Source organism: Streptomyces sp. TP-A0356 (assembly GCF_001417775.1).
Lineage (GTDB): Bacteria > Actinomycetota > Actinomycetes > Streptomycetales > Streptomycetaceae > Streptomyces.
The window spans coordinates 1-114,815 of the sequence record NZ_BBZJ01000027.1 but is presented as its reverse complement, the minus strand read 5'-3'; the positions used below and the strand labels follow the sequence as shown (position 1 = coordinate 114,815).

Below are 114,815 nucleotides of genomic sequence, written 5' to 3'. Positions count from 1 at the left end.
GGGCTGGCGACGGCCACCGGACCGGCGACGGCGGCGGCCACCGGACCGGCGACGGGGACCGGGTCGGCGACGGCTACCGGACCAGCGGCGGGGACCAGGCTGGCGGCGGCGACTGGATCGGCGACGGGGACCGGGCCGGCGACGGCTACCGGACGAGCGGCGGGGACCGGGCTGGCGACGGCCACCGGACCGGCGACGGCGACGGCCACCGGACCGGCGACGGGGACCGGGCCGGCGACGGCTACCGGACCAGCGGCGGGGACCAGGCTGGCGACGGCCACCGGACCGGCGACGGCGACGGCCACCGGACCGGCGACGGCTACCGGACCAGCGGCGGGGACCGGGCCGGCGTCGGCCACCGGATCGGCGACGGCCACCGGCCCAGCGATGGGGACCGGACCAGCGGCGGGGACCGGGCTCGCGACGGCGACCGGATCGGCGACGGCCGCCGGAGCGGGAGTGGTGCGGTGGTCGGCGGACGGCTTCGGTTCGCGATCGTGATCCTGCTGTCCCTCGCGCTGGCCCTCACCTGGACGGTGGCCGAGCATGCCTCCGCCGGGATCCAGGTGCCGCTGGCGATGACCTCGGCCGTGTTGCACCTGCTGGCGATGGCCGTGTGGCTGGGCGGTCTGGCGGCCCTGCTCACGGCGCTGCACCGGGCGCCCGGGGAGCTCCCGGCGCCCGCGGTCGCCCGCTTCTCGCGCCTGGCCTTCGCCGCGGTCGCGGTCCTCGTGGCCACCGGCGTCTACCAGTCCTGGCGCGGCCTCGGCTCCCTGGACGCGCTCACCTCCACCCCCTACGGCAGGCTGCTGACCGCCAAGCTGGTCGCGGTCGCGCTGCTGCTGACGGCGGCGGCGTACTCGCGCCGCTGGACGGTACGGCCGGCGGTGCCGACGGCGGAGGCGTCGGTACCGGAACGGGTGCGGGAACCGGTGGGGGCCGCGGGGGCGGGTGCCGAGATGGCGCGTACGGATGCCCTCCTGAGGGACGGCGGCGCGGGGGAGGATCCCACCGGTCCCGAGCGGGGCGCAGCAGCAGCTGAGGACGGGGACCCGGAGACCGTACGCACGGAGTCCGGGCCGGAACGCCGAGCCCCCCAGGACCCGGGGCTCCACCGTCGGGCCCTGCGCCGCTCCGTACTGGCGGAGATCACGATCGGGATCGTGGTGCTCGTGATCACCACGCTGCTGACGGGCACACAGCCGGGACGCGCGGCGGCGGAGGCGGCGTCGGCGGCCGCGGCCGAACAGCCCCTCGGCTCCGCCACGGTGGTCCCCTTCGACGTGGGCACGCCCGGCGGGCACGGCAAGGTGCAGATCGAACTGACCCCGGGCCGGGTGGGCGAGAACCAGGTCCAGGCGGTGATCTACGGGCCCGACGGCGGCATCGCGACGGTTCCGGAACTGCGCATCACCTTCACGTTCGCGGAGCGGGGCGTCGGCCCCCTCGACGCGAAGGTCACCGACCGGGGCGGCTACTGGACCGCCGACGCCCTGAACCTTCCGCTGCCGGGCACCTGGACGATGAAGGTGACCGTGCGCACCACCGACATCGACCAGATCACCGTGTCGAAGAACGTGCGGATCGGATAGCGGGCGGTACCTGACGCCAGGTCACCCCCGGATGGTGGGTAAGGCTGTTTACTTCTGGCGGCGTTGGCCGACCCTCGCTTCCTGTTCGTGAGCTGCGACGGAGCGGTCGCGGCCCGTGATCCTCCGGCTCCGTACCTGGCCTGTCGGTCGCCTGTTTGTCAGCCAAGGCGATCAACGGGGCGTCGATTACGTTTCAAAAACGACGGTCGGCGCTCTTGACGCATGACCGGACATGCGAGTCTGATGACGCCCACGATGTTCGGTCGAGTTGGTTTCTGGTCGATTCTGACCCGCTGGCCAGAGGGCCATCCGTGACCGACCCCTGCCCCCAGGAGCCGTCATGCAGCACTCTCCCTCCGGCCTCTCCGTCCCCGGCCCGAGCCGCCGCACCCTGTTGCGCGGGATCGGGGGCGCGGCAGCGCTGGGCGCGTCCATACCCCTGCTGAGCGCCTGCGCCGGCAGCGCAGGGGCCGGCGACTCGAAGACCGTCACGCTCGGCTCCAACGCCTCGGACGCCGTGCCCAAGAAGGCCTTCGCCGACATCTACGCGGCGTTCAAGAAGAAGTCCGGGATCACGGTCGCCGTGAACACCAAGGACCACAACACGTTCCAGGAGCAGATCAACTCCTATCTGCAGGGCACGCCCGACGACGTCTTCCACTGGTTCGCCGGGTACCGCATGCAGTTCTTCGCCGCGAAGAAGCTGGCCACGCCTATCGACGACGTGTGGCAGACGATCGGCGGAAACTTCCCCGACGCGATGAAGGCCCTGAGCAAGGGCGAGGACGGCAAGTACTACTTCGTGCCGCTGTACACGTACCCCTGGGCGATCTTCTACCGCAAGAGCGTCTTCCAGCAGCACGGGTACCAAGTCCCCACCAGCTGGTCCCAGTTCGTCGCCCTGTGCAAGCAGATGAAGAAGGACGGGCTGATCCCGATCGCCTTCGGCGACAAGGACGCCTGGCCCGCGCTCGGCACCTTCGACCAGATCAACTTCCGCACCAACGGCTACGACTTCCACGTCGAGCTGATGGCGGGCAAGGCGTCCTGGACCGACGCCAAGGTGCGCAAGGCCTTCGACAACTGGGCCGAGATCCTCCCCTACCACCAGGACGGCGCCGTCGGCCGCACCTGGCAGAACGCCGCCCAGACCCTGGTGTCGAAGAAGGCCGGCATGTACCTCCTGGGCACCTTCGTTGCACAGCAGTTCACCAACAAGGCCGACCTCGACGACCTCGACTTCTTCGCCTTCCCCGAGATCGACCCGACCTACGGGCAGGACACCGTCGAGGCGCCCACCGACGGCTTCATGGTCAGCAAGGCTCCGAAGAACCACGCCGGCGTGGTGAAGCTCCTGGAGTTCCTGGGCACTCCGGAGGCCGAGCAGATCTACCTGAAGGCCGACCCGAGCGTCGTCGCCGCCTCCACCAAGGCCGACACCTCCTCGTACACCGCCATCCAGAAGCGCGCCTACACGATGATCACCGGCGCCAAGCACCTCACCCAGTACATGGACCGCGACAGCAGGCCCGACTTCACCTCCACGGTGATGCAGCCCGCGATGCAGACGTTCATCCGCGACCCCAAGGGCATCGACAGCCTGCTCTCGTCCATCGAGCGCCAGAAGAAGACGATCTTCGCCGCCTCATGAGCACCGAGACCAGCACCCAGACCCCGGAGGCGGCCGCCGCGCCGCCTCCGGGCGGCGCGCGCACCGGCACCCGGCGCGTCCGGCGGGGGCACCGCCGCCTGCTCACCCATCGCGACCGGCTCACCCTGGGCCTGATGGCCGGCGTGCCGACGGTCCTGCACGTCGCGCTCGTGTGGGTCACCGCCCTGGCCTCCGTCGCCCTGGCCTTCACCACCTGGGACGGCATCGGCTTCGACTCGATCAAGTGGGTCGGACTGGAGAACTTCAAGGAACTGTTCTCCAACAACCCGCAGTTCTGGCCCGCCGTCCAGCACAACGTCGTCTGGTTCGTCGTACTGATCCTGATCCCCACCCCGCTCGGCCTCTTCCTGGCCGTGCAGCTGGACAAGAGGATCCGGTTCAGCAGGGTCTACCAGACGGCGTTCTTCCTGCCGGTCGTGGTGTCCTTCGCGGTCGTCGGATTCGTCTGGCAGCTCGTGTACAACCCCGACACCGGACTGATCAACAGCCTGATCGGGGCCAACAAGCCCGGCCACTACATCGACTGGATCGGGGACCCGAACCTCAACCTCTGGGCCGTCCTCATCGCCGCCTCCTGGCGGCACACCGGCTACATGATGATCCTCTACCTGGCCGGTCTGAAGGGAGTCGACCCGTCGCTGCGCGAGGCCTCGGCGCTGGACGGCGCCAACGAGTGGCAGACGTTCAAGAACGTCATCTTCCCGACGTTGCGCCCCACCAACACCATCGTGCTGGTGGTCACCATCATCGAGTCCCTGCGCGCCTTCGACCTGGTCTTCGTGTTCAACGGCGGGGCCCACGGCACCGAACTGCTGTCGATCCTGGTGACCAACAACATCATCGGTGAGTCCAGCCGCATCGGATACGGCTCCGCGATCGCGGTGGTCCTGCTGCTGATCTCGCTCGGCGTGATCATTCCGTACCTGGTCAGCACCTTCCGGAAGGAGCGCCGATCGTGAGCACCTCCACCTCCACCTCCACCGTCACCGTCACCGCCGCCCCGCCGAGGCGGCGTGCGCCCGTCCGCCCCGCCCGGGTGCTGCTGCACGTGTTCCTCGCCGGAACGGCGCTGGCCTGGCTCGCGCCCTTGCTGTGGGCCCTGTACGCCGCCCTGCGGCCGTACTCGGAGACCAGCGCCCGGGGCTATGTGTCCTGGCCGGGCAGGCTGGGCTTCGACAACTTCACCAACGCGTTCCAGCAGTCGGGCATGACGCACTACTTCCTCAACACGCTGCTGATCGCGGTCCCGGCCGTGCTGTTGACGCTGTTCCTGTCGTCCTGCGTCGCCTTCTACGTCAGCCGCTTCGACTTCCGCCTCAACCTGGCCCTGCTACTGGTCTTCACCGCGGGCAACCTGCTGCCGCAACAGGTGATCATCACTCCGCTGTACCGGCTGTACCTGCTGATCGACCTGCCCGGCGTCACGGTCAGCGGCAAGCTGTACGACTCCGCGCTGGGCCTCGTCCTCATCCACGTGGCGTTCCAGTCCGGCTTCTGTGCCTTCGTGCTGAGCAACTACATGCGGATGCTGCCGCACGAGCTCACCGAGGCCGCGCTGGTGGACGGCGCGTCCGTGTGGCGGACGTACTGGCAGATCGTGCTGCCGCTGTGCCGCCCCGCCATGGCCGCCCTCGCCACCCTGCTGTCCATCTGGATCTACAACGACTTCTTCTGGGCCATCGTCCTGACCTCCACCGGCGAGAACATGCCGATCACCTCGGCCCTGAAGAACCTCTCCGGGCAGTACTTCACCGACCCGAACCTGGTCGCCGCGGGCGCCCTGCTCACCGCGATCCCCACGCTGATCGTGTACTTCCTCCTGCAGCGGCAGTTCGTCAGCGGTCTGACCCTGGGGGCCAACAAGGGCTGAGCCCCGTCGAGGGACACGTTCCCTTCCGAGAGAACCACCGTTCCCACGTGCGCCTGATGCGCGAGGCCGGGCCCCGCCGGACGGGCTACCCCATCGGGACCGACGAGCCGCTGCGGGTTCCTCGGTCGCCGTCGCCCTCCGTCCGGGTTCACCCGGACGGATCCTCGAACTGTTCGAGAAGAACGTCGACCGCTGTGTGGCCCGTGCCGGCGAAGGGGCCGTCGTGCAGGGTCAGTTCCGCCCAGATGACCTTGCCGTGGGTGGTGTACCGCGTTCCCCAACGCTGTGCGAACTGCGCCACGAGGAACAGCCCTCGCCCGCCCTCGTCCGTGGTCGCCGCCCGCCGCAGGCGCGGCGAGGTGCTGCTGCCGTCCGCCACCTCGCAGAGCAGTGAGCGCCCGTACAGCAGCCGCACCGTGACCGGCGGCGCTCCGTACCGGATGGCGTTCGTGACCAGCTCGCTGACGATCAGTTCCGTGCTGAAGCCGAGCTCCTCCAGTTCCCACTCCCGCAACTTCTCCCGGCAGCGCGCCCGCACCGAGGGCACCACGGCCGTGTCCGTCGGCACGTCCCACTCCGCCACGCGCGAGCGCGGGAACAGCCGGGTACGCGCCACCAGCAGCGCGATGTCGTCGGAGGGATGTGCCGGCTTCAGCGCGTCGATCACCGCCTGACACGTCTCCTCGGGACTACGCCCCCCAGCCGCCTCCAACGCCCTCCGCAGCCCCTCCAGCCCGGCCTCGATGTCACGGTTGCGGTCCTCCACCAGGCCGTTGGTGTACAGCACCAGCCGTGACCGTTCGGGCAGATGCAGCTCGACGGTGTCGAAGGGGTAGCTCCCCAGTCCGAGTGGGGCCGAGGCTGGCACGTCGGGACAGGTGACGGCCCCGTCCGGGGGTATCACCACCGGGTCGGGATGTCCCGCACGGGCCATCGTGCACATCCCCGTCACCGAGTCGTAGATCGCGTACAGACACGTCGCTCCCGTCACGCCCTCCGCCTCCCGGCCTTCCGCGGCCTCCACGCTCCTCTCCTCGTTGTCCATGCGCACGACCAGGTCGTTCAGGTACCCGAGCACCTCGTCCACGGGAAGGTCCAGCGTGGAGAAGTTGTGCACCGCGGTGCGCAGTCGCCCCATGGTCGCCGCCGCGTGCAGCCCGTGACCGACGACGTCGCCCATCACCAGCGCCACGCGTGCGCCCGACAGCGGAATGACGTCGAACCAGTCCCCGCCCACCCCCTCCTCCGCCGGCAGATACCGCCAGGCCACCTCCAGCGCGTCCTGATCCGGCTGCTCCCGCGGCAGCAGACTGCGCTGCAGCGTGACCGCCATCGCGTGCTCCCGGGTGAACCGTCGGGCGTTGTCGATGGCCACCGCCGCCCGCGCGGCCAGCTCCTCCGCGAAGGACAGGTCCTCCGGCTCGAAGGGCGGGGAGTTCCCCTTCCGGTAGAAGGTCGCCACGCCCAGCGACACACCCCGCGCCCGCAGTGGCACGGTCACCAGCGAGTGCAGCCCGCTCTCCAGGGCCTGCCGGGCGCGATCAGGGTCCTGCTCCTGCCAACCGCGCGCCTGCCGCAGGTCCGCCTCCAGCACGCCTCGCCCCTCCCGCAGCGCCCGCATGTGCGGGGTCGTCGCCGAGAACGTGACCACTTCGTCCACCCGATACAGCGGGATCATCTCCTGATCGCCGCTGATCGCCGCACGCCGTAGATGCCGCCACGCCTCCTCCGTCGGCTCCCACCCCCGCAGCACCGTGTCCAGCAGATCCACCGTCACGCCGTCGGCGAACTGCGGCACCGCCACGTCGGCGAGTTCCTGGGCCGTACGCACCACATCCAGCGTCGTCCCGATCCGCACCCCGGCCTCGTACAGCAGCTTCAACCGCTCCCGCGCCACCTCGGCCCGCCCCGAGACCGCCGCCAACTCCGTGGTGTCCCGCAACGTCACCACGCTGCCTCCCCGGCCCGAGTCCGGGAACGTGGGCCGCTTGTTCACGGCCACCAACCGGTCCTCCGCGAGATGCACCTCATCGGTGACCGCCTCCGGCGACGTGAGCAGACGCGTGAACTCCTCCGGCAGCCCCAGCTCCCGCACAGGGCGTCCCTGCGCATCCTCCGGCAGGCCCAGCAGCCGCATCGCCTCCTCGTTGGCCAGCAGCAGCCGCCCGTCGGCGTCGACGATCAGCACCCCTTCCCGCACCGCGTGCAGGACGGCGTCATGGTGCTCGTACATCTGCGCGAGCTCCGTGGGGGACATGCCGAGCGTTTGCCGCTGCAGCCGCCGGGACACCAGCGTTGTCCCGCCCGCGGCCAGCGCCAGCGCGGCCGCGCCGGCACCGAGGGCGATCGGCAGCTGCGGCAGCCACTGCTTCGCCACGTTCTTGACCGTGATCCCGGCGGAGACCAGGCCGACGACCGTGCCGTGCGCGTCGGTCACCGGGACCACCGCCTGGATGGCCGTTCCCTTGCCCGCGGGCAGGGGCGGCCCGCCGGCCTGCTCGATGACCGTGTGTCCCTGCAGCGCCGGCTTGAAGGTGCCGACGAACATCTTCCCGATCTCGCTGGGGTAGGGGTACGTGTAACGAATCCCCTCGGTGTTCATGACGATGACGAAGTCCACGCCCGCTCGCTTGCGTGCCGCTTCGGCCTGCGGCTGCAGCACCGCTGTCGGGTTCCGGCTGCGCAGCGCCTGCACCAGCCCGGGGGCACTCGCGAACGACTGGGCCGCGACGACCGACTCCCGACGCCCCTCCTTCACCGCGTCACGCTCCGCCTGCACCACCAGGGTGGTCACCGCGGCCAGGATCAGCAGCACCACGATCGCGGTCTGGACGATGAAGACCTGTCCGGCAGTACTGCGCGGGTTCAGCAGGGAAGAGCGACGATCATGCGAGCGTCCGGTGGGTGGTGGCACGACGGGCTCCGATATCGCCAGGAAGATACCTTCATGCACCCTTCATAACACTGCTGCGCGAGCCGGGGCCGATCAGAACCGGACCGGGGCTGGTCTCGTGGGCTCGGGGAGGAGACGGGCGGCGGCCGCACCGCCGTGGTCGCCTTCTCGCGCCGTACCGCGAAGCCCGGCCTATTCGGTCGCCGGCGCGGTCCGGGTCGCCCCCACTCTCCAAGTCTCCGTCTGTGGGTTCGGGGTGGGCGGGGGGTGTTCTGACCTGGGGCGTGCGGCTTGACATCTGTCGGCAGGCGGCGGGCCTGGCGTGCCTCGTCCTTTCCGATGTCGGCGACCTCGAGCCGGGAGAGCACCCAGTCCCGGCGCTGCTACGAAGACGCGCAGTGGTCGTCGCCGGGGCGACCCAGACTGCATCCACGGAACGACGAAGGCCCCGACCTGATCGGTCGGGGCCTTTCGTTTGCCCTGCTGGGCGGCTGCGGAGGATACGAGATTCGAACTCGTGAGGGGTTGCCCCCAACACGCTTTCCAAGCGTGCGCCCTAGGCCTCTAGGCGAATCCTCCGCCGGAAACATTACATGACGCCGAGGAGTGCTAGCGAACTCGTTCGGGCCCCCGGCGATCGGGTACGCTGGGGTCCAGCCCCTCACGCGGCGCTATCTGACTGAACTCCCCCAGGGCCGGAAGGCAGCAAGGGTAGGTCGGCTCTGGCGGGTGCGTGAGGGGTCTTCGACATTCCCGGGGAGGGCGCCGGGCGGGGCCGCGAGGGGTGGCCCCCGGGGGAGCGGCTGGGGCCGGGCGCTTTGTCAGTGGGCGCCTATAACCTCGTATGCGTGTCGTCTCTCGCGCTGTACCGCCGCTATCGCCCGGAGTCCTTCGCCGAGGTCATCGGGCAGGAGCATGTCACTGACCCGCTGCAGCAGGCGCTGCGGAACAACCGGGTCAATCACGCGTACCTGTTCAGCGGGCCCCGCGGCTGCGGGAAGACGACCAGCGCGCGGATCCTGGCCCGGTGCCTGAACTGCGAGAAGGGGCCGACGCCGACCCCGTGCGGTGAGTGCCAGTCCTGTCGCGACCTCGCCCGCAACGGACCCGGTTCGATCGACGTCATCGAGATCGACGCCGCTTCGCACGGTGGTGTGGACGACGCCCGTGACCTGCGGGAGAAGGCCTTCTTCGGACCCGCGAGCAGCCGGTACAAGATCTACATCATCGACGAGGCCCACATGGTCACGTCAGCCGGTTTCAACGCGCTGCTCAAGGTCGTCGAGGAGCCGCCCGAGCACCTCAAGTTCATCTTCGCGACGACGGAGCCCGAGAAGGTCATCGGGACCATTCGGTCGCGCACCCATCACTATCCGTTCCGGCTCGTGCCTCCGGGGACCCTCCGGGACTACCTCGGTGAGGTGTGCCAGAAGGAGGACATCCCCGTCGAGGACGGGGTCCTGCCGCTCGTCGTGCGGGCGGGCGCGGGGTCCGTGCGTGACTCCATGTCCGTGATGGACCAGCTGCTGGCGGGTGCGGGCGCCGACGGTGTGACATACGCCATGGCCACCTCGCTGCTCGGGTACACCGACGGGTCGCTGCTCGACTCCGTCGTCGAGGCCTTCGCGTCCGGGGACGGGGCCGCCGCCTTCGAGGTCGTGGACCGGGTCATCGAGGGGGGCAACGATCCGCGCAGGTTCGTCGCCGACCTGCTGGAGCGGTTGCGGGACCTCGTGATCCTCGCCGCCGTGCCCGACGCCGTGGAGAAGGGGCTCTTCGACGCCCCGGCCGACGTACTGGAGCGGATGCAGGCCCAGGCGGGCGTGTTCGGTCCGGCCGAGCTCAGCCGGGCCGCCGACCTCGTCAATGAGGGGCTCACCGAGATGCGGGGGGCCACCTCGCCCCGGCTGCAGCTCGAGCTGATCTGCGCGCGCGTGCTGCTGCCCGCCGCCTATGGGGACGAGCGGTCGGTCATGGCACGGCTGGACCGGCTGGAGCGGGGCGTCGGCTTCTCCGGCGGCGGCGCGGGCCCCGCCATGGGAGCGGGCCCCGCCATGGGATACGTGCCCGGGCCCGAGGCGCATGCGGGGATGGCCGGGGGGCCGGTGCCGCAGGGGGCCGCGCCCGTCCCGCCGCCCGGTGGCGGTGCCGCCGCGGCCCGGGCGGCGGCGCGGGCCGGTGGGCCGGGCTCCGGTGGTCCGGGCGGCGCGCCGGGTTCCGGTACGTACGGGGCCGGGGGCGCCGGTGCTCCGGGCACCCAGGACGGCGGGTCCGTCCAGGGGCCGCCTCCCGAGCGTCAGGAGACCGCCCCCGCCGCTGCCGCACCGGCCCCCCCGCAGGCTCCGGCGGCTCAGCCGCAGGCCCCCGCCGCCCCGGCTCCCGCTCCCGGCGCCTGGCCCACCGCGGCCACGGCCGGAGGTGGCAGGCGGCCCGGCGGGTGGCCCACGGCGGCGCTCGCGGGCGGCGGGCAGCCCCCGGCCGCACCCGCGCAACAGGCGGCGCCCGCACCGTCCACGGCACCCACGGCCACGCAGGCGTCGGCCGCCGCGCCGGCTCCGACCGGAGCTTCCGCGCCCGCTCCGACCGGGGCTTCCGCGTCGGCTCCGGTCGGGGCTTCCGCACCGGCGCCCGGCGGGCTGGATCCCCGGATGCTCTGGCCCAACATCCTGGAAGCGGTGAAGAACCGCCGCCGCTTCACCTGGATCCTGCTGAGCCAGAACGCTCAGGTGGTGGGCTTCGACGGCGCGACGCTGCATCTCGGCTTCGTGAACGCGGGCGCGCGGGACAACTTCCTGAGCAGCGGCAGCGAGGACGTGCTGCGGCAGGCACTGGCCGAGCAGTTCAACGTGCACTGGAAGGTCGAGGCGATCGTCGACCCCTCGGGCGGTTCGGCAGCGCCGGCGGCCGCGGGCTCCGGTTTCGGCGGCGGTTTCGGCGCCGGAGGGGGCGGTGGCTACGGCGGAGGCCCTCCGGCCGCCTCGCGCCCCGCCCCGCAGCAGCCGACTCCGGCAGGCTGCCCGGCGGCACCGGTGGGCCCGGCACCGGCGAGTCCGGCACCGGAGCCGGCACCCGCCGCGCCCGCCCCGGCACAGGCCACGCCACCGGCCCCGGAGCGACACGTGGTCGCCCCCGAGGACGACATGCCGGAGGACGACGATCCCGATCTCGACGAGTCGGCCCTCTCGGGCCACGAACTGATCGTCCGCGAACTGGGGGCCACGGTGGTGGAGGAGTTCTCGAACGAGTAGGGCGCGCTCGATGTCGCGAACAGGCCCGCTTGGTAGGAAGCCACAAGCCGCTGCCGCCCCTCCTTTCGGTGGCCCCCACAAGGGCACTCCCCCGCGCCGGTTAGGCTGACCCCGTGAAGGTCCTCGTCATCGGTAGCGGCGCCCGCGAACACGCCCTGTGCCGTTCCCTCTCCCTCGACCCCCACGTCACCGCGCTGCACTGTGCCCCCGGCAACGCGGGCATCGCCGAGGTGGCCCAGCTGCACCGGGTGGACGCCCTCGACGGAAAGGCCGTGGCCGCGCTGGCCACCGAGCTGGGCGCCGAGCTGGTCGTCGTGGGCCCGGAGGCGCCGCTCGTCGCGGGTGTCGCCGACGCCGTGCGCGAGGCCGGGATCCCCGTCTTCGGTCCCTCCGGCGAGGCCGCTCAGCTGGAAGGCTCCAAGGCCTTCGCCAAGGACGTGATGGCGTCAGCGGGTGTACCCACCGCGCGTTCATACGTCTGCACCAACGCCGAAGAGGTCCAGGAGGCGCTCGACGCCTTCGGTCCTCCGTACGTCGTGAAGGACGACGGTCTCGCCGCCGGCAAGGGTGTCGTCGTCACCGCCGACCTCGAAGCCGCGAGGGCGCACGCGGCCCGCTGTGAGCGCGTGGTCATCGAGGAGTTCCTCGACGGCCCCGAGGTGTCCCTGTTCGCCATCACCGACGGCCGGACGGTCCTGCCGCTCCAGCCCGCCCAGGACTTCAAGCGCGCCCTGGACAACGACGAGGGCCCGAACACCGGCGGCATGGGTGCGTACTCGCCGCTGCCGTGGGCCGACCCGAAGCTGGTCGACGAGGTCCTGAAGGCCGTTCTGCAGCCGACCGTCGACGAGATGCGCCGCCGCGGCACCCCGTTCTCCGGACTGCTGTACGCGGGTCTGGCGATCACCTCGCGCGGCGTACGCGTCATCGAGTTCAACGCCCGCTTCGGCGACCCCGAGACCCAGGTCGTCCTCGCCCGGCTGAAGACCCCGCTCGCCGGCGTGCTGCTGGCCGCGGCCAACGGCACCCTGGCCGATCTGCCGCCCCTGCGCTGGAGCGACGACGCGGCCGTCACCGTGGTCGTCGCCTCCCACAACTACCCGGGCACCCCCCGCACCGGCGACCCGATCACCGGGCTCGACGAGGTGGCCGCCCAGGACGCCCCGTACGCGTACGTCCTGCACGCCGGCACGAGGCACGAGGGCGACGCGGTGGTGAGCGCGGGCGGCCGCGTGCTGTCCGTCACGGCGACCGGCGCGGACCTCGCGGAGGCGCGCCGACGGGCGTACACGGCGGTGGACCGCATCGGGCTGGAGGGTTCCCAGCACCGTACGGACATCGCGGCGAAGGCGGCGGGAGCCGGGGTCTGAGCCCGAGCGCCTGCCCGTGAGCTTGCGCAGCTGTGCCCGATCCCAGGTCGTGGACCGGTCGGGCGATGAACCCCATGGGCCCCGAATCGGTCTCAGGACTCGGGGCCCATGGCATGGGCGGGGAGCGGAATGAACGCCTTGCGTCCAGGCGGTCCGGTGGGAGCGCGAAGCCGCGATCCGGGGCCTGGTCCTTGCCCTCCGTCATCCACCTTTCCCCAAAGCCATTCCATCGAGTGAGCGCTGACCCATCCGGATGACGAGGGCCGGAGCCCCAACTAGGGTGCGGCGCAAGCGTTCCGGCACTTGGCCCACCGGCATTGCGATGTCAGTGGCGGGTGCCACAGTGGGGGAGTGAGCAACGCACGGGCATCCGGCGACGACGTCTGTGACGGGGACCGTCACGGCGAGCGTCGTGCGGACCAGAGGCGGGACAGAGGGGGTGACGTCCAGTCGTGACCGGTATGGGTGTGGAGGAGGCGGGCGCGCAGGCCGCGCGCTCCCGGGCCCTCGCCGTGCTGCGGATCCGCAGCAGGGCGCTGGCCGTCGCCCTGCTGCCCGCCGCCGTCGCCGTCGTGCTCGTCGCGGGCCGTTCCACCGGCCACATCGGCGGTCCGCACTGGGGGATCGCACGCTGGATCATGGTCGGCATCGCCGCGGCCGTCCTGCTCTCGGCCGCCGGTATCGCCCTGGTCGTCGCCCGCGCCCGTCCGGCCATGAGTCCGACGGTCCCGATCGCCGAGCGTGCGGCCCCCGATCTGTACCGGATGGTCCGGGACCTGGCCGACCGCCTCGACGTCCCCGCGCCGTCCGCGATAGCGCTCACCCCGGACTGCGACAGTTGGCTGGAGGACCGTACCCACCCGGCCCACGGCCCGCCGCCCCCGTCCCGGGACGAGATACCCGGAGCACGGGGGATACGCGGTCTGTCGGCCCCCGGGCACCGCGTTCCGACCGCCCCCGTGCTCGTCATCGGCTCGCCGTTCCTGTGGTGGATGCGGGTGGGCGAGCTGCGCGCGGTCCTCGCCCCGGTCGTCGCAGGTACGGGTCCGTCGGCGCACCCGGACATAGCCGCGGCGCGTCGTTTCGTACGAGGGCTGGACGCCGCCGTCGCCGTGACGTCGGCGCCCGCGCGCGGCCCCCTGAGCCGTGCGGTGCTGGGCGGAGTCGGCTGGGTGGCCCGGTTGCTGCTGCGGAGCTGCCGCGGGCATGCGGAGGAGATGGAACGGGGGGTGGCGGCGGCCGCGGCCGAGCGTGCACAGGCTGTGGACTACGGTCTGCGGATCGTCGCGCAGGAGCAGGTGGGGCTGGCCTACGCGGGCTGGGACCGGCTGCTGACCCGGGTGGCGCTGCCCGCGTGGCGGATGGGCCGCTGGCCGTCGCGCCTGGACGCGGGCGTGGTCGCGGCGCTGACGGAGCTCTCGCGCCGGGACCGACTGGCCGAGGGGTTCGCCTCCCGGCTGGGTGAGCGGCCGGCCTGTGACCTGCTGGAGGAGCCCGGTGCGGTGGACGAGGCCGCGTCGCTGCTCGCGGCCCGCCTCTTCCACGGAGGACCGGCCGCGCCCGGCCGGCACTGGGCGCCGGTGGACTGGCAGGAGTACCCGGACGAGGTGGTGGACCTCAAGTGGCGCACGGATGCGGCGCGCCTCCACCGCGTCCTGGACGCCCTGGGCGTCCGCCATACGCCCCACACGACCGCACCGGACGCGGATGGACCGACGCTGGACCGGGTGCTGGAGTACCTGACAGTCCGGGCGACCGGGGGCGGGGCGGGTCCGACCGGGGTACGAGCGGCATACGACGGCAGCGCGTCCGGCCTCGGCAGTTCGTCCGGCCTCGGCAGTTCGTCCGGCCACGGCAGAGCGTCCGGGGCCGACAGGGGCTCCAGCGACGACCCGGGCCGCGAAGCCTCCGGCGCGGAATCCGGCGCGGAATCCGGCGCGAAATGCGGGGAGATGGACGACAACGCCTCGGGCGACGGGGCCAAGGCCACGCGGCGCCGGGAGGGGGCCTCCGGCGACGGGCACGCCCAGGATGCGGTAGTAGCCGCCGCTGACGCCGGAGGCCGCCGGGGTGCCGCCTCCGGGCCCAAGGACGATGACGGCACCTTGGGCCACGTGGCAGCCCCTGACGACGGCGGTTCCCTGGACGACCTGGCCACCTCCGATGACGACGGCGCACTCGCCAGCGCCCGGACCGCTGTCCTCGCCGCCGGGCTCAGTGCCGAGGTGGCGCGGGAGGAGGCGGTCGCCGGACCACTGCCGGGCGGCGCAGGTGCGGGTCAGCCGCCGGGGCCGGACCTCGCGCTGTGGGACGACGGGATGCTCCCGCTGTTCCCGCTCCAGCCGCCCCGCACCGGTCGCGAACTGCTCGTCGACCACGTCACCGCGATGGTGTGCTGCGCCGCGATGGACACGGCAGGCGCGGCGCCGGGGCTCGACTGGCTGGACGGGCCGTCCCTGCTGGTCAGGGGCGAACGCGCGGCCGACCTTGCGCCCCGGGTCCGCACGCTCGTCGAGGAGGGGGACCCCGCCCCCCTGCGCACCTGGCTGGTCCACCGCGGCATACGCCCCGAGAAGCCGGTCCGGCTGGTCTGACGCGCCTCACCTGCGCAGACGCCCCCTCGCAACCCCGACCCCTGGCCCCAGGATCCCAGTCCGTTCACGTCAATTCGCGACGAACGGTGACGGAGTGCGTGCGTAATGTGATGTGCTGGGACCGAACGTGCCCGGGGCAAGGGGGCACCGAACGCGCCCGGGTCGAGGGGCACGCGATCGCGCACAGGGCAAAGGCTGACGAACGGCTCACGGGGGACGAGGGAGGGGACAACACATGGGGTCGGAGCACATCCGCCGCTGGGAGTCGGGCGCTCTCGCGCATGCCGTGACGGATCCTTTCGGCCAGGGCCCCGTCCCCTGGCTCAGGGGGAGCGAGACGTACTTCGACGACACGGGACAGGTGGTCCCCTGGTACGTGGACCCGGCGCCGGCCCACGTCCCGTCCCAGGGCCGCGCGGGGGCCCGTATCCCGGCGCCCCGCACCAGCGGCCCGCGCTCCGCCGACGACGTCCACCGCCAGATCAAGGGATTCACGTCCACCGGCGCGGTCGCCCCGGGCGAGGCCATCGACTTCCACATCACCGTCGACCCGCCCCAGGAGTTCGCCGTCGACGTCTACCGGATCGGGCACTACAACGGTGACGGGGCATCCAAGATCACCACCAGCCCGCGTCTGTCCGGCATCGTCCAGCCGCCCCCGCTCACCGCCGACCGCACAGTCTCCTGCCACCACTGGTGGCTCTCCTGGCGGCTGCAGATCCCGTCGTACTGGAGCATCGGCGCGTACGTCGCCGTCCTGACCACCGCCGACGGCTACCGTTCCCACGTCCCCTTCACCGTTCGCGACAGCCGCCTGGCCGACCTGCTCCTGCTGCTGCCGGACGTCACCTGGCAGGCGTACAACCTCTACCCGGAGGACGGCCGAACCGGCGCCAGCCTCTACCACGCCTGGGACGAGAACGGTCGGCTGCTCGGCGAGGCCGACGCCGCCACCACGGTCTCCTTCGACCGCCCGTACGCCGGCGCGGGCCTGCCCCTGCACGTCGGGCACGCCTACGACTTCATCCGCTGGGCCGAGCGCTACGGCTACGACCTCGCCTACGCGGACGCCCGCGATCTGCACGCCGGCCGCGTCGACCCCAGCCGCTACCGCGGTCTCGTCTTCCCCGGCCATGACGAGTACTGGTCCACGCAGATGCGCCGGACCGTGGAACTGGCCCGGGAACACGGCACCTCGCTCGTCTTCCTCTCCGCCAACACCATGTACTGGCAGGTGGAACTGGGCCCGTCCCCGTCCGGTGTGCCCGACCGCCTTCTCACCTGCCGCAAGCGCCGCGGCCCCGGCAGGCCCGCACTGTGGCGGGAGATCGACCGTCCCGAGCAGGAGATGATCGGGATCCAGTACGCGGGCCGGGTGCCCGAGCCCCACCCTCTCGTGGTCCGCAACGCCGACCACTGGCTGTGGGAGGCGACCGGCGCTCACGAGGGCGACGAGCTGGCGGGGATGGTCGCCGGGGAGGCCGACCGCTACTTCCCCCGCGCGCCCCTGCCCGACCACCAGGACCGCATCCTGCTCGCCCACTCCCCGTACCGGGACAGCGAGGGCCTCCTGCGCCACCAGGAGACCTCCCTGTACCGGGCCCCGTCCGGCGCCCTGGTGTTCGCTGCCGGAACGTTCGCCTGGTCCCCCGCGCTGGACCGTCCCGGCCACGTGGACGCCCGTGTCCAGCAGGCGACGGCGAACCTTCTGGACCGCATCTGCAAACGCGACTGACTCGGCCCCGTACCCGACCCCCGGACCGACCCTGTACCCGACCCTCGGACCGACCCCGTACCCGCCCCCGGACCGACCCCGTACCCGACCCCGGACCGACCCCGTACCCGACCCCGGACCGACCCCCGGAACCGGCTTCCTCCCGGCATACGGGAGAATCGAGCCAATTGGAGAGAACCACGGGGAGGAACCGTGTCCGGATTCGTCGAAAAGCCCGAGCCCGTTCAGGTGCCGGGTCTGGTGCATCTGCACACCGGGAAGGTGCGCGAGCTGTACCAGAACGAGGCGGGCGACCTCGTGATGGTCGCCAGCGACCGTACGTCCGCATTCGACTGGGTGCTGCCGACCGAGATCCCGGACAAGGGCCGGATCCTCACCCAGCTGTCGCTCTGGTGGTTCGACCAGCTCGCCGATCTGGCCCCGAGCCATGTCCTGAGCACCGAGCTCCCGCCCGGCGCCCCCGCCGACTGGGCCGGCCGCACCCTCGTCTGCAAGTCCCTGCGGATGGTCCCGGTGGAGTGTGTGGCCCGGGGCTATCTCACCGGCTCGGGCCTCGCCGAGTACAACGAGTCCCGCACCGTCTGCGGCCTCGCCCTCCCCGAAGGCCTGGTCGACGGCTCGGAGCTGCCCGCGCCGATCTTCACCCCCGCCACCAAGGCGGCGGTCGGCGAGCACGACGAGAACGTCTCCTACGAGGAGGTCGCCCGTCAGGTCGGCTCCGAGACCGCCGCCCGGCTGCGCCAGGCGACCCTCGCCGTCTACGGCCGCGCCCGTGACATCGCCCGCGACCGGGGGATCATCCTCGCGGACACCAAGTTCGAGTTCGGGTACGACGGGGACACCCTCGTCCTCGCCGACGAGGTCCTGACCCCGGACTCCTCCCGATTCTGGCCGGCCGACCGCTGGGAGCCGGGCCGCGCCCAGGCGTCCTTCGACAAGCAGTTCGTACGGGACTGGCTCACCTCCCCCGCGTCCGGCTGGGACCGTGCAAGCGAGCAGCCCCCGCCGCCGCTGCCGCAGGAGATCGTGGAGGCGACCCGGGCGAAGTACGTGGAGGCGTACGAGCGTCTGACGGGCACCGACTGGTCGTAGCCGCCGTCCGGTCGCCGTTTGGTAGCCGTCCGGCCGTCGTTCGGTCGCCGTCCGGTCGTCGTCCGGTCGGTGCCCGGCCGCCGTCCGGTCGTCGTTCGGTCGGTGCCCGGTGGTGGCCCGTCTCGGGCCCGGTGATCCGCCGGGCCCGGATCCCGGCCGTCCGGAGATCCGGACACACACGAAGAAGCCCCCGGCCTGGGCCGGGGGCTTCTGTGCGGAGCGGACGACGAGGCTCGAACTCGCGACCTCAACCTTGGCAAGGTTGCGCTCTACCAACTGAGCTACGTCCGCACTGCGCCGTTGCGCGAAAGCAACTATACCCAACCTCGCTCCCGTGCGAGACCACACGACGCCATCACCGTTCTCCGTTCCGGCTTCGGGACGGCCGCAGGTCCGGCTTCGGGACGGCCGCAGGCAGATGGTTCCGCACGGTTCCCGCGATGTCGCGGCCCGCTCCGCGATCTCCGCCACGGGCGCCCCGACGGCGGAGAATTCGACGGCGCCGGCCTCCCCGCGCGCTCCCTGGCGAGTCCCCGGCGACGATCGGGTTCGGCGGCCAACTCGGGATCCGCACAGCGGACTCCCGTGTCGCGCGTTGTGGAGGGGGCTCCGCGAGTTGCTGGGCGCCGACGGCCTTCGGGACGGACCCGTGCCACCCCGCATCCAGAGCCTGGTTCGGACACCTCGGCCGCCGGTGACGGGTCGCGTCCGGCGCCTGGCACCCCGGCAGTCCGGCCCGGGACGATGTGGCCACCCTCACACCCATCGCGGCCCCGGGGCGAGGCCACGAGTGACCTCGCTCACCGGTACGGCCATGGCGCTCAGGGCACGGGCAGGGCCGCGGAGGACGCGGACGGCAGGTGCGGGCCTCTGGCCCCGCGGCCGTCAACACGCCTTGGACTCCCGCGAGTTCCGGGCTCGGGGCATATACGAGAAAGACCCCGGTCGACATACCGGGGTCTTCACTCACTGGAGCGGACGACGAGGCTCGAACTCGCGACCTCAACCTTGGCAAGGTTGCGCTCTACCAACTGAGCTACGTCCGCATTGCCCCCGACCGGCTTTCACCGATCGGTGCGAGCACCAGCCTACCTGATCAACAAGGATGGTCGGACCGATGCCGTGGAGCGGGTGACAGGGATTGCACACTGCGCCTCCCCCTTGGAAAGGGGGTGTTCTGCTACTGAACTACACCCGCGCGACTCCTCGGGCCTTGGCCTTTCGGCCTCGCCCCTCGGCGTGCTCCAGACTTTAGCTGATCACCAGGGGGGCTGCGCAAGTCGGTTGTGCGCAGGGTGCGATGGGGACCTTCGCCGAACGGGCGGAGGCACCCCGGCCAGGGCGGGGTGCCCGGTCGGCGCCGGTCCGCGGAACGCGTCAGTGGGCCTCGGCGAACGCCTCGTACACCTTCTTCGGGATGCGGCCCCGCGGCGGCACGTCCATCTTGTTGGAGCGTGCCCAGGCGCGGACGGCGGCCGGGTCGGGCGTCAACGCCGTGTGGGTGTAGGCCTTCCCGGACTTCGCCTTCTTGCGGCCGGCCTCGACGTACGGCGCCAGCGCCTTACGCAGTCTCTTGGCATTGGCTCGATTGAGGTCGATCTCGTACGACTTGCCGTCCAGTCCGAAGACGATCGTTTCCGCCGCTTCTGAGCCGTCGATGTCGTCAAAGAGAGTGACCACGACACGCTGCGCCACGAATATCGGTCCCTTCGTGCGGCACCTCCGTGATCACACACCATGACGTGCGCCGACGCCCGGTGGATGTCGAGGAGATGTCGACTGTCCGGCAGTAATTGAGCAAAGTATCGGGTATTGCCATTTCCTTTGTACAGTGCCCGGCATTGCATTGTGAAGTCCGCCCGAATACTTCCGCGTGTCCGTACGCAATGGCCCACCACGGCTCTTCTGCGGTTTTTCCGAGAATTTTCCGTGCAGGCACCCGCGTCGATGCGGGATCGTGATGGCCGTCACGTAGGATGCTACGAATCTACGCGAGTAGAATTTTTGTGCGGGTAGTCTGAAGGAACCTGCTCAGCACCACACACCGGGAGTGCCAGTGGCACGCGTCGTAGTCGACGTCATGCTCAAGCCGGAGATCCTCGACCCCCAGGGCCAGGCGGTGCAGCGCGCACTGCCGCGGCTCGGTTTCGAAGGTATCTCCGACGTACGTCAGGGAAAGCGATTCGAACTCGAGGTGGACGGACCGGTGGACGACGCCGCGCTCGCCCGCATCCGTGACCTTGCGGAATCCTTCCTCGCCAACACCGTGATCGAGGACTTCACCGTCAAGGTGGAGGAAGTGGCGGGGGCCGCAAAGTGACCGCTCGTATTGGCGTCGTCACTTTCCCCGGCAGCCTTGACGACCGCGACACACAGCGCGCGATCCGCCTCGCGGGCGCGGAACCTGTCGCCCTCTGGCACAAGGACAAGGACCTCAAGCAGGTCGACGCCGTCGTACTGCCGGGCGGATTCTCGTACGGCGACTATCTGCGCGCCGGTGCCATCTCCCGCTTCTCGCCGGTGATGGAGTCCGTCATCGAGCAGGCGAAGGCCGGCCTCCCGGTCCTCGGCATCTGCAACGGCTTCCAGATCCTGACCGAGGCCCACCTCCTTCCGGGCGGGATGCTCGGCAACGACCACCTCCACTTCATCTGCCGCGACCAGAAGCTGCGGGTGGAGACCGCTGAGACCGCCTGGACCAGCGACTACACCGCGGGCCAGGAGATCCACATCCCGCTGAAGAACATGGACGGCCGGTACGTCGCCGACGAGTACACGCTCGACAAGCTGGAGGCGGAGGGCCGGGTCGCCTTCCGCTACCTGGACTTCAACCCCAACGGTTCGCTGCGTGACATCGCCGGCATCACCAACGAGGCCGGGAACGTCGTGGGCCTCATGCCGCACCCCGAGCACGCCGTCGAGCCGCTGATCGGTACCGGTCGTACCGACGGCCTCCCGTTCTTCACCTCGATCCTCAAGAAGCTGGTCAACGCATGAGCCGGACGCCTCTGGACACGGTCGAGCACGCGGCCGCGACCCCCGACGTCGAGCTGCCCTGGGCCGAACTCGGCCTGAAGAAGGACGAGTACGAGAAGGTCGTCGAGATCCTGGGCCGGCGCCCCACCGGTGCCGAGCTCGCCATGTACTCGGTGATGTGGTCCGAGCACTGCTCGTACAAGTCCTCCAAGGTCCACCTCCGCCAGTTCGGCGAGAAGGCCCCCGAGTCCGACGCCCTCCTCGTCGGTATCGGCGAGAACGCCGGTGTCGTCGACGTCGGCCAGGGCTACGCGGTCACCTTCAAGGTCGAGTCGCACAACCACCCCTCGTACGTCGAGCCCTACCAGGGCGCCGCGACCGGTGTCGGCGGCATCGTGCGCGACATCATCGCGATGGGCGCGCGGCCGGTTGCCGTCGTCGACCCGCTGCGCTTCGGCGCCGCCGACCACCCGGACACCAAGCGCGTCCTGCCGGGTGTCGTGGCCGGCATCGGCGGCTACGGCAACTGCCTGGGTCTGCCGAACATCGGCGGCGAGGTCGTCTTCGACGCCTGTTACCAGGGCAACCCGCTGGTCAACGCCGGTGCCATCGGCGTCATGCGGCACGAGGACATCCACCTTGCGAAGGCGTCGGGCGCGGGCAACAAGGTCATCCTGTACGGCGCCCGTACGGGCGGTGACGGTATCGGCGGCGCCTCCATCCTCGCCTCCGAGACCTTCGACGACGCCAAGCCCTCCAAGCGCCCGGCCGTCCAGGTCGGCGACCCCTTCCAGGAGAAGCTCCTCATCGAGTGCACCCTGGAGGCCTTCAAGGAGAAGCTGGTCGTCGGCATCCAGGACCTGGGCGCCGCGGGTCTGTCGTGCGCCACCTCCGAGCTGGCTTCGAACGGCTCAGGCGGCATGCGAGTGACCCTGGACGACGTGCCGCTGCGCGACTCGACGCTCTCGCCGGAGGAGATCCTCATGAGCGAGTCGCAGGAACGCATGTGCGCGGTCGTCGAGCCGGAGAAGGTCGACCGGTTCCTGGAGATCTGCGCCAAGTGGGACGTCATCGCCACCGTGATCGGTGAGGTGACGGACGGCGACCGGCTGGAGATCTACTGGCACGGCGGAAAGATCGTCGACGTCGACCCGCGGACGGTCGCGCACGAGGGCCCCATCTACGAGCGCCCGTACGCCCGTCCGGAGTGGCAGGACGCCCTCCAGGCCGACGACGCGAACAAGCTTCCGCGCCCGGAGACCTCGGAGGAGCTGAAGGACCAGGTCCTGAAGCTGGTGTCGTCCCCCAACCAGGCCTCCAAGAAGTGGATCACCTCCCAGTACGACCACTTCGTGCAGGGCAACACGGTCCTCGCCCAGCCCGAGGACTCCGGGATGATCCGCATCGACGAGGAGTCCGGTCTCGGCGTCGCCATCGCGACCGACGGCAACGGCCGCTACGCGAAGCTCGACCCGTACGCGGGCGCGCAGCTCGCCCTGGCCGAGGCGTACCGCAACGTGGCGACCACGGGCGCCAAGCCGCTCGCCGTCTCCGACTGCCTGAACTTCGGCTCGCCCGAGGACCCGGCCGTCATGTGGCAGTTCGCGGAGGCCGTCCGGGGACTCGCCGACGCCTGTCAGCAGCTGGGCACCCCGGTGACCGGCGGCAACGTCTCCCTCTACAACCAGACGGGCGAGGCTGCCATCCACCCGACCCCGGTCGTGGCGGTGCTCGGTGTCATCGACGACGTCGCCCGCCGTACGCCCGTCGCCTTCCAGGAGGAGGGCCAGCTGCTCTACCTCCTCGGCGAGACCCGTGAGGAGTTCGGCGGTTCGGCCTGGTCGCAGGTCGTCCACGACCACCTCGGCGGTCTGCCGCCGCAGGTCGACCTGGAGCGGGAGCGGCTGCTCGGTGAGATCCTCATCTCGGCCTCCCGTGACGGCATGATCGACTCGGCGCACGACCTGTCCGACGGCGGACTGATCCAGGCCGTGGTCGAGTCGGCGCTGCTCGGCGGCAAGGGTGCGCGGCTGATCGTGCCGGACGGCCTCGACGCCTTCACCTTCCTCTTCTCCGAGTCGGCCGGCCGGGCGATCGTCGCCGTGCCGCGCTCCGAGGAGGTCCGCTTCAACGACATGTGCGGCGCCCGCGGTCTGCCGGCCACCCGCATCGGTGTCGTGGACGGTGACACGGTCGAGGTGCAGGGCGAGTTCGAGCTGTCCCTGCGGGAGCTGCGCGAGGCACACGAGGAGACCATCCCGGCGCTGCTGGCGTAGGACCTCCGGTCGTACGACGGTGAAGGCCCCGCCCGGCGCCACGGGCGGGGCCTTCACCACGTCGAGACACGTTCCGGGTTGCCTCCGGGGCCGGGGCCGGTGTGTGTCCGCGGTGCGTGCGCGGGTCGTTGCGGTCGGCCGGGCGGGGTGCGGAGGGGGCGGCGGTGCGTGGGGCGTTGGAAGCGGAAGGACCTGGTGGCGATGCCCGGCCGGTGGCGTGGGACGGTGCTCTGGACCGGCACGATCGGTCGGCCGTATCCGCGCCGGACCGTCGGCGAGACCCCCCGCCACGATGAACGCGCCCTCCGCGCCGGACCGTCGGCGGGACCCCACGCCACGATGAAGGCGTCCTCCGCGCCGCCTGCACCCGGTTGCTCGCCGAGGACAGCGGCGACGGTGATGCTCGTCGCCGCCTGCGAGCCGGTTCGGCGAGCCTGCGACCTGGTCGGGAAGGGGCTGAGCCGGTACGCCGTGAAGGCATAGGCTCACCCCCATGCCCTCGGCCAGGAAGCGCGCACGCACCTACGACCCCGCCAAGACCCGCGCAGCGGTTCTCGCCCAGTTCGGGAACGTACGGGAAGCCGTGGGGACCCTCACCCCCGAGCGGCTGGCGCTTGCGACCCGGCTCGGCGACTGGACGGTACGGGAGCTGGTCGCGCACACCGGCATGGCCCTCGCGGCCGTGGTCCGATTCCTCGACGCGCCGGAGCCGACGAAGCAGGACGCCACGGTGCTCGACTGGCCGTTCGCGACCTCCGCCGACTCCGCGGCCATCGCCGATGTGGGCCACAAGCTGGTCGAGCAGAACCCCGACCTCGGCGCCTTCCTCGCCGGTATCCAGGAGAGCCTCGCGGAACGCCTCGCCGCACACCCCGGCCCCCGGCTGCTCGCCACCAACGTGGGCGCCATGCCGCTGGCCGACTACCTCATCACCCGCACCGTCGAACTGGTCGTCCACACCGACGACCTGAACACCGCCGTCCCGGGCCTCGACATCCCGTTCGACCGCCAGGCCCTCGCCACCTGCACCCGGCTGCTCGCCGACGCGCTCGCCGTGAAGGCGCCCGGCGCCTCGACCGAGGTGCGCATCCCGCCGTACGCGGTCGTGCAGTGCATCGAGGGCCCCCGCCACACCCGCGGCACCCCGCCGAACGTCGTCGAGACCGACCCGCTGACCTGGATACGCCTGGCGACCGGCCGCACGCGGTGGCACTCCGCCCTCGCCGAGGCGAAGATCCGCGCGAGCGGCGAACGAGCGGACCTGGGCGCCCTGCTGCCGCTCATGGGGTGACTCCCGGAAGGCGCCCCGGGGGAACCGCCCCGGGGGCCCACCCGTCCCACCCCCATGGACAAGCACCGACTGACCCTCACCGTCCTGACCGTGCTTCCGCTCGCGGCGGCCTGCGGTAACGGACCCGGTTCGGGCGGCGGCAGCGGTTCCGTCGGCTCGGGGACCGATGCGCCCGTCACCGGTGTCCACTGGCGCGTCGACAGCCTCACCGTCGGAGGCACCACCAGGAACGCCCCGGCCGGCGCCTACCTCCAGATCGACGACCACGGCCAGGCCCACGGCAACTACGGCTGCAACGGCTTCGGCGCCTCCGCCGGCGTGCACGGCGACCGCATCCACTTCGGCGCCGCACAGTCCACGGACATGGCCTGCGAGAAGGCTCCGATGGCCTTCGAGGCGGACTTCTCCCGCACACTGGCCGGCGGCACGCTCACCGCCGCCGTCGACCGCAACGAGCTGACGCTCACCGCCAAGGACGGCGACCGCGTGCGTCTCACCAAGGAGAGCGACGCGTCCCTGTACGGCACCAAGTGGCAGGTCACGTCGCTGGTCGACGGCGACGTCGCCTCCTCGCTGCCCGCGGCCACGGACAAGGCCTGGTTCACCCTCGACCAGAAGGCCGCAGCCGTGTCCGGCAGCCTCGGCTGCAACCGGTTCACGGCGACGGCGACCGTACGCGACGGTCATCTCACCCTGGGCGCCCCCAGGACCACCCGCAGGATGTGCGACGGCTCACTCATGGACACCGAGAAGGCCTTGCGCGCGTTGTTCGGCCGTACGCTCACCTACCGCCTCGACCATCGCAGCATCGCGCTGACCAGCGGAAACGGCAAGGGTGTCAACGCGGTGGCCGCGCGGTGACGCCGAGCGCCGGACGCGGCGGGACTCCGTACGGGACAGATGACCGGATTCGGACCAGTGCGCGATCTCGCCTACACTCGGTGGCGTGCCACGTGGTGACGGTCGACTCAATCACGATCTGCTCCCCGGTGAGAAGGGCCCCCAGGACGCGTGTGGCGTCTTCGGTGTCTGGGCTCCGGGCGAAGAGGTCGCAAAGCTCACGTACTTCGGGCTCTACGCCCTTCAGCACCGGGGTCAGGAATCCGCGGGAATCGCGGTCAGCAACGGCTCCCAGATCCTCGTCTTCAAGGACATGGGCCTGGTGTCCCAGGTCTTCGACGAGACCTCGCTCGGTTCCCTCCAGGGTCACATCGCGGTCGGTCACGCCCGCTACTCGACCACCGGCGCCTCCGTGTGGGAGAACGCCCAGCCGACGTTCCGTGCCACGGCGCACGGCTCCATCGCGCTCGGCCACAACGGCAACCTCGTCAACACGGCGCGGCTCGCCGAGATGGTCGCCGACCTCCCCAAGGAGAACGGCCGCGCCACGCAGGTGGCCGCCACGAACGACACCGACCTCGTCACCGCCCTGCTCGCCGGGCAGGTCGACGACGACGGCAAGCCGCTGACCGTCGAGGAAGCCGCCGCCAAGGTGCTGCCGCAGGTCAAGGGCGCCTTCTCGCTCGTCTTCATGGACGAGCACACCCTCTACGCGGCCCGTGACCCGCAGGGCATCCGCCCGCTGGTCCTCGGCCGGCTGGAGCGCGGCTGGGTCGTCGCCTCGGAGACCGCGGCGCTCGACATCACGGGTGCCAGCTTCGTCCGCGAGATCGAGCCGGGCGAGTGCATCGCGATCGACGAGAATGGCCTGCGGACCTCTCGATTCGCGGAAGCGAAGCCCCGTGGCTGTGTCTTCGAGTACGTGTACCTGGCCCGTCCCGACACCGACATCGCCGGCCGTAACGTCTATCTCTCCCGTGTCGAGATGGGCCGTCGCCTCGCGAAGGAGGCGCCCGCCGAGGCGGATCTGGTGATACCGACGCCCGAGTCCGGCACCCCCGCCGCGATCGGCTACGCGGAGGCCTCCGGGATCCCGTTCGGCGCCGGCCTGGTGAAGAACGCGTACGTCGGCCGCACCTTCATCCAGCCCTCGCAGACCATCCGGCAGCTCGGCATCCGCCTGAAGCTGAACCCCCTCAAGGAAGTCATCAAGGGCAAGCGCCTGGTGGTCGTGGACGACTCGATCGTGCGCGGCAACACCCAGCGGGCGCTGGTGCGCATGCTCCGCGAGGCAGGGGCCGCCGAGGTGCACATCCGGATCTCCTCGCCGCCCGTGAAGTGGCCCTGCTTCTTCGGCATCGACTTCGCCACCCGCGCCGAGCTCATCGCCAACGGCATGACCATCGAGGAGATCGGCACCTCGCTGGGTGCGGACTCCCTGGCGTACATCTCCCTCGACGGCATGATCGAGGCGACCACCATCGCCAAGCCGGACCTCTGCCGCGCCTGCTTCGACGGCGAGTACCCGATGGAGCTGCCCGACCCGGAGCTGCTGGGCAAGCAGCTGCTGGAGACCGAACTGGCGGCCGGTCCGGCCGCCACGGCCGCGGCCGACGCCATCCGTCGTCCCTGAGCCCGTACCACCAACGCGAAAGATCCCAGGCAATGTCTGCTGTGTTTGATCAGTCGCCTCCGTCGACGGGCACTACCGGTGCTTCCTACGCGGCGGCAGGCGTCGACATCGAGGCGGGCGACCGCGCCGTGGAGCTCATGAAGGAGTGGGTGAAGAAGACGCAGCGGCCGGAGGTCCTCGGCGGCCTCGGCGGCTTCGCCGGTCTCTTCGACGCCTCCGCCCTCAAGCGCTACGAGCGCCCGCTGCTCGCCTCCGCCACCGACGGCGTGGGCACGAAGGTCGACATCGCACGCCGGATGGGCGTCTACGACACCATCGGCCACGACCTGGTCGCCATGGTCATGGACGACATCGTGGTGTGCGGCGCCGAGCCGCTGTTCATGACCGACTACATCTGCGTCGGCAAGGTCCACCCCGAGCGCGTCGCCGCGATCGTCAAGGGCATCGCCGAGGGCTGTGTGCTGGCGGGCTGCGCCCTGGTGGGCGGTGAGACGGCCGAACACCCCGGCCTCCTCGGTCCGGACGACTTCGACGTCGCCGGGGCCGGTACGGGCGTCGTGGAGGCCGACCGGCTGCTCGGCGCCGAACGTATCCGCCAGGGTGACGCGGTGATCGCCATGGCCGCGTCCGGGCTTCACTCGAACGGGTACTCGCTGGTCCGGCACGTCCTCCTCGACCGGGCGGACCTCGGCCTCGACCAGCACATCGAGGAACTCGGCCGCACCCTCGGCGAGGAGCTGCTGGAGCCCACGAAGATCTACTCGCTGGACTGCCTGGCACTGACCCGCACCGCCGAGGTGCACGCGTTCAGCCACATCACCGGCGGTGGACTCGCGGCGAACCTGGCCCGTGTGATCCCGGACGGCTTGCACGCGGTCGTCGACCGCTCCACCTGGACCCCGGCGCCGGTGTTCGACCTCGTCGGCAGGACCGGGGACGTCGAGCGCCTGGAGCTGGAGAAGACCCTGAACATGGGCGTCGGGATGATCGCGATCGTGCCCGAGCAGTCGGTGGACGTCGCCCTGGCCGCCCTGGCCGACCGCGGCGTGGAGGCATGGCCGGCCGGCGAGATCACCGACCGGGGTGACCACGAGACGGGCGCGGCCCTGGTGGGGGACTACGCGAGCTGAGACCCGGCGGGCAGCACAGAACCCGGTCCGTGGCCTCGGCCACGGACCGGGTGAAGGCTCAGTGCAGGGTCAAGCGCCGCGACGGTGCTGCGAGGACTCGTCGTCCTCGTCCTCCTCGTCGTCCCCATACAGATCGGCGTACCGTGCGTACAGTTCGTCGTCGTGCTCATCGTCCTCGAACCGGTCGCCGTTCGGCGACGTGTTCGACGTCGATGCGCCCAGCTCCTCGGCCAGGCGTGAGAGGTCCGTCCCACCGCTGTTGTACTTCAGCTGGCGGGCGACCTTCGTCTGCTTGGCCTTGGCCCGGCCGCGCCCCATGGCTCGACCCCCTCAACGACGGGGCTCGACGGCCCCAGAGTCTTGACACGCGTTCATGATCCGGAACGGGCTCTCCGCGGAGAGACCGGTCCGTAGGGCTTCCACGGTACCTGAGCCCGCGCCCATACGGTACGTCGCCCGCAGGACGGGCGTGTGCACAGGACCGTCGAGGCGCCCCGTCCTCGCTGGTCACGGCCGATTTTAACCACTTATTGGCGGACGACCCGCCGATGAAAGTGAGAGTCCTCTCAAACTGCCCATCGGCGGGTACCGGTCAAGCCGGCCGAGCCCCCCGGGGAACGATCACCGTCCGCGTGCCTCCGCCATGCGCTGCTCGGCGATCCGGTCGGCCGCGGCAGCCGGCGGAATCCCGTCCTCCTTCGCGCGTGCGAATATGGCCAGCGTGGTGTCGAAGATCTTCGCCGCCTTCGCCCTGCAGCGGTCGAAGTCGAAGCCGTGCAACTCGTCGGCGACCTGGATGACCCCGCCCGCGTTGACGACGTAGTCGGGGGCGTACAGGATCCCGCGGTCGGCCAGGTCCTTCTCCACGCCCGGATGCGCGAGTTGGTTGTTGGCCGCGCCGCACACCACCTTCGCCGTCAGCACCGGCACGGACTCGTCGTTCAGCGCGCCGCCGAGCGCGCACGGCGCGTAGATGTCCAGAGCCTCGGTCCGGATCAGGGCGTCGGTGTCGGCCGCCACGGCGACCTCCGGGTGCGCCTCCGTGACCCGGTGCACGGCGTCCGGCCTCACGTCCGTGATCACGACCTCGGCGCCGTCCTCCAGCAGGTGCTCCACCAGGTGGCGCCCGACCTTGCCGACGCCCGCGATGCCGACCCTGCGGCCGCGCAGGGTCGGGTCGCCCCACAGGTGCTGGGCGGATGCCCGCATGCCCTGGAAGACGCCGTAGGCCGTCAGGACCGAGGAGTCTCCCGCGCCGCCGTTCTCCGGGGAGCGCCCGGTGGTCCAGGGGCACACCCGCGCCACCACGTCCATGTCCGCCACAAACGTGCCGACGTCGCACGCGGTGACGTACCGGCCACCGAGCGAGGCCACGAAACGGCCGTACGCCAGCAGCAGCTCCTCGGTCTTGATCCGCTCGGGGTCGCCGATGATCACCGCCTTGCCGCCGCCGTGACCGAGGCCGGCCATGGCGTTCTTGTACGACATCCCGCGCGCGAGGTTCAGCGCGTCGGCGACGGCCTCCTCCTCGGTCGCGTAGGGGTAGAAGCGCGTGCCGCCGAGGGCCGGGCCCAGGGCGGTGGAGTGGATCGCGATGACGGCCTTGAGGCCACTGGCCCGGTCCTGACAGAGCACGACCTGCTCATGACCTCCCTGGTCCGAGCGGAACAGGGTGTGCAGGACGCCGTCGGTTACGTCGGTCACGGTGGTGACTCCCGGTGGTGTAGCGGCGGTTGAGGGGCGAGTCCCGTGCGGGTGGCGGGGCCCGTGGGCATGAGCGTAGAGCGTGTGCAGGTCCGCCAGCCGCGCAGTGCGCAGGATCACCCTCCCTCGGAGTACGCCGTGCCCGGTTCGTGGGACGATTTGCATGGTTTTCCACCCCGGCCGGGCCGCGCCCGGACGGGTTTCGGGTCAGGTCCGATGGGGAGGGAGCAGGCGTGCCCAAGGTGTCCTCGGTGATCGTCCCGTACGCGTCCTACTTGCGCGTGTACGAACCGCTGGCCGCCTTCCCGGAGCCGGAACGCAGCCACTGGGCGCGGTACGCCCGCAGCCCCGACCGTCCCTCGTACCAGGACGAACTGCGCCGCTCCCTTGGCGACTTGCTGCCCACCCCGCCGGTGCCGGTGCCGGTGCACGAGAGCAGCGACGCCTTCGTGACCGAGTTCGACGGGGTGCTGTGCGTCTGCCCGTGGCGCACCCGGCTGCGCGGCTGGCAGGCGCTCGGGGAGCTGGCGCAGGAGCTTCCGGCGTCGGTCCTGGACGCGGTCCTGCCGCCCGTCGTGCGCCGCCAGGCCGCCCAGGACTACGAGCGCTGGCTGGAGGGCAACCCGGACGCCCGCCCGTGGATCCGCACCGCGACCTGGCAGGTGCCGCTCAATTGGTTCGTGCTGGTCTCCGACGCCGAGCGGCGGTACGACAAGGGCTCCGGGGAGATCCCCCCGATGCTGCGCTACCGCACTCCCATGGTGCAGGCCAGGCGGCGCACCGCGCGGGCGCTGCGGACGCTCAAGGACGCGATCGACGAGGGACCGCTCATCGACGGTCTGGTGGATGTGGGGCGGTGGCTGGAGGAGTTCCATCCGCGGTCGCTGGTCGAGCTGGACTACGGCGGGCTCGTGCACGTCCTGCCGGCCGCGGATCTGGACGGGGACCACTCGGCCGCGGACGTCGCCGAGGGCATCGAGGCCCTGCGGCTCGGGGACGGGGTCGCGGCCGGGGAGGCGTACGGGCGGCTGGTGGAGCGCTGGCGGGCCGTGCGGGACCGCCGGTCGGCGAACTGAGTCCAGGGCCGCGGTGAACCAGTGCGCGAATTGTGACCTGCGAGACATGGTGAAGTGATAACCCTTGGCCCATGGTTGACATACCGCAGGTCGCGATGGGGGACGTAGGCCCCTGATCCGGGCCTTTTGCCCTCAAGCGTGACGGACGGCACTTACAAGGACCTTGCGCCTAACGTGTCTCCTCATGCCAAAATAGGACAAGGAGCCCGGGGGAGGTTCCTTCTGCCCGCTTTTGGGTGGATGCTCAGCATTGCACTCTTTGAGGGGTCTGGTGGCTCCTGATCGCCCTGTGACTGATCGTCACAGCGGCGTGACTGTCCGCTATGGCATGGTCCATCGGCTTCCGTCGCTGATGGACACCTGGGAGGGCAATTCCATCGGTTTGGCCGACGCGGCTGGACAGATGGTGTAGTTGTAGTGCCGAGGACAAGCCGTTCGTCCTATAACCGACTCGACTCGCGTCCGCCATTTCGGGCAACGCGGGTCAAGGTGCAGAATTTAGAGGAAAGAACCGAGAAGGTTCGGTTCTCCCGAGGAGGCCGCTCATGACCGCTCGCACCCCTGATGCCGAGCCGCTGCTGACCCCGGCTGAGGTCGCCACCATGTTCCGTGTGGACCCGAAGACGGTCACGCGGTGGGCGAAGGCCGGCAAGCTCACGTCGATTCGCACGCTCGGCGGGCACCGCCGCTACCGCGAGGCCGAGGTGCGCGCCCTGCTGGCGGGCATCCCGCAGCAGCGCAGCGAAGCCTGAACAACTGCATAGCCGGACATACCGGTAGGTCCCCCAACCTGCCGTGACGTCCGCACCTCAGCTCCAAGCGACGCGGGTCCTGCCCCAACAGGGCCCTCGCCCACGGTCATCAGAGGCACGACAAGGGTGCGTCGTCGATCGCGCTGGACTCCGCCGGGTCCAGCGCGATCTTTTTTGTGTCCCGGCGCCCTGCGCGAGGCCCGTCTGTGAGCGGCCTTGTGGGAGTCTGGGGAGCGGTGTCGGATCTGCTGTGCGGCAGTCCGGAGAGCGGTGCAATTGCACATATTAAATTGATCCGTTGTAGGAGGGGTGTAAGGTCCCCGCTTCTCCAAACTTGTGCAGTGACACCCGTCACATGCCAGAGTCCTTGTTACGCTCGCGTCGTCTTTGCTAGAGGAACATGGCGTCGTGGGGCGGGTGTTGGGCGGACCGTACGTCCAGGAGTGCCCAAGCGGAGGCCGCATGAACCCCACGGTTTTGTGGTCACGGCGTGGAGGTGCTGTCGTCCTCGGGGGGCGTCTCGGTGCCTTCCTCGCCGTGCTGGGCGGGTTCCATGGCCAGGCGCAGGAGTTGATGGCAGATGGGGCAGTGGCGCGTCAGATGGCGGTACCCGATAGCGGCGGAGAGATGGGCACGGAGCAGAGCACGCGTCTCGTGCCGAGCGGACGCCGCCATATGCCACCTCCCCGGGTCCATGCAGTCGGGGACCCTGACTTCTGGGTACCGGCGGAATGTGACGCCGTCAAGATGCCCCGGAGCGCTGAGGGCCGGCGCCGAAGCGCCGCCGGAGCGCCGCCGAACGGCGACCGGCCAGGGAGGTCGTCAGGGGGCGGCATGGAGGCGGCAAGAAGAAGGTATGAAGGCGGCATGAAGAAGACCCCGCATCGCGGGGATGCGGGGCCTCTCCTCTGGCGGTCCTGACGGGATTTGAACCCGCGGCCTCCACCTTGACAGGGTGGCGAGCACTCCAAACTGCTCCACAGGACCAGGTTTCGCGGCGCTGATCGTGCGTTGCGCTGCGAGAAGAGACTGTACAGGAGGGTGAGTCCCCGGTCGAACTCACCCCCCGTGAACGAGTCGTCACGGGGCGGCCGCGTCGATGGCCTTCACGATGCGCTTGTCCGAGACCGGGTACGCCGTGCCCAGCGCATGCGCGAAGTAGCTGACGCGCAGCTCCTCGATCATCCAGCGGATGTCGAGGACGGCGGCGGGGACGGGCCGGCCCTGCGGCAGCTGCTCCAGCAGCCATGCGTACTCGTCCCGCATCTCATGGATCTTGGCCATACGCGTCGTGTCCCGCTGGACGTTGGTCGGCATCTGCTGCAGTCGGCGGTCCGCGGCGACCAGGTAGCGCATCAGGTCGGGCAGGCGCCCTGTCCCCGCCTCCGTGACGAAGCCGGGCTTCATGAGGGCGTCCAGCTGCGCGCGTACGTCGGCCAGGTTCGGCAGCAGCGCCGGGCTCCGTACGGCTTTCAGACGGCGCTCACAGGCCTGCCACGCGGCCAGCACCTGCTGCACCTGCCCGACCGTACGGACCGTCGTGTCGACGATCTCCGCGCGCACCTTGTCGTACAGCTTCCGGTACGACTCCTCGTCCCACGCCGGTCCCCCGAGGTCCCCGATCAGCTTGTCCGCGGCCGCCATCGCGCAGTCGTCGAACAGGGCCTGGACGGAACCGTGCGGGTTCGCGGACAGGGCGAGCTTCTGGGCGTTCGTCAGCTTCTCGGACGCGAACTTCGCCGGGTTGACCGGGATGTTCCGCAGGATCAGGCGCCGAGTGCCCTTCCACATGGCCCCTGCCTGCTCCTCCTCGGTGTCGAAGAGGCGCACGGAGACCGTGTCGCCGTCGTCGACCAGCGCCGGGAACGCCTTCACCGGCTGGCCGGCGCGGCGGGTCTCGAAGATGTGGGGGAGCGCGCCGATCGTCCAGTCCGTGAGGCCCGTACGCTCCAGGGACTCCCCGCCCTGCCGCTCGGCCGTGGCCGCCGCGGCCTGCGAGAGGGCCTTGCGCGCCTTCGGCTTCAGGCTGAGTTTCAGCGCCTCCAGGTCCTTGTCCTCGGCGAGCTTGCGGCGCCGCTCGTCGACGATCCGGAAGGTGATCTTGAGGTGGTCGGGGACCTTCTCCCAGTCGAAGTCGTCCGCCTCGAACGGCACACCCACCATGCGCTTCAGCTCGCGCGCCATGGCGACGGTCAGCGGCTCCTGGAGGGACTGTGTCTGATGGGCCCCCTCCGGGGACGACGTCTTCTCCAGGAACGCCTTCGCATGGTCCGGCGCCGGGACGTAGTTACGGCGGATCGGCTTGGGGAGGGACCGGATGAGCTCGGTGACCAGTTCCTCCCGCAGGCCCGGGATCTGCCAGTCGAAGCCCTCGTCGGTGACCTGGTTGAGGACCTGCAGCGGGATGTGGACGGTCACACCGTCCGCGTCCGCGCCCGGCTCGAACTGGTAGGTGACCTTGAACTTCAGGCGGCCCTGGCGCCAGGAGTCGGGATAGTCGTCCTTGGTGACCGCGCCCGCCCTCTCGTTGATGAGCATCTCGCGCTCGAAGTCGAGGAAGTCGGGCTGCTCCTGGCGTTTGCGCTTCCACCAGGAGTCGAAGTGGGCGCCCGAGACGACGTGTTCGGGCACCCGCTGGTCGTAGAAGTCGAACAGCGTTTCGTCGTCGACCAGGATGTCCCGGCGCCGGGCGCGGTGCTCCAGCTCCTCCACCTCGGTGAGGAGTCTGCGGTTGTCGGCGAAGAACTTGTGGTGCGTGCGCCAGTCGCCCTCCACGAGGGCGTTGCGGATGAACAGCTCGCGGCTCGTCTCCGGGTCGATACGGCCGTAGTTCACCTTCCGCTGGGCGACGATCGGGACGCCGTACAGCGTGACCTTCTCGTACGCCATCACGGCCGCCTGGTCCTTCTCCCAGTGCGGTTCGCTGTACGTCCGCTTGAGGAGATGGCCGGCGAGCGGCTCGACCCACTCCGGCTCGATCTTCGCGTTGACCCGGGCCCACAGCCGGGAGGTCTCGACGAGTTCGGCGGACATCACGAAGCGCGGGGGCTTCCGGAACAGGGACGAACCCGGGAAGATCGCGAATTTGGCGTTGCGGGCGCCGAGGTACTCGTTGCGCCCGCCGTCCCTGCGCCCGCCGGGGGCGGAGTCCTTGGACTCCTTCACGTCCTTCATGCCGATGTGCGAGAGCAGGCCGGCGAGGAGCGAGATGTGGATGTGGTCGGCCGGGGCGTCCTGCTCGTTCGGATGGATGCCCATCTGCTTGGCGACCGTGCGCAGCTGTGTGTAGATGTCCTGCCATTCCCGGATGCGCAGGAAGTTCAGGTACTCCTGCTTGCACATACGGCGGAAGGACGACGAGCCGCGCTCCTTCTGCTGTTCGCGGATGTAGCGCCACAGGTTGAGGTAGGCGAGGAAGTCGCTCGTCTCGTCCTTGAAGCGGGCGTGCTGCTGGTCGGCCTGGGCCTGCTTGTCGGCGGGGCGCTCGCGCGGGTCCTGGATGGACAGGGCCGCGGCGATGACCATGACCTCGCGGACACAGCGGTTGCGGTCGGCCTCCAGGACCATGCGCGCCAGGCGCGGGTCCACGGGCAGCTGGGCGAGCTTGCGGCCGGTGTCGGTGAGGCGCTTGCGCGGGTCCTTCTCGGTCGCGTCCAGCGCGCCCAGTTCCTCCAGGAGCTGGACGCCGTCCCGAATGTTGCGGTGGTCCGGCGGGTCGATGAAGGGGAACTTCTCGATGTCGCCGAGGCCGGCCGCGGTCATCTGGAGGATGACGGAGGCGAGGTTCGTACGGAGGATCTCGGCGTCGGTGAACTCCGGGCGGGCGTTGAAGTCGTCGTCGGAGTACAGCCGGATGCAGATGCCGTCCGACGTACGGCCGCAGCGGCCCTTGCGCTGGTCGGCGCTCGCCTGGGAGATCGGCTCGATGGGCAGCCGCTGCACCTTGGTGCGGTGGCTGTAACGCGAGATGCGCGCGAAGCCCGGGTCGATGACGTACTTGATGCCCGGGACGGTCAGGGAGGTCTCGGCCACGTTCGTGGCCAGGACGATCCTGCGGCCGGAGTGTGGCTGGAAGACGCGGTGCTGCTCGGCGTGGGAGAGCCGGGCGTACAACGGCAGGATTTCCGTGAACCTGTACTGCTTCTTGGTGAGCGCGTCCGCGGTGTCGCGGATCTCGCGCTCTCCGGAGAGGAAGACCAGGATGTCGCCCTGGCCCTCGGCCATCAGCTCCTCGACGGCGTCCGTGATCGCGGTGATCTGGTCGCGGTCGGCGTCGTCGGAGTCCTCTTCGAGGAGCGGTCGGTAGCGCACCTCGACGGGATAGGTGCGGCCGCTGACCTCGATGATCGGCGCGTCGCCGAAGTGCCGGGAGAAGCGCTCGGGGTCGATCGTGGCCGAGGTGATGACGACCTTGAGGTCCGGGCGGCGGGGCAGGAGCTGGGCGAGGTAGCCGAGCAGGAAGTCGATGTTGAGGGACCGCTCGTGGGCCTCGTCGATGATGATCGTGTCGTAGGCGCGCAGCTCGCGGTCCGTCTGGATCTCGGCGAGCAGGATGCCGTCCGTCATCAGCTTGACGAAGGTCGCGTCGGGGTTCACCTGGTCGGTGAAGCGGACCTTCCAGCCCACGGCCTCGCCGAGGGGAGTGTCGAGCTCGTCGGCGACGCGCTCGGCGACGGTGCGGGCAGCGATGCGGCGGGGCTGGGTGTGGCCGATCATGCCGCGCACGCCGCGGCCGAGTTCGAGACAGATCTTGGGGATCTGGGTGGTCTTGCCGGAGCCGGTCTCACCGGCCACGATCACGACCTGGTGGTCGCGTATGGCGTCGGCGATCTCGTTCCTCTTCTGGCTGACGGGCAGCTGCTCGGGGTACGTGACGGCGGGGACACGGGCGGTGCGCCCGGCGATCCTGTCCTCGGCCTTGGCGACCTCCGCCTCGATCTCGGCGAGTACGGCGGCTCGGGCCTCGGGCTTGCGGATCTTGCGCGCGCCTTCGAGCCTGCGGCCGAGCCGGTGCGCGTCGCGCAGGGACAGCTCGGTCAGGCGGGTGGCGAGAGTGCCGAGGGCGGGGGCGGGATGCGTAGACATACGCGATCCAGGATCTCACCTTGGCGAAATTCATGGCTAACGATTTGCGTCCGGCGGGTTGGCCGGGGGTTCCTGGGCCCGAGGGTGCGCCGCGTCGCTCGCGGCGGAGTGCGCGGGCGGTGGGAGACCGGCGCCCGTCGGGTCTCCCGGGTCTCCGCCGACGGCGGGTCCTCGGGTCAGTGGCCGCCCGCCTGTGGCGGGACCGTGGTGGGCTGCTCGCGGGCCGCTCTGTCCTGGGCCATGGACCTGGCGGTGTTGGAGACGGCCTTGATACCCAGGTACGCGGTGGTCATGCTGCTGACGGCGGTGAAGGCCGCCGTGAGGACACCGACGATCACCGACTTGTCGCCGTCCAGGCGCCAAACGCCGAAGATCGCGACACCGGCGATCGCGAGGTTGCTGATGACCACCGCGAGCAGGCCGTAGCGGGCCCGGTCCTTCTCGAGTGCGACGTCCTTGGCCCTGGTCTCGTCCAGGCTCATGATCCCCCACCTTCATGGCTGCGCCGACCAGGCAGAACGTAGCGCCCGGCAGGGGACATGCCAAGTACGCGAGGGTGTGAGGCCGCCGGCATCCGTCAGCAGGCTCGGGGCCCCGTGGAACGCGTCCCCCACGGGCGCCCGTGACGACGAAAGCCCCGCCCGAAGGGGCGAGGCTTTCGATGACGGTGGCTGGGGCCGGGGTCGAACCGGCGACCTTCCGCTTTTCAGGCGGACGCTCGTACCAACTGAGCTACCCAGCCACGAGGTTTCACGTGAAACCTCAGCGGTCCTGACGGGATTTGAACCCGCGGCCTCCACCTTGACAGGGTGGCGAGCACTCCAAACTGCTCCACAGGACCAAGCGTTGCGTACGACAGTGTCGCACACGGTGGTGCGTGCCCCCAACGGGATTCGAACCCGTGCTACCGCCTTGAAAGGGCGGCGTCCTAGGCCGCTAGACGATGAGGGCTATCGGCCCGCCTGGGCGCTTCTCAGCGCGTCGGGGACGTGAGAAGCATATGGGATGGGGGGAGGGTTCGCCAAAACGGTTAAGGGGCGCTCGGCGCGGGGGTTGCGCCGGAGCCGCTCGGGGTTGCGCCGGAGCCGCTCGGGGTTGCGCCGGAGCGGTCCGTCGGCGCGGTGGCGGGAGGCGTGGCGCCGGGAGGCGTGGCGCCGGGGGCCGGGCTCGCTCCGGGCAGGTTCTCCTTGGGCAGGTGGCGGGTCACCTCCGCGGTGGTCTGGCCCAGACCGCCGAGCCTGATCTCGTCCCAGGCCTGGAGGCGGCGGGTGCCCCGGTCCAGGTAGAGGATCGAGGCCTCGATGGGGGCGGGATAGCTGCGCTCGAGCGCACGCAGCCCGCTACCCCCCGTGGAGCCCTCGATGCGCAGCCGGGTGCCGTACCTCATGACCTCCATCCCCTCATGGTGCAGATGGCCGGCCAGCACCAGGGGCACCTCGCCGTCCGTCTCGCGCGCGGCCGTGGGCTCGTGGGCGATCGCGATGTCGACAGGCGTCCCGGCGGTCTTCTGGTCCCGCAGGGCGGCGGCCAGACGCGCTCCCGCCAGTTCCTCGGCGCGGTCACCGCCCGGTGCGGCCGAGCGGTCGGGGGTGAACTGCGGGTCGCCGATCCCGGCGAAGCGCAGGCCCCCCAGGCTGATCGCCCTGCCGTCGTCCAGGACGTGGACGTTCTTCATGTGCTGCAGATAGCGCTGGGTGGTTCGGGAGTCGTGGTTGCCGCGGACCCAGATGTACGGGGCGCCCAGGTCGGTGATCGGGTCCAGGAAGCCGTTCTCCGCCGCCGTGCCGTGGTCCATGGTGTCGCCCGAGTCGACGATCACGTTGACGCGGTACTGCTGCACCAGCGACGCGATGATCTTCCAGCTCGCCGGGTTGAGATGGATGTCGGAGACGTGCAGGACCCGGATGGTCGTGGGATCGGGCTCGTACGCGGGGAGGGTGGATGTGACGTCGTAGAGCTTCGTCACGTTCGTCACCAGCCGCGCCAACTCCTTCTGGTAGACGTCGAATTCGGTGACGATGTTGCGCGCGTTGCCGACCAGGGAGGGTGCGGACGAGAGCAGCCCGGAGAACCTCGGTTCGAGGACCGACTCGGGGTTCCAGGTGGCGTACGCCGTGGCGCCCGAGGCGGTGAGGAGCGTGAGCGCCAGGCCGCCGGCCGTCAGGGCCCGGCGCGGGCGGCGGTAGACGGCCAGGCCGAGGGCGGTGGCGCCGGCGACCACGGCCACGCAGGAGCGCACGGCGAGGTCGAGCGTGCCGTGCTCCACGTCATGGGTTATCTCCTGCTGGAGGCCCGAGATCCGCTCGGGGTGGTCGACCAGCGCCTGGGCGCGGACGGGGTCGAGTTGGTCGACGTTGACGTCGAGGCGCACGGGGGCCTTGTGGCTGTTCAGCTCCAGGGCGCCGAGCGGCGATACGTTGATCTTGGTGCCGCCGGCGACGGAGGGGCGCAGGGCCATGGTGGTGTTCATGGGGCCCACCGGGACGCGTACGTCGCCCACGACCAGGAGGCCGAGCCAGGCGCCCAGGAGCACGACGGCGACCATGCCCAGCGCCCGGAGCCATGGATGGGGCTGCGGGACGAGCTCGGCGGACGGGTGGGGACGGAGCGAGCGGTAGTGCCGGGCGACGATGCCTGACGCCCTTCCTATGCGGATCCGGGCTGCGACGGGGACGCGGGCCATTGGTCCCGTATGCCCAAGTGCGGGAGCGGATATGCGGGACGGTTCCGGCTCTCGTACGAGGCTGTCGTACCGGACAATGACCCTGTGCTGGAGATGACGCGCGAGGAGTTCGAGGAACTGGTCGCCGAGGCGCTCGACCGGATCCCGCCGGAGCTCACACGCCTGATGGACAACGTGGCGGTGTTCGTCGAGGACGAGCCGCCCGGCGACGACCCCGAGCTGCTGGGGCTGTACGAGGGGACTCCGCTGACCGACCGCGGGGAGTGGTACGCGGGCGTGCTGCCGGACCGGATCACGATCTACCGGGGGCCGACGCTGCGGATGTGCGAGACACGGGAGGACGTGGTGACGGAGACCGAGGTGACCGTCGTGCACGAGATCGCGCATCACTTCGGGATCGACGACGCGCGATTGCATGCGCTCGGGTACGGGTGACCCGATGCCGGGCGCGCGCGTGGCGCCTTCTGCCGGGCGCGTGTGAGGCGTCTTCCGGGTGGGCGTGACATTGCCCTTGTGGGGCGTGTGTGACGGCGTCTTCCAGGCGCGCGTGACGTTGTCCTCATGGGACGCGTGTCCTCCTGCGGGCGGCGGGAGTTGGGCAGGGGGACTCCTCGAACCTTCCCCAGGCTCCCGGCCGTTCCCCCGAGTTCTCGGCTTCGCTCGAACAACAGGGGGACCCGCATGAGCAGGGGAGACCCCTATCGGAGGTGGCTGCCCGTGCGCGCCTGTTACGTACCCGTCCGTCTGGCCGCCGCGGTGATGGCCGTCGCCGCGGCCGCCGGCTGTATGAGCGTGGGGGACGATGCGGGCAGTCCGCCGCCGTCGCACTCGGTGGGACGGCACGGTGGTGGCGCGCCGGACGGGGTCGCGGGGGCGGGCGGAGGCAGGAGCGGGCGCCTGGGCGGGGCGGCGGCCAAGGGGGGCCCTGCCGACCCGGACGAGTCCAGGGCAGGGGGCTCGGCGTCGCCCTCCGCGTCGGCGTCCGGGGGCGGTGCCGGGGGCAAGGGCGCCCAGCCGAGCGCCGAGCAGACCTCGAAGAACGGCGGCGGCGGGGCGGCGCCGCCCCCGCCGACGAAGGGGGAGCCGAGCCCTCCCCATTCGGCGGATCCCTCGCCGACGAGCCAGCCGGACCCGCCGGCGCCGCCCCCGACACCCGCCGAGCCGTCCTCCTCGGCACACGAGACCACGCAACTGTTCCGGCGGTAGCCCCGGCGCCACAGGCAGGCCGGCCGGTGGCTTGAGACGACCGGGCGGGCCGGCCGGTGGCTTGAGACGACCGGGCGGGCGGCCGTGTGGTGAGGGTCACCTGTGAAGCGCGGGAATCGGTTTGCATCCGGCGGGTGCGGGTGCGTATGGTGGTAGATCGTTTGATCCCATTTGCCCGGCGCCTACAAGACGCGCCGCGTGTGGCGCGTACTCTCCCTTGCCGTGGCCGGACCGCATAGAGGCGGTCGATTGCGACTTCACGGATGTTTGGGCACGTGCCGTGAACTCCGGAAGGTTCGCATTTCGCATGTCTGTTGTCAGTACTGATCACGTCGTCCTGTCCGAGGGCGACGACGTCGCCGAGATGACGTTCGCCGATCTCGGTCTGCCCGAGGGCATCGTCCGCAAGCTCGCGCAGAACGGTGTCACCGTCCCCTTCCCGATCCAGGCCGCGACCATCCCGGACGCCCTGGTCGGCAAGGACATCCTCGGCCGTGGCCGGACGGGTTCGGGCAAGACGCTGTCCTTCGGCCTGCCGACCCTGGCCACCCTGGCCGGCGGCCGCACCGAGAAGAAGAAGCCGCGGGCCGTGATCCTCACCCCGACCCGTGAGCTGGCCATGCAGGTCGCGGACGCCCTGCAGCCGTACGGCGACGTGCTCGGCCTCAAGATGAAGGTCGTGTGCGGCGGCACCTCCATGGGCAACCAGATCTACGCCCTCGAGCGCGGCGTGGACATCCTGGTCGCCACGCCCGGCCGACTGCGCGACATCATCAACCGCGGTGCCTGCTCCCTCGAGGACGTGCAGATCACCGTGCTCGACGAGGCCGACCAGATGTCCGACCTGGGCTTCCTGCCCGAGGTCACCGAGCTGCTCGACCAGGTGCCGGCCGGCGGTCAGCGCATGCTCTTCTCCGCGACCATGGAGAACGAGATCCAGACCCTCGTCGACCGGTATCTGAACGAGCCGGTCAGCCATGAGGTGGACGCCGCCCAGGGCGCCGTGACCACCATGTCGCACCACATCCTGATCGTGAAGCCCAAGGACAAGGCTCCGGTCACCGCCGCCATCGCCTCCCGCAAGGGACGCACCATCATCTTCGTCCGCACCCAGCTCGGGGCCGACCGCGTCGCCGAGCAGCTGCGGGACGCCGGTGCGAAGGCGGACGCGCTGCACGGCGGCATGACCCAGGGCGCGCGCACCCGGACGCTGGCCGACTTCAAGGACGGCTACGTCAACGTGCTCGTCGCGACGGACGTCGCCGCCCGCGGCATCCACGTCGACGGGATCGACCTCGTGCTCAACGTGGACCCCGCCGGGGACCACAAGGACTATCTGCACCGTGCCGGCCGTACGGCGCGCGCGGGCCGTACGGGCACGGTCGTGTCCCTGTCCCTGCCGCACCAGCGGCGGCAGATCTTCCGGCTGATGGAGGACGCGGGCGTCGACGCCTCGCGCCACATCATCCAGGGCGGTGCCGCCTTCGACCCGGAGGTCGCCGAGATCACCGGCGCCCGGTCCATGACCGAGGTCCAGGCCGAGTCCGCCGGGAACGCCGCGCAGCAGGCCGAGCGTGAAGTCACCCACCTCGCCAAGCAGTTGGAGCGCGCCACGCGGCGCGCGGCCGAGCTGCGCGAGGAGGCCGACCGGCTGATCGCCCGGGCCGCGCGCGAGCGCGGCGAGGACCCGGAGGCCGCGGTCGCCGCCGCGGCGGTTTCGGCGGGCCAGGAGGCCTCGGCCGCTCCTGCCGCGTCCGAGGTCGTCCAGGCGCTGGTCGCCGAGGTCTCCGTACCGGAGCAGCCGACCGCCCAGGACGCCGAGCGGATCGAGCGGGCCGAGCGCGCCGAACAGGGCGAGCGTGCCGAGCGTACGGCCGGTTCGTCGTCGTACGAGCGTCGTGAGCGCCGTGACGAGCGGGGCGGCTTCGGCCGGGACCGCGACCGTGATCGTGACCGCGGGTTCGACCGTGACCGTGGTGACCGTGGGTTCGACCGTGACCGTGACCGTGGTGAGCGGGGCTTCGACCGCCGGGACGGCGACCGCCGGGACGGCGACCGTGGCGGGCGTTCGTTCGAGCGGCGTGACGACCGTGGCGGCTTCCGTCGCGACAACGACCGCGACCGTCGCCCCTTCGACCGGGGCGGCTTCGGTGGCCGGGACCGTGACCGTGGTGACCGGGGCTTCGACCGCCGGGACGGCGACCGCGGTGGGCGTTCGTTCGAGCGGCGTGACGACCGTGGCGGCTTCCGTCGCGACAACGACCGCGACCGTCGTCCCTTCGACCGCGACCGTCGCGACAACGACCGGCGTTCGGTCGAGGGGCGTGACGACCGTGGCGGCTTCCGTCGCGACAGCGACCGCGACCGTCGTCCCTTCGACCGCCGTGACGAGCGCGGGGGGCACCGGGGCAGCGACCGCCCGTTCAACCGGGACCGCCAGGGTGACCGCCCGGGCTTCCGCTCCGGCACCCACGACCGCCCGTACGGCCGTCGTGACGACCACCGCGGCACGGGCTCGTTCGGCCGCCGCGAGGACAAGCCGCGCTGGAAGCGCAACGGCTGACGTGGCCTGATCCCAGCGTCGACAGGGCCCGTACGACTTCGGTCGTGCGGGCCCTGTCCCATGGTCGCCGCGACTGGGCACTCCGCCGCGGCGGCAACTTTTGGCCAAAGCACCTGTCGTGTGGCGCATGTCACGCCCCCGCCCAGGGAATCGCTGGGGGCATGACAGATGACGCCAGAGCGAGTGGGCCGTCGGACGAGGAACGGCTTGCCCAGCTCGGTTACACCCAGGTCCTCGCCCGCCGCATGTCGGCGTTCTCCAACTACGCGGTCTCCTTCACGATCATCTCGGTGCTGTCCGGCTGCCTGACCCTCTACCTCTTCGGTATGAACACCGGCGGTCCCGCGGTGATCACCTGGGGATGGGTCGCGGTCGGACTGATGACCCTGTTCGTCGGCCTGTCGATGGCCGAGATCTGCTCGGCGTACCCGACGTCGGCGGGCCTGTACTTCTGGGCGCACCGGCTCGCGCCGGCGCGGACCGCCGCGGCCTGGGCGTGGTTCACGGGCTGGTTCAACGTGCTGGGCCAAGTGGCGGTGACGGCGGGCATCGACTTCGGCGCCGCGTCGTTCCTGGGGGCGTACCTCAATCTCCAGTTCGGCTTCGTGGTCACACCCGGCCGTACGGTCCTGCTGTTCGCGGCGATCCTGCTCCTGCACGGGCTGCTGAACACCTTCGGCGTCCGCATCGTCGCCGTCCTCAACGGTGTCAGCGTGTGGTGGCACGTCGTGGGGGTGGCCGTCATCGTCGGTGCGCTGGCCCTGGTGCCGGACAAGCACCAGTCGGCGTCCTTCGTGTTCACCAAGTTCGTGAACAACACCGGCTGGGGCAGTGGGGTCTACGTGGTCCTGCTGGGCCTGCTGATGGCCCAGTACACCTTCACCGGCTACGACGCCTCCGCCCATATGACGGAGGAGACGCACGACGCGTCCACGGCGGGCCCGAAGGGGATCGTCCGCTCCATCTGGACCTCCTGGATCGCCGGATTCGTACTGCTGCTGGGCTTCACCTTCGCGATCCAGTCCTACGACAAGGAACTCGCGTCGTCGACGGGCGCGCCGCCCGCCCAGATCCTGCTCGACGCGCTGGGCGCGACGGCCGGCAAGCTGCTGTTGCTGGTGGTGATCGGCGCCCAGTTGTTCTGCGGGATGGCGTCCGTGACGGCCAACAGCCGCATGATCTACGCGTTCTCCCGGGACGGCGCGCTGCCCTTCTCGCACCTCTGGTACACGGTGAGCCCCCGCACGCGCACCCCGGTGGCGGCGGTGTGGCTGGCGGCACTCGGTGCGCTGGCCCTCGGACTGCCCTACCTGATCAACTACACCGCATACGCGGCGGTCACCTCGATCGCCGTCATCGGGCTCTACGTCGCCTACGTCATCCCGACCCTGCTGCGGGTGCGCAAGGGCGACGGCTTCGAGCGCGGCCCCTGGCACCTGGGCCGCTGGTCGAGGGCGATCGGGGTGGTGTCGGTGGTGTGGGTCGGCCTGATCACGGTCCTGTTCATGCTGCCGCAGGCGTCACCGGTCACCTGGCAGACGTTCAACTACGCACCGGTCGCGGTCCTGGTGGTACTGGGCTTCGCGGCGACCTGGTGGCTGGCGTCGGCCCGGCACTGGTTCCTCGACCCGCACCACGACCGCACCCTCGCCCGGGAGGCGGCCCGGGTCGGGGTGGTGGAGCCGGTGGAGCCGGTGGATCCGTAGGCAGTGGGCGGGGGCCGCCCTCGGTGGGTTCGCGCGGGCTGGTGGATGCCTTGGGCTGGTGGATCCCTGGGCCCGGTGAATGCCTGGGCCCGGTGGATGCCCTGGGGCGGTGGCGGAGACCGGGCTGGTGGATGCTCCGGGGCGGTGGTGGACCGGGCGGGTGGATGCTCCGGACTGGTGGATGCTCCGGGGCGGTGGGGTCCGTGGGCCTTTGGCTCTCCCTGGCCGGTGGATGCCCTGGGGCGGTGGATGCTCCGGGGCGGTGGTGGACCGGGCGGGTGGATCCCTGGGCCCTTGACTCTCCAGGACCGGTGAATCCCCAGGGGCGGTGGATCAACCCGGAGGGTCGATCCGCCCCGGCCGGTCGATCCGTCGGGACCGCAGATCTGGGCTGGCGGATCCACCCGGACCGGCGGGCCCCTGGCCGGTGGAGCCGCCCGGACTGGCGGGCCCCTCCCACTGGTTGGGGAGCTGGTTGGGGACAGGGCCGACCGTGGGGCCATCCGCAGGATCTCGGACACTGGAGTGGCCGGGTCACCGATACCCGATCGGCGGCGCGGCTTCCTCCGGCTATGCTCGGGGAGGCAACATCGCCTGGGCCCTTAGCTCAATTGGCAGAGCAGTGGACTTTTAATCCATTGGTTGTGGGTTCGAGTCCCACAGGGCCTACGGCTGGTAGGCGGGGGAAAACGCCTCTGACCTGCTACGCAGCGCTCGGGTCGGCTTCGGCTGGCTCGGGCGCTGAGTCGTTTTCCGGCCCGTGCGTGAGCGATGCGTGAGCGGATGTGCCCGTGGCTTGCGGATCGGCTGCCGCTGAGGCGGACGATTCGGCAGCTGCCGGACGCGACCGAGGGATGAGCTTCGCTGCCTTCTCGGCTATTTCACGGTCCAGCTCGGGGAGCAGGCTCGTGTACGTGTCCGAGGTCAGGGTGACGGTGGAGTGCCGGAGCGTCTCCTTCACCGTGTGGATGTCGCCGCCGCCTCCGTGCGTGAGCGTCGCGGCCACGTGGCGCAGGTCCCGCAGAGTGATGGGCGGCAGGTCGGTCGTGGCGAGGATGCGGCGGAAGATCTCCGAGACCGTCTCGGGGTGGAGCCAGGAGCCGTCCTCCTTCGTGAAGACCTTGCCCGTGTCCTGCCAGGCGCCGCGCCAGTCCGCACGCTCCCTGTCCTGGCGGGCCTTGTGGTCGCGCAGCACGGCGATGTTCATGCTGTCGAGCGCGATCGTGTTGGCACTGCCGTCCGTCTTCGGCTCGGACTCGTAGAGGTCCCAGCCGTCCACAACGATCTCCTTGGCCGGAGTGATGAGGCCGGCGCCGAGATCGATCTCGTGCCAGTCCTGGCCGACCGCCTCGCCGCGACGGAGGCCGCGGGTGCCCATCAGGTCGAAGACCGCGTACAGCCGGTCGCCCTCGGCGGCGTCGAGAAAGGCGCCGAACCGCTGTGGGGTCCACACCATGACGGCGCCGGGTATCTCGCCCGTCTCGCGCCAGCGCCGGACTCGCTCCTCGGTCCAGAGAAGGGGTTCGGGGCGCTGGCAACAAAGAGATCAGCCAGGTCTTCGCCACCTTCGCCGCCCACGCTAGTGCTGTGGCCGGAAAGGTTTGCCGGGAAGCTCGCGGCGTCCGGTGCGGTGCATCGCAAGGCGGAGCGTCGCCCGCGTACTGGATGTACTCGGGCGATGCGACAACGCGGCGAGGTGCCGTGCCGGGCGTCGCGAGCCGGTGAACCTTTCCGGTCGCAGCACTAGACAGGCACACTGCTCGTGCTCTGCTCCCCTGTCGCCCCGATCACCCAGCCCGAGCCGATCACCGCCACGAACGACACCCTGAGAGGACCGGCGACCGCCACCATTCGGCACGAGTGGGACCTGCGGACCCAGATCAACACCATGCACCGGCACTCCTTCGCGACCGCGGCGTTGTCGTGTCCCAGGGCGAATGACTCGGTCGCCTGCATCCGGAGGTGCTCGCGAAACGCCCGTCGCTGCGCGGTCAGCCCACCTCCTTGCGGTACCTCATGCAACCGGCCTACCGCGGCAACCGCCCCTTGTCAGCTACGACATCACGCCAACAGAGTCAGTAGCGGCCGTTCCGCTCCGGTCGGCCATCGTCGAGGGGGCGCTGGAATCAGCGTTGTGGGTCGAACAGGCCGTCAGGAAAAGGCGCGTGCCGTCCCCTTGGCGGTCTGCGAAGCGGACCGGGCGACCAGGCAGGTGGTGCCGAGGTCGGCGAAGGCGCCGGGTGATGTTGTTGGGGCGGGCAGTGGTGATCTCGGAGGACCGCCTGGGTGGGCTGCGGTGTACCTGATCAGCCGTCCGCGGGTGTTGGTGATGCCGGACGATCACCAACACCCGCTCCACCGCCCGCAGCCGAAAAGCCTCCTGCGCCGACGGCCACAACCACCGTGAACCTCCCACCAGTTCAAGCACACAGGGATGAGCGCCCCAGAGCACACACCGTTTCCGACCAATATCCGACCGCTTTCACACCATAGTCGTTGCGCGATTAAAAGTCTGATGCGATCATGACAGTGAGCGCGAGTGTCCTGTGTTCCACCGCTCGCGCATTTCAGTCAACCACCGGCAACGGGAGAACGGTTGGGGTTACGGCGGGGCAACGCCGCCATCCTTGCCCGGCGCCGGACCGCACATCAGGAGAAATGAATATGGCGGAGCTCAATCATTCCGCGCCGCGGGCACGAAAGACGATGGCGCGAGCGTTTGCGATCGCGGGCCTGGCCGCGGCGGCCGTCACCGTGACCGCTCCGACCGCGCTGGCCAGCGGCACGAGCCCCACGACGTACGGCTGCTATTCCACCTGGGGTAACACCGGATCCAACGGACACTGCCAGTCGGTGGGGCGTACCGGTGACTTCCAGAACGAGATCGACTGCAGCCTCTCCGGAGACTCGTCGATCTGGTACCTGTTCCACCAGGGCAACTCCAAGCCCAGTTGGGGTTATGTGGAGTGCACTTTCTCCGCCAACAGGTCCTGGATCAACTTCAAGGTTGACTCGTAAGAGGCGACGCTAAGTCAGCGCTGCAGGGGTGTCCCGACTCGGGGCACCCCTGCAGCGCGTCCAATGAGCATACGCACGGACAATCAGAGCATTCACGTACGCCGCATGGAATTCCCCCGCTGGCTACCTGCTCCGCCGAAATACGCGACGCAACCGGACGACGCGCCACGGAGTCAGCGCTATCGCGACGCTGCCCGCGAGCAGGCTGCCCATCGCGATCCACCAGCAGGGGAGCGAGTGTCCGGGCTGATCCGTCCAGTCCCACCACCGGAACCGCCCAAGGCCATCGACCTGCCAGTAGGTCAGGGGAAACAGGGTGACCAGGGGAAGGATCCAGGAGAATCTCCATCCCCATGCCCGCCCGGACAGTAGGGCGAGCCCGACCCAGATCAGCAAGCCTCGGAGGAGAAGCAGCACGGTGTCCATGGGGCTGACGAGTGCCTCGGCCGCGACGAGCAGCAGCGCCGCCACTGTGACGGCTCCGACGAGGTAGGTGATCTCGACTCGTCTGAAACCCTTCGCCGCCGCTTCCTCCAGGGAGTCCATGGCGCTGCCGAGGCCGCCTACGGCGATCACGGCCAGGGCGAGGGGCATCTCGTGTCTCAGAGGGGTGCTGGAGGATCCGTTGCCGCTGAAGGGGAAGTCGAGGCGGGTGGCTCCGAAGGCCACGTCGCACGCGATCACCAGCGCCCAGCCCACGGCGATTCCGCGGAAGCGATGAGCCTGCAGGTAGCGGATCCAGGACTCGCGGAGATCAGGCACAGCGCGTACCCTCGATCGCCTTGATCTGCTTCTTCGCCCAGTCCTCCTGCGTCGGCTCGGGCTGCTTGATCAGCCTTGCGATCGCTGCCTGGTCGACACCGGGCGGCCCCCCATGAATGTCGGCCGGCTGCCCGGCGCCCGAGATCCGGGCTGCGAGCCAGGAGTCGAGCTGGAAGTACGCCTGCATGCGCCGGTCTTCGTTCGTGCTGTCCACCGCGTGGCAGAAGGGCGGCGTGGAGGTCCGGGAGATGGCGATGGACATGCTGTCGGCCGCCTCCCACATGGATCCCTCGAAGATCGAGAAGTCGATGTCCTGTGCCTTGTCGCCCCTCAGTCCTTGCTCGTAGAACGCCGAGGGAGATTTGATGACCGGAGGAAGCGCGGACATGCGCCGTGCCATCGCTTCCAGTCGCGGCAGGTAGATGCGCTCTTCGGGCCACACGCAGATCTTCGGCTCGGTGCGCGTGCACAGCGGAGCACTCGGATTCGCTCGCGCCGTCTGCACGGGTCCTGCTGTGAGCACGCCTGCCAGGCATGCGACGGCGAGTGCCGAGGTGCCGATGGCCGGCAGTCTGGCGATCACCTTTCCGCGTTCGCCGGTGTATCCGGGCAGTACGCGTGGCGTGAGAACGGCCACGGCCACCGCGGAGAGCGCCAGACCCCATCGAATGGCAAGACGTCCCGGAGTCACTTCCATGGCAGGGGCGCCGGAGAGCACGAACAGGCCGACCTTCATGGGGCCGCCGTTCATCGTCACTACGACGAAGGAGGCCAGGCCGGAGATGACTGGGGTGGCGAAAGCGGACGGGAACCAGCGTCCGGCGAGGTGGCCGACAGCGATGCACAGAAGGATGAGCGCCGCACCCAGCAGCAGGTAACTGGGCCACAGGAATCCGGGTCCGGCGTCGTGGTAGCTGACCGCGGCGGCAACCACGGCGCCCACGCCGTAGGAGACGCCACCGTAAACGGCGACTGCTGCGATGTGCGCTCCCTCGACCTGCCATCTGGGCCTGGCTCCCGCCGTGTGCTGGTCCTCGAAGCCGAGTCGGTGGATCCGGCCGGAAGCCCACGCCGCGTAGGCCCCCAGGAACGGGCCGAGGTAGAAGGCGGGTACCTGAGCCGCCGCGCTGGCCTGCGGCCAGATGCCGATCCACCATTGAGCCCGTCCGAAAAGGACCGCCACGTCCAGAGCGACGAGGACGGGGAACCACCATCGCAGGGGAGAGCGCCGCAACTCCATCCAGAGGATACGCATCAGGAAAGCTCCCCCTGCCCTGACAAGGCCGCCATGTAGCCGCGCTCCAACGGGCTGTCGCCCGCCACTCCGGATCGGGTGTTGCCCGCAAGGGCCTCGGGTGTGCCGCGGAAGAGGAACCTTCCGGACTGCATGACGACGACCTGGTCGCATACAGCCGCCACATCCTCGACGAGGTGTGTGCTCAGCACGATCGCCGAACCCGTCAGCGATCTGATCAGCTCGCGGAACTGCAAGCGCTGTTCCGGGTCCAGCCCGACGGTCGGCTCGTCCAGGAGCAGGAGTCTCGGCGAACCGACGATGGCCGCGGCGATGCCGGCGCGCCGCAGCATGCCACCGGAGAGAGACTTCATCGTGGCCTGCGCCCGCCCGTCTAGAAGGACGGATGCGATTGCCTTCACAGCCGCACCGTGCGCCTCACGGTCGGGAACCCCGCGCAGCCACGCGCTGTACCTGACGAAGTCGTAGACCGAAAAGGTCGGATAGTATCCGAATTCCTGAGGCAGGTAGCCGATCATAGGGCGCGCCGCCCTCGCCGACCGCTCGGAGTTCACCTTTCTGCCGCAGATCTCCAGGCTTCCCTCCTGGGGAGGGGCAACCGTGGCGAGGGTGCGGAGAAGCGTTGTCTTTCCCGCACCGTTGGGGCCCAGAAGTCCATAGACGCCCATGCCGAGATCCCAGTCGAGTCCTGTGATCACCCGGTTCCGGCCGTAGCCCTGAGCGAGTCCCGACAGCGATGCGATCGGTTCCACGTTGTTCCTTTCACATGCGCGACCGGGTGCCACCCGAGGGCGGCACCCGGTCACATCACCTCTACCTGCCGAGACGCATCAATTTGTGTACATGATGTAGGACTTCGAGATGTCGAAGGTGCACTCGACTCCGCCCCACTTCGGGTTCGAGGCCCCGTACCCGAAGACCGTCCAGATGGAGTCCTCGTTACCGAAGGTGCACACGCCGCGGTTCTTGTACTGGCCGGCCACCGTCACGGAGACGCAGTGGCCCACCGATCCCGTGCTCCCCCACGTGGAGTAGCAACCGTTGAGCCTGGGGCTCGTGCCGCTCGCCATCGCAGACGGCGCGGACAGGGCTACGGCCGCGATCGCCGCCCCCGTGAACGCAGCGACGCGCGTTATGGTGGTCCGCGCCCGTCTTGCGGGCTGAGTGTGCTCCGTCATCACTGTCTCCTCCTGATGTGCAGACCGATGGCGGGGGTGGGGCCGCAGCGTTGCCCCGCTGCGGCCCCAACCATGCTGATCCGCCACCGATAGTTGATTGTGAAGGCTTGGTGAAGCGCCTCGATCATTGTCATGATCACACCAATTTATTGATCTTGCAACCGGCATCGCATCGAAGGTGACGTTCTGCTCCGGTTACGCAGGTTGAACCCGTGAAGTCCGGTGATCTGGTCGCGTCACAGTGCAAGATCAGGCCAGATGCGCCTCGCGTCACTTCCTCAACACCCTTCCGTGGTCCTGGCGTTGCACGCGAGTGCCCTTTCAGACACGCAGGCCAAGCGCTGGCAGGTGATCAGCGGCGACCTGCTCGGCGCCGCCGTGGTGGCCGCGCTCGGCGGGTGCACGGCCGGCCAGGGCGAGCGGTACGACAGGAAGCCGACGGGTTGGTACGCACCGTCACGCCCGCTGGTCAGCCGCCGGCCCGTCCCGTGCGACTGCTTGCCGAGTACGCCCGCCGACAGGGCGGCGGCAAAGCGCGGCCAAGTCAGCAGGATGATCGGGTATATGGCGTAGCCGATGCGGGTGGCAGGAGACAGCACTATCGCCAAGGTCAGGCCGAGGGCCAGTCGGTCGGCACCGGACACGGCGCTCCTCGGTGGGCGGATCAGGAGCGAGAGGCCCACACCCGCGGCGCTCAGCACGATGAGTGCCATCGTGACCGCCTTGCCGTGCGGGACCAGCACCGTGATCAGATGCCCCAGCAAAGGACTCTGCGCGGACGATGCCGTGGGACCGAGGCCCAAGGGGTAGAGAACGACGTTGCGGTAGAAGGCACCGGTGTCCGCCAGAGCCGAGGGCAGGACGGCGAGCACGGCGATCCCCACGGTTCCCGCCGCGCACTTGGCCGCGGTCCGCTGTCCGCCGCGTACCGCCAGTACGGCGACGAGCACCGGGATGGCCGGCCAGGCGGTCCACTTCAGCGTGGCCGCCGCGCCGAGGGCCAGCCCCGCCCGTCCGGCATCGCCGCGCTGCGTGAAGGCCAGGGCCAGGCACATCAATCCGATGACTGGCGGGTCCACACCACCGATGGTGAGCGGCAGCGCGACGACGGGACAGGCGATCAGCCACAACACGCCCGTCCTGCCGGTGACCCCGCGCGGGGTGCTGACCCGGCCGGCGTCTGTCTCCCGACCATTGGTCAGCACCCGTATCGCGCCTGCTACGGCCGCGAGGAAGCCGACGAGGAACCACAACCGGGCGCTGGTGAACGGGCTTTCCCCGAACAGCATGTGCGGTATGCCGAAGAGCGCCATGCCGGGAAGGTAGGGATTGAAGTCCCGTACCACGTGCGGTGTGGGGTGGTACGGGGTTCCGGAGGCGAACAGCAGGTCGGCCGCCCGCTCCACGACGCCGACCTCCATCTGCTCCTTGCTGATCACCGTCAGATAGACCAGCGGCACGACGACCGCACCGACGACCGCGACCACGGCGGGGGCCGGTGCCCACGGCGCGGACGACCTCGCCGCGACGAGTGCGGCACAGCCGTATCCCAATGCGGCTGCCAGGCCCCACGCTTCCTGCGAGGTGTCGGCAGGCGACAGCAGGCCCACCACGAGTGCGGACACGGCGCAGACCACCAGCAGTGGCCACTCCCAGCGTCGACCGACGCGCGGCGAATCGGCGGTGACGGCAATGGCAGCGCCTGGCTCCTGTGCACGAACGGCAGTTGACATCAGGCATCGGACTTTCGCCGGATGCGGATGCCGAGGTCGGCCGCGCGCCGCCGCCGTTGACACGTGCCAGGTCCAGGGAGGCCGAGTGGGGGGAGGCCGATGATCACGATGCAACTATCCATTCAGTGTATACAAGGCGCGTATACGGGACACGTGAACTGGCGCACACTCACTGAGTGCTGCCCGTCTGCGCGTTACGCGGCCGCGCTTCTGCGCGCCCTGCTAGTGCTGATCAACGCCGAGGTCGCCCGTAGGCAGGCGATCTTGAGCACAGGTGACTGTCCGCGAGAGGCACGCGTACGAGATCACCGACTTGGATCAGTCGCATGACCTGCATGTAGAAGATGAAAACGGTGCCTCAGCTGACACATCAAGCTGGGGCATCAGGTGCTGGCGGCCTCACCGTCAGCGGCGAAGGCGGGCGCACTGGTGGAAGCAAGCGCAGCGGCCAGGGGGGAGGCAGAGTCAGCAGAAATCGCTGTACGTGTACGCATTACGTTGAAAGTTCCCGTTTTGATGTTCAAACCGCCGTGGTCAGCGGCGGCGTTTAGGAGCGTGATCATGTCACATTGAGGCGGTGAAACCCACGATGGACTGATGCGATGTGCCTCACACAGGCGGCCGTGAGCACTGAAGGTCATTCGCCACCATGACGGCAGAAGCTTCTCTGCCATGACCCCAACTTCCCCCGCAGCCATGGTCTTCAGGCTACGAGGAGAGCCTCAGTTGACGGTCACGCCTGGCCAGGTAGCCCCCGCAGGCTCCGAAGTTCGCTGATCCGCAGTATGCGGGCCAGGAGCAGGAACGATACGAGCATGACGCTTCCCCCTGCCATGAGGGCTAGGAGGGAGTCCGCCGACGGGGCTGCGACGACACCGTCGCAGGCGTGGGCCGCTGTCCAGCCGATGGCGCCCGCTGTCCCCGCGGCGCAGGTGAGCTTGGCGTAGGTGCGCAGTAGGCGCTTGCCGTCCAGGCGGCCCGCCAAGCGGTGGCGCAGCTGCACTGCGGTGATCAGCAGGCCGATCGCGTAGGAGGCGGCGTAGGCCGCAGCCATGCCGGTGACGGCCCAGCGAGCGGCCAGGAGCAGGTGGCAGCCGGTGGCAAGGATGATGTCGAGAGCGGAGATCCACACGGCCATCCAGAACGGAGTCCGGGTGTCCTCGAAGGCGTAAAAGCCCCTCAGTAGCAGGTATTGGGCAGAGAAGGGGACCAGGCCCAAGGCAAACGCCTGCACAATGTGGCCCAGCGGCTGGGCCGAGGTCGCGCCTCCGCTGCCGTAGGAGAACATCACTGTGGCGATCTGGGGGCCGAAAGCCAGGAGGAAGAATGCGGCGGGGACGATGGCGACGCCGGTGATGCGCAGGCCCCTGGAGATGTCCTCGCGTAGATCGTCCAGGCGGCGTTCAGCTACGGCCTGGCTCATCCGCGGCAGGATCGCGGTGACCAGGGAGACCGTGATGATGCCCTGCGGCAGCGTCCAGATGTTCTGTGCGAAGAAGTACGCGCTGTTGCCTGCACCGGCGTTGGGCAGTGCCGCGTCGACGTCGTTGGCGTAGCGGGTCACCACCGTCAGGGCGACCTGGTTGACCAGCACGAACAGCAGGGTCCAGCGGGCCGCGCTCATACTCTTGCCGAGGCCGACGCCGCGCCAGTCGAAGCGGAGCCGCCACTGGAACCCGGTACCGGTGAGAGCCGGGATAACGCACAGGGCCTGCGTCGCGATGCCCGCCGTGGTGCCGATACCCAGCAGGCGTACTTGGCCGGGCGTGACGTCGGCGGCGTGGCCAGGGGCCGGCGCTAGCCACATGTACAGGCCAAACATGGCGATCAGGACGACGTTGTTCAGTACCGGAGCCCAGGCCATCGCCCCGAATTTACCCCGGGAGTTGAGGACCTGCCCGAGGACGAAGAACAGCCCATAGAAGAAGACCTGCGGCAGCAAGAACCGGGCGAAGACCACGGTCAGCTCGAACAGCTGATGACTGCCCGGAGCGTCCGGGGTGTTCAGGCTCACGATCTGGGGTGCCAACCACACCGCCACCACCGTGCCGATCGCGAGGACGCTGAGCACCAGGGTGACCAGCCGTTGCTCATGCGCTCGTCCGCCGTCGGGATGCTCGGCCCGAGCCCGCACCAGCTGCGGAACCAGGACTGAGTTCAGGGCCCCGCCCATCATCAGGATGTACAGGCTGGTCGGCAGCGTGTTGGCCGTGTTGTAGGCACCGCCTACCGCCAGCGTCCCCAGCGCGGCGCCCTGCAATACAAGGCGGATCATTCCCGTGGCCTTCGATACCAGGCTGGCCATCGCCATCATCGCCGACGAGCGCATCAACCCGCCCGACGCGCGCCGCTTCGCATGCCGGCCGCGTCTCACAGTGGGAACCAACTCGGTGTTCTGCTCGGCCACGGCCGTACTTCTCCTCTGCCTTCCAGAAGTAGATGAACCCGCCGACGCCGAAGGGCAGTGCCCAGCCGACCGCGTACGCCCACACGTGGTGGGGGAGCCGGCGGGCCTTGAAGCTGTCGATCAGCGCGTAGCGCATCAGGTCGATGTAGACCGCGGCCGGGTTGGACTCAAGGGTGACTTTGAGCAGGTACGGCTTGTGCTTGAGCGTCTTGTCGATGCTCCACATGACGCCTGATCGAGCTCTGGGTGAACGTCCAGACGAACACGCCCGTCACGAGGAACGGCAGGAAGTCCGGCACACCGTGCGCGGTGCCCACCAGCATGCCGAAGATGAAGTAGTAAACCGCGGCGTTCAGCAGCGGGTTCGCCACCTGCCAGATCTGGCCGAGCTTGGCCTCGCTGTACTTGGCGGTCAGCTTGGCGGTGGCGAAGGCACTGATGAAGTGACGCCGCGCCCACAGCTGACGCACATACTCCGTCAGGCAGGGCCGGGCGCCGCTCACCGACAGGCCGTGACCGACGGCCAGCGCTGCGAGGTCTTCGTCAGCCGGGGCCGACGTCGGGGGCGGTGCATCGAGAACTTGACTCACATCCGCTGCTTTCGGCCGAGGAAGGGGGCGCGCACGTCCGGCCTCCCGTCGGGCCCGGACACCGGGTCCGACGCCGGACTCCTTACCTTTCTCTTCGGTTACGTCGGGACGGTACCGTATCGTCGTGACGTGAGGGTAGGTCGATTCGACGTCGGAACGCAACCGTTTCGTCGGCTGCGCCCTATGTCCTGCACCGACGAATTCCTCAAGCCCGTCTGGGACATGACGCAGGAGTACCGCGACAAGGCCGACGACTGACTCCGCCTGGCCTGACGCCCCCAAGCGAAGGCCCCGCCATTGCATTCCTGGCCGTCCTCACGGCCGGTGCCGCTTTGGTGTGCGTCGGCGGGTCGGCCCCCGACGCGCTGGCCGCCGTGACCGTTGGACTGGAGTACCTGTCCTCCGTCTGGGCCGACCGGTCACGTCAGCATCAGGGCGGCGACGAGCGCCCCGAGGCGGGACGCCGGGCGTCCCGGAGTGAGCGGGCAGTCTGCCCGTGTGGTTCGAGAACCTTCGGGACGGACTCACAGGACATCGGAGACCTTGTAGGCGATCCCTCCCGCGACGAGGTAGCCAAAGCCCACGCAGACGATGCCGTTGAGCCAGGCATAAGGCTCGGCTCCGGTTTGGATGGCCTCCCATAGGGGGGTATCTGGAAGTCGAGCAGCGCAACGTCGGGCTTGTGGTGCAGCGCCGTGCGACAGCCTCCGGCCCCGAGAGTGGGGCGGCATGGGCACCGGGCCCCTTCGGCAGGCTCGCGCTTCGACGGCAAGGGGCCCTGGAGCAGTGATCGTCGTGCCCCCGAGGGTGGCCCGCCGGAGATCCTGGCGGGATCGGCGCTGCCCGCCGTGGCCCTCACCGTGATCCAGTGCCTGGCTGCCTGGTACCGGTTCGTGTCCGGAGCGGCGCTGCTGGAGCTGTCCATGGTGTCTCGACCGGACCCGCTGAGCGCCGGCTCGCTGCTGGGCACGGTCATGATGGCGGCGATGGCCGCACCAGGTCGGCGGAGGCCGTGCGGGTGACGCCATTTCCGATCACGCTGCGGCCCCGCTCAGCGACGGGTGTCCTTCGGCCTGTCCTCCGTCGGCAGGAACGCGTCCGGATTGACGTAGCGGACGCGGCGCAGCCACAGGGCCCCGCCCCCGATTCCCGCCATCACGAAGCCGGCGAGGGACAGCAGCAGGAGGAGGCCGCGCAGGAAGGTGACGTCGATGCGTTCACGCACCGCCCAGCTGACGGTGCAGAGGACGACACCGACGACGAAGAGCGCCAGTGAACGCCAGGACATCCAGGTCCGCAGCGCGTGAACCGGGTCACCGTCTATCCACAGGAGCTGTGAACGGCCCTTGCGCGCGGCCGACTTGAGAGCGGCGCGGGTGTCGTGCGGCTCGCCCTCGGCGGTCAGGTCGAGGTACTCCCACAGGTCGGCGAGGGCCTCGTACGCCTGTTGGTCGTCGTAGTGCACGGCGTCGCCGCCGTCACCCTCGCCGAGTGCGGCGTCCTCGTCGGCGCGCCGCTGGAACTCCCGGTTGATCACGCCGGTGGGCACGGGCGCCTCACCGGCCAGGATCTGCCGCAACTCCTGGCAGAACGCCCCGATGACGGGCTTGCGGCTCCGGGAGTGCACCGCCTCCTTCAGGTCCGCCATGCCGCTCTCGCCGTAGGAGAGGTAGTCGCGCATCACGACGGCGAGCGCATGGGCGGAGGAGGTGGGGAGTGGCGGCTGTTCGGTCACGGGTCGGTCCCTTCCCAGTGGATGCCGTCAATGCCCAAGGTTCTCAAGGTGATTGGAAGTATAGACACTAGCTCGTAAGGTATATACACAAGAGCGCGCACTGAGTAGCGCGGACGGGGGGGCACGTCAAGCTGTGGACAAGAAGACGGTCATAGGCATCCTCCTTGTCTGCGCGTTCTTGTTCAGCGGGGGCGGTCTGTTCTTCGTCGCGGGAACGGGCTCGGTCGTGGGGCTGGCGGGCATGCTGGGCGCCGCCGTGGGCGGAGGCGGCGACAGCGGTGGGGGCGGGGTGCCGGGCGGCACCGTGTGCGACCCGGGCGGCCAGACCCTGCATGCCGACGTTCCCGGTGTCGGGCCGTACCGGGTCACCGACGAGCAGATGGGCAACGCCGCCGTCATAGTTCACGTCGGGGAGAAGGAGAAGGTTCCCGACGACGGGCTCGTCATCGCCATCATGACGTCCCTTCAGGAGAGCCAGCTGCGCAACATCGACTATGGCGACCGGGACAGCATCGGCCTGTTCCAGCAGCGTCCGTCCGCCGGCTGGGGCACGCACGCCCAGATCATGGACCCCAACTACTCGGCCATGGCGTTCTACGGCGGTCCCACCCACCCCAGCCCGCCCAATCCCCGGGGACTGCTCGGCGTTTCGGGCTGGCAGCAGATGGAGAAGGGCGCCGCCGCCCAGGCCGTCCAGGTCTCCGCCTTTCCCGACGCGTACACCAAGTGGGAGGGTGTCGCGGGCCAGATCGTCGGCCGGGCCAAGGACATCAAGTGCCAGGACGTCGGCCTGAGCGGGGACGTCGGCAAGGTGATCCAGGCGGCCAAGGACCAGCTGGGCGTGGACTACTGCTGGGGCGGCGGCGACGCCAACGGGCCGACCTACACCTCGGACTGCCCGGGCGGCGTCTCCAAGGGCTTCGACTGCTCGGGGCTGACGCTCTACGCCTACGCCAAGGTCGGCATCAGCCTCGGCCACTGGACGGGCGACCAGTGGAATTCGGGCAGCCGGGTGCGCGACTATTCGGACCTCAAACCGGGAGACCTGATGTTCTGGAGCAGCGACGGCACGGAGTCCGGTATCCACCACGTGAGCATGTATCTCGGCAACGACCAGATGATCCACGCGCCGCACACGGGGGCGAAGGTCGAGATCGTGCAGAACGTCAGCAAGAACAGCTACTGGATGAAACAGTGGATCGGCGGCTCGCGGCTGCTCAAGGACAGCGGGGGTTCCGCCAAGGCCGCAGCCGTCGCCGACCGTGGCACCGCCGGGGGGACGCTGTGAGGACCGTGCTCGCGCGCCGTACGGCGGCCCTGTGCCTTGCGGTGGTGGCCGCCGCGGGCCTCGTCGGCGGCTGCACCAAGGACGCCGGGAAGCACCCGGCCGCACCCTCCCCCTCCGCCCCGGCGATGAGCGCGGCCCCGGGGCCCGGCAGGGTCACCGCGACTCCGGCCGGAGACGCCTCTGCCGGTTCACGCGAAGGTCGGGTCGACTACACCGACCCCGAGTCGGTGGCCGCCGCCTACGTGCAGGCGTACGTCCGGCACGGCTGGCGGGACCCGGCCCCGCGCGCCTATCTCGACCGGATCAAGCCCTACGCCACCGCCGCCTACGTCAAGAAGCTCCGGGACTCCAGCAGCGACCGGTGCGACGTGTCGTGCGAGGCCGCCAAGAAGAGCCGTGTCGAGGTCAGCGCCGACAACCTCCACACGGTGATCCCGGACGAGGCGCCGCGCTCCGGCACCGAAGTCTGGGTGCAGGTCTCGTACGCGGAGCGGACCAGCTGGAGCAACGGCGGCGAGTCGACGCAGACCGGCATGATCCTCAAGCTCACCAGGAGCGGCGGGAAGTGGCTCGTGGACGGGCGTCAGGGGACCTGAGAGGCCGGGTCACCGGCCCGGGAGCACGTTCGAGAACCCGTCCGCCAGCAGCGCCGCGAGGTCCATGTACGCGCCCCGGGTGGCGGGGGAGACCTGGTCGTACCGGATGGTGCCGCCCGCGTACAGGTGCTGGTCGTACGGGATCCGCACCACGTGGGTGCACAACTGCTCGAAGTACTCGACCAGCGTGTTCATGTTGATGCCGACGGCCTTCGGGGCGTCCATGGTGATCAGCACCACCGCGTTGCGCACCAGGTCCGGATAGCCCTGTGCGTACACCTCGTCGAGCGTCTTGGCGGCGCGCCGCGCGGCGTCGTAGCGCGGCGCGGCGACCACGATCAGCCGGTCGGTGGCGGCCAGTGTGCCCCGCATGGCGGAGTGCTTCATACCGGTGCCGCTGTCGGTGATGACGATGTCGAAGGCCCGGGTGAGGACGTCCTGTGCCGTGCGGTACTGCTCCTCGTCGAACAACTCACTGATGTCCGGGCTCTGTTCGCTCGCCGCCACCATCAGCCGGTCGGCCTGGCCGAGGTACTGGTGGATGTGCAGCGGATCGACCAGCCCCTGTCCGTCGACGGCCCTGCGGTGACGCTCGGCGCCGACCAGGTCACGCACGGTCGGCATGATCCGCTCGCCCAGCAGTCGGTCCGCGAGCGTGCCTGCGTGCGGGTTGGCGTCGATGACGACGGTGCGGTCGGCGCGGTAGTGGGCGAAGGTCAGGCCCAGCATGGCCGAGGCCGTCGTCTTTCCCACGCCGCCCTTGATGCTCGTGACGCTGATCCGGTACGGACGCGGCACGGGCGTCTGCAGCCGGGCGAGCCGCTGCTGCTCGGGACCGGCGGAGCGCGCGCCCCCGCGGCCGACCAGCCGCAGCAGTCCCGGCCGTTGGGCCTGCGCGGGGGAGGCCGAGGGGGCCGGGGAGGGTGGCTGGTACTGGCCCGTGTACGGGTTGACGTACGGGTTCGGGATCGGGTCCGGGCGCGCAGAGGCGCCGTCGGGAAGCGGCGCGGGAGCCGGAGCCGGTGCGGGCGCGGGCGCGGGAGCCGGTGAGGGTGTCGGCGCGGGGGCCGAAGGGTGGGCCGTCGGTTGCCATGTCTGCGATGGCTGCGCGGGTGTCTGCCCGGCGGCCGGTGAGGGCCGCGTGGCCGGCGCCGGGAGGGAGCGCGCGTGGCTCGGGGGCAGTTCGTCCTCATCGTGGTCGGCGGCCGACGACGCGCCGAAGGCGCTGTTCTCGGACACGCTAGTTCTCCCACCGTTCTGCGCCCGACCGGTCGCGAGCCGTCAACCGGAGCGACAGGCTAGTCCTTGGCGGTGTACAAGGACAGCAGTCGCCGGCTGACGGTCCCCGGCCGAGTGGGCTTGCCTGTTGCGTACTTGACCAGCATCTCTTCGAGGATGGCCGTCAGATTGGTCCCCTCGACCTCGGCGCGCGCATGGGCCATGGCCAGATAGCGCGCCGGGAAGCGGTTGACGACCGGCACCTTGCGGGCGTTCTCGGGCGGCAGCTCCGAGGGGATCTCCGGACGCTTGGCGCCCTCGCGCTTCGGTGCCTGGCTCAGCTCGTTGCGCCTGCGCCTGCGCAGTACCCCGAGGGCTTCCTCCTCGGTGATCGGGCCCCGGTTGGGCGTCCACTCCAGCGGCTCGAGTTCGCCCGGGAGCGCGGTCTCCTCGTCGACCCCGTCCGGGCGGCGGGTCATGGCCGCCTTCGCGGTCACCATGCGACGCCGATGGGAACGGGAACGCTGAGGGATTTCCGAAGCGCTCATGGCTCCTCCAGTGGCTTCGTCGACGACCCGGCCGGACTTTCCCGCACAAGGTCCACGCGTTGTGTACAGACGTTACCCCATGACGTTCGGCACAGTCAGATCATCGACCCCTCACAGCTTTGTCACGATATTCACCTCACCCAATGCCGCGTCTCCGGCGGCGAGTTCCGACAGAAACCGCTCCTCCGCGTCCGATGCGTCGAGATCCACGTCGAAGCAGATTCCCAGCAGGCACCAGCGGTCGTCGCCAGGGCGCCGCCATTCCTCGGGCAGGGCGAGCGGCGCCCGGCCGATCAGCCACGGGAAGTCGGCGACGTCCACCGCCAGGCGGTTACCGGACACCCGTACGGTGACCAGCGGGACCTCCGCTATCTCGCTCACGCCGTCCCCGTCCGCGCGGGTGAACCCCCACACCGTCGACAGATACTCGGTGTCGCTGTCCAGCGCCGTCCCGGCACAGGCACCGGCCCGGCGCATCTCCCGGTCATGGGCCTGGAACAGGCCCCGCGGAAGTGACAGGAGCAGCGCCGGATCTGTCTCGTCGAGCGCGGTGGTTATGCGCGCGGACCACTCGTCTTCCCGGACATCCAGCGTGAGGGATCCCCGGGCGTATCCGTGTATGACATTCCGCTTCACAAGCAAGTCCCCCGACAACTCCCCTAGAGGGGCGGCAATTACGCCAGCAACTCCGGTCGCAGGAACATCATGACAGCGATTCGGACTCGTCGCGTCACCGTTCCGACACAGTGGGATGTTCTCCGTGCATCAATGAGGAACGGGTCGTGCGGAAGGCGCCGATCCTGGACAGCGGGTGATCAGAGGCCGAGACTCAGCCGGTGACGGAGCTGGTCGCAGCGCCGACGGGCGGCACTCAACTCCTGCTCCGCGCCGGGCAGTTTGAGCCACATCCGGACCACGGCTTCGCCGATGCGCTCACTCTCGCTCAGGTCGGTGACCTGACACCAGCAGTAGTGGGCGTTGGCGGCGCTCCTGCGGACCTGTGCGCTGCGCTCTCCGGACCTGCGCCGCCAGGCGGTGGCGATGTCGAGGTACAGATCGGCGGCTCGCGCCCAGTCCCGCGCGAGTACCCCGACGTGGGCCCGTACGGCGCGGGCCTGCAGGACGTGCGGGTGCGTGGACCCGTACAGCAGGGCCGCCTCGCGTTCGAGGTCCGCGGCGAGCGTGGCCGCGGCCTCGATGCGGCCACGCTCCCCGGCCTCGGCGATTCGCGCCAGCCGGTCCCGGAACTGTTCCGGAGGCGGCGGGGTCTCCACCGGCTCCATCGCCTCCGCGGCGAGGAACAGCGTCTCGGTACGCGGGTCGCGTGGGGCGGCCGGCGGTACCGGTGGCGCCGCCCGCACGTCCGTCCCGGCGTCGTCGGGAACCGTCCCGGGGCGGTCGGTGTCCTCCTCGGTGTCCTCCGCCACCCGCCCGTCCGGATGGACGACCAACGGCCAGGTCGTGCCGTCCGGTTCGAGGGCGAGGGCATGGACGGGCCGGCCCTGCCGCACGGCCATGTCGACGGCGGTCCGCATGGCCGCGGCGCGCACCACGGCCAGGTCGCTGCCCTCGGGTACGACCACGGGGATGCCCCCGACGCTCGCCCGGCCGTTCGCGTACACCACGATCGTCAGACGTGGCGGTGGCGCCCAAGTCCCGGGAGCTGGGGCGGTGCTGGAGTCCATGAGCCCCCTTCGCGGCTCGTCCCGCAGGGCGGGGCGGTTGCGCGTGGACGGTGCGGTGCGAGGGTCGTGAAGGCCGCTTCCCGACCATGGTACGGCGGGTCTTCGACAGTACACTGTGTATTGACACAACCTTGGGGGGACTCCATGAGCAACGCGAGCAGCGCGGGCATGACGGCCTGGGTCGGCCTGGCCGTTCAGGCGGTCGGCCCGACGGGGGACCGGCCCTACGACGACTGGCTGGCCGAGGTCGAGCGGACGGCCGTCGACCTGTGGCTGATGTCGGCTCCCGGGGGTTCGACCGCCCGGCTGGCGGCCGACCTCTCCGCGTGCACACCGGTGACCGGCGTGCTGGCGCACGCGCACGTCGACGGGGAGCGGGGCCGGGCCCGGCTCGTGGTGCGGGTTGCGAACGGAGAGGGCGGCAGCGACGAACGCCCCTTCCACACCGAGCGGTTGGTGCATCGCAGGGCGCGTGACGTGCTGGAGAGGGCGCAGTCGCTGGTGGGGCACGGAGTGCGGCTGCTGCTGACCGCGGGGGAGTCCGGTGAGCCGCGGGTGCTGCACATCAGCGACTCCGGGGAGCGTGAGCGGGGGAGCGCCGGGACGCGCGGTGAGCGGGCCGCACGGGAGCGGGCGGCGGCCGTGTCGGAGGCCGTGGCGCCCGTCGAGGAGCCCCAGGTGCCGGTGGCGTCCGCACCCGCGCCTCAGCCGGCGCCTCAGCCGGCGCCGGAGCACCGGCGGGCCGCCGCCTCGCCGCCCGCTGCGGCCCCGGCACCGGCGCAGCCCGCCGAGGCACCGGCCCCGCCCCCGGCGCCCGGCGTCACCTGGGAGGAGGGCTCCCTGTCGGTGTGGCGGAACATCAACCGCAGTTGGCCGAAGGCGTATCGCACTTCGTGCCTGCTCGCGCTGCGGGACCGGGTGGTCGTGGACGACAACGGCAGTGTCCTCAACCTCGACGAGCTGATCACCCTGGCCCAGGAGTCCCCGGAGCCTGACACCCCTCGGGGCAAGGACCTCGCGGCACGCTATCCGGCGTGACGGCCGGCCACCGCGGGCCCCACGAGGACGAGGTGTCCCGCGGCCGGCACCGGCCCGGTCCCGGGGTGACGCACGCCTGCGGCGGGCGCCCCCGGCGGTGGTCCGCCCGGGGTTGGGGCGCTCGCCGTCCGCGGCGATGGCCCCGGGACTAGCATCGCTCCTCATGATCGCTGTGGTTGTCACGATCGGGCTGGCGTTCGCCGGCTATGTCGTCACGTATCTCAACAGCCTGCGCCTCGCGCAGCGCCACGAACGCCTCGCCCGGGTGAACCGGCAGCTCTGCGACTTCTACGGGCCCCTGTTCGCCCTCACGGAGGCCAACAGCCGTATCTTCGTGGCGTTCAAGGAGCGCAACGTCCGCCCCGACGGCAGATCACCGTTCGACCACGAGATACCGCCCACCGACGAGGAACTCGCCGAATGGCGTCTGTGGGTCACGACCGTCTTCCTGCCGAACATCCAGGCCATGCGGGACCTCGTCATCAAGCACGCGGACCTCTTGAACGAACCGCAGATGCCGCCGATCCTGCTCCAGTTGTGCGCGCATGTCTCGGGCTACGAGATCACGGCCGCCCGGTGGTCGGAGGGGAACTACGACCAGCACCTGTCGATGGTGCCGTTCCCCAGTGACGAGATCGCCGCGTACGCCCGGCAGCGGTTCGCCGAGCTGAAGCGGAACCAGGCCCGTCTCCTGGGGCAACAGCGTGGCGCCTGACCCCTTACGAGCGCCGTTGCCGCAGTCGGCGGACCGCGCGGCGGCCGTGTTCCTCGCCGCGCGCCCACAGCAGCAGCGCACCGCTGAGCAGGGCGCCCAGCAGGCCGGCCCGCCCGCCGAGCGCCGCATAGACAAGCGCGCCGCCCGCGGACGAGGCGAAGAACGTCCATACGATCGTGCGCCAGCGCGGAGTCCGCGGCGGATAGGTGTACACCACGACGACGCTGCCGACGGCCAGCGCCCCGGTCGCCACCAGCGCGTGGGCGTAGTACAGCTGCCAGTTCACGATCGCGGACGCCTGCTGTCGTACGAGGGAGATCCAGACCAGGAACGCGAAGAGGACCTTCACATGCTCCAGCACCTTGGCGGCCGCGGGCGAGACGGGCCGCCGCAGCCGCCGTGGTCCGTCCGCCGCACGGTCACCCGTCCCGCTCCGCCGACCCTCGCCCGCCCTGTCGCGCGCCGTCTTCTTCTTCGCGCCCTTCGCCGCTGCCGTCGGACCCGGCACGGTCCTCACCCCTCTTCCAGCGATACGGACGTGACGACCCAGCCGGCGTCGCCCTGTTCCAGGCCGAGCGTGACGTGCAGTAGGTTCGAGGAGCCCTTTCCCTTGACGAAGTCCACGGTGACCTCGGTGCTCCCGTCCTGCCCCGCGCCCTTCTTCGGATCGCTGACGGCGCCCGTGGCGGTGGCGCCCGACAGCTTCGACAGGTGGTCCCGCCAGTCGCGGGCCAGCTGTCCGCGCACCCGCGTACGGGCGCCGGGCGCGAGCCGCGGCAGCCGGTCGACGAAGGATCCCGGCGATGTGCGGTCCGGGGCGTACTTCACGTAGGACCCGGCGAACGCCCGCGCCACCTCCTGCGGCGTCGCCCCGCTGGACAGCGATCCGCCGTAGCCGCCGGAGATCAGCGATGCCGGACGGGGCACGTACAGCGGGGCGAGCGGGCGGGCGGCCGGGGCCGTGGCCTCGCCGCCCGCCTGCCCCTGGCCGGAACGCGTCCGGCCGGCGATGTTGTTGAGGACCAGCCCGAGGACGACCAGGGCGATGAACGCCAGGGCGAGCCGTCTGCCGCGGTGGGTCATCCGCGTGTGCCTCCCCTTCCGTTCAGGGCGCCCTCGTCCAGGCCTGCCGCCTGCCGGACGCTCCGCAGTGCCTGCTCCACCTGGGAGGCGGGCGCCTTCATGTTGGCGAGCGTCTCCCGCAGCTCGTTCAGCGCCGTGGACATCGACGTGGCCACCGGGATCTGCAGGGCCAGCGACTCGACGCGGTTGAGGAACTCCATGCGCCCGCGCTCCGAGAGCGCCTCGCGCGAGGGCGTCACCGGCAGTTCGTTGGCGACCCGCGAGATCACCTCGAAGGTGACCTGTGTGTTGGCGGGCAGACCGACGGCGTCGATCTTGTCCGGCAGCCCGTACCGCGCGACCGCCTGCGCGGCGGACACCCGGGCGGCCTCGGTGTGCGGGCCGCCGGACCCGAGTTGCACGGCGAGGCTCCGCAGGGCGACGCCCGCCTGGTGGTTGTGGTCGATGTGCGCTGCGTTGCCGTACAGGGACAGCACACGGTCGAGGTTGCTCGCCGCCTGCTGGGGGCTTGAGAAGGTGTCCGCCAGCATCTCCTCGCCCCGCCGGGTGGGACGCACCCGCCGCTCGGGGTCCACCCCGCCGGTCGCGGTGCGCCGCAGGTTGCTGGGGTGCATCGGGTCGTCGGGGTGCCGGGCACCGCTGCGGGGATCGCGCAGCGACTCGTAGTGCTGGCGTTCCAAGGCGTCCGCTCCGGCGTTGTCGCCCATGCGCCGGCGCTCCGCGATCGCCTCCTTCGCCGCGTTGTGGGCCTCGCCGTAGGAGCGCTGGACGCGGCGCAGGGCCAGGCCCTCGCGTGCCGCCTCGCTCCGCTGGAGCGCCTGGATCGCGTCCTTCTCCTCCCGGCGCTGGTCCTTGCTCTCGTAGCTCTCCTTGCCCGCGTCCTTGGCGGAGTTGAACTTGCCGATCGCCGAACGCGTCCGCTTGCCCAGGTTCGGCGCGTTCTTGAGCAGGCCCCGGCCGGCCGCCCTGAACCCTTCCGAGGCGGTGAGGCTGCGTCCGGACGCCTTGGCGGCGACGGACGCTCCCTTGACCGCGGCCCCGGCGGACACGGCACCCGTGGCCGCCCCGGCGGCCAGGCTGGCGCCGCTGCTCGCGACCGCCATGCCCGCCTGCGCGGTGGTCTGGGCGACCTTCTTCGCGAAGTCGGCCCCGACGCCGACGATGGCGTCGCCCGCGTCCTTGTCGCCCATCGCCATGCCGGACAGGGCCCGCATCGCGGGCTTGGCGTAGACGCCGAGCAGGACGGTCATCAGGGCGCAGGTGAGGATCTTCAGCACCCAGTTCTGGTCGCCGCCGGGGGCGAGGATGAGCGTGTCCAGATAGGTGACGATCACCAGGCCGATACCCCAGCCGACCTGTCGGAACAGATTGGTCAGGAGCAACTCGCCCAGCTTGATCGCGGCCACTCTGGAGGGCCCGGGGAAGATGCCCAGCAGTAGGTACATCGGCGCGAAGATCATCAGTACGAACACGCCGAGCTTGGCCGCCAGGAGCATGGCGCAGATGAAGTAGACGGACGCGTTGATGACGAGGCCGCCCATCACGCTCATACCGGCCGCCGAGAGCCGAGCCATGTAGTCGCTGCCGCCCGCGATGGCGATGGCGTTCTCGTCCTCGGGCTTCACCTTGCGCTTGTTGTCGGAGAACCAGCCAGAGTCCTCACCACCGAAGCAGATCCGGAGGTTCTGGTCGCCGTCCTCGTGACACAGGTCGTTCGCCCACAGCTTCATATAGGGCACGTCGTCGACGAAGTTGCCGTCCCAGGCCTTGGAGCCGGACTTCGATCCGCCGCCGACCTCGTCGTCGGTGCCGTTCCACTCGACGGACTTCTTGACGACCTTCGCGCCCTTGTCATCGATCCGGCCCTGCGCGGTCACGCCCACGAACTGGGCGTTGAGCATCTCGGGGCCCCACTTCTTGGCCGCCGCGGCGTCGTTGCCCACCTGGCCGTACAGCCAGGGGTCGTAGACCAGCGGCACCCACAGGGCGTCCTGGACGCAGGAGGAGGCGGACGCGGAGCCGTCGGTGGCGGCCTTGTTGCACAGGGACGTCTGGTCGGCGCCTCCGGTGGTCGGCAGGTCCGCGAGCGACTTGAAGCCGGTGGACGTCACGTCACCGACGATTCCGTTGATCTTGGTGCCGACTAGCGTCGGATTGGCCTGGAACCAGAAGAAGAGCCCGGTGATCAGGATCATCCAGCCGAACCCCTTCAGCACGGCGGTGACCCGTCCGTTGGGACCCCAGTTCGTGACGCCCAGATAGATACCGCCCAGCGCCCCGACCAGACCCAGGAACGGAGTGGCGATGTTCGACATGGCTCCCGCCACGCTGCCGATGGGCCCTTCCAGGAAGCTGAAGGGGTCCTTGCCGAAGGACCACCCGAGCAGGGCCATGGTGAAGGCGGCGAAGGTCTTGGAGACGTTGAAGATGGTGTTGGGTACGAAGCTGATGAACCGGCTGACCGAGAAGCAGCCCGGGTTCCAGCCGAAGACGTTCCAGGTGAGGCCCGACATCCCGTAACGGTGGAAGGAGGGCGCCGGTCCGTCGTACGGCTTGTCCGCCTTGGGGATGTAGGTCTCGAACTCCGACGGCGGTATGGATGGATCCGGCTTGTTGGTGCCGAAGAAGGCCTCGATGCCCGAGCTGCGGTTCTCGGGCACCGGGACGTTCATCGGGCCGCAGATCGAGATCAGGTCGTCGGTGATCGCCTGGGAGGGCGTGGCCATCGTGAACCACAGCGTGAACGTGGACAACACCGTCAGCAGGACGGCCCCGACCCGTCGGCGGACCACGCGCCTTCGGGCACGTCCGTCGTCGGATCGGGGCCGCCGCACGGCAGGGACGTCACGGAACGACGTCATCCTGGTGCGGGCCTCGGCTGTCGAGGCGATGGCCATGTGGATCCCCCGTGACTCCTAGGACTATCTTCTCGAGTGTCTATACACTCAGACGGTAGCACGCGGTTCCGACACAACTGGCGCACTTTCAGGGGCGCATGAGCCGGGCGGCGGCGTGCGAGAGACGTGCGGCAAGGGGGCGAGCGATGAGGTACGACGGCCGGGGGCGCGAGGGGACACAGTCGATCCACCAGGCGGCGCTCGACAATCTGCGCCGTGGCTCCAAGCCGGTGCTGATCTTCTTCGGCGCGGTGCTCGGCCTGATGGCGCTCTTCGTCGGCGGAAGCTTCCTCTTCGTCCAGCAGAACATGCCGAGCCCGCCCACGGCCGTCAACGGCACCTCCACGGGAAGCAGTTCCCCCTCGGCCGGCGGTCCGGCGGTCTGGCGGAGCCGACTCACCGCCTTCCTCGACGATGCGGCCCGGGGTCGCGGCGACGCGTGGTTCCCCGGGGCCGCCGGGGTGGTGGACGGCCTGACCTACACCCCGCTCTCCTCCCGCGACCCGGGCGCGAACCGACCGGACGGCCTGGCACACGTGCCCTACCGTGATATCTCGGCAGCGGACAGGACGGCCGTGCTCACCGCCGTGTCCCGCGGCGGAGCGGTGCAGCCGTCCAGCCTCGCGGTATCGAAGTCCACGGGCACCGACCAGAGTTGGACGGTGAACTTCGTCGTCAAGACCCGCGCCGCCAACGGCGATGCCTGGCTGGAGGGCCGGGCCGAGGGCTACACCAAGCCGGACGGTGCCACGGTGATCCTGCGCCTCGTGTACCCGTCGGCGAACACGGCCTCCCACGGCTGACCCCCGTACGAACGACCCATTCCCCACAGTCCGGAACGGAGACGGTGTGTTGAAGGCAAGCCGAACCACAGGTGCGCTGGCCATCACGGCGGCGCTGCTGGCGCTCGCGGGGTGCGGGAGCGGCGACGCGTCCGGTTCCAAGGACACCGCGTCCTCCTCGCCGACCGCACAGGCGGACCCGTACCACGACGCTCCCTGGCGCATGCAGGTCGTCAACCTCCTCGACGCGTTGCGTACTCCGCAGGACGGCCGGTACCGCAACTGGATGCCGGACAGCGCCGACAACTCCCTCGACTTCGCCTACACACCTCGTACCGCCGGTGATCCCGGGTGGGCGGACCGCAACAACAAGGGCTACGCGGTGGTCTACCCGGGCCAGCTCGGCAAGCCCCAGAAGACCGCCTTCTTCAAGGCGATCACCCGGGACGACACGGTGGTCGCGTCGAGCCTTACGGTCACCCGGGCCGACTCGGTCCCCCGCGAGGGCAACGCCGACTACAAGTTCGCCTTCAAGGTGAAGACCACCGACGGGAAGTGGCTCACCGGCCAGGCCATCGGCAACGGCACCGACGCCTCCCGCGGCCGGATCATCCGCCTCGTCTACGACACGTCGGCGTCCTAGAACCCCGACGCACCGGCCGGTCGTCCCGCACCCCGCGGGGCGACCGCCCCTCACACCCTGAGCAACGCCTCCGGCGGCACCGGATCGTCGTCCTCGCTCTCCTGGCCGCTGTCCGCCTCCTGCTTCGCGCCGTCCCGCTTCGCCTCGATCTCCCGCCGCGCCCCCGCCGCCTCCTCGCCGAAGATCTCGGCGATGATGCGGGTCATCTTCTCGGGGTCCTTCTCGGGGTTGGTGTCGAAGATCTCGAGCACGAAGTCATGGATGAACTCCACCTTCACCCGGGCGAGTTTGCCCGTGCGGTCCTTGAGGACGCAGACGCCCTTGCCGCTGCCGCTGAGCGACAGGATGGTGCCGACGTTCGCGCCGTTCGGCTCGACGCCGAGGAACTCGCACGTCTTCGCGGCCTCGTCCTTTGACGTCGTTCCGAAGGCCCAGACACCGGTGACGAAGCTGGAGTCGAAGTCGCCGGCCGACTGCGAGATGAGCCGCAGGAAGGTGTTGCGGGAGCGGCCCAGGCGCTTGATGCGGTCCACGAGGGTGCGGGCGCGCGGGTTGTCCTTGCTGGTGTGCCACTCGTCCCAGGTGATCGCCTTGGGGATGGCCGGGTCGAGGGTGGCCATGATGTTCCACGTGTTGTCCGCCATCAGACCGGAGATCACGTCCGACAGCAGCTCGCGCTCCGACATCATCTCCGGCGGCTTGCCCGGGTCCGGCATCTGCAGGCCCAGGGTGCAGAAGATCACCGTGTAGCCGACGGGGATACGGAACGGCTGCGGCGCCCGGCCGAAGACCAGCTGGCCGAGCTTGGTCCGGGACACCTCGCGGTAGCGGCGCCCGGGCGGGCCGGAGAACTGTCGGCAGCGCTCCTGGTTGATGTTGCCGGGTGAGGGCGGCAGCTTCTCCCAGGCCTCCAGGATCTCCACCACCCGCATCAGGTAGGTCGAGCCGTGGCCTTCCGAGATGGCCGCGCCCACCGCCTGCCGGATGACGTCGCCGAAGTCGCTGCCGTTCTGGCCCGCGAGCAGGTCGGGCACCAGTCGCAGCAGCGTCTCGCGCATCAGCTGCGCGGCGTCCTCGGGGGTCTCCGCCTGCGCGGCCGGGTCGAGCATGCCCGGCTCGGCGTCGTAGACGTTGACACAGATGATCTTGTCGGGGTTGAGGCCCAGGTCGCTGGCGTACTTCTTGAGGACCAGGTAGTCGCCCTTCGGGTCCCACACCACCTGGGTGATGCCGCGCAGCGCGTCCTCCCAGACCGGCTTGAGCCCGCGGCTGACGGTCTTGCCGCCGCCCGGGTCGCCGGGCACGCCCTCGGTCGGGGCGAGCTGCGACTGGGTGGCGTAGAGCATGTGGTCGACGAAGACCGGCTCGGCGGGCAGACCGCCCGCTCCGATCGTGTAGCCCTGGTAGAGGCCCTCGCCGTCACCCACCGAGGGTGAGATGTGCGGCATCCCGGAGGCGAGGTAGTCCAGCGGGACGCGCCGGATGTAGTCGGTGTCGAGCGGGCGGCCGCCGGGCAGGGACTCGTAGAAGAAGAACTTCTGGTGGGTGGGCGGCGCGTCCACCGTGTACCCGGCCTCGCGCATGGCGCGGACGAAGTCACGGGCGTTCTCGCGCAGTTGGTCCTTGTCGGAGGCCGAGACCCCGAACAGGGCCCGCATCCGGACGAAGGGCGTGCGGTGATGGTCCACCAGGTACTTCATCTGCGTGGCGAGCTCACGCTTCTGGTGGTACGTCAGATCGGTCGAGACGCCCGCTTCCTTGTCGTTGAAGAACTGCTCCTCGACGTTGCGCAGCGCCTTGTCCGCGTCCTTGCGGGTGTCGGCCAGCTCCTGGATCTCGAAGCCGATCGACTGCACCACGGGGAAGGGCAGCGCGTCCGAGCGGTGCAGCCACAGGGTGCCGGGGAAGTTGATCTCCTCCGGGCCGAGCGAGAAGGCGAACCAGATCTGGTACGACGTCCCGGTCACCGTCTCGTGGCGCAGGCACTTGTAGTCGTACTTGCCGATGCGCCCGAGCTGCTCCCGGGTCAGCTCCCCGCCGCACAGCGCCTGCAGCTCGCCCGGGCCGTAGCGCTGCGGCGGCACCGCGGACGGGTCGGGGGCGGGCAGGCCCGGGTGGGTGAGGTGGAGCAGAAGCATCTCCGCCTCCTGGCGGCCCACCGGCTGGCAGCGCAGCGGGGACCCGGCCAGGGTGTTGCGGATGTCGCCGGCCATGTCGTGCCACACCTCGATCTCGTCGAGGGGCGGCATCTCGTCCTCCAGGTCGAGAGGCTTCCTGACCTGATCCCACATGCGCTGGATCCGTCCCCAGGCGCCGTTGTACGAGGCGCGGTCGCCCAGGCGGACCACCAGGTAGACGCGTTTGATCGGCCAGACGGCGTCGTTGATGCGGTCGCGGGTGTCGCCGAGGAGCGTGGACCAGCCGGGCGCGGGGATGCCGTGCTTCTGCGTCCGCTCGTCCAGCCGCTCGGCCCACATGTCGGCGTTGAACGGGAACTCGGTGGTGATCAGCCGGGTCTGCTGGGCCACACCGCGGGGCAGCCCCGACAGTCCGGCGTACACCTGGGCGAGCCCGGCCCGCTTGTCGAGCGGGCTCATCAGCTCCCAGCTCCTGGTCGGCACGCTCACCAGCGTGTACGCACCTTCGGCGTCCAGCAGGATCGCGTCGTCGAGGTAGCGGTAGCCGATGCGGGACGGTGCCTGGTAACCGTCCGGGACGAGACGGGAGACGACGTTCTTCACGTGTCACGCCTTCCGGTTCTTTGAGGGCCGAACGGTCGCGAATCCGTTGGGCAGGGGCGTCTTCGGCGCCAGCCCGGGGAGCAGGTCCGGCCGGGCCCGCCACAGGACGATGCGGTACGACGCCGGACCGTGCCCCTTGCGGACCGGCACCCCCTTGCGGTGCACGGGGTCGTCCATCCAGTCCCGCACCACCGCCCGGACCAGGCCGAAGATGCCGAGGTTGTGGCGGACCGGGCGGCGGGAGAGGGCCACCGCGAGGACCGGCGGTACGAACAGGACGAACAGATAGGGGAAGCCGACGGGAGCGCTCGCACCGAAGAGATGGGCGACGACCTTGATCGGCGGAGCGAGGATCATGTTGTACGTCATGACCCACAGGAAGAGGGAGAGGGCGAAGATCTTGATGTCGTCGACGAACAGACCCTCCTTCAGCGGGATGTTCGCCTTGCCGACCTTGCGAAGCGCCTTCTTGACCTTGAACGCCTCGGTGTAGTCCCGCAGTGTGACGGTCTCTTCGTCGCTCAACTCCCCCACCCCTCCTGCTGGTCACTCCTCAGGGAACCGCGACGTCACGAGCTCAGGATCGGGTCCCAGAGGTTGGTCTTGATGAAGTTGCCGCCCGACTGGAGCAGGGCGGTCGGGCTGTCGACGATCATGAAGGTGAAGCTGCCGATCAGCAGGATCGTCACGACGACCATCCACTTGCGCTGCGCCTCGGTGAAGAAGGCGGCGACGACGGCGAAGACGACGGTGGCCGCGAGGATGGCCTTGCCGATGCCGCTGGTCTTGGTGGTGATCTGGTTGGCGTCCGCGAGGTAGATGTGCGTCTGAGGCGGCAGAGCCTGGAGCGCGTGGCTGAACATGTGGGTTCCTGTTCCTCTTCTGCTGGGCGCGCATGGAGCTACGTTCGCGCGGAGCTGAGTGTATATACACAAGCAAGGTGCGGCAGCCGGATTTCCCCCGTTGGGACCGCCGGTGCGCGATCACATCACTATGTATAGACGGTGCTCACCGGGTGGCGGATGCAGCGGGCGACGGCTGTTGCACGCCTGTCGATGTTGTTGCACGGGGGTAGGGAGCGGGACTGTGCGAATACATGCCGCCGCTCCCCTCGGAGGGCTGTACGTCCGGGAGTTGGTCGCCGCCGACCGAGCCCACGGCGGGGGTCGGGTCCGAGGCGAAGTACCACTGGCCGTTCTTCTTCACCACGGCGACCCGGTACGTCGACGTCTGCGCCGCCTTGCCGTCGGTGCTCAGCAGGGTCGTGGTGAAGGTGACCGTGCGGTGCGTCGGGTCCTCGCCCTTGGCCACCTGCGGGACGTAGACGCTGTCGACCCTCGGGCGCCCGCCGTCGCCCGCGCCGGTGTAGGCGCCGCCCAGCCCGAACGAGACGGTCCCGGGCAGCAGGAACCGGTTCAGGTTGTCGGTGTCGCTCTGCGCCCACGCGGCCAGGAACGGCGGCAGCAGGTCGCTCTTGAAGGTCTGGGCCAGCTCGGAGTCGTTCGACTTGTTCTGCGCGTCCGCACGCGGAGGAGTGGTCAGGCCGGCGCACGGCACATAGACCGGGGCGGCGGTCAGCCCGAACGCGGTCGAGCCGCCGCGCCGCACGGTGTACACGGGCACGGCCACACAGCGCCAGGAGCCGTCCTGCACCTGCACGGTGGCCCGTACGACGCCCGCGTTCTCGCCGGTCACCTCGACGTCGTCGCTCATGACCAGGTCGATGACCGACTGCGAGCCCTGACCGTTCCAGCCGAGCTGGGCGTCCAGGCTGCCCACGGCGTACGGCTGCAGGGCGCGGGAGCGGTCGTCGGCGTGAGCAGGGTCGTACGTGGCGAAGAGCTTCACCAGCGGCGCCGCCCACAGCACGGCGGCGCCGCGGGGGAAGGACTTGGAGGACGACTTGACGCGCGCGTCCACCTCGGCCCGTACCTCAGCCTTGCTGGCCTTGCCGTTGACCTTGACGAACAGGAACAGCAGCAGCAGTACGGCGAAGGCGCCCAGCAGACGGCGGATCAGGATGCCGCGGCGCGGTCCCGCCCACATCTGGGCCGAGGAGACGTTGGAGTGATCGGCGGCTGCGGAGCTGGTCTTCGGCTTGGCGAAGGGGTTGTGGAACCAGCCGTTGCCCGTGGGCGCGTCGGCCCCCTTCCCCGTCTTCTTGCCGCCGGTCTCCTGCTCGACGGCGTACGAGGATGCGACCCCACCCGACTGATGGTCGGTCAAGCGACCGTTCGGTGACTGACCTTGCCGCTCCGTGCGTGCCGTGGGCCACGGACCGGGCGGAGCCGGCTCGGCGGCCTTCTTGCGCCGGAACGGATTGCGCGACCGCCCGCCGGTGCGGCCGCTGTGCTGGATGAGCATGTCCTCCGTCAGGGCCGGCGCCCGCCGACCCCCTTGCGGAGCATCACCCTGCGGTGGCACTGCCACGGTTCCCCTTCCGCTGCCACCATCCCGGATCCCGGACCCGGGGACGGCACGCAGGCTCCCCCGATTGCTGTATATACGCCACTGTACTACCAGGCCAGCCGTATAGACACAGACTCATGGGTGCCCGGCATGGGGTGAACCCGGGAGATTCGCAGGGGAGTTGAAGGAGAAGTGAAGGCGGCAGCCGCCCCTCCGTGTGGCGCCGCCGCTTTCGCGGGTCGGGGCCCTACTGCGAGAAGCGGCTCATCGCGCGGCGGTAGGTACTCATGCCCACGAGCAGCGGCCCCTGGGGCGGCGCCGTGCGGTGGTCGTCGTCCCGGTCGCCGCCCGTCTCGGTGGCGGAGGGGCGTCCGCCCACGAAGACCGTGGCCGGGTGGCCGTTGACGAGGATCTCGTGCGTCGCGTCCACGGCCAGGCCCGCGGACTCCAGGCTCGTGCGGTACGTGGGGGCGCCGCGGCGAGCGCACAGCAGGACGAAGCGTCCGGTCTCCGGGTCGAGCACCCGGGCGAAGGAGTCGGAAACGGCGCGTGTGAATTCCTCGTACGGCAGGGGGAGTTCCTCGTACTCGCCCCACGGCGGGTCCGTGACGATGACGTCGACCGATCCGTCGGAAATGGACGGAAGGGTCAGGGCGTCCTCGGAGAGAAGACGTACCCGCTTGTCCTGCGCCAGTTCGTCCGGGAAATTCTCCCGATGGGATTCCAGGTCCGTGTCGGAATAGATGATCTCGCGGGCCGGCAGGTCCATTCTGCTCAGTACGAAGGAGCCACTGCCCGCGAAGGGATCGAGATAGACGTCGCGGGCGCCCGGCCGGGAGGCGAGAACCAGCATCGAGGACAACTCATGGGAAACGGCGCCGCGGCCCTTCTTCGTTCGCGCGGGCTTCGGCAGCCGGGCGCAGAACATCAGTTCGTCCAGGTCAAGACGGCCGATGAGCCAGTACTCCTCGCACTTTCCCCGGGGTTCCACATGACGGCCGGTGCTCGCGGACACGGCCTTCTCCAGGTCCTTTCGCGCCCCCGGGTCGAGAGAGGAGAGTTCGCCGTCGATGTGCGCCATGAGGCGAAATCCGGGAGTGCGTCCCGGAAGCGCGGGAAAGTGCTGGCGGCGGAGAATTCCGGAGAACTGGCGAGCGCTCTGGTCGATGCTCTTGCGGGGCGTCGTGGTGAGAACCACGAACGCGTTCTTGGCAAAGGGAATCCGGGCCACTTGCTCGGGGCTCGACGTCGAGTCGAAAACCATGGCGCTGTCATCGCGGTAATGCACGCTGAAATCGTCGACGAAATTCGAAAGGGCGTCGGCGATCAGGTCACTGGTTCCGGCCGGATACTGGATGAAATAGCGCACTCAACGAGAGTACCCGACCTCGATGGCGCCGCGCCGTCCGTGGCCCGGAGGGCACGGACGGCACGCTCCTGTTCACTGTCGGATGGTCACCGTCGGACGAGGTACTCCGGTGTGACCAGCAGATCGACCTCCGGGCACTCCTTCATGAGTGCGACGGCCTGGTCCGCGTAGAGCACCATGGGCTCGCCGCGGGTGTTCAGCGAGGTGTTGATCAGTGCCGGGGCCGCACCCGTCGTCGCCCCGAACTCGTCCAGCAGCAGGCCGAATGAGGTGCCCGACGGCACGAGCTGCGCCCGGGTCGTGCCGTCGACGTGCACGCCCGCCGCGGCCGCCCGCCGTCCCCGCTCTGCCACGGGGTGGGCACAGAGCATGTACTCGCTCAGCCCCGGCAGGGGCTCGGCGAGGCCCAGCCCTGTGAATCCCTCGGCGGTCATCGAGAGCGCCGCCGGCCGCCAGGGGGCCCGCCCCTTGATCCGGTTGATCCGGTCCAGGGTCTCGCGGCGGCTCGGGTCGGCCAGCAGACTGCGGGCGCCGAGCGCGCGCGGCCCGAACTCGGCCGGGCCGTCGAACCACGCGACCACACCACCGCGGGCCAGCACGTCCACCGCCTCGGACCGGACCTTGTCCGGTTCGGTCCGCACCGCGGCCGCCCCCAGGTCCGCGACCAGCCCCGCCGGGAGTGGACCCGGCGCGGGCCCCAGCATGACCGGCAGACCGGCCTCCGTGGACCACGGCCGGACCGGTTCGCCGAGGGTGGCCGCGGTCAGCATCGCGGCGCCCACCGCGGTGCCGCCGTCGTGCGGGGCGACCGTCCCGGCGACGCCCCGGTACCAGCCCGCCTCGGCGATCCGCCGGTTCATGTGGGCGTTGAGCGCCACGCCCCCGGACAACAGCAACTGGTCCGCGCCCGAGAGGCGGTGCAGCCGTTCGGCCAGGGACAGGCCGAGCTCCTCCAGCGTGAGCTGGACGTCGGCGGCGAAGCCCGCGTAGTCGAAGACGTTGCCGGAGCGCCCGGAGTAGGGGAAGACCTGCTCCTCGAACATGCCCAGCCAGGCCTTCGCGATCTCGTCACCGTCCTCCGAGGTCAGCCGGGCCGGCATGGGGCTTCCGGGCTCGAAGCCGAACGCACCGGTGGCCGAGTCGAAGGTCATCAGCCGCCGTCCGCTGGGGGCGGCGTAGGAGGCCAGGCCCATCAGCTTCCCCGCGGCGTTCCAGCCCATGTTGGCGTAGTAGGCGGCCGCCTCGTAGAGGATCCCCAGCGAGTGCTTGGCCGCGTGCCTCTCCAGCAGCCGGAAGTCGCCGTCCCGCACATGGAAGAGCGAGGTCGAGCAGTCGCCGCCGGAACCGTCCAGGACCAGCACGTCCGCGGTGGCATGCGGATTCATGTAGTACGTCTGCGCGGCGTGGCACAGATGGTGGTCGAAGAACATCACCTCCCGCGAGCGCAGCCGGTCCCCCAGCGAGGGAAGCACTCCCGCAATGTGGTCCGGGGACACGGCGACGTCTCCGGGCAGCGGTGACCCCAGCCGCCGTATGTCCTCCTCCGCAGGAGCGCCCCAGGCATAGCCGACGGCGTCCACGTCGGCAGGGGTCAGGCCGTGGGCGGTCAGCAGGGCCAGGGCGGCGTCGTCGGCCGACTCGCCCATGGCATGGCGGCGGCCGCTGATGCGCTCCTGCTCCAGCGCGCCCACCATCACGCCGTCCACCACCAGACACGCGGCGGCGTCGTGCGACCACGTACGGTCGGACCGGCCGATGAGTCCCAGCACAATCACGGATGTTCCTCCCCCTGCTCGTTGTCCAGCGAGAAAGCGCCGCGGGCGGCGGCGACGGCGGCCGCACCGAGGGCCGCGAAGGTCTCCTCGGGGCCGAGGGTGTCGTCGGTGCAGACGAACAGCGCGGCCGCCCGCAGGGACCGCACCGTGGCCAGCGCGAAGAGCGGGGCCGCCTCCATCTCGGTGGCGAGGACCCGGGCCGCGCGCAGCCCGGCCCAGCGGGCCCGCCAGTGCTCGGCGAGCGGGAAGCCCTCCGGCTTCTCCGCGTAGTAGGCGTCCTTGCAGTGGGTCGGGCCCACGAAATGAGTGAAACCGTCCTCCTCAGCGGCACCGACGATCGCCCTGAGCAGACCGAAGTCCGGCACGGCGGGGTACTCCGCGGGCAGGTACTGATGGCTGGTGCCCTCGTCCCGGACACAGCCGGTGGCGATCACCACATGGCCGGCGTTGATATGACGCTGAATGGAGCCGCAGGTGCCGACCCGCACGAAGCGGGTGACGCCCAGCTGGGCCAGTTCCTCGACGGCGATGGCGGTACTCGGGCCGCCGATGCCGGTCGAGGCGACCAGGAGGGGGCATCCCTCGAACTCGGTCTCGGCCACGACGTAACCGCGCCGCTCCCACCGGCCGGTCACCTTGCCCAGGTGCGCGGCGAGCCGCGGCACCCGGTCCGGGTCGCCGGTGAGGAGCGCCGTGGTGGCGGTGGAGTCGATCTCTCCGAGGTGGTGCAGTCTCATCAGGCGCTCCTGAGCTCTCGGTGGTTGCCCTCGCGGGGGGAGGCGTACGGAGCGACCATGGACAGCGCGGCGTTCTCCAAAGCACTCCACGGGTAGGAGGCCGCGTTGGCGAGTCCCGCGGTGCGCAGTGCGGCCCTGCGCATCGGGTCGTCGATCAGTTCGGCCAGCGCCACGCCGATGACGTGCGGAGACACATGGTGCAGCCGCTGGCCGATCCGGCCGGTGCCCACGTCGGCGGCGGGCAGCAGGATGCCTCCGGTGCCGACGGCGTCGCTCATGATGGCCTCGTCATCCGTGTGCAGCAGGGGAACCCCGCACGCCTGGCCCTCCAGGATCACCTGTTCCACGTCACCGCTGTGTGGCACGTTCAGCAGGACGTCGCAGACGTTGATCCGGTCCACGTACGAGAAGTCCGCCGGCAGATACGGCAGCCCGGTGGTGCCCTCGGTGCCTGCCGTGCCGGAGTGCGCCGCGGTACCTGCGGTGAGCACTCCGCGCTGCTCCTCGAAGTCCCCGGCCGAGGGGAACAGCAGGCGGTCGCCCACCCCGTGCAGGGCGGCCAGTTCCCGCAGATTCCAGTGGCCGCGCGGCCGGCAGTGCAGATACAGCCGCAGATCGCGGCCGGGCAGCCGCCGGACCGCTTCGGCGAAGCCCGCGACCGCGCGGGCCACCTGCTTCCGTTCGGTGTTGGTGGCGAACACGCCCACCACCGACGCGTCCGTCAGTCCCGCGTGCACGCGCAGCGCCTCGCGGTCCGCCGACGGCCGGAACTCCTCGGGATCGACGCCCGGCGGCGCGTAGCCGGCCACGGCGATGCCCTCGCTCTCCAGATAGGCGGCGCCCTCGCGAGACGTGGCCCACACCGCGGCACAGGAGCGCTGCGCGTCCAGATGGGTGGGGCTCACCGGCAGTCCGTCGAAGCAGACGTAGCTGACGGTGGGGCCGTGCCAGCCCGCCCGTGTGCACACCTCCACGCATTCCAGGGCGTTGTAGGCGTCCATGTTGAGCAGCAGTACGTCCGGGTGAATGGAGGCGAAGAACTCGGGCAGGGTGTCGGTCCAGTGCCCGCCCTGCTCGGCGGGCCAGACCGAGTAGGGCAGTCCGGCACGGAGGTCATCGGGGCGGGCCTTGATCCCGAAGCAGGCCACCGCGTGACCCGCCCGGGCCAGGGCACCCGCGATGTGCCCGGTGGTACGGCCGAAGCCGCTGGTAAGCGTGGGCGAGTCGGAGAGGATGGCGACAGTCACGCGGTCACCACCGGGGAAGGGCGTCGAGCCCGTGCTTGGCGAGGACGTACTCTTCGTTCTTCTGCGCTCCGTCCGCTTTTCGGCGTGCGTGGTCGATGCCGCGGCCCTGGTCGTTGACCGGTGTGTGGTTCTGGTGGAAGACGCCGACCGCGGGGTCGTAGACGAGGCGCGCGCCGGCCCGTGCGGCACGGCAGGCGAACTCCACCTCGTGAAAGCCCCAGCCGGTCATGCGGGAGTCGAAGGGCCGGTCGTGGTCGTCGGTGCTCAGCGCCGACACCAGCTCTCGGGTGTAGCTGAGGCTGGCACCCCAGAAGGCGGTCCACAGATCGGTCCGGCGGGCCTCGCCGCCGGGGCCGGCCAGATGGGCGCGGCGGCACGCGCTCAACTCCCAAGTGGGCTCGTCCCCTTCGAACTTGGCACCCGTCACGAGCGTCAGCCCAGGCTCGGCGTGCCAGGCGGCGTGCCGGCGTATGAAGTCCGGGCGCAGCCGAACATCGTCCACCTGGACGAAGAGGGAGGTGCGGGGGTCGGAGGCGGCGATGCATTCGTTCCAGCGCCGGGCGCTGAGGTAGTCGGCCTCATGGTCGCGGCGCAGCACCCGCACCCGGTAGGGCAGCTTGCCTGCGGCCTCCTCCAGCGCGTCGGCGGTGCCGTCCGTCCCGCCGTCGTCGAGCACGGTGAACTCCAGCCGGTCCGCCGGCCAGTCCTGGGCGGCGAGGTCGTCCGCCAGTGCGAGGATCTTGGCCCGCTGGTTGTAGGTCATGGTGAAGACGGTGACGAGGGGCAGGGTGGTCACGGGCGTCGATCGCTTCCTGTGTGTGGGGCGTCGTACAGGGCACGGACGAACCGCCGGGCCGCATGCCCCGGGTCGCGCCGAACCGGGTGGACGAAGGGAACATCGCCGCTCCGGTGGGCGCTCGCGACGGACGAGGCGGCGTGGTAGGGCCGGTAGCGGTTGTACGCGGTCATATGGGCCGGGTAGTCGCGGGCGCGCAGCCCCAGCACATCGGGGAGGGTGGGCAGCAGCACCTCCTGCAGCGTGAAGGACTTGCCCAGCTCCTGGTTGCGTGCGACGAACTCGCGCAGCCGCGGGTAGCAGGCGCTGCCGAGCAGCGTGTGGATGTAGCGGGGGGTGAACACCTGCCCGGGGCTGAACGCCCCGTTCATGTGGTCGATGCCGAGGATCTCGAAGAGTTCCGGCAGTTCGGGGCGGAGACTGCGGTACGGGCGCCAGCGCGAGGTCTTCGGTATCCCGCGGACGAAACGCGGGGCCAGGTAGTCGTGGTCGGCCATGGCGGAGGCGAGGAAGTCCTCGAACCCCTCGTTGACGAACGCCATGTCGGACTCGGCGTTGACGACGTAGTCGTAGGGCTGGTCGGCCGCCCACTCCAGCATGTCGAAGAAGAACGGGGTGACCTTGGCGTACGTCAGGGGGCGACTGCACTCCAGCCGCGGAACGTCCGCGGGCGCGGAGGTCGCCGGTCGGTCCACCGGACCGGAGTCGTACCAGTGAACGTCCGCATCCGGGCAGAACCGCCGGATGCCCCGGACCAGATCGTCGAAGAACTCGTCGGGCCCGTGGTCCAGAACCACGAGGCACAGCCGGGCGCCCATGTCAGCCCTTTCCCCGCGCCGCGACGGGCGCGGGCGCCATCAGGCGTGTCGCGGCGACGAGTTCGGCCAGCCCGCTGTCCAGGGTGTGCCGGGTGACGAAGCCGCGGCTGCGGATCTTCTCGTACGAGACTCCGTAGTCGCGCCGGTCCGCGTCGGTACCCACCTCTTCGAAGCGCAGCTCGAAGGGGACCAGGCGTCCGATGGCCTCGGCGAGCTCCGCCTTGGTGCAGTTCATGCTCTCGTGACCGATGTTGAAGACGTCGTCCGCGAGAGCGTCCCAGCAGTCGAGGGCGAAGGCGATGGATCGGGCCATGTCGTGGACATGGATGAAGGTGCGGCGGAAGCCTCCCTCGTAGACCGTAATCCTGCCGTGGTGCACCGCCTGCTTCACGAAGTCGTTGGGAAGGAGGTCGAAGCGCATCCGGGGGCTGGGCCCGAACGCCGTGGCGTAGCGGTAGACGACGCAGTTGCCCGCCTCCAGCACCAGTTGCTCGGCTTCCAGCTTGGTCGTCCCGTACAGGCTCAGCGGTGCGCTGGGCGTCGTCTCCGTGCAGATCTCGTAGGGGATCGCGCCGTAGACGCTTCCGGTCGAGGCGAACACCAGTCGCTGGTCGGGCCGGCGCAGGCCGAGCAGTAGCTTGGTGGCGTTGACGTTGGTGTTCACTGCGCGCTCCGGCTCACGAAGGCATGCCGGATATCCGACGACGGCCGCCAGGTGGACGATTGCGTCCACACCCTCCAGAGCCGCGGAGACGGTCTCCGCGTCGCACGCGTCGCCCCGGACGAACTCGAATCCGGGGCGGGACACACAGGGCAGCAGCCCCTGGCCGCCGGCGTACAGGTCGTCCAGTACCCGCACCCGGTGGCCGTGGTCGAGCAGGACTGGCACCAGCGCGGAACCCACATATCCCGCGCCCCCCGTGACAAGTATGTGCATTGATCCCCTCTTCGTCTGAGTCCCTAGCGGCCCGTCAGCGGTGCCTCGGGGTGCTCCAGCAGCACCGTCCTGATCAGCTCCCCGCTGGGAATCCGGTACTCCTGCACCACGTCCAGGCTCACGTTGAATGGCTCCAGCTCCAGATAGAAGCCGTTGCCGTACAGGTCGCGCGGTGTGTACTTGCCGGTGGGCTTGTCGATGTTCCGGCGCTGGTCGGCCGGGATGTCGGCCTGCCCGTCGGTGATCAGCACGTAGCGGTACCGCCGCAGTTTGGCCAGGACGGCCCGGACGTCGTCGAAGGACATCAGGTAGAGGGCCATCGACAGCAAGCACAGGTCGCCCGGGGGCAACTCGTCCTCGACGAGGTCCGCGACCAGGAACTCGTGCCGCTCGTCTCCGTACCGTCGGCGGTTGTGCTCGATCAGCCGGTCGTAGATGTCCACACCGGTGTAGTGCGTGTCCCCGAGGTCCGTCTCCGCCGCCACCTTGTGGTCGCCGCAGGCCAGATCCACCACCCGGTGGATCTCGGGATGCTCCCGGATGAAGGAGGAGACGAACTCGCGGTAGGGGCGGGTCAGGTCCGAGGGGGAGTCGGAGTAGTACCGGTCGCCGTCGGGGGAGCGCCCCCACTGGTTGTTCTCGTAGACCCAGCCGAACAGCTTCTCCCGGGACGGGCGGTCGCTTGCGGCCGGGGGTGAGGGGGGCGTGACGATCTCATCCATGGAGCACCTCGTACAGGGCGTCGGCCACGTGAGCGGCGTCGTTCAGCGGCATGTCGGGGTAGATCGGGGGGCAGATGTGCGACGGGCACATCCGGTCGGCGCCGGGGAACGGGCCGGTGGCGTAGTCCCGGAAGGCGTCCTGAAGATGGCATGGGGTCTGGTAGACGTAGCCGCCCAGGGCGACGCCGTACTTGTCGCGCAGCTGGTCCTGCACGTCCTGCGGACGGTGCCGCTCCAGCTCGATGATGTACTTGTAGCGGTTGTGGACCGCGTCGGCAGGCGGGGTGAGCAGCCGGACGCCCTCTATGCCGGCCAGCCGTTCGTCGTACACCGCAGCGACCGCGTTGCGGCCCTCGATCATCTCGTCCAGCCGGCGCAGCTGGGTGCGGCCGACGATCGCCTGCATCTCGGTCAGGCGCCAGTTGTACCCGGTCGTGGACATCGTCCCGTCGGGGTTCTTGGCGTGGTCGCGCAGCAGCCGGGCGGTGTCGCGGATCCGTTCGTCGTCGGTGACCAGGAGCCCGCCTTCGCCGCTGGTCATGACCTTGGTGCTGAACAGCGAGAAGGCGGCGGCGACGCCGAAGGAGCCGGCCCGGCGGCCCCGGTAGGAGGCACCGGCGGCGTGGGCCGCGTCCTCCACCAGCGGCACGCCACGCTCCTCGCACAACCGGGCCAGTTCGACGGTGTGCGGTGAGACCAGACCGCCGATGTGCACGGTGACCACCGCGCGCACCCGCGGCCCGAGCTTGGCCGCCACGTCCTCCACGCTCACCGACATGTCGTCCGCCGTGTCGGCGAACACCGGGACGGCGCCAGCCCGCAGCACGGACACGGCGGTGGCGCCGAAGGTGTTGGTGGGCACCACCACTTCACCACCTGCCACACCGACCGCGCGCAGCGCGATCTCCAGGGCAGCCGTGCCGCTGGCGACCGAGACGGCGTGCCGGGTGCCCGCGTGGGCGGCGAACTCCGCCTCCAGCGCCTCACCGTGCGCAGCCATCGTCAGATGGCGGTGATCACGGAAGAGTCGGCCGATCTCGTCGGTGATGTACTGGACATCCGACTCACGGAAGCTGTAGTCGAAGGAGGGTATGCGGATGTCTGACACAGGTGACAGGTCCTCCGGGAGCCGTGCGGAAAGGGATGCCGAATGCGGCGCGGGGGCTCGGGTCACAGGACATCGAGCATCGCGCCGACGGTGGGGTTGACCTGTTCCTGGAGCGAGAGGTAGCGGTAGAAGACCTCTTCGGCGATGCCCCATTCCTTGAGGCGCAGCGGCGAGAACTGGGTGTCGTAGCGGTAGTCGCCGGACAGGTCGTAGGCCCAGATGGCCACGGGTACGAACTCCGGTTGCAGCTTGGCGATGTAGTCGCGTGTCGCCTCGTAGTCCGCGAGTTCGGTGACCCCACCGATGAGCAGATAGGTCACGACCTTGATGCCGCGTTCGCGCAGCAGCTCCACGGCGCGTTCGATCTTCTGCAGGTCGGTGCGCTTGTTGAAAGACTTCAGCAGGTCCCGGGTGATGCCCTCGACGCCGATCTTCACCCGTTCGACGCCCAGTTCGGCGAGCTGGTCGGCGATCTGCGGGGTGATCATGTCGACTCTGGTGTCAATCGTGTAAGACTTCTGCACTCCGGCCTCGCGCAGCGCCTCGGTCAGGGCCGTGAGCCGTTTGCGCGGGGCGTACGTGAACGTCAGGTCGGTGAGGTACACGCCCTGCTCGGAGCGCTGGGCGATATCCGCCACCGCGGTGTCGAGGTCCACGAACCGCACCCGCTCGTCGAGTTCGCTGTACAACTGCTGGACGAGGCAGAACGAGCAGGGAAACCGGCAGCCGAACGACGTCATGACGAAGTCGGTCTGCTGGTCGGCCGGGTAGAGCCGGCTGAGGTTGGGCACCGTGTTCAACGGGATCGGCCGGGGCGCCACATAGCCGGTGCGCCGCTCGCGCACGATGTCGACGATCTGCTCGGAGGGCTCACCGCCGAGCACGCAGTCGAAGTCGTCCTGGAAGCGCTGCCGGTCGAGGGTGAAGAAGTGGCCGACGCCGACCGTGTGCACGCCGAGCTGGCGGAACAGCCGGGAGTAGTGCGCCGCGATGAACGGGTTGCCCCAGTCCTTGGTGGCGATCAGCGGCTCGCCCCCGAGGATGACGACGGACTTGGGGTTGAACGACATGACGATCTCGGCGACTTCGCCGTAGAGACTCCCCCTGCCGTCCACCGCGTCGACGAAGGGCTGGTAGTTCTGGAACATCCACTTCATCGACCAGAACCGCTTGCCGGGCGTGTGGTCGGCGTTGTAGACGACGTGCGAGATGCCGGCCTTCTCCAGGAAGGCCGAGAGATAGGTCAGTGACGGAGCGGCACGGTTGTTGTGGCTGCCGCAGAACCGGTAGTACGGCGGTGCGAGGAGGACGACGTCGACCTCGTCCATGAAGGCTCCCTTCGGCCTGGGGGGATGGCGCTATCGCCCGAGCTTGTGCTCCAGGCGCAGCCAGTCGGTCATCTCGGCGATTCCGTCGCGGGGCGCCCGGGTGGGCTGCCAGGCGAGCAGCTCCCGGGCCTTGCGGATGTCGCTGATGTACACGTCCTGGTCCCCGGTGCGCCGGGCTTCGTAGGTCGCCGGTGTCTCGCGCTCGGTCAGCTCGGCCAGCAGAGCGCCGAACTCGGCCCACACCGACAGGGAGAACTCCGGGCCGCCGCCGATGTTGAAAACCTCGCCGAGGCCGCGCCCGTCCGCGACCACGCTCAGGATGGCGGTGACGAGGTCGTCCACGTGGAGCAGGTCGCGTACCTGGAGACCATCGCCGTAGATGGTGACCGGATTGCCGAGCAGCGCGGACTTGACGAGCCAGCTGACCCAGCCCTGGTCCACGGTGCCGTTTTGCCACTTGCCGTAGATGCACGACATCCGGAAGACGGTGGTGGCCAGCCCGTACGTGTACGCGTAGTCCCGCACGTACAGGTCGGCGGTGAGTTTGGAGACGCCGTACGGGGTCGCGGCGAGGGTCGGGAAGTCCTCGGAGATGCCGTCGGGGTGGTCCGGGAGGACGTGCCGGGTTCCGGCCCGTTCCGTGCGCAGCTGCTCCATGCTGCCGTAGACCTTGTTGGTGGAGGTGAACAGCACGCGGGCGTCGGCGGCGTGCCTGCGTACCGCCTCCAGCACGTTGAGGGTGCCGCGCGCGTTGATGTCGAAGTCCACCGTCGGGTGCGTCACCGAGTCGGTGACCGCGACCTGGGCGGCCAGATGGGCGACCGCGTCGGGGCGGTGTTCGGCCATCACCGCGGCCAGCCCGTCGGCGTCGCGGATGTCCACCGGGTGGAAGCTGACCCGTTCGGCGGCAACCGGGTCCTCCATCAGCGCCTGGAGGTTGCGCAGACTTCCGCGGCGGGAGAGGTTGTCCACCACGGCCACCTCGTGGCCGGCGCGTACCAGCGCCGCGGCCAGATTGCAGCCGATGAACCCGGCTCCGCCGGTGACAAGTGCCCGCATGACCGTCACTCCTTGTTGTGGGTGGTCTGGGTGGTCCTGCCCTGGGAGGCCGCGAGCACCAGCTCGCGTTCGAAGAGCACGCCGAAGTCGTCGTCGCTCGTGTGCTGCGCGACCGCCTCCGCAGCGATACCGGGGTTCCCGGCCGCCGCGGCGAGCCGCAGGCTCTGTATCGCCGCGTACCGCACCCGTCCGGCCCCGTCGGTGCGCAGACAACGGTCGACCTCGGCCAGCGCCGGGGTGCTGCGGCGGGCGCGGCCCATGCGGCCCAGCGCCGCGACCGCCTCCGCCCGTACCACGTCCTCGGGGTGCTGTCGGGAGGCATGGACGACATCGTCGGCGGCGGCGTCGACCTGTTCCCGGTCGGTGCCGTGTTCGGCGAGCATGCCCCAGCACCAGACGGCGGCGCGTGCCGTCTCGTAGTCCTCGTGCGTGAGCCGCTCCCTGACCGCCCGCAGCAGGGCGGGGCGTCCCGTGGCGGTGCCGATCTCGCCGAGGAAGTAGATGGCGTCGCGGGCCGTGGCCGGGTGGCCGTCGGACAGGCAGCGCTCCAGCAGGCGCAGGGCCCGCCGGCGACCTTCCGGGGTGCCGGACAGGCCGAGCGCGAGGGCCGCGAAGGGCAGGGACTCGTCCGGGATCGCGCCGGGCCGGTCCACGGCCGCGACCAGTTCCGGCACGGCGGTCGCACCGAGCCGGGCCAGCGACCAGGCGCATTCGTCACGAGCGTAGAAGGAGGGGTCGGCGAGCCCGCGGACCAGATACGGAACCGACTCCGGGTAGTCGAGTCGGCCGAGGGCTCCGGCCATGCGCCAGCGCACGTCGAAGTCCCAGTACTCCAGCAGATAGCGGCCGAGCAGCGGCACGGTGTCCCGGACCCGCGCATCCTGCCAGAGGCTGCCCAGTGTCATGCCCGCGGACATGGCGGCCGGCCAGGACACGAACTCGTCTTCCAGGACGCGCACCGCCTCTCGGATCCGCTCGTCGGCGGTGCCGCCGTCGGGCGGGAGGAACTGCCGGTCGTTCCGGGTCTCGTGGCCGTAGTGGTAGACGCGGGCCTCGGGCTCGAAACGGATCCAGCGGTTGCCCTCGGGCAGGATCTGCTTGGTCCAGTGGTGGTCCTCCAGCTCGATGACCGTCTCGTCGAACGGCTGCTTCTCCCAGGAGTTGCGGCTGAAGGCGGAGTTGGCGTTCCAGAAGTCGGAGTCGCGCGTCTCGGTGCGGGGCCGGATGTCGGAGAAGATGTCCAGGTCACGCTTGTCGAGGAACTTCGCGTTGATCGGGTAGATCTGCCCGCCGTAGACACCGAGGACGTCCGGGCTGCGCAGCGGGCGGATCAGGTTCTCCAGCCAGCGCTCGTCGGAGGGGATGGCGTGGGCGCTCACGACGACGACGTGGTCGCCGGTGCAGGCCTCGATGGAGCGGTTGAGGGCCGCGCCCGGCCGGTAGTCGGTGATCTGGACGAGGGTGTCGGCGTACGGCTCGGCGATGTCCCGGGAGCCGTCGGTTGAGGCGTTGTCCACCGCGACGACCTCGACGGGTACCGAGCAGCGCTGCGCACGGATGGCCCGCAGCACGGCCCCCAGGTGAACCGCCTCGTTCCGGAACCGGACGATGACGCTCAGCTTCTGCATGGTGGCGCTCACTTCCTGACCGTCGCTTCGGCGAGAGCGGCAGCCACGAGTTCGATGTCGGTGTCGGGCATTCCGGCGTAGGTGGGCAGCCAGAAGGCACGCCGCGCGATGTCCCGCGCGACCGGGCAGTCGGTGCCTGGCCGGGCGAGCACCGGCTGCTCGTGCAGCGGCGGCCAGACGGCACGGGCGTCGATGCCGCGCGCACGGAGGTGGGCGAGGACGGCAGGCCGCCGCTCGGGAGACGTGGTGACGGTGTGCAACCAGCAGGAGTACGTGGCCCAGGGCGCGACCGGGCGCGGCGCGTACGCCGCGGGGTCGAGGCGCTGGTGGTAGCGGCGTGCGACGTCGTTGCGGGCCTCGATCAGTTCGTCCCAGCGGTCCAGCTGGCCGAGGCCCAGGGCGGCGGTCAGATTGGTCATGCGGAAGTTGCGGCCCACCACCTCGTGCACATACGGCTGCTGCGGGCTCATGCCGTGGTTGGCCAACAGCCGCATATGGTCGGCGAGTTCGGACGAGTTGGTGCTGACGCTGCCGCCCTCGCCCGTGGAGATCGCCTTGTTGGCGTGAAAGCTGAAGACGGACACGTCGGCCTGTCCGCCGACGGGGCTGCCCCGGTAGCGGGCGCCGTGCGCCTCGGCGGCGTCCTGGATCACCGGAACGCCCAGATCGCGCAGACCGTCGTAGTCGGCGGGGTGGCCGAGCACGTCGACGGCGATGACCGCCCTGGTGCGCGGGGTGAGACAGGCGCGGACCGCGTGGAGGGAGAGCGTCCAGGTGTCGGGGTCCACGTCGGCCAGTACGGGTACGGCTCCCACGGCGAGGACGGTGGTCGCCGGGGCGGCGAAGGTGAAGGCGGGTACGACGACCTCGTCGCCGGGGCCGATGCCCAGGCCGCGCAGGGCGAGTTCGAGGGCCATGGTTCCGTTGGCCACGGCGATGGTGTGGGTGCGTCCGATCCGCCGGGACAGGGCGTCCTCGAAGCGGGTGACGATGCCCCCGGTGCCGGAGATCCACCCGTCGTCCAGGGCGGAGTGCACATAGGACCGTTCGACGGCGGAGAGGCTGGGGCGGGACAGCGGGACGGTGATGGGTGCGGGGCCGGGCCGGTGGTCGGCGGCCGGGTGGTTGCGGGTACGGGTCGTCATCGGACGGCCCCCTTCACGCGGAGGCGGGAGTGTGCTGTTCGCTGAACCAGGCGACGGTCTCCTTGAGTCCTTCTTCCACGGAGACCTCGGGCGCCCAGCCCAGCAGTTCGGCGGCCAGCGAGATGTCGGGCCGGCGCTGCTCGGGGTCGTCCTCGGGACGGGGCACGTAGGTGATGGGAGCGCTGGATCCGCAAATCCGCCGGACGAGTTCGGCGATCTCCAGAACCGTCATCTCCTGTGGATTGCCGAGGTTGACGGGCCCCGCGCAACCGGAGTCGAGGAGCCGTACGACGCCCTCCACCAGGTCGGACACGTAGCAGACGGAGCGTGTCTGGGTGCCGCTGCCGGTCACCGTGATCGGCTCGTCGTCCAGCGCCTGCCGGATGAAGGTGGGGATGGCCCGGCCGTCGTGGGCACGCATGCGCGGGCCGTAGGTGTTGAAGATGCGCACGATCGCCGTGTCCAGGCCGTAAGTGCGGTGGTAGGCCATGACGGATGCCTCGGCGAAGCGCTTCGCCTCGTCGTAGACCGAGCGTGGACCGATGGGGTTCACGTTGCCCCAGTAGCCCTCGTGCTGTGGGTGGACCAGCGGGTCTCCGTAGACCTCGCTGGTGGAGGCCAGCAGATAACGAGCGCCCTTCTCGCGCGCCAGTTCCAGTGTGTGCAGCGTCCCCACCGATCCGGAGCGCAGGGTGTTCAGCGGGAGTCTGAGGTAGTCCACCGGGCTGGCCGGTGACGCGAAGTGCAGGACCGCGTGCACGTCACCGTCGATGGTGAAGGGCTGGGTGATGTCCTGTCGCACCAGCGAGAAGGGGCCGAACGAGGACAGGTGGGCGACGTTCTGCGGCCGCCCCGTGGAGAGGTCGTCCAGGCAGATGACCTCGTATCCGTCCGTCAGGAGCCGCTCGCAGAGATGGGAACCCAGAAAGCCGGCGCCTCCGGCGACAACGGCACGCTCTCTCACACATCCCCCTAGGTGAGCGCTGTGTCTATACACTTCAGTGTCTATACACGGACTATGACACCGCGCCGGGATGGTGTCAACGGTTGATCACCGGCCGTGGTCCTATATGTGCACCGCCGTGACCTGCGGAAAACGCCCTGAGTGCAAGGGAATTGAAGGCGCGGGGCGACGCGGGTCGGGGCAACGCGAAAGGCCGCGTGGGGCATGGATGCGCGCCACGCGGCCGGGCGAGGTGGCCGATTCGGTTGGGTGGACGGCTCGGAGGGGCAAGGCGGAGCCGGGTCGTCGACGATCTAACCTACCGTCAGTTCCGTGAGGGACAGCGTGTGTTGGGTGTGGATCACCTTCGCGCGGAGATAGCGGACGTTCTGCGCCGTGGAGAAGACGCCCGTGGGCACGCGGTCGGTCACCTTGAGGCCCAGGGTGCGGAGCTGGGCCGCCTTGTCCGGGTTGTTGGAGAGCAGGTCCAGGGCGTCGATGCCGAGGGCACGCAGCATCTGCGCGGCGGCCGTGTAGTCGCGCGCGTCCTCCGGCAGGCCCAGGGCGGCGTTCGCCTCGTAGGTGTCCAGGCCCTGGTCCTGGAGGGCGTACGCGTCGAGCTTGTTGTAGAGGCCGATGCCGCGGCCCTCCTGGCGGAGGTAGAGCAGGACGCCGCCCCGGTCGGCGATGCGTTCCACCGCCTCGCGCAGCTGGGGGCCGCAGTCGCAGCGGGCCGAGCCGAAGACGTCGCCGGTGAGGCACTCGGAGTGCAGCCGCACGAGGGGCGCCTGGCCTGCGGCGGGCTCGCCGAGGATCACGGCCACGTGCTCCTGGCCGTCGGTGAGGCCGTGGAAGGTGACCAGGTCGGCGGTGACCGTGTAGCCGTCGCCGAAGCGGAGCGGGACCGTCACGCGGGTGCGGACCGTGGCGGTGGGGAGCTCGATGAGGCTGCTGCTGTCGCTGGTTGCGGTGGCGTCGCGTGGGTCGCGCATGTGTGACGTCCTTCTCCGGGCCGGGAGGTGGCGGGGTCGGAGGGTGCGCCCCATGCTTCAGATTTGAAGCACAACCTCGGTCGGAGACTCTAACCCGTGCTTCAAACTTCAAGCAACTATCTTTAGCGGAGTCACTCCGCGGACGAACGCCGGCGCCATGGCAGCGCGCCGCAGCCGGACTGCTCCTCGTCCCCCTGGAGCGCCTCGGTGATCCGGGTGCAGATCGCCTCCAGCTGGGCCACCTGCTCCGGGTCGAGGTGGTCGAAGACGGATGCGCGGACCGTCTCGACATGGCCGGGTGCCGTGCGCTCCAGAAGTGCCATGCCCGCGTCGGTGAGGACCGCCATGCTGCCGCGCTTGTCGGTCGGGCAACCCTCCCGGCGGACCGTGCCGTCCTTCTCCAGGCGGGTGACGGCGTACGTCAGCCGGCTGCGTGTGATCTTCAGCGTCTCGGCGAGGTCGGTCATCCGCATACGGTGGCCGGGCGCGTCCGAGAGGTTGGCCAGGACGGAGTAGTACAGGTGCGGCATGCCGGCCTCCTGCTGGAGCTGCCGGTCGATCACGTCCTCCAGGAGCCAGGACGCGGCGAGGTAGGAGCGCCACGCGCGCTGTTCCTCGGGGCTGAGCCAGCGGGTCGTCATGCCGCCAGTGTAGTTATTGTTTAAAAGTTGAACCGACCACTGGAGCGGACCCCATGGCCCATCCCTACGTTCTGTTGTCCGCCGCCGTCTCCCTCGACGGCTTCCTGGACGACACCGGGCCCGAGCGGCTCCTGCTGTCCGGACCGGAGGACTTCGACCGGGTCGACGAGGTGCGGGCGGGCAGCGACGCGATCCTCGTCGGCGCGGGCACGCTGCGCACCGACAACCCCCGGTTGCTGGTCAACTCGGCCCGGCGGCGCGCGGCACGGGTCGCCGCCGGGCTGCCGGAGTACCCGCTGAAGGTCACGGTCAGCGCGTCCGGGGACCTCGATCCGGCCGCGCAGTTCTGGCACACGGGCGGCGCCAAGGCCGTCTACACGACCGACAAGGGTGCTGAGCGGCTGCGCGGGCTGCTGCCTGCGGATGTGGAGGTCGTCGCGCTCGGGCCGGACGTGGGGTGGCGGGCGGTGCTCGCTCACCTGGGGGACGTGAAGGGCGTACGGCGGCTGATGGTCGAAGGCGGGGGGCAGGTGCACACACAGCTGCTGCGGCAGGGGCTCGCGGACGAGCTCCAGCTCGCGGTCGCGCCCCTGTTCGTGGGAGAGACGGACGCACCGCGGATGTTCGGGCCGGGGGCGTACCCGCCGGGGCGGATGCGGCTGGTGGAGACACGGCCGGTCGGGGACGTCGTCCTGATGCGGTACGTACCCACGGCGCCCGGCACCGGAGGGCTCCCCTCCGCCGCGGACCGGCGGTGGCTGGAGCTGGCCTGCGAACTCGCCGCGCAGTGTCCGCCGTCGCGGACGGCCTTCAGCGTGGGAGCGGTGATCGTCGCGGCCGACGGTACGGAGCTGGCGCGGGCGCACTCCCGGGAGGGCGGCGACCCCGTGGTCCACGCGGAGGAGGCGGCGCTGGCGAAGCTCGGCGTGGGGGATCCGCGGCTGGCCGGCGCCACGGTGTACAGCAGCCTGGAACCGTGCGCCCGCCGCGCCTCCCGGCCCGCGCCGTGCGCCCGGCTGATCATCGAGGCGGGCGTACGACGGGTGGTGACGGCCTGGCGCGAACCGGACACGTTCGTGACGTCCGCCGACGGGAACGCGGTTCTGTCGGCGGAGGGCGTGGATGTGGTGGTGCTTCCCGAGTACGAGGATCGGGCGAAGGCCCCCAACACCCACCTGCCGGCCCCGCCGCCCCGGCCCTGACGCGGGGGCGCGCCCCCGCGCGCCGCGGGCGGCCGACCCGGTGAACGGCTGGAAATGGCTGGTGAGAGGCGGTGGGCGTAAACCCGTGCGCCTGGTGTCGCGCACATGGCGTACACTGGATTCATCGACGCGGGGTGGAGCAGCTCGGTAGCTCGCTGGGCTCATAACCCAGAGGTCGCAGGTTCAAATCCTGTCCCCGCTACTGACAGCCGAGGGCCGGGATCCGAAAGGGTCCCGGCCCTCGGTGTTTCCATGCCCGCTCCGGTTCCCGCCTCGCCTCAGGGCCCGGCCCACCGTGTTCCGCCCCCCCCGTGCCCGGCGGTCCTTCCTCGCTTACGCCAGTCGGCCCACAGCGGTCGCCCGCCGCCTCACCTGCGGGAAGCCTGGACGGGTGCGGCAGCAAGGAGGCGTGTTGCGGTCCGAGGAGTTGTACGACCAGGAGGCCGGCGGGCGGCGGTCCGCCGCACCGAACGACCGGGCGGGCGGACCGTCCGACCGGCCCGACGACCGGACCCGGGGCCCCTCCGGCGGCCCGCACGGCCGGACGGACACGCGTCTTCCCGGCGACGAGGACCGCTGCGGCGGCCGGTTGCCCGGCGCGGACGAGTGGCCCTGCGGCTGGCCGCCTGACGGGGGCGATGGCGATGGCGACCGCGATGGCGATGGCGATGGCGACTGTGTCCGGTGCGGCGGCCGACGGTGCGGCGCAGGGTACGAACAGTTCGGCGTATACGAACGGCTCGGGGACCGGGGTCGGTCCGGCGACTACGACCGTTGCGGTGACTGCGATCGGTCTGGCGGGTGGTCGTCGGGTGAGGGTGGTCGGTCTGGCGGGTGGTCGTCGGGTGAGGGTGGTCGGTCTGGCGGGTGGTCGTCGGGTGAGGGTGGTCGGTCTGGCGGGCGGTGGTCCGGTGAGGGTGGTCGGTCCGGCGCCCGTCTCCCCGGCGAAGAGGATCGGCCCGGTGGTCGGCGGCACGGCGACGCTGACCGTGACCTGTCCGGTGGTCGGCGGCGCGGTGATGGCGGCCACGAGCAGTCCGCCCGTCGGCGGCCAGGTGAGGCTGACCGTGACCTGTCCGGTGGTCGGCGGCAAGGTGATGGCGGCCATGAGCAGTCCGCCCATCGTCGGCGGCGAAGCGACCGTGGCCGTGATCAGGGCCGGTCCGGTGGCCGGCCGGCCACCGGACCCGTGCACGGCCGCCGGTTCGCAGACGCACGGTCGCCGTATCGCCGTGAGCCCGAGACCCGGCCCATCTCGTACACGTGGGCGTTCCTGCGGGCCCTGCCCTTGCTGCTCATCGTGGCCGGTGCCTGCCACGACTTCTTCACCCCGTCCGACTTCAGGGCCGGGCCCCTCTTCACCGCCGCCCCGCTCGTCGCCGCGCCCCTGTACTCGCTGCGCGGCACCGTTCTCAGCGGCGTGGCCGCCGTCTCCACCGTCCTCGCGGTCCATCTGGGCCTCGGCATCCTGGAGCAGGCCGACGCGGTCACCGAGTCCGTCACCATCGTCACCGTCGCCGTCCTCGCCGTCCTCGTCAACGTGCTGGTGCGCCGCACCCACGCACGTCTGGCCTCCGCCCGTGAGATCGCCGAGGCCGCCCAGCGCGCCGTGCTGCCCGAGCCGGCCGCCCGGATCGGCGGACTCGACATCGCCGCCAGGTACGAGGCGGCGCAGGCCGGTGCCTTCATCGGCGGCGACCTGTACGCCGTCCAGGACTCCCCGCACGGCGTCCGGCTCGTCGTCGGGGACGTGCGGGGCAAGGGCATGGGCGCCGTGGCCGCCGTCGCCGTCGTCATCGGTGCCTTCCGGGAGGCCGCCGAGCAGGAGTCGACGCCGGAGGCCGTCGCCCAGCGCCTGGAGCGGGCGCTGTCGAGGGAGGGCACCCGGCGTGACGGGCTCGACGCCTTCGAGGGCTTCACCACCGCGGTCCTCGCCGAGATCCCGCACGGCGCCGGTGTCGTCCGCATCGTCAACCGGGGCCACCCCGCCCCTCTGCTCCTGCTTCCGGACGGCACCCTGCGTGAGCTGGAGGCCCGCGAGCCCGCGCCGCCGCTCGGCATGGGCGACCTCGGCAGCCTGCCCGACCGCGCGGAGGAGTGGGCCTTCCCGCCCGGGTCGACACTGCTCTTCCACACGGACGGCGTCTCGGAGGCGCGGGACGCGCGCGGCGAGTTCTACGACCCCGTCCACCGCCTCTCCGGCCGTGTCTTCCCCGCCCCCGGCCCCCTGCTGACCGCGGTCACGGAAGAGGTGGCCCGCCACACCGGCGGCCGCGCCACCGACGACATGGCCCTGCTGGCCGTACGCCGTCCCGAGCATCCTTGATCATTGTCACGAGATGTGAGCGAGCAACCCCACTACGCATAACAACTGACACGCCGTCAATACCCGTGGGGTCCCTGGGGTGTGGTCAACTCGCCCGATTTTCGCCGTTCCTGGCATGAAAGTCCTGGCCAAAAGGCAGAAGCGATGTGCCCGAAGAGCTTGGAATCAAGCCTCCGGGTCTATTAACGTTCGATAACGCAGCGCGGTTGTCCCAGCCGTCACAAGAGACGGCTCCGTGCGCGTGTGCCGAATCCCGCGAGGGAGCCGGGGAACCACCACCTTGGGGTGAATCGCACGGATACCGCCGTGGAAGCACGGCAGGTATACGCGCGTAGGAGACCTTCCTGCTCCGAACCCGTCAGCTAACCCGGTAGGCGAGAAGGAAGGAAAGGAGTGCGCCCACGTGGCGTCCAACCGGCCTGCCCAGAGCACCTCGTTCGCGCCGAACGACTCACAGGCGTTCGGCTCCGCACCCGGCACTGACGAGGGCCCCTGGGAGGAGTGGAACCCCACCGAGGAGTCGCTCCGCCCCGTCCGCGGCCGGCACCGCGTCGCCAAGCAGCGCGGCGGCGGACTCGCGCGCAGCTCCACCGTCCTGGGCGTCGGTGTGATGGCCGCCGTCGGCGCGGGTGGCATGGCCACCGCGCAGTCGGGGAAGCCGCCGGTGTCCATATCCATGCCGGACCTCGCCTCGGTCGCGAACTCGGCCAAGGCGCTCATCGGTCAGGACACCCCCGCCCCCAAGGGCTCCGCCACCGCACTGAGCACCGCCGGCCTGACCACCTCGGACGCCGCCGCGGGCTCCCAGGACGCGGGTGAGGCGCTGCGCGCCCGGATCATCCAGCAGGCCGAGTCCCAGCAGGAGCGGGTCACCGCCGCGGCCGCGAAGGCCGCGGAGGCCGCTGCCGCGAAGAAGGCCGCCGCCGCGGCGGCCAAGGCGCGGGACGACGCGGAGGCCAAGGCGGCCGCCGAGAAGAAGAAGGCGGACGAGGAGGCCAAGCAGAAGGCCGAGGCGGCGCGGCTGGCCGAGCTGGCCAAGCAGTACTCGCTGCCGACCTCCTCGTATACCCTGACCTCCCGTTTCGGTGACGCCGGTGCGATGTGGTCCTCCGGCTACCACACCGGTCTCGACTTCGCCGCGCCCACGGGCACACTCATCAAGGCGATCCACAGCGGCACCATCACGTCGGCGGGCTGGGCGGGCGCCTACGGCTACCGCACGATCCTCACCCTCGACGACGGCACGGAGCTGTGGTTCTGCCACCAGTCGTCGATCAGCGTCAGCGCGGGGCAGAAGGTGGCCACGGGCGATGTCATCGGTCGCGTGGGTGCGACCGGAAATGTGACCGGGCCACACCTGCACCTGGAGGTCCACCCGGGCGGCGGAAGCGCGATCGACCCGATGGCATGGCTGCAGGGCAAGGGAATCAACCCCTGACGGCTGCCCCTCCCTGACCCCGGCGGTCCTGGCACACCCCCCCCGACGTCAGGACTGCCGGTCGGGCGACTGCGGAATACAACCTTCCGCAGCGGGCGTTGAGACAGGGCATGACTTCTCTTCGCAAGCTCGGCTCCTCCGACCTCGAGGTCTTCCCCCTCTCCCTCGGCGGCAACGTCTTCGGCTGGACCGCCGACGAGGCCCAGTCCTTCGCCGTGCTCGACGCCTACACGGCGGCGGGCGGCAACTTCCTCGACACGGCCGACTCGTACTCGGCGTGGATCCCCGGCAACCGGGGCGGCGAGTCCGAGACCATCATCGGCAAGTGGGTCAAGGCGCGCGGCAACCGCTCGGACGTCGTCATCGCGACCAAGGTCAGCCAGCACCCCGAGTACCGGGGGCTGACCGCCGCCAACATCAAGGCGGCGGCCGACGCGTCGCTGCGCCGCCTGGACACCGACTACATCGACCTCTACTACACGCACTTCGACAACCCCGAGGTGCCGGTCGAGGAGATCATCGGCGCGCTCGACGAACTGGTGAAGGCCGGCAAGGTCCGCGCCATCGGCGCCTCCAACATCTCCGCCGAGCGCCTCCAGGAGTCTCTCGACTTCTCCGACCGCGAGGACCTGGCGCGGTACGTGGCGCTGCAGCCGCACTACAACCTGGTCTCGCGCGACACCTACGAGGGCGCGCTGCAGGGCGTCGCCTGCCGCGCGGGTCTGGCGGCCGTCCCGTACTACGCGCTCGCGGCCGGCTTCCTGACGGGCAAGTACCGGCCGGGTACGACGGTGGACTCGGCGCGGGCGGAGGGCGCGGGCAAGCACCTGGAGACCGAGCGCGGGCAGCGTGTTCTGGAGGCGCTCGACGAGGTCGCGCGGGCGCGGGGCGCGGAGGTGGCGACGGTGGCCCTGGCGTGGCTGGCGGCCCAGCCGACGGTCGCGGCCCCGATCGCCTCGGCCCGCACCCTGGACCAGCTGCCGGCCCTGCTGGCGGTGGGAGACCTCACCCTGACGGACGAGGAGACGGCGAAGCTGACGACGGCGTCGGCGTGACCACGCCCCGGTCGCCTCACCGCGACGTGACGGCCCCGGCAACCCCGTCACCGCGGCACTGAGCCACGACGGCGGCTACCGGCGGTGCCGCACTTCTGTGAGCGGCACGGCGTTCGCGGCGCCGCCGGTGGCCCGTCACGGGCAGGAGGGCGATCAGCCAGGCGGACCGTGCCCGGCGGTGCCGAACCCGCCGCACCCCTACGAGCGATACGGGTTGTAGCCGGGATACGGCGCCGTCGGGCTGTACTGCGGTGGGCCGTACTGCGGTGGGCCGTACAGCGGCATGTACCCGTACCCGTGCCACACCGGCGGAGCCACCGGGGTCGTGACCCGGGCGGCATGGGCCAGCGCCGGTCGTGCCACGCCCCGTCGCGCCCACAGCGCGGACAGCAGCTCGCTCTCCCGTACGACGAAATCGGCCCCCGCCCGCCCCCGGCGCCCCCGGTGGCGCAGGAACGCCAGCGACGTCGCGTACGCCTCGTACTCCGCGACCGAGCGCGCCGCCGCCTTCCCGAAGTGGTGACGCGCGTACTCCCGGGCCAGCCGCCGTGCCCGCATGGAGCCCAGCACATACGGCTCCACCGGCCCCAGCCACCCGGCCACCGCGTACGCCGGCAACTCCTCCCGCACGGTCCGCAGCTCCCGCTGCCGGGTCCAGATGACCAGCCAGGTCAGCAGCCCGAACGCGGGCACCATGAACGAGGCGTAGACCGCGAAGAACCCGTACTCGCCGAACGACGACGACCCGTTCCACATGGCGTGCATGCCCATGGCGAGCAGCAGTCCGACCACCGGCATCAGCACCCGGCGCACCTGCTGGCGCTCCGCCGACAGCGCGGCGACGCCGAATCCGATCCCGGTGAGCACGGTGAAGAGCGGATGCGCGAAGGGCGACATCACCACGCGGACGAAGAAGGTCGCGGCCGTCACGGACGCCAGCCCGTGCCCCCCGCTCAGCTGGTCCGTGCCGAAGGCCGTGCCCAGGTAGAGGATGTTCTCGGTGAAGGCGAAGCCGGTCGCGGTGACCCCGGCCACCACCACCCCGTCGACGATCCCGGTGAAGTCCCGTCTGCGGAAGAGGAAGACCAGCAGCACGGCCGCGGCCTTCGCGGACTCCTCGACGATGGGCGCGATGACGGTGGCGCCGAGCGTGTCGGCGCTGTTCGGATCGGCGATCGCGGTCGCTATCCAGTGGGTCGCGAAACTGTTCGCGACGATCGCTATGAGCGCGGCCGCGCACGCGCCCCACGCGAAGGCGAAGATCAGGTTCTGCCAGGGCCCGGGCTCGACCCGGTCCAGCCAGCGGAACGCGGCGACGAGCAGTGGCACGGGCAGGACCGCCAGGCCCAGCCCGACCAGGAACCCCTCGGTGCCGGTCTGTTGTCGTACGAGGGCCAGGATGACCAGCCCGGAGAGCGCGAGAAGCGTGATCAGCCCGCCGTAGCGGACCCACCGCCTCTGCCACCAGTGCGCGTGCCCGAGCGCGCCCCCGCCGGCGTGGCCGTCGGGATGCGTCGGATACGGGGGAGGGGTGGCCACGGTATCGACCCTAACGAGGGAGGGGCGGCGCCCGCGACGGTGCCCGATGGGGCCCGCGGGGGCGTTCAGCCGCCGGCGGACGGCTGGTCTCGGTGCTGTACGCGCCGGAACAGCAGGTCGTTCACGACATGGCCCTTGTCCAGTCCCTGGCCCTCGAAACGGGTCAGCGGCCGGAAGGCGGGACGTGCCGCGTACCCGCCGTCGGGCTGTGTGTTCTCGAAGTCCGGGTGCGCGGTGAGCACGTCGAGCATCTGCTCGGCGTACGGCTCCCAGTCCGTCGCGCAGTGCACCAGTGCACCGGGCTTGAGACGGGCGGCGGCGAGCGTGAGGAACTCGGGCTGGATGAGCCGCCGCTTGTGGTGGCGCTTCTTGGGCCAGGGGTCGGGGAAGTAGACGCGCAGGCCGTCGAGGGAGTCGGGTGCGAGCATCTCGCGGAGCAGGATGATCGCGTCGCCGTTCGCGACACGGACGTTGGTCAGTCCGTTCCGGTCGGCGAGATTGAGCAGATTGCCCTGGCCCGGGGTGTGCACATCGACGGCGAGGATGTTGGTGCCCAGGTCGTCGGCGGCCATCTTCGCGGTGGCCTCGCCCATGCCGAACCCGATCTCCAGCACGACCGGGTTGCTGTTCCCGAACAGCTCCCCGAGATCGGGGATGCGATGTCCGTCGATGTCCAGTCCCATGGTGGGCCACAGCCGCTGCAGGGCATCGGCCTGCCCGGCCGTCACCCGGCTGCGGCGGGGCTGGAAGCTCCGGATCCGCCGCTCGAAGTGCGACCCGGCGGGATCGGCCTTCGGCCCGTCGGGGAACCGGGGCTCGCCCTTGCCCCGGCTGTGACGCAGGTGGAGCCCGGGCGCGTGCGAGGTCCCCACCCCTGGGGTACGGCGGCTCGGACCGCCGGAGGCGGCTTCGGAGTCTTCGGAGACGAAGTTGACGGAGTCAGACACAGTGGGACCAATTTTAGGGCCTGCATGACCACGGACCGGCCCGCCGGGGGACCGCCCGACCATCTGCCGTGGGGCCGGTCGCTTCTTGCCGTGGGGTTGCTCGTCTCGTGCTGCGGGGTGGCTCGTGCCTGTGCCGCTGGGCGGCTGTGCCGTCCCGCTCGTCCCTGGGCCGCTGGGCGGCTGGGCGGCTGTGCCGTGCCGCTCGTCCCTGTGCCGATGGGCCGCCCGACCGCTGGGTCGCGGGGCCGCTTGCCCTTCTGCTGGATGACTGCGGTCGGCCTGTCGCCGGACTGCCCGCTCCTTTTGCCGGGGGCTGCTCGTCTCTTGGCGCGGGGTGGCTCGTCCCCTCCGCCGCCGGGCCGCTCGCTTCCTGCCGCCGACCGCGCCCCATGCCACAGACTGGGACCCCTGCCGTCGACCGCCCGCCCCACGCCACAGAGCGGGACCCCTGCCGTCGACCGCCCCCCACGCCACAGGGCTGCTCCACCCCTGCCGCCCCCGGAGCCGTCGCGCCCAAGGCCGCAGCTCGCCCCCGGACCAGCACCGCCCATCACGCCTGGCCCAGCATCGCCAACGCCCTCCGCGCCACCTCCCTCCCGATCGGCAGTGACGCGGTCGCGGCGGGTGAGGGCGCGTTCAGTACGTGGACCGTCCGGGGGCCCTCCCGGATCAGGAAGTCGTCCACCAGTGTCCCGTCGCGCAGCACGGCCTGGGCCCGCACCCCGGCCGGGGCCGGCACGAGGTCGTCCTCCTCGACCCCCGGCAACAGCCTCCGCACCGCCTGGGTGAACGCCCGCTTCGACAGCGACCGCCGCAGCTCCCCCGCCCCGTATCGCCAGTGCCGCCGCGCTATCCGCCAGGAGCCCGGCCACGCCACCGTCGTGGCCAGCTCCCGCGGGCGTACGACCTGCCAGCCGTACCCCTCGCGCGCCAGCGCCGGCACCGCGTTCGGCCCGATGTGCACCTCTGCGTCGATTCCCCGGGTCAGATGCACCCCGAGGAACGGGAACGCGGGGTCCGGCACCGGATACACCAGTCCCTGCACCAGCTCGGGCCGCGCCAGCTCGTAGTACTCGCCCCGGAACGGCACGATCCGCATCCCCGGGTCGTCCCCGGTCAGCCGGGCCACCTCGTCGCAGTGCAGCCCGGCGCAGTTGACCAGCACACGCGCGCGAAGCACCGTGCCGTCGCCCGTCCGCACGGCGACTCCCAGGGACGGGCGACGGTCGATCCGCACGACCTCCGCCCCGTACCGGATATCCGCCCCCGAGGCCTCGCCCAGCTGTCGAGCGACCGCCACGAAGTCGCAGATCCCGGTCGTGCCGACGTGGATGGCCGCCAGTCCCCGCACCTCCGGCTCGTACTCCGCGATCTGGGCCGGGCCCAGCTCCCGTACCGGAATGCCGTTCTCCCGGCCGCGCTGCACGAGCGCGTGCAGGCGTGGCAGCTCCGCACGGTCCGTGGCGACGATCAGCTTGCCGGTGATGGCGTGCGGGATGCCGTACTCCGCGCAGAACTTGATCATCTCGGCGGCGCCCCGCACCGCGTAACGCGCCTTCAGGGAGCCGGGGCGGTAGTAGATCCCGCTGTGGATGACGCCGCTGTTGCGCCCCGTCTGGTGGCGGGCCGGGCCGGGCTCCTTCTCCAGGACCGTCACCCGTGTCCCGGGCGCGGCACGCGTGATCGCATACGCCGTCGACAGGCCGACGATTCCGCCGCCTGTCACCAGCACGTCGCAGTCGTAAGCGATCCGCACCTGCACCACCTCCCGGTTTCGATAGTGCACTGTGCCACTGACAATGCCCTCAAACCCGGGAGGCGCCGGAAGCCGAACAGGTCACGGGGTGCGCCGGACAACCGCGGACGGGCCGGGGCCGTACTACGGCTACGGCCCGTGGGCTCTCAGGCCGGTGCCGGTGCCATCAGCAGCGGCCGTGCGCGCTCCCGCAGCTCCGCCACGCGCGGTTCGTCCCCGTACGGCTCCAGCCGGTGCAGCAGATCCCGCACGTACTCGGTGGTGCGTGCCGACGATATGCGCCCGGCCACCTCGACCGCCCGTACGCCCTGCTCGCAGGCCGCGTCCAGGTTGCCCGACTCCAGTTCGGCGACCGCCGACACGACCAGGCGCAGCCCATGGGAGCGCACGAACTCCTCCGTGGGCCGGGACAGGGCCTGCTCGGTGAAGCGGCGGACCTGGCGGGGCGCCTTGAGGTCGCGGTAGCACTCGGCGGCGTCGGCCGCGAAGCGGTCGTAGGAATAGAAGCCGAGCCAGGACGGGTCGTTGTCGCCGTCGCGGGCCCGCTCCAGCCAGCCCTCGGCGGCCTTCAGGGCCGCGCCGGCCGCCTGGGCGTCACCCGCGCGTGCGTGCGCGCGTGCCTCGACGAGACGGAAGAAGCTCATGGTGCGGGCCGTGGCCAGACCGCGGTTGCGCTCCAGGGCGGCCTGCGCCAGGTCGACGCCCTCGTCGCCGAAGCCGCGGTAGGTCGCCTGGAGCGACATGGAGGCCAGGACGTAGCCCCCCAGGGGCACGTCGGCGGCCGCCCGAGCCAGGCGCAGCGCCTGGATGTAGTAACGCTGGGCTGCCTCCTGCTGGCCCGTGTCGAAGGCCATCCAGCCGGCCAGGCGCGTCAGCTCGGCGCTCGCCCCGAACAGCGCCCGGCCCACTTCGTCCGAGTACGAGCCGAGCAGCAGCGGTGCCGCCTCCACTCGTAAGCACTCGGGCACCATCGACGAACGCCAGTCGCCGCCCCCGTACTTGGAGTCCCAGCGCCTGGCGTCCTCCGCGGCCTCGCGGAGCTTCTGGACATCGCTGTGGCCGACCTTCAGCGGTGCTCCGGACCCGTCACCGGGGCCGGGATCGCGGGCCACCGAGCTGTCGGCCGGGGTTATCAGCCAGCGGGAAGCGGGCGTCGCGTAGGCGCTCACCGCGAAAGATCCGGCCAGCGACTGCCAGATGCCGCCGCTGCCGGCCCGGCGCCCGGCGAGGTCGAGGCGGTACAGCTCCGTCGCCGACCTCACCGCCTGGCCTACGTCCCGGGGGAAGGCGAGGCCCACTTCCGGTGCGGGATCCGCGTCCGCCAGACCGATCTCGTGGAGCGGTACGGGGCGGCCGAGCTTCTGGCCGATGGCCGCCGCGATGAGGTGGGGCGCGGCGCCCTGCGGCACCATGCCCTTCGACACCCAGCGCGCCACCGAGGTCTTGTCGTAGCGAAGTGTCAACCCGCGCTGGGCGCCAAGATCGTTGACGCGTCGGGCGAGTCCTGCGTTGCTGATTCCCGCGAGGGCGAGAACGGCGCCGAGCTTTTCGTTCGGCCCGCGTTGCTCCCTGGACATGCGCCACCCCTCGACACAGACGGCTGCCGCGGCTGTGGCATAACCGCGCGGCATTCGTAAACACAGCGTAGTTCGCCGCATCCCATGCGTTAAGGGGCGTAAATCCGGATGGCGGGATTGTGGTCCGTTGCCGCGGCACGGAGTGTTGCAGCGTGCTACCGGTGTGTGGCCGTGCGCCCGTCCGTGCGCTCTTCTCCGGCCATCGGGGGAGCGGTTCCATGGGTTGTGCGTGGGTCGGCCCGCTGTACTGGATCCAGTGGGCTGGGGGACACCGCCGCCTTCATCCCCGCGGGCGGCGGACCGGTCCGGGAGGCGAACTCCGCCTCCCGGACTGTGCGTTGCGCAGGGCCTGTACGGAGCGTGTGCAACCTTGGCCGTGCGATGGCGATTTGGCCGAAAATCGACGGCGGATTCCGGAGGCGATCAAGGCTCCCACCACGACTCTTGAGGGCGCGAAGGGCGTTCTGAGGGAGCGTATCGGGGGCGCATTCGCGTCGCTGCATCGCCCCGACCGCCGTGCCCGAAGCGGCGGTTCACCGGCTCAGCAGTGGCTCTCCGGTGGTCGTTCGCCTCATGGGCACCCCCACCGGTGTCGGCGCGTTCGTTCGGCGCACTGGCGATCCGCAAGGGCGCTTTCCGGGGCGCGCAACGCGTGGCACACGCCCTCCGGTGCGCGTTCTTCGTGGCAGCATGGAGCCGTTCGTACGGTGCACTGGTTGTCCACAGCCTGTGGAGGCGTCGATGCGGTGGTTGGTGGGATGGAGCAGCACCGCCGCTGGAGCCGCCCAGCCAGGATCGGCCGGAGCCACCGGACACGACGGCGAGACCGTGCACCCCGTGGGGTCCCAGCTGCTGTGGGGCGACCCCGATCCGCTGTGGGCCGTCGGCGACTGGCGCCCCGACGAGGTGCGCGTCCTGAAGGCCGACGCGCAGACCCGGATCGCGGTCCTGGGCACGTGCGGGGCCTCCGACGAACAGCTGCGCGTCGGTCTGTTCGCCGCCCGCGGAGGGGCACTTCGCCATCTGACCGCCTGGTCGGGCAGCTACACCGCCGTCGTCCAGGTGGGGCGCAGGATCACGGTGTGCGGCGATCTCGCGGGCGCACGGCCGGTGTTCTACACCCCCTGGGCGGGCGGCACGGCATACGCGACCGCCGCGCTCCCCCTCGCCGATCTCATCGAGGCGAACCTGGACTTCGGGCATCTGGCGGCCCTTCTCGCCGCACCCGACGTACCGGCCGCGGTGCACGACTCGACGCCCTACGAGGGCGTACGGCGCATCCCGCCGGGACACGCACTCGTCCTGCGCGCGGGAGCGCGCGAGATCGCCGGGTACGAACCGGTCGCCTCCCTCGCGGTCGCGGCGCCCCCGGCGGACCCGGCCGCCGCGGTGGACGCGGTGCGCGACGCCCTCGTCGACGCCGTACGCGTGCGTCTGGCGGCACCCCGGCACGTCCCGGGCGCCGACATCGACCCCGGGCCCGTCCCCGGAATGGGCCCGGCGGAACGCCGCGCCGCGCGCGGGATGCCCGTCCCCGGAATCGGAGCGGACCTCTCCGGAGGGCCGGCCTCGGGCACGCTGGCACTGCTCGCGGCCGGACTGCCCGGGATGCCCGGGACGATCCTCGGACACGGCACCGGAGCCGGTGAACGCCTGCTGGCCGTCACCTTCAACGACCTCGCCGTCAGGGGCCGCGAGTCCGAGATGGAGCGGGCCGGCACGCTGGCGGCCAATCCCCGTCTGCACCACGTGGTGGTGACCGGCGGAGAAGAAGTACTCCCCTACGCCGATCTGGAGGGCCCGCTGACGGACGAGCCGGGCGCGTCCCTGGTGTCGGCGGCCAGACACCGCGCCCGGCTGGCGTCGGGGAGCGCGGACCACTTCACGGGCTACGGCGCGCGCCAGGTCCTGGACGCGCACCCGGCCCGTCTCGCCGACCTGCTGATGGACCGCAAGCGACGCCATCTGGTGCGCCCGGTGGCGGCGTTGGCGAAGGCGGACGGCTCGGTGATGGTCTCCGCGCGCGTGTACGGCGCGGCGCGCAAACTGGCCCGCACGCCCTACCGGGCCGGCGTCGACGGACTCGCCGACCGGCTGATGCAGCGGCGGTTCGAGGAGCCCGGGGGCGCCGTGGGAGCGTCGCTCGCCGCCCTCACCTGGGCGAGACCGGGGCCCGCGGCGCGCTGGCTGACCGGTGAGGCCCTCGCTGAAGTATCGGTTCGTCTCCAAGGAGCCGGGAGCCGGCCGGGGGTCGGTCCGGGGCAGCGCCCGGGCGACTTCCGCGCGCGTGCGGCGCTGGCGAGGCACGCGGCGGATCTCCGAGTCCTGGAACAGGCCGCCGAGATCCGCTCCCAGCGGCTGCACGCGCCGTTCCTGGACAACCAGGTCGTCCGCGCGTGCCGTGAGCTTCCCGAGGCCCTGCGGGTCCAGCCGGGGGCGCGGGCGGCGATCCTGCGCGCGGTTCTGGAGGGCGCGGGCGTCGGCCCCCTGCCGCCGGGCTGGGGCGCCCCCTCGCACGCGTCCTCGACGGCCGCGGCCCGCACGGGCGTGCGGCTGGCGGCGGATTCCCTGGTGGCCCTGTTCGCCACCCCGCTTCTGGCGGAGGCGGGCCTGGTGGAGGCCCGGGTGGTGCGCAAGGCGGTACGGTCCGCGGCGGACGGCGCCCCGCTCCCCCTGGACGGCCTCGCGGACCTGGTCTCCCTGGAACTGTGGCTGCGCCGTCTGCTGGCCCGCCGCGGCACCTGCTGGACAGGCACGCCGGCCCGGGCCCGCGCGGTACCTGCGGGCATCTCGGCACGGGGCAGGGCGTTGGGGGCCGGGGCGTAACGGCGGCCGCTGCCCGCCGTAGCAGCTTCAGCGGCGAGCCGCAGCGCCGCCGGGCGGCACGGGTGGGCGCTGCGGCACCCGTCGGCACCGGGCCGCGATGTGGGAGTGGCCCAGCGCCGCCGTCACGCGGAGCGCCTCGGGGCAGGGAGCCCAGCCGAAGGAGCCCGGCCGAGCGATCCGGGCCGAGGGATCCGGGCCGCCACCGAGTGGGCCGGGCGCCCCGGCTACGAGTAGAGGAACCGCGCCTTTGTCCAGTCCGCGAGCCTCGCGGAGCCGAGCGGGGCGTGGGGCTCGCGGACCAGCCGGACCGTCCTGTGCCCGGCGAGCCCGACATGGCCCGGCGCCGCCCGCCGGTCGCCCCCGACAGGCGGCGACCGGACGGGGGCGGAGCGCGCCGCGTGGACGCGCGCCTATCCACGCTGACGCGCACCGACGCGGTACCTGTGCCCCCGGTCGGGAACGGTGAACGGCCCTGCCCGAGGGCGGAGATCGCCGGAAGGGGCGACGGACGACGACGGCGACCTCCCATTCGCGGACGCGACCCCCGGTCACGGGCACGTCCGCAAGCAACTCACCACGCCGCGCCGACACGCGGACGGCGCTGCGCCCGCGTTCGGAGACCTCCGCCGTAGCTGCCCGGCCTCGGAGGGTTCGTCCGTCTCAGGCCGGCCGTGACCGCAGCCCCTCCAGAAGGATGTCGAGCAGCCGGGTCGAGGCCGCCGCCTGCTGGGCGGCGTCCGGCAGCGAGGGTGCCGCAGTCGCGATCACGAGCAGCACGTCCGCCACGGTGACGTCCAGCCGCAGTTCACCCGCCGCGCGGGCCCGCTCCACGAGCTGTCCGACGACCTCCAGCAGCGTCGCCGCACCCGCATCGTCGGCGTCCGGTGAGGGCCGCTGTCCGACGAGCCGCAGTTCGGTGGCCGACTGGGTCCGCTGCTGCGGCACCCGGGCCTCGTCCACCAGCACCGGCTCCGGACCCTCGGCCCCTTCCTCCTCGGCGACGCCCACCCGCAGCACCTGCGGCGGCAGCAACCGCCCCGCGCCCGAGGCCACCGACGTCCGCAGAAAGCGCGAGAGAGCCGACCACGGCTCGTCCTCCTGGCCGAGCGCCTCCCTGGCCTGGTCGGTGAGCCGGGAGGTCTCCTCCTCGGCTATCCGCCGCACCAGGACGTCCTTGCTCGGGAAGCGCCGGTACACCGTGCCGACGCCGACCCGCGCGCGCCGTGCCACGTCCTCCATCGGCGCGCCGTACCCCGACTCGCCGAACACCTCGCGCGCCGCGCGCAGTACGTGTTCCAGGTTGCGCTGTGCGTCCACGCGCAGCGGTGTCGCCCGCGACCCGTCCTGCCGTCCGTTCCCCGCCGCCGCGCTCACCGCGCCGGTCGGTGCGACGGCGGACGTGGACGACCAATGCGAATCCTGAATGTGCATAAGCGTTCCCCCGGTAATGACGTCTCCCCCCGGAGACTTTCCCCGCCATTGGAAGCCGGAGCGTACGGAACGAGCGTCGTACGTGACCGGGCCCGCCCGTCGCGGACCCATCGAGCGCATCCCCCTTACACCCCGTCGACACACGAACATAGTTGAGCGGGGGTCAATTCAGAAGGGGCAGGTTCCGCACGGAGCGCCCCCCGATCGGAGTACGAGTCGGTTAAGTCCCGATTGCGCCCCCGAATGTCACCCCGCGTACACCCACTGACCTGCGATCCTTCCGCGCACTCCGGCAATTCGGCCAACCCTGTGCCACGCCGCCCTCCCGTCACACTATTTGCCGGGGCTGTGGACAAACCCCGGCGTCGGGTGCGTCATGGGATGGTGACGGCTGCAATCCATCGGGGAACGCCCCCCGATCCCCGGAACTGTGTGCGCATCCTCATCGTCGGCGGCGGCTACGTCGGTCTGTACACGGCCCTGCGCCTGCAGCGGAGACTGAAGAGGGAACTCGGGCGGGGCGAGGCCGAGATCGTGGTGGTCTCGCCCGACCCGTACATGACCTACCAGCCATTCCTGCCCGAAGCGGCCGCCGGGGCCATCTCGCCGCGCCACGTGGTCGTCCCGCTGCGCCGGGTCCTGGAGGCCTGTCACGTGCTCATCGGGGAGGTCACGGCCGTCGACCACGCCAAGCGGACAGCCACCATCGCCACGCTCGCCACCGAGGAGAGCGGCCGGACGGAGCAGCTCTCGTACGACGAACTGGTATTCGCCCCGGGATCCATCTCGCGCACGCTCCCGATCCCCGGTCTCGCCGACCACGGCATCGGCTTCAAGACCCTCGAAGAGGCCATCGGCCTGCGCAACCACGTCATCGAGCAGATGGACATCGCATCCTCCACCCGCGACCCCGCGATCCGCGACGCGGCCCTCACCTTCGTCTTCGTGGGGGGCGGATTCGCCGGCGTGGAGGCGCTCGGCGAACTGGAGGACATGGCCCGCTACGCCGCGCGCTACTACCACAACGTGAAACCCGAGGACATGAAGTGGATCCTCGTGGAGGCCTCCGACCGCATCCTTCCCGAGGTGGGCGAGGAGATGGGCCGGTACACGGTCACCGAGCTGCGCCGCCGCAACATCGACGTACGCCTCGAAACCCGCCTGCAGTCGTGCGCCGACCGGGTCGCCGTCCTCTCCGACGGCGCCCGCTTCCCCACGCGTACGGTCGTGTGGACCGCCGGCGTGAAGCCGCACCCGGTCCTCGCCGCCACCGACCTGCCGCTGAACGGACGCGGGCGCCTGAAGTGCACCCCGCAGCTGACCGTGGACGGCGTCACGCACGCGTGGGGCGCGGGAGACGCGGCCGCAGTCCCCGACGTCACCGCCCCTGAGCCCGGCGCGGAGACCGCCCCCAACGCCCAGCACGCGGTGCGCCAGGCCAAGGTCCTCGGCGACAACATCGTGCACGCGTTGCGCAAGGAGCCCCTGGAGACGTACGCCCACAAGTACGTCGGTTCGGTCGCGTCCCTGGGGCTGCACAAGGGCGTCGCCCATGTCTACGGGCGCAAGTTGAAGGGCTACCCTGCCTGGTTCATGCATCGCGTGTACCACCTGAGCCGGGTGCCGACCTTCAACCGCAAGGCGCGTGTGCTGGCCGAATGGACCCTGGCGGGGCTCTTCAAGAGGGAGATCGTCTCCCTCGGTTCACTCGAACATCCCCGTGCGGAGTTCGAACTGGCGGCCGGTGGAAAGCCTTCAGTAGACCCGAAGGGGTCGTCCTGACCGGACCGAGGAACTCCGCCGGAACCACCGACGTCTGACGGATATCGGTCCGGTCGGCCAGACTGGTCCACGACCGTGGGCGGGCCGACCCCCGCCCCGACGCATCCATCAGGCTTTCCCCACTGCGCACACCCCGGGGGCAGGCCCCGGGACCCCCGACCGGATCCGGAGCCGGCCGGAGACGACAACGACGAGGCAAGGAATCGGTGAACTTCACGCGCTGGAGCGCCCGGCTCCCCGGAACGCAGCGCCGCGCCGCAGCGCGGACCGAGCACGCGGTCTCCCCGGACCGGCGGGGGGAAGGCTCCGTACCCGCGGCCCGCGCCGAGCGGCTCACCGACGACACGCCGAGCGTGCCCGCCGTCGAGGAGCTGTCGGTGCGCGAGGTCCTGGACCGTGTCCCGGCCCTCGTGGCCCTAGTGCACGGCCCCGACCATCGCACCGCGTACGTCAACGACGCCTATGCGGCTGCCTTCGGCACCCGCCCGGTGGGCGAACCCGCTCGCGAGGCACTGCCCGAGCTGGCGGAACTCGGTCTTCTTCCGCTCCTGGACCAGGTACTGCGCAGCTCGAAGCCGCGCACGGTCAAGTCCCGCAAGGCGCCCGGCGGCCGCTCGTACACGTTCACGTGCACGCCGGTGGACGTCCCCGGCGACAAGGCCAGAGGCGTGCTGATCTTCGCGGCCGACGTCACCGACCACGCCGACGCCGCCGAACGGCTGCGCGCCAGCGAGCGCGAGCAGCGCGAGACCGCGGTGACCCTGCAGCGTTCGCTGCTGCCCCAGGAGCTGGAGCAGCCCGACGACCTGCGCATCGCCGCCACCTACCGGCCCGGCGGCACGGAGGCGGCGGTCGGCGGCGACTGGTACGACGTGATCACCCTCGGCGGCGGGCGCACCGCCCTGGTCATCGGGGACGTGATGGGCAGGGGAGTACGGGCGGCCGCGGTGATGGGCCAGCTCCGTACGGCCGTCCGCGCCTACGCCCGCCTCGATCTGCCTCCGCACGAGGTGCTCCAGCTCCTCGACGGCCTCGCCATGGAGATCGACCCCAACCAGATCGCGACCTGTGTGTACGCCGTCCACGACCCGAACGAGGGCCGGCTGGTGTACGCCTCGGCGGGCCACCTCCCGATCCTGGTCCGCGACGAGCGCGGCAACGTCCTGCGCGCCGACGAGCCCACCGGCCCGCCACTGGGCACCGGTGGCTGGATGCACGCTTCGGGCTCGGTGCCGCTGGGGCCCGGCTCCACGGCCGTCCTCTACACGGACGGCCTGGTCGAGCGTCGGGACGCCGATCTGGACGAGGGCATCGCGGCCCTGGAGAGCGCGCTGGCGGGCGCCACGGGGACCCCTCAGGTGATCTGTGACCGTCTGGTGCGCTCGGCGGGAGTCACGGCGGGTCACGACGACGACGTGGCGGTCCTGGTCCTCCAGCACCCGTCGCGTACGGGCCCGGACGGCGACCTCTTCCGTAACGCAGCCCTGGAGCTGCTGGGCGGTGTGGAGGCGGCCCCACGCGCGCGTGCGTTCGCCTCCGGTGTGCTGACGAGCTGGCGCTTCCCGCCCGATCTGCACGATCTGGGGGTGCTGGCGGCGAGCGAACTGGTCGCGAACTCGCTGCAGCACGGCACACCACCGATGAGACTGCGCCTCCGTCGCACGGACCGCCGACTGATCATCGAGGTGACGGACGGGGACGACCACCTGCCCCGCCGCCGCCGCGCGGAACCGGCCGACGAGGCGGGCCGGGGCATCGCGATCGTGGCGACGATCGCCTCCAACTGGGGATCCCGCCGGACGCCTGGCGGCGGCAAGGCGGTGTGGTGCGAGTTCGCCCTGCCACGGCGAACGGACTAGCAGGGGGGACGTAGCTCCCGCGGGAGATCGGCGGGGCCGAGCCCCTGGAGGACGGGACGGGACGGGACGGGACGAGGCGGGGGCGGAAACTCCCCCCCGGCCCCGTCAGACGCGCGCCGGCGCAGGCTCCGCCGACGTACCCCTCTGCGCCACCACCCGGCTCCTCGCCGACGACGGCTGGTTCTGCCCCGGAGTGAGCTCCCGCCCGAGCCTCAGCGCCAGAAACGTGATGCCCAGCGAGCACAGCAGGAACGTCACGACGTACGGGGCGGGCAGCGACGCGGCGAGGGGACCCCCGACCGCCGGCCCCACCGCGAGCGCGAGCTGCTTCACCAGGGCGAAGGCCGAGTTGTACTGACCCGCCATTCCCGCCGGAGCGAGATCGGCGACCAGCGGCGCGACGGTAGGGGAGAGCATCGCCTCGCCGAGACCGAACAGCGCGTACGTCGAGACGAACGCGGCGGTCGCCATGGTCCGGCTGCCGTGCCCCAGTCCCGCATACGCCGCGGCGACCCAGGCGACGGCCCAGATGAGCCCGACCCCCGCGATCACCTGCGACCGCTTGCGCCGCTCGACGAACTTCAGCACGGCGAACTGCGCGACCACGATCATCGCCGTGTTCGCCGCCAGCGCCGTACCCAGCGCGGACGTCGAGATCCCGGCCGCCTCGACGCCGTACGCGCTCAGGCCCGACTCGAACTGGCCGTAGCAGGCGAAGAACAGCACGAAGCCCAGCACGCACAGCTGCACCATGGCGCGGTTGCCCAACAACTGCTTCCAGCTCGCCCCGCCGCTCTGCGGAACGGCAGTCTCGATCTGCGGCGCGTGCGGTATCCGTATGGTCGCCATGAGGACGACGAGCAGCACGAAGATCGCGGCCTCGATGGCGAACAGCAGGGTGAAGGAAGCGGCGCGCGAGGCGTCGACCAGATGGCCGCCGATCAGGCCCCCGATACCGAGCCCCAGGTTCTGCAGGAAGAACTGCAGGGCGAAGGCCCGTGACCGTGTCTGGGTGGTGGAGCAGTCCACGATCATCGTCGCCAGCGCCGGCTGCATCACGGCCTGCCCGGCACCGAGCAGGGCCGCCGACAGCAGCACAGTCGCCGCACTGCCCGCCAGCCCGAGGCTCAGCGCGCCGAGGGCGGCGGCGACCAGAGCGGCGAGCAGCACCAGCAGCGGGCCGCGCCGGACGATGGCCCGTCCGGCCAACGGCAGCACGACGAGAGCGGCCACGGCGAAGACGGCGAGTACGAGTCCCGCCGTCGTGGCGCCGAGATCCCGCACCTGCGCCACATAGACGTACAGATACGGAACGGTGAAGCCGAGGCCGAACGCGCTGAGTGCGTTGCCCACGTGGATCCGGCGCATCGCTGCGCCCTTCGCCCTGGTCACGTTCACCTTCCTCAGGAGGAGGGCCCGCCAGGGTTCGACCCATGGGTCTTACCTCTGAAGCGATTAGCCCTGAAGACTTCGAAGCTAAAGTTAGATCCTAAACAGTACACTGTGAAGGACTTCGAAGCCAACCGAGCGCGTGCCATACTGCGCTCATGGGCGACACCCCCGGCGTCAGCGAGCCGACCCTCGACGAACAGATCGCCGCCTACCAGCGCGAGTTCCGGGACCTGGACCCCCAGGTCGAGAAGATCGTCTCGGCGCTGTCCCGGCTCAACCGCAGGATGAACGTCGCCTACGGCCGCCAGACCGCCGATCTCGGCATCAGCAACGCCGAGTGGGAGGTCCTCAAGGCCCTCGTCCTGTCCGGCGCGCCCTACCGCATGGGCCCGAGCGACCTGGCCAAGCGGCTCGGCCTGACGCCGGCCGCGATGACCCACCGCATCGACCGCATGGTGAGCGAGGGTCTGGTCACCCGGGAGCGCGACGAGGCCAACCGCGTTCGGGTGATCGTGGAGCTCACCGCGGAGGGCCGCGAGAAGTGGCTGGAGGCCATGCGTCTCGCCACGGTGTTCGAGGAAGACCTCCTCCAGGACCTCTCCCCCGAGGAGCGCACCGCGCTGGGCGAGGTGCTCACCCGTCTGCTGCGACGTGTGGAGCACGCCCAGCCCGACGCCGGGGGCCGTCTCAGCGACCTGGACTGACGTCGACGGAGGTTTGGCGCCGGGCCACCCTGGGGAGGCTTGACAGTCCACCCGCCGATCCGTAAAGTTCTCCGGGTTGCCACGGAGCCGTAACGGTTCTCCGGCAGCACCTCCAGCCGCAGCAGCGGCACCAAACCACTCAGCGCGATCTCCCGACGGGGTCGAATTCGGCGTGTCCGAATTCAATTCCGATTCGGGTTCGGCGTCCCCGATCCACTCGATTTGGGAATCGCCGGAGAGATCCGCTAGGGTTTGGGACGTCGGAACGGCCCAAGGGCCGCGAGGACAAACCCGGTTGACTGGGAGTCAGGCCCGAAGGGAACTGAGGGATCTGATAGAGTCGACAACGCCGGAAAGGGAAACGCGAGAGCGGGAACCTGGAAAGCGCCGAGGAAATCGGATCGAGAAGATCTGATAGAGTCGGAGAC

General features: G+C 70.5%; 87 protein-coding genes, 10 tRNA genes, 1 other RNA gene, 3 pseudogenes and 1 riboswitch. Of the genes and pseudogenes, 43 read left to right on the top strand and 58 right to left on the bottom strand.

The annotated features are described in order from the left end of the window. From ASC56_RS40740 to ASC56_RS28870, 4 genes are all read left to right on the top strand, one after another. Nucleotides 1-1,592: CopD family protein (locus ASC56_RS40740; RefSeq protein ID WP_199836083.1), on the top strand; the 1,592-nt coding region annotated here is incomplete at its 5' end. Between the two features lie 340 nt (nt 1,593-1,932). Further along, complete coding sequence (locus ASC56_RS28880; protein WP_055494514.1) at nt 1,933-3,243, top strand: ABC transporter substrate-binding protein; 1,311 nt, start codon at nt 1,933-1,935, stop codon at nt 3,241-3,243. Further along, the gene (locus tag ASC56_RS28875) at nt 3,240-4,223 is read left to right on the top strand and encodes a carbohydrate ABC transporter permease (RefSeq protein WP_055494513.1); all 984 of its coding nucleotides are present in this window, start codon (nt 3,240-3,242) and stop codon (nt 4,221-4,223) included. Before ASC56_RS28880 ends, ASC56_RS28875 begins: the two co-directional genes overlap by 4 nt. Next, nucleotides 4,220-5,134: a carbohydrate ABC transporter permease gene (locus ASC56_RS28870; protein WP_055494512.1), complete on the top strand. Its 915-nt coding sequence runs from the start codon at nt 4,220-4,222 to the stop codon at nt 5,132-5,134. The genes ASC56_RS28875 and ASC56_RS28870 overlap by 4 nt, the downstream gene beginning before the upstream one ends. Before the next feature lie 148 nt (nt 5,135-5,282). On the opposite strand, the gene ASC56_RS28865 is transcribed toward ASC56_RS28870, so the two are convergent. Both ASC56_RS28865 and ASC56_RS28860 read right to left on the bottom strand, forming a co-directional pair. Then, nucleotides 5,283-8,006, bottom strand: a complete 2,724-nt coding sequence (locus tag ASC56_RS28865; RefSeq protein ID WP_079102771.1) for a SpoIIE family protein phosphatase/ATP-binding protein — start codon at nt 8,004-8,006, stop codon at nt 5,283-5,285. Between the two features lie 515 nt (nt 8,007-8,521). Continuing rightward, nucleotides 8,522-8,606, bottom strand: a tRNA-Ser gene (locus ASC56_RS28860). Nucleotides 8,607-8,682: 76 nt separating this feature from the next. Between ASC56_RS28860 and ffs the strand changes: the two genes are divergently transcribed. The 6 genes from ffs (at nt 8,683) to ASC56_RS28835 (ending at nt 18,066) form a co-directional block, all read left to right on the top strand. Continuing rightward, an RNA gene (ffs, locus tag ASC56_RS37305) (signal recognition particle sRNA small type) lies at nt 8,683-8,773 on the top strand. Nucleotides 8,774-8,875: 102 nt separating this feature from the next. Then, nucleotides 8,876-11,275, top strand: coding sequence for a DNA polymerase III subunit gamma and tau (locus ASC56_RS28855; RefSeq protein WP_055494511.1), 2,400 nt, complete (start codon nt 8,876-8,878; stop codon nt 11,273-11,275). A gap of 113 nt (nt 11,276-11,388) precedes the next feature. Then, complete coding sequence (purD, locus tag ASC56_RS28850; protein WP_055494510.1) at nt 11,389-12,645, top strand: phosphoribosylamine--glycine ligase; 1,257 nt, start codon at nt 11,389-11,391, stop codon at nt 12,643-12,645. Between the two features lie 461 nt (nt 12,646-13,106). Beyond that, nucleotides 13,107-15,239: a hypothetical protein gene (locus ASC56_RS28845; protein WP_055494509.1), complete on the top strand. Its 2,133-nt coding sequence runs from the start codon at nt 13,107-13,109 to the stop codon at nt 15,237-15,239. Between the two features lie 235 nt (nt 15,240-15,474). After that, on the top strand, nt 15,475-16,974 hold the full coding sequence (locus ASC56_RS28840) for a N,N-dimethylformamidase beta subunit family domain-containing protein (RefSeq protein ID WP_055494508.1): 1,500 nt from the start codon (nt 15,475-15,477) through the stop codon (nt 16,972-16,974). 192 nt (nt 16,975-17,166) lie between these two features. After that, nucleotides 17,167-18,066, top strand: coding sequence for a phosphoribosylaminoimidazolesuccinocarboxamide synthase (locus ASC56_RS28835; RefSeq protein WP_055494507.1), 900 nt, complete (start codon nt 17,167-17,169; stop codon nt 18,064-18,066). Nucleotides 18,067-18,284: 218 nt separating this feature from the next. Here the strand turns inward: ASC56_RS28835 and ASC56_RS28830 are convergent. The 4 genes from ASC56_RS28830 to ASC56_RS28815 all read right to left on the bottom strand — a co-directional run bounded on the left by ASC56_RS28830 (nt 18,285) and on the right by ASC56_RS28815 (nt 19,761). After that, nucleotides 18,285-18,357, bottom strand: a tRNA-Gly gene (locus ASC56_RS28830). Nucleotides 18,358-19,036: 679 nt separating this feature from the next. Next, nucleotides 19,037-19,112, bottom strand: a tRNA-Gly gene (locus tag ASC56_RS28825). A 77-nt stretch (nt 19,113-19,189) separates the two neighbouring features. Continuing rightward, nucleotides 19,190-19,264, bottom strand: a tRNA-Gly gene (locus ASC56_RS28820). A gap of 179 nt (nt 19,265-19,443) precedes the next feature. After that, entirely contained in the window at nt 19,444-19,761 is a 318-nt protein-coding gene (locus ASC56_RS28815; RefSeq protein WP_055494506.1) for an Lsr2 family protein, read from the bottom strand. A 361-nt stretch (nt 19,762-20,122) separates the two neighbouring features. Here ASC56_RS28815 and purS point away from each other — a divergent pair, with 361 nt between their 5' ends. The 7 genes from purS (at nt 20,123) to purM (ending at nt 28,212) form a co-directional block, all read left to right on the top strand. Continuing rightward, complete coding sequence (gene purS, locus ASC56_RS28810) at nt 20,123-20,386, top strand: phosphoribosylformylglycinamidine synthase subunit PurS (protein WP_055494505.1); 264 nt, start codon at nt 20,123-20,125, stop codon at nt 20,384-20,386. Further along, nucleotides 20,383-21,063: a phosphoribosylformylglycinamidine synthase subunit PurQ gene (gene purQ, locus ASC56_RS28805; protein WP_055494504.1), complete on the top strand. Its 681-nt coding sequence runs from the start codon at nt 20,383-20,385 to the stop codon at nt 21,061-21,063. Before purS ends, purQ begins: the two co-directional genes overlap by 4 nt. Continuing rightward, nucleotides 21,060-23,318, top strand: coding sequence for a phosphoribosylformylglycinamidine synthase subunit PurL (purL, locus tag ASC56_RS28800; protein ID WP_055494503.1), 2,259 nt, complete (start codon nt 21,060-21,062; stop codon nt 23,316-23,318). Before purQ ends, purL begins: the two co-directional genes overlap by 4 nt. A gap of 493 nt (nt 23,319-23,811) precedes the next feature. Further along, nucleotides 23,812-24,609, top strand: coding sequence for a maleylpyruvate isomerase family mycothiol-dependent enzyme (locus tag ASC56_RS28790; RefSeq protein WP_055494501.1), 798 nt, complete (start codon nt 23,812-23,814; stop codon nt 24,607-24,609). Nucleotides 24,610-24,663: 54 nt separating this feature from the next. Continuing rightward, the gene (locus ASC56_RS28785) at nt 24,664-25,470 is read left to right on the top strand and encodes an META domain-containing protein (protein WP_055494500.1); all 807 of its coding nucleotides are present in this window, start codon (nt 24,664-24,666) and stop codon (nt 25,468-25,470) included. 85 nt (nt 25,471-25,555) lie between these two features. Then, complete coding sequence (purF, locus tag ASC56_RS28780) at nt 25,556-27,082, top strand: amidophosphoribosyltransferase (protein WP_055494499.1); 1,527 nt, start codon at nt 25,556-25,558, stop codon at nt 27,080-27,082. A 32-nt stretch (nt 27,083-27,114) separates the two neighbouring features. Then, nucleotides 27,115-28,212: a phosphoribosylformylglycinamidine cyclo-ligase gene (gene purM / locus ASC56_RS28775; protein ID WP_055494498.1), complete on the top strand. Its 1,098-nt coding sequence runs from the start codon at nt 27,115-27,117 to the stop codon at nt 28,210-28,212. A gap of 69 nt (nt 28,213-28,281) precedes the next feature. Here the strand turns inward: purM and ASC56_RS28770 are convergent, their stop codons facing one another. Together ASC56_RS28770 and ASC56_RS28765 are read right to left on the bottom strand one after the other, a co-directional pair. Then, nucleotides 28,282-28,530 (bottom strand): DUF3073 domain-containing protein, encoded by a 249-nt coding sequence (locus ASC56_RS28770; RefSeq protein WP_055494497.1) that lies wholly within the window; start codon nt 28,528-28,530, stop codon nt 28,282-28,284. A 303-nt stretch (nt 28,531-28,833) separates the two neighbouring features. Then, nucleotides 28,834-29,916, bottom strand: coding sequence for a Glu/Leu/Phe/Val dehydrogenase (locus tag ASC56_RS28765; RefSeq protein ID WP_055494496.1), 1,083 nt, complete (start codon nt 29,914-29,916; stop codon nt 28,834-28,836). A gap of 233 nt (nt 29,917-30,149) precedes the next feature. Between ASC56_RS28765 and ASC56_RS28760 the strand changes: the two genes are divergently transcribed. Both ASC56_RS28760 and bldC read left to right on the top strand, forming a co-directional pair. Continuing rightward, nucleotides 30,150-30,992: a hypothetical protein gene (locus ASC56_RS28760; protein ID WP_055494495.1), complete on the top strand. Its 843-nt coding sequence runs from the start codon at nt 30,150-30,152 to the stop codon at nt 30,990-30,992. 545 nt (nt 30,993-31,537) lie between these two features. Next, the gene (gene bldC / locus ASC56_RS28755; RefSeq protein ID WP_003949541.1) at nt 31,538-31,744 is read left to right on the top strand and encodes a developmental transcriptional regulator BldC; all 207 of its coding nucleotides are present in this window, start codon (nt 31,538-31,540) and stop codon (nt 31,742-31,744) included. 483 nt (nt 31,745-32,227) lie between these two features. Here the strand turns inward: bldC and ASC56_RS28750 are convergent, their stop codons facing one another. From ASC56_RS28750 to ASC56_RS28715, 8 genes are all read right to left on the bottom strand, one after another. Continuing rightward, nucleotides 32,228-32,419, bottom strand: coding sequence for a DUF6274 family protein (locus ASC56_RS28750; protein ID WP_055494494.1), 192 nt, complete (start codon nt 32,417-32,419; stop codon nt 32,228-32,230). A gap of 234 nt (nt 32,420-32,653) precedes the next feature. Next, a tRNA-Asp gene (locus ASC56_RS28745) sits at nt 32,654-32,731 on the bottom strand. A 93-nt stretch (nt 32,732-32,824) separates the two neighbouring features. Beyond that, on the bottom strand, nt 32,825-36,829 hold the full coding sequence (gene hrpA, locus ASC56_RS28740; RefSeq protein WP_055494493.1) for an ATP-dependent RNA helicase HrpA: 4,005 nt from the start codon (nt 36,827-36,829) through the stop codon (nt 32,825-32,827). 176 nt (nt 36,830-37,005) lie between these two features. After that, nucleotides 37,006-37,311, bottom strand: a complete 306-nt coding sequence (locus ASC56_RS28735; RefSeq protein ID WP_055494492.1) for a hypothetical protein — start codon at nt 37,309-37,311, stop codon at nt 37,006-37,008. Between the two features lie 186 nt (nt 37,312-37,497). Further along, nucleotides 37,498-37,571 (bottom strand) — tRNA-Phe (locus tag ASC56_RS28730). A gap of 24 nt (nt 37,572-37,595) precedes the next feature. After that, nucleotides 37,596-37,670: transfer RNA gene (locus ASC56_RS28725), tRNA-Asp, on the bottom strand. Between the two features lie 37 nt (nt 37,671-37,707). Then, a tRNA-Glu gene (locus ASC56_RS28720) sits at nt 37,708-37,780 on the bottom strand. Nucleotides 37,781-37,859: 79 nt separating this feature from the next. Continuing rightward, nucleotides 37,860-39,512 carry a metallophosphoesterase gene (locus ASC56_RS28715; RefSeq protein ID WP_055494491.1) on the bottom strand — a complete coding sequence of 551 codons (1,653 nt, stop codon included), beginning with the start codon at nt 39,510-39,512 and terminating at the stop codon, nt 37,860-37,862. Nucleotides 39,513-39,596: 84 nt separating this feature from the next. On the opposite strand from ASC56_RS28715, the gene ASC56_RS28710 reads away from it, so the two are divergent. The 5 genes from ASC56_RS28710 (at nt 39,597) to ASC56_RS28690 (ending at nt 45,656) form a co-directional block, all read left to right on the top strand. Then, entirely contained in the window at nt 39,597-39,947 is a 351-nt protein-coding gene (locus ASC56_RS28710; RefSeq protein ID WP_055494490.1) for a metallopeptidase family protein, read from the top strand. Nucleotides 39,948-40,193: 246 nt separating this feature from the next. Next, nucleotides 40,194-40,718, top strand: coding sequence for a hypothetical protein (locus ASC56_RS38510; protein WP_371330306.1), 525 nt, complete (start codon nt 40,194-40,196; stop codon nt 40,716-40,718). Nucleotides 40,719-41,025: 307 nt separating this feature from the next. Beyond that, complete coding sequence (locus tag ASC56_RS28700; RefSeq protein WP_055494488.1) at nt 41,026-43,281, top strand: DEAD/DEAH box helicase; 2,256 nt, start codon at nt 41,026-41,028, stop codon at nt 43,279-43,281. A gap of 161 nt (nt 43,282-43,442) precedes the next feature. Further along, nucleotides 43,443-44,987: an amino acid permease gene (locus ASC56_RS28695; protein ID WP_055494487.1), complete on the top strand. Its 1,545-nt coding sequence runs from the start codon at nt 43,443-43,445 to the stop codon at nt 44,985-44,987. 596 nt (nt 44,988-45,583) lie between these two features. Further along, nucleotides 45,584-45,656: transfer RNA gene (locus ASC56_RS28690), tRNA-Lys, on the top strand. A 34-nt stretch (nt 45,657-45,690) separates the two neighbouring features. Here the strand turns inward: ASC56_RS28690 and xerC are convergent. Next, nucleotides 45,691-46,521: pseudogene (gene xerC / locus ASC56_RS28685) on the bottom strand (tyrosine recombinase XerC); the annotation flags it as partial. Between the two features lie 216 nt (nt 46,522-46,737). Here xerC and ASC56_RS43215 point away from each other — a divergent pair. After that, nucleotides 46,738-46,887, top strand: a pseudogene (locus ASC56_RS43215) (SAM-dependent methyltransferase); the annotation flags it as partial. An 806-nt stretch (nt 46,888-47,693) separates the two neighbouring features. Further along, nucleotides 47,694-48,005: a hypothetical protein gene (locus ASC56_RS28675; RefSeq protein WP_159039718.1), complete on the top strand. Its 312-nt coding sequence runs from the start codon at nt 47,694-47,696 to the stop codon at nt 48,003-48,005. Nucleotides 48,006-48,128: 123 nt separating this feature from the next. Here ASC56_RS28675 and ASC56_RS28670 read toward each other — a convergent pair whose 3' ends face one another. From ASC56_RS28670 to ASC56_RS38500, 7 genes and pseudogenes are all read right to left on the bottom strand, one after another. Then, nucleotides 48,129-48,767, bottom strand: a complete 639-nt coding sequence (locus ASC56_RS28670; protein WP_055494484.1) for a hypothetical protein — start codon at nt 48,765-48,767, stop codon at nt 48,129-48,131. Beyond that, nucleotides 48,760-50,022 (bottom strand): hypothetical protein, encoded by a 1,263-nt coding sequence (locus tag ASC56_RS28665; protein ID WP_055494483.1) that lies wholly within the window; start codon nt 50,020-50,022, stop codon nt 48,760-48,762. Before ASC56_RS28665 ends, ASC56_RS28670 begins: the two co-directional genes overlap by 8 nt. Further along, nucleotides 50,022-50,774 (bottom strand): ATP-binding cassette domain-containing protein, encoded by a 753-nt coding sequence (locus ASC56_RS28660; RefSeq protein WP_234377099.1) that lies wholly within the window; start codon nt 50,772-50,774, stop codon nt 50,022-50,024. The genes ASC56_RS28665 and ASC56_RS28660 overlap by 1 nt, the downstream gene beginning before the upstream one ends. A 78-nt stretch (nt 50,775-50,852) precedes the next feature. After that, entirely contained in the window at nt 50,853-51,200 is a 348-nt protein-coding gene (locus ASC56_RS28655; RefSeq protein ID WP_159039717.1) for a hypothetical protein, read from the bottom strand. Between the two features lie 278 nt (nt 51,201-51,478). Beyond that, on the bottom strand, nt 51,479-52,825 hold the full coding sequence (locus ASC56_RS28650) for a glycosyltransferase 87 family protein (protein WP_234377098.1): 1,347 nt from the start codon (nt 52,823-52,825) through the stop codon (nt 51,479-51,481). Between the two features lie 841 nt (nt 52,826-53,666). Continuing rightward, on the bottom strand, nt 53,667-55,340 hold the full coding sequence (murJ, locus tag ASC56_RS28645) for a murein biosynthesis integral membrane protein MurJ (RefSeq protein WP_267887641.1): 1,674 nt from the start codon (nt 55,338-55,340) through the stop codon (nt 53,667-53,669). Continuing rightward, nucleotides 55,336-55,930 (bottom strand): annotated as a pseudogene (locus tag ASC56_RS38500) (ABC transporter permease); the annotation flags it as partial. The gene murJ and the pseudogene ASC56_RS38500, both read right to left, overlap by 5 nt. A 129-nt stretch (nt 55,931-56,059) precedes the next feature. Here ASC56_RS38500 and ASC56_RS42875 point away from each other — a divergent pair. Together ASC56_RS42875 and ASC56_RS40735 are read left to right on the top strand one after the other, a co-directional pair. After that, nucleotides 56,060-56,188 carry a hypothetical protein gene (locus ASC56_RS42875; RefSeq protein WP_267887640.1) on the top strand — a complete coding sequence of 43 codons (129 nt, stop codon included), beginning with the start codon at nt 56,060-56,062 and terminating at the stop codon, nt 56,186-56,188. A gap of 437 nt (nt 56,189-56,625) precedes the next feature. Further along, complete coding sequence (locus ASC56_RS40735; protein ID WP_159039716.1) at nt 56,626-56,952, top strand: hypothetical protein; 327 nt, start codon at nt 56,626-56,628, stop codon at nt 56,950-56,952. 29 nt (nt 56,953-56,981) lie between these two features. Here ASC56_RS40735 and ASC56_RS28630 read toward each other — a convergent pair whose 3' ends face one another. Beyond that, nucleotides 56,982-57,665, bottom strand: a complete 684-nt coding sequence (locus tag ASC56_RS28630; RefSeq protein WP_055494480.1) for a hypothetical protein — start codon at nt 57,663-57,665, stop codon at nt 56,982-56,984. 133 nt (nt 57,666-57,798) lie between these two features. Here ASC56_RS28630 and ASC56_RS28625 point away from each other — a divergent pair, with 133 nt between their 5' ends. Further along, on the top strand, nt 57,799-58,953 hold the full coding sequence (locus ASC56_RS28625; RefSeq protein ID WP_055494479.1) for a C40 family peptidase: 1,155 nt from the start codon (nt 57,799-57,801) through the stop codon (nt 58,951-58,953). Then, nucleotides 58,950-59,549: a hypothetical protein gene (locus tag ASC56_RS28620; protein WP_055494478.1), complete on the top strand. Its 600-nt coding sequence runs from the start codon at nt 58,950-58,952 to the stop codon at nt 59,547-59,549. Before ASC56_RS28625 ends, ASC56_RS28620 begins: the two co-directional genes overlap by 4 nt. Before the next feature lie 9 nt (nt 59,550-59,558). Here ASC56_RS28620 and ASC56_RS28615 read toward each other — a convergent pair whose 3' ends face one another. The 4 genes from ASC56_RS28615 to ASC56_RS28600 all read right to left on the bottom strand — a co-directional run bounded on the left by ASC56_RS28615 (nt 59,559) and on the right by ASC56_RS28600 (nt 63,000). After that, nucleotides 59,559-60,788, bottom strand: a complete 1,230-nt coding sequence (locus ASC56_RS28615) for a MinD/ParA family protein (RefSeq protein WP_055494477.1) — start codon at nt 60,786-60,788, stop codon at nt 59,559-59,561. A 59-nt stretch (nt 60,789-60,847) separates the two neighbouring features. Then, the gene (locus tag ASC56_RS28610; protein WP_055494476.1) at nt 60,848-61,267 is read right to left on the bottom strand and encodes a hypothetical protein; all 420 of its coding nucleotides are present in this window, start codon (nt 61,265-61,267) and stop codon (nt 60,848-60,850) included. Nucleotides 61,268-61,426: 159 nt separating this feature from the next. Then, nucleotides 61,427-61,951: a hypothetical protein gene (locus ASC56_RS28605; RefSeq protein WP_055494475.1), complete on the bottom strand. Its 525-nt coding sequence runs from the start codon at nt 61,949-61,951 to the stop codon at nt 61,427-61,429. 179 nt (nt 61,952-62,130) lie between these two features. Then, a complete protein-coding gene (locus ASC56_RS28600) occupies nt 62,131-63,000 on the bottom strand; it encodes a hypothetical protein (protein ID WP_159039715.1) in 870 nt (289 codons plus the stop codon). 144 nt (nt 63,001-63,144) lie between these two features. Between ASC56_RS28600 and ASC56_RS28595 the strand changes: the two genes are divergently transcribed. Both ASC56_RS28595 and ASC56_RS28590 read left to right on the top strand, forming a co-directional pair. Then, nucleotides 63,145-64,038: a hypothetical protein gene (locus ASC56_RS28595; RefSeq protein WP_159039714.1), complete on the top strand. Its 894-nt coding sequence runs from the start codon at nt 63,145-63,147 to the stop codon at nt 64,036-64,038. A gap of 163 nt (nt 64,039-64,201) precedes the next feature. After that, nucleotides 64,202-64,753 carry a hypothetical protein gene (locus tag ASC56_RS28590; protein WP_055494472.1) on the top strand — a complete coding sequence of 184 codons (552 nt, stop codon included), beginning with the start codon at nt 64,202-64,204 and terminating at the stop codon, nt 64,751-64,753. Nucleotides 64,754-64,757: 4 nt separating this feature from the next. Here the strand turns inward: ASC56_RS28590 and ASC56_RS28585 are convergent, their stop codons facing one another. Genes ASC56_RS28585 through ASC56_RS28575 form a run of 3 tightly spaced genes read right to left on the bottom strand, consistent with a single transcriptional unit; the run spans nt 64,758 to nt 68,733 of the window. Then, complete coding sequence (locus ASC56_RS28585; RefSeq protein WP_159039713.1) at nt 64,758-65,261, bottom strand: hypothetical protein; 504 nt, start codon at nt 65,259-65,261, stop codon at nt 64,758-64,760. Between the two features lie 5 nt (nt 65,262-65,266). Further along, on the bottom strand, nt 65,267-65,836 hold the full coding sequence (locus ASC56_RS28580) for a hypothetical protein (RefSeq protein WP_055494470.1): 570 nt from the start codon (nt 65,834-65,836) through the stop codon (nt 65,267-65,269). Continuing rightward, complete coding sequence (locus tag ASC56_RS28575) at nt 65,833-68,733, bottom strand: hypothetical protein (protein WP_055494469.1); 2,901 nt, start codon at nt 68,731-68,733, stop codon at nt 65,833-65,835. The genes ASC56_RS28580 and ASC56_RS28575 overlap by 4 nt, the downstream gene beginning before the upstream one ends. A gap of 146 nt (nt 68,734-68,879) precedes the next feature. On the opposite strand from ASC56_RS28575, the gene ASC56_RS28570 reads away from it, so the two are divergent. Together ASC56_RS28570 and ASC56_RS28565 are read left to right on the top strand one after the other, a co-directional pair. Continuing rightward, nucleotides 68,880-69,536 carry a hypothetical protein gene (locus ASC56_RS28570; protein ID WP_055494468.1) on the top strand — a complete coding sequence of 219 codons (657 nt, stop codon included), beginning with the start codon at nt 68,880-68,882 and terminating at the stop codon, nt 69,534-69,536. A gap of 49 nt (nt 69,537-69,585) precedes the next feature. Further along, nucleotides 69,586-70,158: a hypothetical protein gene (locus tag ASC56_RS28565; RefSeq protein ID WP_159039712.1), complete on the top strand. Its 573-nt coding sequence runs from the start codon at nt 69,586-69,588 to the stop codon at nt 70,156-70,158. Between the two features lie 50 nt (nt 70,159-70,208). Here ASC56_RS28565 and ASC56_RS28560 read toward each other — a convergent pair whose 3' ends face one another. The 20 genes from ASC56_RS28560 to ASC56_RS28465 form a co-directional block, all read right to left on the bottom strand. Continuing rightward, nucleotides 70,209-72,899, bottom strand: coding sequence for an ATP-binding protein (locus ASC56_RS28560; RefSeq protein WP_055494466.1), 2,691 nt, complete (start codon nt 72,897-72,899; stop codon nt 70,209-70,211). A 3-nt stretch (nt 72,900-72,902) separates the two neighbouring features. Then, entirely contained in the window at nt 72,903-73,424 is a 522-nt protein-coding gene (locus ASC56_RS28555; protein ID WP_055494465.1) for a hypothetical protein, read from the bottom strand. 44 nt (nt 73,425-73,468) lie between these two features. Further along, the gene (locus ASC56_RS28550; protein WP_055494464.1) at nt 73,469-73,762 is read right to left on the bottom strand and encodes a TcpD family membrane protein; all 294 of its coding nucleotides are present in this window, start codon (nt 73,760-73,762) and stop codon (nt 73,469-73,471) included. A 145-nt stretch (nt 73,763-73,907) separates the two neighbouring features. After that, entirely contained in the window at nt 73,908-75,125 is a 1,218-nt protein-coding gene (locus ASC56_RS28545) for a conjugal transfer protein (RefSeq protein WP_159039711.1), read from the bottom strand. A gap of 430 nt (nt 75,126-75,555) precedes the next feature. Next, a complete protein-coding gene (locus tag ASC56_RS28540) occupies nt 75,556-76,677 on the bottom strand; it encodes a TRM11 family methyltransferase (protein WP_055494462.1) in 1,122 nt (373 codons plus the stop codon). A gap of 86 nt (nt 76,678-76,763) precedes the next feature. After that, complete coding sequence (locus ASC56_RS28535) at nt 76,764-78,452, bottom strand: carbamoyltransferase C-terminal domain-containing protein (RefSeq protein WP_159039710.1); 1,689 nt, start codon at nt 78,450-78,452, stop codon at nt 76,764-76,766. Next, nucleotides 78,449-79,189 (bottom strand): nucleoside phosphorylase, encoded by a 741-nt coding sequence (locus ASC56_RS28530; protein ID WP_055494460.1) that lies wholly within the window; start codon nt 79,187-79,189, stop codon nt 78,449-78,451. Before ASC56_RS28530 ends, ASC56_RS28535 begins: the two co-directional genes overlap by 4 nt. Continuing rightward, a complete protein-coding gene (locus tag ASC56_RS28525) occupies nt 79,189-80,436 on the bottom strand; it encodes a hypothetical protein (RefSeq protein ID WP_055494459.1) in 1,248 nt (415 codons plus the stop codon). The genes ASC56_RS28530 and ASC56_RS28525 overlap by 1 nt, the downstream gene beginning before the upstream one ends. Nucleotides 80,437-80,440: 4 nt before the next feature. Next, nucleotides 80,441-81,232 (bottom strand): glycosyltransferase family 2 protein, encoded by a 792-nt coding sequence (locus ASC56_RS28520; protein ID WP_055494458.1) that lies wholly within the window; start codon nt 81,230-81,232, stop codon nt 80,441-80,443. After that, the gene (locus ASC56_RS28515) at nt 81,229-82,050 is read right to left on the bottom strand and encodes a hypothetical protein (protein WP_055494457.1); all 822 of its coding nucleotides are present in this window, start codon (nt 82,048-82,050) and stop codon (nt 81,229-81,231) included. The genes ASC56_RS28520 and ASC56_RS28515 overlap by 4 nt, the downstream gene beginning before the upstream one ends. Nucleotide 82,051: 1 nt before the next feature. Beyond that, nucleotides 82,052-82,987 carry an NAD(P)-dependent oxidoreductase gene (locus tag ASC56_RS28510; protein WP_055494456.1) on the bottom strand — a complete coding sequence of 312 codons (936 nt, stop codon included), beginning with the start codon at nt 82,985-82,987 and terminating at the stop codon, nt 82,052-82,054. Between the two features lie 23 nt (nt 82,988-83,010). Beyond that, a complete protein-coding gene (locus ASC56_RS28505; RefSeq protein ID WP_055494455.1) occupies nt 83,011-83,709 on the bottom strand; it encodes a class I SAM-dependent methyltransferase in 699 nt (232 codons plus the stop codon). After that, nucleotides 83,702-84,817 (bottom strand): DegT/DnrJ/EryC1/StrS aminotransferase family protein, encoded by a 1,116-nt coding sequence (locus ASC56_RS28500; RefSeq protein ID WP_055494454.1) that lies wholly within the window; start codon nt 84,815-84,817, stop codon nt 83,702-83,704. Before ASC56_RS28500 ends, ASC56_RS28505 begins: the two co-directional genes overlap by 8 nt. Before the next feature lie 62 nt (nt 84,818-84,879). Further along, complete coding sequence (locus ASC56_RS28495; protein WP_055494453.1) at nt 84,880-86,145, bottom strand: radical SAM protein; 1,266 nt, start codon at nt 86,143-86,145, stop codon at nt 84,880-84,882. Nucleotides 86,146-86,175: 30 nt separating this feature from the next. Further along, nucleotides 86,176-87,204 (bottom strand): GDP-mannose 4,6-dehydratase, encoded by a 1,029-nt coding sequence (locus ASC56_RS28490; protein ID WP_055494452.1) that lies wholly within the window; start codon nt 87,202-87,204, stop codon nt 86,176-86,178. A 5-nt stretch (nt 87,205-87,209) separates the two neighbouring features. Further along, complete coding sequence (locus ASC56_RS28485; protein WP_055494451.1) at nt 87,210-88,844, bottom strand: HEAT repeat domain-containing protein; 1,635 nt, start codon at nt 88,842-88,844, stop codon at nt 87,210-87,212. Then, on the bottom strand, nt 88,841-89,977 hold the full coding sequence (locus ASC56_RS28480; protein ID WP_055494450.1) for a DegT/DnrJ/EryC1/StrS aminotransferase family protein: 1,137 nt from the start codon (nt 89,975-89,977) through the stop codon (nt 88,841-88,843). Before ASC56_RS28480 ends, ASC56_RS28485 begins: the two co-directional genes overlap by 4 nt. Before the next feature lie 13 nt (nt 89,978-89,990). After that, nucleotides 89,991-90,941, bottom strand: a complete 951-nt coding sequence (locus ASC56_RS28475; RefSeq protein WP_055494449.1) for a UDP-glucuronic acid decarboxylase family protein — start codon at nt 90,939-90,941, stop codon at nt 89,991-89,993. 293 nt (nt 90,942-91,234) lie between these two features. Then, nucleotides 91,235-91,912 carry a GTP cyclohydrolase II gene (ribA, locus tag ASC56_RS28470; RefSeq protein ID WP_055494448.1) on the bottom strand — a complete coding sequence of 226 codons (678 nt, stop codon included), beginning with the start codon at nt 91,910-91,912 and terminating at the stop codon, nt 91,235-91,237. Between the two features lie 131 nt (nt 91,913-92,043). Further along, on the bottom strand, nt 92,044-92,553 hold the full coding sequence (locus tag ASC56_RS28465; RefSeq protein ID WP_055494447.1) for a MarR family winged helix-turn-helix transcriptional regulator: 510 nt from the start codon (nt 92,551-92,553) through the stop codon (nt 92,044-92,046). 53 nt (nt 92,554-92,606) lie between these two features. Here ASC56_RS28465 and ASC56_RS28460 point away from each other — a divergent pair, with 53 nt between their 5' ends. The 5 genes from ASC56_RS28460 (at nt 92,607) to ASC56_RS28435 (ending at nt 98,574) form a co-directional block, all read left to right on the top strand. Then, nucleotides 92,607-93,755, top strand: a complete 1,149-nt coding sequence (locus tag ASC56_RS28460) for a dihydrofolate reductase family protein (protein WP_055494446.1) — start codon at nt 92,607-92,609, stop codon at nt 93,753-93,755. Between the two features lie 128 nt (nt 93,756-93,883). Further along, a tRNA-Met gene (locus ASC56_RS28455) sits at nt 93,884-93,957 on the top strand. A 987-nt stretch (nt 93,958-94,944) separates the two neighbouring features. Next, on the top strand, nt 94,945-96,081 hold the full coding sequence (locus ASC56_RS28445) for a PP2C family protein-serine/threonine phosphatase (RefSeq protein ID WP_055494444.1): 1,137 nt from the start codon (nt 94,945-94,947) through the stop codon (nt 96,079-96,081). Between the two features lie 234 nt (nt 96,082-96,315). Continuing rightward, nucleotides 96,316-96,473: riboswitch (cyclic di-AMP (ydaO/yuaA leader) on the top strand. Between the two features lie 11 nt (nt 96,474-96,484). Further along, nucleotides 96,485-97,519, top strand: coding sequence for a M23 family metallopeptidase (locus tag ASC56_RS28440; RefSeq protein ID WP_055494443.1), 1,035 nt, complete (start codon nt 96,485-96,487; stop codon nt 97,517-97,519). A gap of 110 nt (nt 97,520-97,629) precedes the next feature. After that, entirely contained in the window at nt 97,630-98,574 is a 945-nt protein-coding gene (locus ASC56_RS28435) for an aldo/keto reductase (protein ID WP_055494442.1), read from the top strand. 198 nt (nt 98,575-98,772) lie between these two features. On the opposite strand, the gene ASC56_RS28430 is transcribed toward ASC56_RS28435, so the two are convergent. The 4 genes from ASC56_RS28430 to ASC56_RS28415 all read right to left on the bottom strand — a co-directional run bounded on the left by ASC56_RS28430 (nt 98,773) and on the right by ASC56_RS28415 (nt 104,393). Continuing rightward, nucleotides 98,773-100,113 carry a PrsW family intramembrane metalloprotease gene (locus ASC56_RS28430; protein WP_055494441.1) on the bottom strand — a complete coding sequence of 447 codons (1,341 nt, stop codon included), beginning with the start codon at nt 100,111-100,113 and terminating at the stop codon, nt 98,773-98,775. Nucleotides 100,114-100,178: 65 nt separating this feature from the next. After that, the gene (gene trmB / locus ASC56_RS28425) at nt 100,179-100,985 is read right to left on the bottom strand and encodes a tRNA (guanosine(46)-N7)-methyltransferase TrmB (protein WP_055494440.1); all 807 of its coding nucleotides are present in this window, start codon (nt 100,983-100,985) and stop codon (nt 100,179-100,181) included. Between the two features lie 625 nt (nt 100,986-101,610). Next, nucleotides 101,611-102,825 carry an L-2-hydroxyglutarate oxidase gene (lhgO, locus tag ASC56_RS28420; protein ID WP_371330308.1) on the bottom strand — a complete coding sequence of 405 codons (1,215 nt, stop codon included), beginning with the start codon at nt 102,823-102,825 and terminating at the stop codon, nt 101,611-101,613. 137 nt (nt 102,826-102,962) lie between these two features. Continuing rightward, on the bottom strand, nt 102,963-104,393 hold the full coding sequence (locus ASC56_RS28415) for a hypothetical protein (RefSeq protein ID WP_055494438.1): 1,431 nt from the start codon (nt 104,391-104,393) through the stop codon (nt 102,963-102,965). 741 nt (nt 104,394-105,134) lie between these two features. On the opposite strand from ASC56_RS28415, the gene ASC56_RS28410 reads away from it, so the two are divergent. Beyond that, nucleotides 105,135-107,219, top strand: coding sequence for an asparagine synthase-related protein (locus tag ASC56_RS28410; protein WP_055494543.1), 2,085 nt, complete (start codon nt 105,135-105,137; stop codon nt 107,217-107,219). 660 nt (nt 107,220-107,879) lie between these two features. On the opposite strand, the gene ASC56_RS28405 is transcribed toward ASC56_RS28410, so the two are convergent. Then, a complete protein-coding gene (locus tag ASC56_RS28405) occupies nt 107,880-108,650 on the bottom strand; it encodes a TetR/AcrR family transcriptional regulator (protein WP_055494437.1) in 771 nt (256 codons plus the stop codon). Between the two features lie 381 nt (nt 108,651-109,031). On the opposite strand from ASC56_RS28405, the gene ASC56_RS28400 reads away from it, so the two are divergent. Together ASC56_RS28400 and ASC56_RS28395 are read left to right on the top strand one after the other, a co-directional pair. Beyond that, a complete protein-coding gene (locus ASC56_RS28400; protein WP_055494436.1) occupies nt 109,032-110,432 on the top strand; it encodes an NAD(P)/FAD-dependent oxidoreductase in 1,401 nt (466 codons plus the stop codon). 206 nt (nt 110,433-110,638) lie between these two features. Beyond that, the gene (locus ASC56_RS28395; protein ID WP_055494435.1) at nt 110,639-112,291 is read left to right on the top strand and encodes a SpoIIE family protein phosphatase; all 1,653 of its coding nucleotides are present in this window, start codon (nt 110,639-110,641) and stop codon (nt 112,289-112,291) included. Between the two features lie 105 nt (nt 112,292-112,396). Here ASC56_RS28395 and ASC56_RS28390 read toward each other — a convergent pair whose 3' ends face one another. Beyond that, nucleotides 112,397-113,659: an MFS transporter gene (locus tag ASC56_RS28390; protein ID WP_055494434.1), complete on the bottom strand. Its 1,263-nt coding sequence runs from the start codon at nt 113,657-113,659 to the stop codon at nt 112,397-112,399. A 179-nt stretch (nt 113,660-113,838) separates the two neighbouring features. Between ASC56_RS28390 and ASC56_RS28385 the strand changes: the two genes are divergently transcribed. Next, complete coding sequence (locus tag ASC56_RS28385) at nt 113,839-114,387, top strand: MarR family winged helix-turn-helix transcriptional regulator (RefSeq protein WP_055494433.1); 549 nt, start codon at nt 113,839-113,841, stop codon at nt 114,385-114,387. Nucleotides 114,388-114,815: the final 428 nt, after the last annotated feature.

Excerpts from the sequence above, each read along its gene's own strand:
- ASC56_RS28840 (WP_055494508.1), top strand. The coding sequence starts at position 15,475 with ATGGGGTCGGAGCACATCCGCCGCTGGGAGTCGGGCGCTCTCGCGCAT.
- ASC56_RS28480 (WP_055494450.1), bottom strand. The coding sequence starts at position 89,977 with ATGACGACCCGTACCCGCAACCACCCGGCCGCCGACCACCGGCCCGGC.
- ASC56_RS28575 (WP_055494469.1), bottom strand. The coding sequence starts at position 68,733 with ATGGCCATCGCCTCGACAGCCGAGGCCCGCACCAGGATGACGTCGTTC.
- ribA (WP_055494448.1), bottom strand. The coding sequence starts at position 91,912 with ATGCGCGACCCACGCGACGCCACCGCAACCAGCGACAGCAGCAGCCTC.
- purM (WP_055494498.1), top strand. The coding sequence starts at position 27,115 with ATGTCTGCTGTGTTTGATCAGTCGCCTCCGTCGACGGGCACTACCGGT.
- ASC56_RS28465 (WP_055494447.1), bottom strand. The coding sequence starts at position 92,553 with ATGACGACCCGCTGGCTCAGCCCCGAGGAACAGCGCGCGTGGCGCTCC.
- ASC56_RS28550 (WP_055494464.1), bottom strand. The coding sequence starts at position 73,762 with ATGTTCAGCCACGCGCTCCAGGCTCTGCCGCCTCAGACGCACATCTAC.
- bldC (WP_003949541.1), top strand. The coding sequence starts at position 31,538 with ATGACCGCTCGCACCCCTGATGCCGAGCCGCTGCTGACCCCGGCTGAG.
- ASC56_RS28390 (WP_055494434.1), bottom strand. The coding sequence starts at position 113,659 with ATGCGCCGGATCCACGTGGGCAACGCACTCAGCGCGTTCGGCCTCGGC.
- ASC56_RS28410 (WP_055494543.1), top strand. The coding sequence starts at position 105,135 with ATGCGGTGGTTGGTGGGATGGAGCAGCACCGCCGCTGGAGCCGCCCAG.
- ASC56_RS28415 (WP_055494438.1), bottom strand. The coding sequence starts at position 104,393 with ATGTCCAGGGAGCAACGCGGGCCGAACGAAAAGCTCGGCGCCGTTCTC.
- ASC56_RS28785 (WP_055494500.1), top strand. The coding sequence starts at position 24,664 with ATGGACAAGCACCGACTGACCCTCACCGTCCTGACCGTGCTTCCGCTC.
- ASC56_RS28435 (WP_055494442.1), top strand. The coding sequence starts at position 97,630 with ATGACTTCTCTTCGCAAGCTCGGCTCCTCCGACCTCGAGGTCTTCCCC.
- ASC56_RS38510 (WP_371330306.1), top strand. The coding sequence starts at position 40,194 with ATGAGCAGGGGAGACCCCTATCGGAGGTGGCTGCCCGTGCGCGCCTGT.
- ASC56_RS28600 (WP_159039715.1), bottom strand. The coding sequence starts at position 63,000 with ATGGACTCCAGCACCGCCCCAGCTCCCGGGACTTGGGCGCCACCGCCA.
- ASC56_RS28530 (WP_055494460.1), bottom strand. The coding sequence starts at position 79,189 with ATGAGACTGCACCACCTCGGAGAGATCGACTCCACCGCCACCACGGCG.
- ASC56_RS28875 (WP_055494513.1), top strand. The coding sequence starts at position 3,240 with ATGAGCACCGAGACCAGCACCCAGACCCCGGAGGCGGCCGCCGCGCCG.
- ASC56_RS28655 (WP_159039717.1), bottom strand. The coding sequence starts at position 51,200 with ATGACGGAGCACACTCAGCCCGCAAGACGGGCGCGGACCACCATAACG.
- ASC56_RS28570 (WP_055494468.1), top strand. The coding sequence starts at position 68,880 with ATGAGGTACGACGGCCGGGGGCGCGAGGGGACACAGTCGATCCACCAG.
- ASC56_RS28790 (WP_055494501.1), top strand. The coding sequence starts at position 23,812 with ATGCCCTCGGCCAGGAAGCGCGCACGCACCTACGACCCCGCCAAGACC.
- purL (WP_055494503.1), top strand. The coding sequence starts at position 21,060 with ATGAGCCGGACGCCTCTGGACACGGTCGAGCACGCGGCCGCGACCCCC.
- ASC56_RS28405 (WP_055494437.1), bottom strand. The coding sequence starts at position 108,650 with ATGCACATTCAGGATTCGCATTGGTCGTCCACGTCCGCCGTCGCACCG.
- ASC56_RS28460 (WP_055494446.1), top strand. The coding sequence starts at position 92,607 with ATGGCCCATCCCTACGTTCTGTTGTCCGCCGCCGTCTCCCTCGACGGC.
- ASC56_RS28665 (WP_055494483.1), bottom strand. The coding sequence starts at position 50,022 with ATGCGTATCCTCTGGATGGAGTTGCGGCGCTCTCCCCTGCGATGGTGG.
- ASC56_RS28695 (WP_055494487.1), top strand. The coding sequence starts at position 43,443 with ATGACAGATGACGCCAGAGCGAGTGGGCCGTCGGACGAGGAACGGCTT.
- ASC56_RS28735 (WP_055494492.1), bottom strand. The coding sequence starts at position 37,311 with ATGAGCCTGGACGAGACCAGGGCCAAGGACGTCGCACTCGAGAAGGAC.
- ASC56_RS28515 (WP_055494457.1), bottom strand. The coding sequence starts at position 82,050 with ATGGGCGCCCGGCTGTGCCTCGTGGTTCTGGACCACGGGCCCGACGAG.
- ASC56_RS28880 (WP_055494514.1), top strand. The coding sequence starts at position 1,933 with ATGCAGCACTCTCCCTCCGGCCTCTCCGTCCCCGGCCCGAGCCGCCGC.
- ASC56_RS28770 (WP_055494497.1), bottom strand. The coding sequence starts at position 28,530 with ATGGGGCGCGGCCGGGCCAAGGCCAAGCAGACGAAGGTCGCCCGCCAG.
- ASC56_RS28505 (WP_055494455.1), bottom strand. The coding sequence starts at position 83,709 with ATGGATGAGATCGTCACGCCCCCCTCACCCCCGGCCGCAAGCGACCGC.
- ASC56_RS28700 (WP_055494488.1), top strand. The coding sequence starts at position 41,026 with ATGTCTGTTGTCAGTACTGATCACGTCGTCCTGTCCGAGGGCGACGAC.
- ASC56_RS28400 (WP_055494436.1), top strand. The coding sequence starts at position 109,032 with ATGGTGACGGCTGCAATCCATCGGGGAACGCCCCCCGATCCCCGGAAC.
- ASC56_RS28495 (WP_055494453.1), bottom strand. The coding sequence starts at position 86,145 with ATGGACGAGGTCGACGTCGTCCTCCTCGCACCGCCGTACTACCGGTTC.
- ASC56_RS28580 (WP_055494470.1), bottom strand. The coding sequence starts at position 65,836 with ATGACCCACCGCGGCAGACGGCTCGCCCTGGCGTTCATCGCCCTGGTC.
- ASC56_RS28715 (WP_055494491.1), bottom strand. The coding sequence starts at position 39,512 with ATGGCCCGCGTCCCCGTCGCAGCCCGGATCCGCATAGGAAGGGCGTCA.
- ASC56_RS28590 (WP_055494472.1), top strand. The coding sequence starts at position 64,202 with ATGATCGCTGTGGTTGTCACGATCGGGCTGGCGTTCGCCGGCTATGTC.
- ASC56_RS28675 (WP_159039718.1), top strand. The coding sequence starts at position 47,694 with ATGGCGCGAGCGTTTGCGATCGCGGGCCTGGCCGCGGCGGCCGTCACC.
- ASC56_RS28750 (WP_055494494.1), bottom strand. The coding sequence starts at position 32,419 with ATGGCGGCGTCCGCTCGGCACGAGACGCGTGCTCTGCTCCGTGCCCAT.
- ASC56_RS28385 (WP_055494433.1), top strand. The coding sequence starts at position 113,839 with ATGGGCGACACCCCCGGCGTCAGCGAGCCGACCCTCGACGAACAGATC.
- ASC56_RS28490 (WP_055494452.1), bottom strand. The coding sequence starts at position 87,204 with ATGCGGGCACTTGTCACCGGCGGAGCCGGGTTCATCGGCTGCAATCTG.
- ASC56_RS28595 (WP_159039714.1), top strand. The coding sequence starts at position 63,145 with ATGAGCAACGCGAGCAGCGCGGGCATGACGGCCTGGGTCGGCCTGGCC.
- ASC56_RS28510 (WP_055494456.1), bottom strand. The coding sequence starts at position 82,987 with ATGCACATACTTGTCACGGGGGGCGCGGGATATGTGGGTTCCGCGCTG.
- ASC56_RS28845 (WP_055494509.1), top strand. The coding sequence starts at position 13,107 with ATGGGTGTGGAGGAGGCGGGCGCGCAGGCCGCGCGCTCCCGGGCCCTC.
- hrpA (WP_055494493.1), bottom strand. The coding sequence starts at position 36,829 with ATGTCTACGCATCCCGCCCCCGCCCTCGGCACTCTCGCCACCCGCCTG.
- ASC56_RS28610 (WP_055494476.1), bottom strand. The coding sequence starts at position 61,267 with ATGGTGACCGCGAAGGCGGCCATGACCCGCCGCCCGGACGGGGTCGAC.